This is a genomic window from Deinococcus multiflagellatus (assembly GCF_020166415.1).
In the GTDB taxonomy this organism is placed as follows: Bacteria; Deinococcota; Deinococci; order Deinococcales; family Deinococcaceae; genus Deinococcus; species Deinococcus multiflagellatus.
Genome location: NZ_JAIQXV010000019.1, coordinates 1 through 99,921, shown reverse-complemented (window position 1 = coordinate 99,921; position 99,921 = coordinate 1). Strand labels below are relative to the sequence as shown.

Here is a 99,921-nt window from a genome sequence, read left to right as displayed (position 1 = left end):
AAGGCCCCTTGAGGCAACCCTCTGGGGCCGATCAGACAGTCGCACCGCTTCTTGACGTGCTTCTCATGGGGCAGGTGGGGCCGCCGTCTACCCTTCATGACTGGCCCGCACACGCGGCGGGCCGGGCAGGAGCGGGCACCCGGTGCCCCCCGCCACCACACCGCACACCCCACACGGAGGAAGAGGCTCATGACGACCTTGGCCATGCCGCATACGGAGAAGGGACACCGGCGCCTGGGCGCCCACCTGCTTCCCGGAGAGAACAGCACCCGCTTCAGTGTCTGGAGCACCCGCGCCCACACGGTGCAGGTGCGCCTGAATGGACAGACCCTGCCCCTGCAGCCGCAGGGCGAGGGCTACTTTGAAACCACCCTGCCCGTGGGGGCCGGCGCCCGCTACCAGTTTGTGCTGGACGGTCAGGCGCTGCCCGACCCCTACGCCCGCTTTCTGCCGGACGGCGTACACGGCGAGGCCGAGGTCGTGGACCTGCAGGCCTACCCGTGGCAGCACCAGGACTGGGCGGGGCGGCCCCTGCACGACTGCGTGTTTTACGAGCTGCATGTGGGCACCTTCACGCCCGAAGGCACCCTGAAGGCCGCTGCCGAGCGCCTGCCCGAACTGGCGGCCCTGGGCGTGACGGCCGTGGAACTGATGCCCCTGGCCGCCTTTCCCGGCCAGCGCGGCTGGGGCTACGACGGCGTGGCGCTGTACGCCCCCTTTGCGCCGTACGGCCGCCCCGAAGACGTGATGGCCTTTGTGGACCGCGCGCACGGCCTGGGGCTGGCGGTGTTTCTGGACGTGGTGTACAACCACTTTGGCCCGGACGGCAACTATCTGTCGGCCTACAGCCCGTCGTACTTCACCGAGCGCTTTCACACCGCCTGGGGCCAGGGCCTGGACTACGCCGAGCCCCACATGCGCCGCCTGATCACCGACAACGCCCGCATGTGGCTGCAGGACTACCGCTTCGACGGCCTGCGGCTGGACGCCACCGCCTCTATGCAGGACGACAGCCCCGAGCACATCCTGGCGGAACTGGCGCGCGAGGTGCACGCCCTGGGCGGCCACCACCTGCTGCTGGCCGAGGACCACCGCAACCACCCCGAACTGGTCACCGAAGCCGGCCTGGACGGCATCTGGGTGGACGACTTTCACCATGAAGTGCGGGTGGCAATCACGGGCGAGCAGGAAGGCTACTACGCGGGCTACCGGGGCCACGCCGAGGGCTTGGCGCGGATTCTCAACCGGGGCTGGCTGTACGAGGGCCAGTTCTGGAACGTGAGCGGCGAGGAACACCACCGGGGCAAAAGCGCCGACGGCCTGGAAGCCCCCAGCTTCGTGTACTGCATCCAGAACCACGACCAGATTGGCAACCGGGCCCTGGGCGACCGCCTGCAGGCCCACGAGGGGGTTACGGCGGCCGAGTTCCGGGGCGCCAGCACCCTGCTGCTCTCGCTGCCCATGACGCCGCTGCTGTTTCAGGGCCAGGAATGGATGGCGGGCACGCCCTTTCCCTTTTTCAGCGACCACTACGGCGAACTGGGCCAGATGGTCACCGAAGGGCGACGGCGCGAATTTGCGTATTTCTCGGGCTTCAGCACCCTGGCGGTGCCTGATCCGCAGGCCCAGGCCACCTTCGAGAGCGCCAAGCTGAACTGGGCCGAGCGCGACCAGGGCGAGCACGCCCGCACCCTGGCCCTGTACCGCGCCCTGCTGCGGTTGCGCCGGGAAGATCCGGTGCTCTCGGTGCGCACGCGCCGCGCGCTGTCGGCCGGCACCTTCCGCGCCGCCACCGGGACCGAGGGCCTGTGGGTGCGCTGGCAGACCGAGCACGGCGAGCGGGTCCTCTTGTGGAACCTCACGGGCGAGGCACTGACCCCCCGCACGCTGGCGCTGCCCTTTGCCCTGCCGCCCGCCGTGGCGCTGTATTCGGAAGGCGATCCGGCCCAGCCGCCCGCCCTGGACACCCTGACCCTGGGCCCCGGCGAAGCGGCCCTGTTTGCCCCGGCCGAAGCCGAACAGGCGCGCGCATGACCAAAGGCGGCATGATGGCAGCCGTCATGACCGAACCCGCCTTCACGCCCCACCTGCCCGGCAGCACCTACCGCCTGCAGCTGCACGCTGGCTTCGATTTCGCGGCGGCCCGGCGCACGCTGCCCTACCTCGCGCGGCTGGGGGTCACCGATGTGTACCTCTCGCCCATCTGGGCCAGCACGCCGGGCTCGACCCACGGCTACGACGTGACCGACCACACTCAGGTGAACCCCGAACTGGGCGGGCTGGCGGGCCTGCGCCGCCTGTCGGCCCGCGCCCGCGAGCTGGGTCTGGGCCTGATTGCCGATTTCGTGCCCAACCACATGGGCATTCAGGGGGGCCATAACCCCTACTGGGAAGACGTGCTGAAACACGGGCAGGCCAGCCGCTACGCCCATTTCTTCGACATCTCCTGGCAGCCCCTGAAGCGCGCCCTGGAAGGCAAGGTGCTGCTGCCGGTGCTGGGCGACCAGTACGGGCGGGTGCTGGAACGCGGCGAACTGCATCTGAGTGAAGACAACGGCGAATTCTTCCTGCGCTACTGGGAGCGGCGTCTGCCCCTGTCGCCGCGCTCGGTGGCGCTGCTGCTGGCGGCCCTGCAGGACGCCCTGCGCGGCAGCGACCCCGAAACGCTGGGCGAACTCGCCAGCATCCGCCGCTCGGTGGACCATCTGCCGCGCAGCACGGAACCCAGCCTGTCGGATGAAGACCGCATTATTCGCGCCCAGGAAGCGCAGGTGATGACCCGGCGCCTGCGGGCCCTGCTGGAGCGCAGCGCGGCCGTACGCCGGGCCCTGATTGATACCGTGGCGGCCATCAACGCTGACCACGCGCGGCTGGACCGGCTGGTGGGCGAGCAGAATTACCGCCTCGCCTTCTGGAAGGTGGCGGCCGAGGAGATCAATTACCGGCGCTTTTTCGACATCAACGACCTCGCGGCGCTGCGCATGGAGGACCCGCGCGTGTTTGCCTGGGCCCACGCCACGCTGTTCGAGTTGCTGCGCGAAGGCGTGCTGCAGGGGGTGCGCCTGGACCACACCGACGGCCTGTACGACCCCGCCGGGTACTTCCGCGCGCTGCAGGCGGGCGCCGCGCACGCCCTGGGCCAGGACCCTCTGATCACCACCCGCGGCGAAAAGGCCCTGTACGTGGTGGCCGAGAAGATTCTGGAACCCGGCGAGGCATTGCCGCGCAACTGGGCCGTTCACGGCACCACCGGCTACGACTTTCTGGCGCAGCTGGGCGGCGTCTTTGTGGATCAGAGCAGCGAGGAGGACCTGAGCGCCATCTACCGCCGCTTTACCGGGGACCGCGCCAGTTACGGCGAGCACCTGTACCGGGGCAAGCAGCTGATTCAGCGCCTCAGCCTGCCCGGCGAGGTGAACGTGCTGGCCGAGCACCTGGAGCGCCTCTCGGAAGCGGACCTGCGGGCCCGGGACTTTACCCTCAGCACGCTGCGGCAGGCCATCCGCGAGGTGATTGCCACCTTTCCGGTGTACCGCACCTACGTGCGCGAAACTGGCGAGCGCGAGGCCGGCGACGACGCCAAGATTGACCACGCTATCCGCGACGCGGCCGGACACAACCGCCGCGAGGGGGGCGCGCTGGACCCCAGCGTGTTCGAGTACCTGCGCGCCGTACTCACCCTGGACGCCCCAGACGACACCACCCGCGCCGCCTACGCCGAGTTCACCCTGAAATTCCAGCAGCTCACCGGCCCCGTCACCGCCAAGGGGGCCGAGGACACCGCCTTTTACCGCTACGGCCGCCTGGTGTCGCTGAACGAGGTGGGCGGCGACCCCGCGCTGTTCGGCACGCCGCTCTCGACCTTTCACGCCGAGGCGGCGGCGCGCGCCCGCCACTGGCCCCACGCCATGCTGGGCGGCAGCACCCACGACACCAAACGCGGCGAGGACACCCGCGCCCGCATTCACGTGCTGTCCGAACTGGCCCAGACCTGGGCCGCGTACCTCAGCCGCTGGTCGCCGCTGATTCGCGGCCTGGAAACGGAACTGGACCTGGGCCCGGCCCCCACCCGGCTGGACACCTACGTGTTCCTGCAAAACGCCCTGGGCGCCTACCCGCTGAACGGCAACCTGGACGGCTTTGCGGAGCGCCTGAGTGCGTACATGCTCAAAGCCGCCCGCGAGGCCAAGCTGCGCACCAGCTGGGCCGCCCCCGACGCCGACTACGAGGCTGCCCTGGACCGGCTGGTGCGCGGCCTGCTGGACAGCGGCGACTTTCCGGCCTCGCTGCGCGAACTGCATGAGCGCGTCAGCCCCTACGGCGCGCAAAACAGCCTCTCGGCGACCCTGGTGCGCCTGACGGCCCCCGGCGTGCCGGACACCTACCAGGGCAGCGAGGGCTGGAACCAGAGCCTGGTGGACCCGGACAACCGCCGCCCCGTGGACTACGCCGCCCTGGCCCGCACCCTGGGCCGCCTGGAACGCGGCGGCGCAGGCACCGACCCCGCCCGGCTGCTGGCCCGCTACGAGACGGGGGACGTGAAGGTGATGGTCACCCACGCGGCCCTGCGCGCCCGCGCCGAGCGCCCGGAACTGTTCCGGTACGGCAGCTACGCCGCGCTGGGCGGCGGACGCCACGTCCTGGGCTTCGTGCGCGAACATGAGGGCCAGCGCGCCCTGACCGTGGCCCCGCGCCTGACCCTGAGCCTCACCCGCGAGCGTGCGCCGTGGGCCCTGGGCGGGGTGTGGGGCAACCGCCAGCTGACCCTGCCCGCCGGCACCTACCGCAACGCCCTGACCGGCGAGCGCCTGCGCGTGCGCGGCGACAAGACCCCGCTGGCCAAGATTCTGGAGGACTTCCCACTGGCCCTCCTGCTGAGCGAGTAGGAACAGGCTGGGCAGCGGCGCCTCCTGGGAAAAGCCTGGGAGGCGCTTGTCGTTTCTCCACTGGTTTGGGCAGTTACAGCACCTCCAGCGAAGAGCAGCGACCAACACGGCATTTTTTCCCCTCCCCCTTGCGGGAGGCGGGGACAGCTCGCCCCGCGAGAGGCTGAGACCTGAGAAGCGGCGCAGCAGAGGGGGAACCCGGGCTCAGCGGCCCAAACGACGTTTTCGGAACTGCTCCTCGACTGTTCTCCCGTCTTCTCAAGTGCTAAGGCACACCCCCTGCCCCCCCACCGCCGACCTTCAGAATCTTGAACGAATCTGGGGAACTTTTGCGCCCTGCAGCCCGTATCCTGAGGCGTATGCAGACCTATCCCACCACTTCGGCCCGAACCACGGACCTTGTCCGCACGTTCATGGCCCGCACCTATTCCTGGATGGCGGCGGGGCTGGCCCTGACCGCTGGCGTGGCCTACCTGACCGCCCAGAATGAGGTGCTGGCCTACCAGGTCATGAACCTGCGCCTGCCGCTGCTGCTGGCGCAGCTGGCCCTGGTCTTTGTGCTCAGCATGTTCGCCCAGCGCCTGAACAGTGCCGTGGCGGGCGCCCTGTTCATCGCCTACGCGGCCCTCACTGGCCTGACCTTCTCGGCCCTGCTGATGTTCTACGACGCCAGCGCCGTCACGGCCGCCTTTGCCACCACCGCTGGCACCTTCGGCTTGATGAGCGTGGCGGGCTTCATGATCAAGAAGGACCTCAGCGCGTTTGCCCGCTTCTTTATGTTCGCCCTGATTGGCCTGTTTGTGGCGATGATCGTGAACCTGTTTGTGGCCAGCGGGCCGCTGACCCTGATGATCTCCATCGTGGGCGTGCTGCTGTTCGCGGGCCTCACCGCCTACGACACCCAGATGCTGCGCAACCTCGCCCTGAGCGGCGTGCAGGGCGAAATGGCCGAGCGCGCGGCGATCAACGGCGCCCTGGCGCTGTACCTGGACTTCATCAACATGTTCCTGTTCATCCTGCGCCTGTTTGGTGCCAGCCGCGACTGAGCGCTGAAAAGCAGAAAACACCCCCCGAGTGTGACGCTCGGGGGGTGTTTTCTGGCTCTGGGCTCTGGGCCATGAGCCATGAGGAGGCCGCTGTTGGGGCGCTAAACCCTCCTCCAAAGCGGAACTTGCTCGCGTCTCCAAGCGCCGCTGCCCCGAACCTCATGGCCCAGAGCCCACGGCTCATGGCCTCTTTCCCTACCGCCCGTACACACTGCTGAAATACTTCGACGCTGAATTCGCCTCGGCGCGCAGGGTGGCAAACGGAATGACGCCGGTTTCAGCGCAGGCTGCCACCACATGCGGCAGGCCCGACGGGGTGAGATTCAGGCCCGCTGGGCTCAGGTGGGCGGTGAAGTCGGGCGCGGCCTCGCGCAGCACGTCCAGGCAGTCGCGGTCCATGCCGCTCTGCACGGCCTTCAGGTACAGCTCTTTTTGCCGCGCCGGGGTGAGGCGGGGCCAGAGGGTCTGCAGCGCCACCGGCTGGCCCGTCGTGCGGTCCAGCATCGCGCCCTCGGTGAAGCCGTCGGGGTGGGCGCCGCCGCAGTCGTAATACACCTCGTCGCGCAGGCTCAGCAGCTGCCCCTTCTGAAAGGTGAGCTGCGTGCGCACGTCATAGCCCGCCTCGGGGTCGTTCTGCAGGTCCTGCGGCAACATGGCGCGGCAGTCCAGGGCCATCACGGCGTACTTCAGCTGGCGGTCCTGCAGCGCCGCGTTCAGGGCCGCGCTGCCCCCGGGGACCCGGGGATACACCACACCCGAGGCCGGCTCACGCACGCTGCGGCCGTCTGCCGCCTTGACCCACGGGCGGTTCACTTTCAGGAACGCCATGGGGTCGCCCGTGCGCAGTGACAGCAGCCCCGGTGAGACCCCCAGCGCCAGCGGCAGCCCTTCCGGGTCCACCCGGTTCAGGGTCACAACGAGGGAGGCCTTGCCCGGCGCGATCCAGTCCCCCTTCAGGCCGGTGGCCGTGGGGCTCAGGCGGAAGCAGCCGGTCACCACAGGTTCCGAGGCACGCGTCTTGCGCACCGTCTCTTCCAGAATCAGGGTCTGACCGCTGCGGCGCGCTGTCAGGTCCAGGTCAATGCCCCGGCGCTCGTAGAAATAGCGGGTGTCGTCCTGTGGGGCCAGCCGCAGAGCAATGGGCAGGCCGCCAATGTCGCCGCGAAACAGCGCCGCGCCCTGGGTGGCCCTGGGCAACCACTCGGGCCACCCGGTCGTGCCGCCGCAGCCCCCAGAGCCCTGCGCCCCGGCCCAGCCCATTGTCAGAAGTGCCGCCGCCGTCAGATGCCGCTTTCGCATGGCCGCAGCGTACCGCGCCGCCAGATACCGGTCGGACGAACGCCGAAGGGGGTTTGGCAGCGTGGGCAGGAGCAACACGTCCCTGCGGGCGTGAAGACGGCCAATCGGCTCTCTCCTGTGATAGACACCGGATCAGCCGTCGTCGCCGCGCCCGTCCATCGTGCCGGTGCGCAGCAGCCTCGCTTCGCCTTCGCCAAAGGGCGTGTGGGCGCAGGACCACGCCACCGCCGCCTCGATGTCGTAGGGCACCGCGTGGAAGATGACGCTCCACTGCCCTCCCACCCGGTCCAGCTGCGCCCAGCGGGCGCGGGGGTCGCCGTCCACCTGATCGCTGACGGACCCGGCGTTCACCACCAGCGTGTCGCCCACCCGGGTGGCCCCGGCGCGGTGGGTGTGACCGCACAGCACCACGCCGGCCCCCAGCGGCTCGACCAGCGCGCGCAACTCGCGCGGGTCGCGGGCGCGGTAAAACCCCGCGTGGTCCCACACCCACAGCAGGCTCTCCCAGGCGCTGGCCGGCGTGCCGTGGCAGGCGTACAGGTCGCCCATGCGGGCGCTGAGGGGCAGGGCCGCCACCCGGGCCAGCGCTCCCGGCGGGGTGTGGGCCTCCAGCCACTCGCCATACGCGCGGGTCAGCGGGCCGCGCCGACCACCGGGCCACAGCTTCTCCTCGTTGTTGCCTCGCACCTCCAGGGCGCCGTTGGCAGCCAGTTCGGCCTGCCGGGCCAGGGCGCGGGCGGGGTCAGCGCTGCCCTCGGCCTGATCGCCCAGATTCACGATCAGGTCTGGCGCGCTTCTCTCCACCTCGCGCAGCACCGCTTCCAGGGCAAAGGCATTGCCGTGCACGTCGCTGATCACTGCCACCCTCATCTGGGGCCCAGGGTAGCGCGTGGGGGCCGGTGCCCCAGCCTCTCTACACTGCACCCCATGAGCCCCTCCCCCATGCTGACCATCCGCCCGCGCACCCCGGCGGACCTGCCGGCCCTGGCGGCGGCGCTGCGCGCTGTGCACGAGGCGCAGGGCTACCCGTCACTGTGGCCCGAAGACCCCCAGGCGTTCGTGGCTGGGCATGGGACGGCCTGGGTGGCGCTGCATGCCGGACAGGTGGCCGGGCAGGTCATCCTCTCCCCCATTCCCGACCCGCCGCCGACCTGGACGGGCGCGCTCACGGTGCCCGGGCCCTGGCTGGAGGTCAAACGGCTGTTCGTGACCCCGCGCGCCCAGGGACAGGGGGCCGCGCGCGCCCTGCTGGCCCACGCGGCTGATCAGGCGCGGCAGGCGGGCGCGCGGGCCGTGCTGCAGGTCAACGAACGCAGCGCGCCCGCGATTGCGCTGTACGACCGCGAGGGTTGGCAACGCCTGGGCACGGCGCGCGGCAGCTGGCAGGAGGCCGACGGCACCGTGCCCACCGTGCTGGTGTACGCGGCCCCGGCTTGAGGCTCGCTTCATCTCTGAACGGCCATTTACGTGGCCTCAGGGTCTTCATGGGCTTTTCCCTGGCACCCTGAAGCCATGCCAGACAAAGACGACAAGAACAAGGGCCACACCAGCCTGCCGCCGCAGTACGAGCGCAACGAGCAGGAGGTCCACGAGATCGAGGACGGCCACAAGCCCTCACTGAAAAGCGTGAACGACCGCGAGGCCACCGCGCCGCGCAACAACGACAACGGCCTGAGCGCCAAGGAGCTGCGCGACCGCGAGGAAGCCCGCAACGTGCCGGCCACCAAGCAAGGCTAAAAGCGTGCAGGCGAAGAGGGCCAGGAGCGTTTAAACCCCTGGCCCTCTTCCCTGGTGTGGCACCCTGAAGGCCATGACGCGCCCCACCCCCGGCATCCTCGCCCTGGCTGGCCTGTTCGTGGTGGCCGGGGCGCTGCATTTTGTCGCGCCAAAGCCCTTTGACCGCATCGTGCCGCCGTGGGTGCCCCTGAGCCCGCGCGCAGCCACCCTGTTGAGCGGCGCTGCCGAGGTGCTGGGCGGCCTGGGTCTGCTGCACCCGGCCACGCGCCCGGCTGCCCGCTGGGGCTTGCTGGCGCTGCTGGTTGCAGTGTTTCCGGCCAACATTTACATGGCCCAGCACCCAGAACGGTTCGGCGTGGGCCCCGGGGTGGCCTGGGGCCGCCTGCCGCTGCAACCGCTGCTGATGTGGGCGGTGTGGCGGGCTGGGCGGCGCTAATCCGTGTCGGGCGGGCCGTCCTCCCAGGCCAGTAGGTCGCCGGGCTGGCAGGCCAGGGCGCGGCACAGGGCGTCCAGGGTCGAAAAGCGCACTGCCCGCGCCTTGCCTGTTTTCAGAATGCTGAGGTTGGCCAGCGTGATTCCCACGCGGCTAGAGAGCTCGGAAAGGGTCATGCCGCGCGCCTCAAGCACGCGGTCCAGGTGAACGCGAACCGGCATCAGACTGTCAGGGCCTGTTCGGTGCGCAGCCGCCGCTCGGCCTCGCGCAGGTCGTGGGCGCGGCGGAACACCACCGAGAGCACGGCCAGAGCCGCCGAGACCAGCAGCAGCGTGGAGGGCAGTGAGGGCCAGATCCCCCCACCGATCACGACGCGGGCGCCGGTGCCGACCAACTCCGCCCCCGGAATGCCCGACAGGGCCTCGTCCAGCCCCCTGAGCTGTCCCGTGGCCACCACCTGTCCCCACCCCAGCAGCGCCCACGCCCAGAGGGCCAGTTGCCACAGCAGCGCCAGGCGGCTGGCCAGGGCCAGATCCTGACTGTTGCTCAGGGCAAAGGGATCAACCCACAGGCGGCGCAGCAGCGCAAAGCCCCGGCGGGAGATCAGCCAGGCCGAGGCCAGGGCCAGGACTGCCAGGCCCGCCACCACCAGCACCTCCTGCCAGGCCGACAGGGGCACCGTGGCGCTGGTGGTTCGGTAAACCACGTCTCCGATCCTGAGTTTCAGGCTCAGCGGGGCCTCGAACCGGGCGCCGGCCCCTGGGGTCACCAGCAGCCAGACCGTGCCCAATAAACAGAACGCGCCTGTGAGGGCCAGCCCCAGGCCCAGCAGCCCCAGGGCCAGATCAAGCACCGTGCGGGCGGTGTTCATGGAGAGCGCAGGCAGGCGGATCAGGCGGCTCATATGGTCAGCTCCTCGTCCCGGCGCAGGGCGGCTATATGCCTCACCGCCACGGACAGGGACAGCAGCCCCAGGCCAGGAAGACTGGCCAGCAACGTCATGAGGGTGCTGACGCCCAAAGCGCCCATCCACCGCAGGGGGCTGAACGGCTGTTCTAGCAGACTCGTCAGGCCCTGCACTGCCAGCCCCAACGCGCAGCCAGCCAGCTGCACCCCCCCAGCCCGCCAGAGACAGAGGGCCAGGTCATCCAGCCTGCCCTCCCCACTGGCCCGGCCAGCGCGCCAGATCAACGCTAACACCACGGCGGACAGCGTGGCCCAGCCCAGGTGCTCGGTTCGCATGAGCGCCGTCATGTCAGGGGTCAGCCACCACCACACCGCTGTGCCCACCCCCACCAGGGGCAAAGCGGCCACACACAGCAGCCGCAGGCGGCGGGTCGCCCGCCACGCGGCCAGCGGCGCCAGATCGGCGGCCAGCGTCATCACACCACCCCCTGCGACTGGTCCACGAGGGCGCGGCCTTCGTCCAGCCAGCCAGCCAGCACCAGCAGCAGCAATGGCAGGGCCAGTGACGTCAGGCCCATGAGCAGCTGATCGGGCGCCAGCAGGGCGGCCCAGAGGACGCGCGCCGGTGGCGTGCTCCCCACGGCCGACGCAGACGGCAGAAGGGCCAGGGCCAGCCCCCAGAGCGGAGCGGCATACAGGAACCGTTGCCCGGCGGCCCGCAGACGCTCGCTGACCTCTCCGTGCAGGTGGCCGCTACCGCGCGCGGTGGCCAGCGCCACGCGCAGGTGCCCAAAAGCCGACAGATTCACCACCATGCCCAGCAGGATCAGCCCCAGCACGAGCCAAGGCGGCCGGCCACCGGACGCCACCAGCATCAGGGTCAGAGCGACGGCCCCCAGGCCCAGCAGCCACAACGAGAGACTGCTTCCCAGATGCAACACCCACAGCAGCCGATCAAACGAACGTGGCACAGCGGTCATAGCCCTCCCCCCCCGGCGCAGGGTCAGCCTACGCCGTTTATCGAGAAACAATATTATCGTTTTTCAATATGGCCCTTCTTCCTGGCCTCGTCAAGCGGACCTGCCACTGCCCCGTTCCCCGCCCGGTACACCCCGCCCTTGCCTAACGCCCGTTAGACTCCAGACATGAGCAAACCGGTGATTGTGGCGGCGCGGCGCACGCCGATTGGCAGCTTTCTGGGCAGCCTGAAAGACGTGTCGGCGGCCGATCTGGGGGTGGCGGCGGCCAGGGCGGTGCTGGACGGCGTGAACGGCCACGACATTGCCGACGTGATCGTGGGCAACGTGCTGCAGGCGGGCTGCGGCATGAATGTGGCGCGGCAGATCGGGATTGGGGCCGGACTGCCCCACGACGTGCCGGGGCTCACCGTCAACCGGGTGTGCGGCAGTGGCCTGCAGGCGGTGATCAGCGCGGCGCAGGGCATTCGGGCTGGCGACGGCGACCTGTATCTGGCAGGCGGGACCGAGAGCATGAGCCGCGCGCCCTACCTGCTGCCCCGCGCCCGCGAAGGCTACCGGCTGGGCCACGCCCAGGCCCTGGACTCCATCCTGTCGGACGGCCTGACCGATGTGTTCGGCGGCTACCACATGGGCGTCACGGCCGAGGCGATAGCCACCCAGTGGAACCTCAGCCGCGAGGAACAGGACGCCTTCGCCCTGGAGAGCCAGACCCGCGCCGCCGCCGCGCTAGACGGCAACCACTTTGCCGACGAACTGGTGAGCGTGGAGGTGCCGGGCAAGAAGGGCCCCACCCTGTTTGAGCGCGACGAATACCCCCGCGCCACCACCGCCGAGGCCCTGGCAAAGCTGAAGCCCGCCTTCAAGAAAGACGGCACCGTGACGGCCGGCAACGCCAGCGGCATCAACGACGGTGCCGCCATGCTGCTGATTGCCAGCGAGGATTACGCCCAGGCGAACGGCCTGCCGGTGCTGGCCGAAATCGCCAGCTACGCGGCCATTGGCGTGGACCCGGCGATCATGGGCATTGGCCCGGCCAAGGCGGTGCCGGTGGCCCTGAAGCGCGCCGGCCTGAGCGTGAATGACGTGGACCTGTTCGAGCTGAACGAGGCCTTTGCGGCCCAGTCCCTGGCCGTTGTGCGCGACCTGGACGCCGACCCTGCAAAGGTGAATGTGACGGGCGGCGCGGTGGCCCTGGGCCACCCGATTGGCGCCAGCGGCGCCCGCGTGCTGGTGACGCTGGTGCACCAGTTGCGCCGCCTGGGCAAGGAAACCGGCGTGGCCAGCCTGTGCATTGGCGGCGGTATGGGCATCGCCGTGGTGGTCCGCGCCTGCTAAAACCACCGCGCAGACCTCGCCGCTCCCACTTTGCCTTCGGGCGCGGGGGCGGCTAGCCTTTGCCCATGACCGAGCGCGCCCCCACCGACCAGGAAGCGGCCCTGTTCCTCGCCATCAAGACCCAGGACGCCGAGCTGCTGCGCCGCCTGGTGCGCGCCGACCCTGCCCTGCTGACGGTGCCCAGCCCCATGGGCGTCTCGCCCGTGCTGTTCGCCACCTACTACGGCCGGCACGAGATGGCGCGCGTGCTGATCGAGGAAGGCGCGCCCCTGAACCTGTTCGAGGCGGCGGCGGTGGGGGACGGGGCAGCGGTGCGCTCGGCGCTGGACGCCCACCCTGCGCAGGTGCATGCCTTCAGCCCCGACGGCTTTTCACCGCTGGGGCTGGCGGCGTTCTTTGGCCGCGCCGAGGTGGCCGAAGCCCTGCTCTCGCGCGGCGCAGATGTGAATGCGCCCAGCCAGAACGCCATGCGGGTGCGCCCGCTGCACTCGGCGGTGGCGGGCGGGCACGCCGCGCTGGCCCGCGCCCTGGTGATGGCCGGGGCCGACGTGAACGCCGCGCAACAGGACGACTTCACGCCCCTGATGGCCGCCGCGCAGAATGGCGACGCCGAACTGGTGGCCTTTCTGCGCGGCTGCGGCGCCGACGCCGGGGCCACCACCGCCGCTGGGCAGCGCGCCGCCGACTTTGCCCGCGAGGAGGGCCACCACGAACTGGCCGAGGCCCTGGCCAGTTCCTGAACGTTCCTGGCAGCCTGCCTGAAGAAAGCCGGAATGCGCCCCCAGGGGCCCTGGGCGCACACTGACCCCATGAGCAACGACAGGCGCGATCCCCCCAGCGAGCTGGCTGTGACGAACGTGCAGACCGGCTTCGAGACCCCCGATCCCAAGGACCACGCCCAGGTGACCTACAGCACCACCCCGGGCGAGGACCGCGTGAGCACCGCCAACGAGGGCAAATACGAACCCGTGGAGGTGCCCAGCGCCCGGGAGGTCACCGGGCAGTTCGACCACCTGGCCACCCGCGACCCGGCGGCCATGGAGCACAGCCCCCAGGCCCCCGAATTTGCAGGTGCCGAGACGGTGGCCGGGCTGGGCGGCGAGAACCTGGACGCGGTGGTCCCCGCCGCCGGTCTTGGCATCAACGCCGGCGCGGCGATGGCCTACCAGACCCGTCTGGGCAGCGCCGACCCCAACCCCGGCTACACCCCCCCCAGCGAACTGAGCCCCCCCCACCAGGCCGAGCGCCCCGGCGACCTGCCCCAGGGCGAAACGAGCGAGCTGGAACACCAGATCAAGGGCGACCGCTAAGTGTAAAGGGGCATGGGCTATGGGCCATGAGCCATGGGGCGACCCCCCAAAGCTCATGGCCCATGGCTCATCGCTCTAGACCCTCTTGAACAGCAGCGCGGCGTTCTGGCCGCCGAAGGCAAACGAGTTGCTCAGGGCGTAGTCCACCTGGGCTTCGCGGGCATGCAGGGGCACGTAATCCAGGTCCAGTTCGGGATCGGGGTCGGTGAGGTTGATCGTGGGGGGCAGAATGCCGTCTTTCAGCGCCTGGGCCACCGCGATGGCCTCGGCGGCGCCGGCGGCGCCCAGCAGGTGCCCGGTCATGCTCTTGGTGGAGCTGACCGCCAGCCGGTAGGCGTGGTCCCCAAACACCGACTTGATGCCCTGGGTTTCGTGCAGGTCGTTGAAATAGGTGCTGGTGCCGTGGGCGTTGATGTAGCCCACCTGCTCGGGGTTGACCCCGGCGGTTTTCAGGGCCATGCGCATGGCGACCTGGGCGCCCCGGCCCTCGGGGGCGGGCATGGTGATGTGGTGGGCGTCGGCGCTGGTGCCGTAGCCCACCACCTCGGCATAGATGGTGGCGCCGCGCTTCACGGCCTTGTCGTACTCTTCCAGAATCACCACGGCCGCGCCCTCGCCCAGCACAAAGCCGTCGCGGGTGGCGGAGAAGGGGCGGCTGGCGAGTTCGGGCTCGTCGTTGCGGGTGGACAGCGCCTTCATGTTGGAAAAGCCGCCGATGGCAATGGGCGTAATGGCCGCCTCGCTGCCCCCGGCGATCATGGTGTCGGCCAGCCCCAGCTGGATGTAGCGCGCGGCGTCGCCAATCGCCCCGGTGCCGGTGGCGCAGGCGGTGACCACCGTGCTGCTGGGCCCGGTGGCGCCGTACTGCATCGCCACATGCCCCGAGGCCATGTTCGCAATCTGCATCGGGATGAACATGGGGCTGATCCGCCCTGCCCCCCGCGTGTGCAGCACCTGCGCCTGATCCTCGAAGGTTTTCACCCCGCCAATCCCGCTGCCAATCAGGGTGCCCGTGCCTTCACCGCGCAGTTCCTCGGGGCTCAGGCCGCTGTCCTGCACAGCCAGCGCGGCGGCGGCCAGGGCCAGCTGCACGTAGCGGTCCAGCTTGCGGGCCTCGCGCGGGTCCACATACGCCGAAAGGTCGTCGTTCACCTCGCCCGCAATCTTGCTGGCCACGTCGGCCGGGTCAAAGCGGGTGATGCGCCCAATGCCGCTTTTGCCGGCGCGCTGCGCCTGCGCGAAGGCCTGCGCCCCCACGCCGATGGGCGTGACCGGCCCCACCCCTGTGATCACCACCCGTTTGAGTCCTGAAACGCCCATGCTCTGTGCCTCCTCTGCTGGGGGCCGCCGCTGCGGCCGCGCCCGGCCGTGAAGAAAGGGCGGGAAGCGGCCCTGTCCAGCAGCCGCGTCCCGCCCCAAGGTCCTCATCCGCTTCCGGTGGGGAAGCAGGCGGGTTTACTGCTTGCTCTCGATGTAGTCGACGGCCGCCTGCACGGTGCGGATGCTCTCGGCGTCCTCATCGCTGATGGTGATGCCAAAGCGGTCTTCCAGGCCCATGATGAGTTCCACGGTTTCCAGGCTGTCGGCACCGAGGTCTTCCACAAAGCGGGCTTCCGGGGTCACCTTGTCGGCGTCCACACCCAGCTTGTCCACGATCACGTCTTTCACATCTTCAAAAGTCGCCATAAATTCGTACCTCCTGCGGTTGAAGTCTGCGCCAGTCTACACGCGGCGCGCGGGAAGGGCCGGGGCTTTGAACAGAGTTCAGAGATGTTGATGGTGGATGGTTGAAGGTTGATGGACCCAGCCAGCGGCACCTTTGCGCCTGCCGGGCCTTTCCGTGCCTCCCAGCGCTTCCCAGCCATTCAGGCCCCCTCCATCACCCATCCCCTTTCGACCCTCAACGCCCTTCAATGCGGGTTCAGCCCCCCGTCCACGCCAATGGTCTGACCGGTGATGTACCCCGCCGCGTCACTGGCCAGGAAGGCGACGAGGGCGGCCACCTCGTCCGGCTGGCCCAGGCGGCCCAGGGGGATGCTGCTCAGGTAGCTCTGGCGCACCTGTTCAGGCAGTTCGGCCGTCATATCGCTCTCGATAAAGCCCGGGGCAATGGCGTTGACCGTGATGCCCCGGCCGCCGTATTCCTTGGCCAGCGCCTTGGTCAGGCCGATCAGGCCGGCCTTGCTGGCCACGTAGTTGGCCTGCCCCGGGTTGCCGGTGAGCCCCACCACCGACGCGATGTTGATGATTCGCCCCGTCCGCGCACGCATCATGTGCTTGATGGCGGCGCGGCAGGCGATAAAGGCGCTCGACAGGTTGGTCTGCAGCACGGCGTCCCAGTCCTCGTCTTTCATGCGGATCGCCAGGGTGTCGCGGGTGATGCCGGCGTTGTTGACCAGCACGTCCAGGCGGCCCATGTCCCCAATGACCCCCTCCACCAACGTGCCGGCGTTGGCGGGCGTGGTCAGGTCGGCGCCGTACACGCGGGCCTGCACGCCCAGGCTGCGGGCTTCCTCGGCCACCTTCTCGGCCTCGGCGGCGCCCCGGCCGTAATGCACCGCCACATCAAAACCCGCACGGGCCAGGTGCAGGGCCATGGCGCGGCCCAGGCCCCGGCTGCTGCCGGTCACCAGGGCGACGTTGCGGGAAGCGGATTCAGGGGTCTGGGTCATGGGGTCTCCAGTGCGGCGTGCGCGCCGCGCAGATGGTGGTGGTCGTGGTAAACGGTGAAGAACAGCAGTTCGCGGGCACTGACCCGCCCCAGCAGATCATGGGGCAGGGCGCAGCGGTCCAGGGCGGCGTCTGACCAGCCGGCCAGCGCGGCGCGCACCCGGGTGGCCGCCGCCACGTAGGCCGCCAGCTGGGCGTCACGGGTGGCGGCGTCCTGGGCCGCGGCGGGGCGCGGCACGTAGCGCGCGGGTGAGCGCCCCCCGGCGGCCAGCTGGGCCTGGTACGCCGTGCGGACGCCTTCGTAGGTGCGGGCCGTGACGGGCGCCCCAAACAGCAGGCGCAGGGCCGGACGCGGCAGCCGCAGCCCCAGGGCCACCTGCCTGTGCGTTAGGGCCAGATGCGCAAGGTGCTCGGCGGGCGACCAGCGCCCTGGGGCCGGGGCCCGGAAGAAGTCGGCCACTGGCAGGCTGCTGGCCGCCCCCACCCAGGTGTCCTGCGCGGCCAGGAGCGCGCTCAGAATCTCGTCCCGGGTGTGGGGGTTCACAGGGTAAAGTCCTGGACCTGCTGCGCCGTACCCACGTTCAGCGTGCGGGCCTCGGGCAGGATGCGCTTCACGAGGCCGGTCAGCACGGTGCCGGGGCCAAACTCAATAAAGACCTCAGCGCCGGCCTCGTGAAGCGCCTGAATGGTTTCCACCCAGCGCACCGCGCCCGTGATCTGGGCAGTCAGCAGCCCCGGCAGGGCCGCTGCATCGGTGTTCGGCTGGGCGGTCACGTTGGCGTACACCGGAAAGGCAGGCGGGGCAAAGCGGGTGGTCTGCAGCTGCGGCGCGAGGCCCTGGGCGGCGCTGTCCATCAGGGCGCAGTGAAAGGGCGCGCTCACCTTCAGGGGAATGGCCTTCAGGCCGCGCGCCTTCAGCTCGGCCCCCGCTGCCTCCACCGCTGCCCTGGTGCCAGAGATGACCGTCTGGGTGGGCGCGTTGAAGTTGGCGGGCTGCACGCCGTCGAGTGCGGCGCACACGGCCTGCACGGTGGCCGGGTCGCCCATCACGGCGCTCATGGCGCCTTCGCCCACCGGCACGGCGTCCTGCATCAGTTCGCCGCGGCGGCGCGTCAGGCGCAGAGCGTCGCCCAGGGACAGCGTGTCGGCGGCGACCAGCGCGGCATATTCGCCCAGCGAGTGCCCAGCGGCAAAGGCCGGGGTCAGGCCGGTGTGGGCCCGCCACGCGCGGTAGGCGGCGGTGGACGCGGCGACCAGTGCGGGCTGCTGGTTGGCGGTCAGCGTCAGCTCGTCCAGGGGCCCGGTTTCGATCAGGGCGCGCAGACCGGGCAGCACGGTGTCAATCTGGCTGTAGACCTCGCCCGCTTCGGGAAAGGCAGCGGCGAGGTCCGCCCCCATGCCCACCGCGTGCGAGCCCTGGCCGGGAAAAAGGGCCGCGATCTTCATGCCCAGGCCCCCACTTCGGCCGCCGGGCGCGGGTGCAGGCTGGGCGCGCCGCCCCACCACTTCATGGTGCCCGCCACCCAGCTCAGGCCGCCGCCAAAGGCGATCAGCAGCAGCTGCTGGCCGTCCTGAATGCGGCCGTCGTCAATGGCCTCGCGCAGCACCAGCGGCACGGTGGCCGAACTGGTGTTGCCGTAGCGGTCCAGGTTCACGGTGGCCTTGCTCATGGGCAGGCCAAAGCGTTCCATCGCCGCCTCGATAATCCGCACGTTGGCCTGGTGCGGCACCACCCAATCCACATCGGCGCCGGTCAGGCCGCTCTTGGCCAGCACCTGGGTACCGCTGTCGCCCAGCACCCGCACCGCAAACTTGAAGACCTCGCGGCCGTTCATGCCCACGGCCTGGGTCATTTCCACGCCGCCCGGCAGGCGGGGGGCCACGCAGCGCAGGTACAGGCTGCCGCCCCCGTTGCCATCGGCGCCCAGCACGAACTCCTGAAAGCCGTAACCGGCGGGCACCGGGCCCACCACGGCCGCGCCCGCACCGTCCCCGAACAGAATGGCGGTGTTGCGGTCCTCGTGGTCAATCACCTTGCTCAGCGCCTCGGCCCCCACCACCAGCACGCGCCGGGCGCTGCCCGACAAGATCAGGCCCTGGGCCACGCTCAGGCCATAGACAAAGCCGCTGCAGGCGGTGCTCAGGTCAAAGGCGGCGGCCCCCACCAGCCCCACCTGCATGGCAATCAGGGCCGCCGTGGAGGGCATCAGGGCGTCGGGGCTGACCGTGGCGCAGATCACGGCGTCCACACCGTTCAGGGCGTCCGGGTCGCGCGAGAGCAGGTCGCGCACCGCCCGCACGCCCACGTCGCTGGTGTACTCGTCGGGGGCGGCGTAGCGGCGCTCGCGGATGCCGGTGCGCGACTCGATCCAGTCGGCGGTGGTGTCCATCCGGGCTTCAAACTCGCTGTTGGGGACCACGCGCTCGGGCACGTAGGTGCCCAGCGCCACAATGCCCAGCGGGGGCCGGGCGGGGGCAGAAGGGTCGCTCATGGCCCCACGCTAACATTCTTTGAACGCCCGTTCAATGAATTCGGTACAGAGTTCAGGCTGGTGGACGTGGGGGGGTGGGTGGGCCGCCCAGCACACCGCGTCTACACCCGCAGGCACCCGTGTTTGCCCGCTGGGCAAGCCTGTGCGGTGTGAACGACGCCGACCCCGGCGTGGGGGCGAAGTTGATCAACCAGTCCCGCTGCGCCGCCAGCACGCCAAAGATCGCCCAGCTGGCCTGCAGGACAGTCGCTCAACAGGGCCAATCCCCTGGGCCCCTTCGTGGACCCACTTCCACCCCTTGCCCCCTGGCCTGTGCATAGGGCTGGGGGCCGCGTAGAAACGCCCAGCTCTACCCGGGCAGGCCACGGCGCCGCAGGTCAAGCGTTGTGACAACTGACATCGTTGCCCACGACACTTTATGTTTGGTGCCGCGCAGGCGGCGGCTGGCCTGTCCGGTTTTTCCAGTGCTAGGACGCCATAAATGCACCGAAGGCGCCGTTCTCCACACCGGCACCCCTGCGCGAAGCTGATGGACCACGCCCTTTTGCCCCCAGCCCCCCACGAAGGAATTCCGAAAGAGCGGCCATGACACAGTCATGGCGTGGAATCCGACGTTGTCTTGACCCAGCATCAGATCCGGGAGGAGGTGGCCCGCGCCAGCGCCCTGCTGCGGCGACACGCGCGCGGACGCGCCGCCAGTGCCCTGGAAGAGTGGTACCTCGGCGCCTTTCAGTCGCCGGAGGAGCTGAAGTACATCGGCGTGTGGGCGCGTTTTTTGAACCAGCAGGTGTCTGGCAAAGAGATTGCCGCTTAAACACCGCCGCGCCGCAGGCAAGAGGGGGGAAGGCCACAGGGCCTTTCCCCTTTTTGGCTGTGGGGGCCTGCCGTGGGGGCCTGCGTGCGCCTACTCGGCCGCCTGCAGGGTGAAGTGAAAGACCGAGCCCTGCCCCGGCGCCGATTCCAGCCACAGCCGCCCGCCGTGCTGCGCCACGATCTTCTCGCAGATGGCCAGCCCCAGGCCCGTGCCCTCGTAGTGCTCGCGGCTGTGCAGGCGCTGAAACATTTCAAAGACCCGGCTCTGGTATTCCAGCTCAATACCAATGCCGTTGTCGCGCACGGTGAAGTGCCACTGGGCGCCCTCACGCTGCGCCGCGATCTGCACCACAGGCGCCTGCGGCCCACGGAACTTGACCGCGTTGCCAATCAGGTTCTGGAACAGCTGCGCCAGCCGGGGCACCGAGCCCAGCACCTCTGGCAGTGGCCCCACCTCCAGGCGCGCGCCCGCTTCGCGCAGCGCCGCGTCCAGGCGGTCCAGGGCCTCGCGCAGCGCGTGTTCGGCCGGCACAGGCTCCAGGGGCAGGCGCTCAGCATTCAGTCGGGAAAACACCAGCAGGTCGCCCACCAGCTGCTTCATGCGCTCGGCACCCTTTTCCACCGTCTGCAGGTACAGCCGCGCGCGCTCGTCGAGCTGATCGCCGTAGCGGTGGGCCAGCAGGCCCGCGTAGGACCCCACGGTGCGGATCGGCTCCTGCAGGTCATGGGACGCCACGTAGGCAAAGCGTTCCAGTTCCGCGTTGCTGCGCGACAACTCCGCGTTGGCGCGGGCCATGGCGCGCTGCAGCGCCATCTGCTCGGTGATGTCTGAACCCACCGCCACGGCGCCCACGACGGCCTCGCCCTGCCGGATGGGCGCGGCGGCCAGACGCATCACGCGGTCTTCGCCGCTGGTGCGGTGGCGCAGCAGCACGTCGCGCCGCACCTCGTGGCCCTGCATAGCCTGCACAAACGGGTCCTCGTTCAGCGGCAGGCGCTCGCCCGTTTCGGGGTCACGGCTGCGCAGCTCCTCGCTCAGTTCCGCCACCGCGCGGTTCAGCTGGTCCGGATCGGTAAAGCCCAGCAGGGTCAGCGCCGGGCCGTTGGCCCGCTTGATGCCGCTCAGGTCGCCCACGTACACGGCGTCGGGCAGGCTGGAGAGGATGGTGTTCAGTTCCGCCGCCTGCCGCTCACTGCGGGCCAGGGCGGTCTGCAGCTCGGCGGTGCGCGCGGCCACCCGCGCTTCAAGCTCGGCCGAATGCGCCTGCTCGCGGGCCAGGGCCTCGCGGCGCAGCGCCGCCATAGCCAGCTGGGCATTGACCTTGGCCAGCAGTTCACGGGCACTGAAGGGCTTGACGAGGTAATCGTCGGCGCCCGCCTCCAGGCCCTGCACCCGCGCTTCTTCGCCCGCACGCGCCGAGAGCAAAATCACCGGCAGGTCGTGCAGGCCGGGGTCTGCGCGCACCGCCGCCAGCAGGTCCAGCCCGCTCAGCCGGGGCATCATCACGTCGCTCAGCAGCAGGTCGGGGGCCTGGGCACGCGCCGCGTCCAGGGCCGCTTGGCCGTCGGCCACCACTTCCAGGTCGTGGTGGGGCGAGAGCAGGCGGGCCAGGTACTCGCGCAGGTCGGCGTTGTCGTCGGCCACCAGCACGCGGCGCCGGGGGCCGGTCGGGGCGGCGCCGGGGCCGGGGCCCGGCGTGCGGCCGGGCGCCACCTCGTGCGGCAGCCAGCGCAGCGCTTCTTCCACAAAGGGCAGGGCGCCGCGCGCACCCGGGGCGTCCGGCGGGGTGCCCGTCAGGCGCGCCGGGGGCAGGTGGGCCGAGCCCAGGGGCAGGCGCACCGTGAAGGTGGTGCCCTGCCCTTCTGCGCTGCGGGCCTCAATCTGTCCGCCGTGCAGCTGCACAATTTCGCGCACCAGCGCCAGCCCGATGCCGCTGCCTTCAAAAGACCGCCCGCGCTGGCCTTCGACCCGGTGAAAGCGCTCAAAGAGGCGGCCAACCTCGGCTTCTGACACCCCCACCCCGGTGTCCTGCACGCTCAGCACCGCGTGGCGGCCCTCGGCGCGCAGGGTCAGGGCCACTCCGCCCTGCAGGGTGAACTTGAAGGCGTTGGACAGCAGGTTGAGCACCACTTTTTCCCACAGGTCGCGGTCCACGTACACCGGCTCCGGCAGCGCGGGCAGGTCCACCCGGAACTCCAGGCCGGCGCGCTCCATGGCCGCGCGGAAACTGCTGGCCAGATCGGCGTTCAGGGCCGCGAAATCCACCGGGGCAAAGCGCGCCTGCGCCCGGCCCGATTCCAGGCGCGAGAAATCCAGCAGGCTGTTGACCAGCCGCAGCAGTCTCAGGCTGTTGCGGTGCGCCAGCCCCAGCGTCTCCAGCTGCGCGGGCGGCAGTTCGCCCAGTTCGCCGGTCAGCAGGTCTTCCAGCGGGCCCAGCATCAGGGTCAGGGGCGTGCGCAGTTCGTGGCTGGCGTTGGCAAAAAAGGCGGTCTTGGCGCGGTCCAGTTCGGCCAGGGCCTCGGCGCGCTGGCGTTCGTGCTCGTAAGCCCGAGCACTCGCCAGCCCCGAAACAATCTGCGCCACACACAACTCCAGAAAGCTGCGGTAGGCGTCGTCCAGCGGCCGGTAGGGGTTAAGGCCCGCGATCAGCAGCCCCGCCGGGTGCTCGGCCCCGGGCTGGGTCAGCGGCAGGCTCAGGGCGCGCGCCGGGGGGCGGTCCCAGGGGCCGCCGGGCAGATCCGGTCCGCTGCTCAGGTCATGCTGTTCGCTGCTCACTTCGCCGGCCAGCACGGCAGCAACCGCCCAGGGGCCGTTCTCGTCCCCGGGCGTCAGCTGGGCCGGGGCCAGCGGATGGTGGTCGGGCAGCCCAAAGCGCAGGGCGCAGCGCAGGGTGCCGTCCTCGGCAGGCAGGTAGATCAGGGCAAAGGGCAGGTCGTGGGCCTCGGCCGCCAGGCCCACGCGCACCGCGTCCATCACCTCGGCGGTGCGGCGCGCCTCGTTCAGCTGCGCCGAGAGCCGCCCCAGCACCCGCAGCCGCCGCTCGCCCACCACCCGCTCGGTTTCCTCGGTCACCACGCACAGCATCCCGGTCACGGCGCCCGCGTCGTCGGCCAGGGGGCTGTAGGAAAAGGTGTGGTAGGTCTCTTCGGGGTAGCCGCTGCGTTCCAGAAACAGCTGCAGGCCCTCGTCCCAGGTGGCCTCGCCGGTCTGCAGCACATGGTCAATGCGCGGGCCCGCCGCCGACCAGACCTCGGCCCACACCACGTCCGAGCGCGTGCCCAGCGCCCAGTCGCCCTTAACCCCCAGGGTGGGCAGGTAGGCGTCGTTGCAGAAAAAAATCAGCTCCGGGCCCCAGGCCATCCACATCGCAAAGCGCGAGGTCAGCATGATGCGCACGGCCGTTTTCAGGCTCTGCGGCCAGCTGGCGGGCACGCCCAGCGAGGTCCGGGCCCAGTCGAAGGCCAGCATGCGCCGCGCCATCTCGCCGCCACCTGCGAACAGGCCCAGCGACAGGTCGAAATCGGGAGGGGTGGTCATGGACAGTCAGGAGCATACGGCACCGCTGCGCCCCGCCCCATGAGGGCGCCCCGCCCTGGTTCAGCGCCCAAACGGCCAGCGGGAACCGTGGCGTTCACGGTTCCCGCTGTGGCCCCTGCTGACCGTTATTCGGCGCTGGTGGCTTCGGTGCTTTCTTCAGTACCCTCGGCGCTGCTGGCTTGCTCGGTGCTGGCTTCCTCGGTGCTGGCCGGCTCGCCGCCCTGCTTCTGGGCGCCGCTCAGCTGGCTCATGGCCTGCTGCAGGCCCTTTTCACGCACGAGGCTGGTGTAGTAGGCGTTGATGCCGTTCGGGCCCAGCTGCTTGCTCAGCTCGGCGGGGCTCAGGCCGTTGGCCTGGGCCAGCGCGTTCATGGTCTGGTTGAACTCGGCGTCGCTGACCTGCACGTTCAGGTCCTCGGCCAGCTTCTCCAGCACCAGATCACGCTTCACGCGGGATTCAGCGTTCTTGCCCAGGTCGGCCATGAAGTCCTCAAGCTTGCCCTGCTCTTTCATGAAGCTCTCGTACTCGCTCCACTTCACGCCCTGGCGGCCCAGGTCGTCCTTGATTTCTTCGAGCATGCTCTCGCGGCGGCGGGTCAGCAGGGCCTGGGGAATGTCGGCTTCCATGCCGTCCATCAGGGCGGTGATGAATTCCTCGCGGCGCCCGGCCTCGCCTTCCTGCTGCGCGCGGCGCTCCAGTTCGGCCTTCAGATCGGTGCGCAGACGCTCTAGGGACTCGAAGTTCAGGCTGCTGGCGAACTCGTCGTTCAGCTCCTGCAGCTGCTTGGTCTTCACGTCCACGATCTTCACGGTGACCGTGTGCTCGGGGTGTTCGTGGTCACCGTGGGTGTGGGCGGGCACGGTGATCTGCACGGTGTCGCCCGCCTGCTTGCCCAGCAGCGCCTCGCGCACGTGGGGCTCGGCCACGTCGAGGTAGACGGGGTAGGTGCCGCCCTCTTCGCCCTCTTCCTCGATGGTCACCTGATCGCTGGCCTCAATGGGGCGCTCGGCGCTCTCGAAGGTGGCGTTGCGCTCGCGCAGGTCGCTGAGCGTGCGCTCCAGCACCTCGTCGGTGATTTCGGGGGCCTCGGCGCTGAGTTGCAGGCCGCTCCAGTCTGCCAGTTTGACTTCGGGGTAGGTTTCGCCCTTCACGGTGAATTCGAAGGACTGACCGCTCTGCAGGGCCTTGGGGTCAATGGTGGCGTCCACCAGGCTCAGCTTCAGCTCGCGGGCGGCCTGGGGGTAGTGGGTCTGCAGCAGGCGGTCACGCACTTCCTGCTCCACGTAGCCCTTGCCCACGCGGCCTTCAATCACCTTGCGCGGGGCCTTGCCGGGGCGGAAACCGGGCACGCGCACGTCGCGGGCCAGGCCAGCCCACACCTGGTCGTAGGCGCGGTTCACTTCGGCGGCGGGCACCGACACCTTGAATTCCACCTTGTTGCCTTCTCTGCTGATCAGCTCTGCCATTGGGTCTCCCGTCTGCACCTGGGTCCGGCGGCTTCGCGGCGCGCCCCGCCTGAGGGGGCTGTGCTGGGCGAACCGCCAGACGCGCAGGCGCCCGATCTTGATTCTGCCGTGTCGCGGCGCGCCTCCGCTGAGGGTGGGCACGCGACATGCCGCCGAGCATCATAGTGCATTTGCCCAGGGTCTGGGCGCGCGCCCTCACAGCGGCACCCGGGACCGCCGAGGCGACGCCCCGCAACGGTCCTGGGGCGAGCGAAGTGAGTGTCTGCGACAGAGGGCGGTTGGCGTGGGGTTGAGGGACTGGTCTTTGATCCTGGGGTGCCACTGGCTGCCGCTGTCAGACATCCGGCGCCGGGCAAGCCGCGAGGGCGAGGGGCGCGTGCATATCCCCCTGGCACACCGACCAGGGGGTTTACCGCTGAGGGTCATACGGGACTCCTCTGGCCGCTTGGAAAGAGCGCAGGGGTGCTGCTCCATCGCCGGAGCCCCGTCTGTTCCCCTGTTCGCTCTTCTGCGGAGCGCTCCGAGTCTACGAGGCAACGCTGAGCTCACCCCTCGCCTTCGGCTCACCTGAGGGCCGTACCAGCCCTGTGCTCAGCGCTCCTGCACGGCGCTGCAGGCGCCCGCCTCCTCAATGTCTGCGTCCGCATTCTTCCCGTACAGGGCGTCGCCGCTCATCTTGTCCGGGGCAATGGTGCCCAGCTGGTCAATGCGGCATCCGAAAATCCGGCCGTCATCGGCAAAGATGGCCAGCACGGCGCTCGTGGGGGTGATCTTGAGCAGCATCTCGCCGGGAATGGCTCCGGAGACTCGCCCTTGCCACAGGTCGCCCTCGGCCTTCAGGCTGCCCTTCCAGCTGCCCAGCGGGGTGGTGACCGTCCAGGTGTCGCCGTCCCGGGGCGCCAGGGGCCACGAGGGCCGGACAGCCACCACGCGGCTGGCCAGCGCAGAGGCCGGCCCCTGCGCCGCGCTGCACTGGCCCAGCGAACGCTCGCTTTTCATGTCGTAGGCGGTGCCGGTGAGCACGGCCCCGCTGGCCCCTGCGCGCTCAATGACGCACAGCTGCTCGGCCGTTTGCGACACCACCATGAAGGTCAAATTCGTAGTGTCGGCCACCGCACCCAGCACGGCAGGCGGCGTGCGCGAGATGATGCCCGAGAGGTTTTCTGGCTGGCCCTCCAGGGTCGCCGTCACTGTGCCACTGGGCATCTTGACACTCCAGGTCTGCCCCGCTGCCAGCCGGTAGGGCCAGCTTGGCGCGCTGGTGTTGGCGGGGGCCGCGCGGCCCTGCAGCTGCCCGGTGCAGGTGCCGCGCGCCTCGCCAGGGCCATCGGTCTTGGCGAAGAACGACAGTTTGCCGCTGTACACGGGCCCCGCACCCCTTTCCAGACGACACGCCCAGTAGCCACCGCCGGGCTGAGGCGTCAGCAAGGACCAGAGCGTCTTGTCGTTTGACAGCACCAGCCAGCCCTTCTGGGTGCCGCGCGGGGTGCCCACCTGCAGTTCGCGGTCACCGTCGCTGTCGAGCTTGCCGGCGGTTGCGGTCCAGGTCTCCCCGGCCGCCGAGAAGATCCAGGTCTGGCCCTCGGCGGTGGCCGGCGGCCAACTGGCCCCGCTCTGGGCCGAGGCCGCCGTGCTCAGGGCAGCCACGGCGCGCAGCAAGGCGCCCGCCAGCAGACGGGCCACGGCGGCGCGGCGCGGTGAGCGGCGTGTGGGCTGGGCGCGTACGGTGGTGGTCATGGGTCCACCGTACGGACACGCCAGGACACTTGGCGGGACACTTGAGGCAAGCGGCCCGCCGGAGGACGGGCAGCACGCCCCCAGCGCACCCAAACAGCGAACAAGCACCAGGCCACCCGGTGCTTGTTCGCGCTGTGGTGCGAGGAAAGGGACTTGAACCCTCACTCCCTACGGGAACCAGATCCTAAGTCTGGTGCGTCTCCTCTGGGACACATTCCCAGCTCAGCGCCACATTTCACCCCCTGCGACCTACCACGCCTCACGTAGTCTGCTGCGCTTACCAGGAGCACAGCCATGAACGTTCAGGAAGCAATCTCAGAGTTTCAGCGTGAGCACAAGGCCAGAGGAAGCACCCCACGCACGGTGAAGTGGTACGGCGAAACACTCTCCCGGCTTTTGCGTGAAGACCTCGCAACGCCTATTGGAGCCCTGACACCCTTCGCTCTCTCAAGGGCCGTGAACGTGGCAGCAGAGCGTGGGGTGAAGGCAGCTACCCTTGCCAACTACGACAGGGCTTTACGGGGCTTCACAGCGTGGCTACATGGGGTGGAACTTCTACCACGCGACCTGATGAAAGGCAGGAAACGTCCCCAGGTCCGATGGCAGCTACGCCAAGTGGCGACCTCTGAGGAACTACGCAAGCTCTTTGAAGTTGCCCGGAGGGACAAACGCTACGCAGAACGAAACTGCGCCATCCTCGCTTTGCTGGCTGGCTCAGGCTTGCGCGCTGGTGAGGTTGCCACGCTGCGTCTTGTGGACGTGGACTGGCAAGACAGCGCCGTGAAGGTGTCAGGAAAGACAGGCACACGCCTTGTCCCGTTAGACCGAACCACGCTGCGCTTGCTGAGGCGTTACGTCACTCACTCCCGGCGTGGGAATCACCCCAACGTTTTCCTCTTCAACTCACGGCCCATCACAGGCCGAACACTCACACTGCTCCTCACCCGAATGAGCAAGCGTGCCGGGTTTGATCGGCACATTACGCCCCACTTGCTCAGGCATACGGCAGCCACGGTCTACCTTCGGAATGGTGGAGACGTGGCAAGCCTGAGGCGCATCCTCGGACATTCCACGCTGGCGACCACGGCTCTCTATCTCCACTTGGTGCCAGAAGACTTACAAAACAAACTGGAACGCTTCTCCCCTCTTGCATCTGCTGGCGTGAAATAAATCGTCGTAATGTGGACGTATGCAAAAGAACATTCGTTGCGAGTTCAAGCTAGACAAAGACACACACTCCATTCTGCACATGCTGGCGCTCTAGAACGGTCAATCCATCTCTGAAGCCATTCGACAGGCCATTCGCGCTGCCTATAAAGCCACTCGATAACCTCTCTGCACAGGGAGGTTTTATTTTTGGATCAAGGTACGGAGAAAAGTCGTTCTAAACTGGTTGACAGGAATCGGACATCTACCGATTACCGGAGGTAAACGCATGTCTAGATCGCAGAAAAAGATAGCCGTAGACAGTCAACGATTACTGCTGAACGTCGCCTCAAATCTTCAGCACTGATAGCTTGAATAGGCAGAGATAAAGTTGCGAAGCGCAGCGAAATTCCTCTCCGTTCAGGCACAAAAGGATTAGCGTCCCACGAATGAAGATCTATTCGGATTCTGGAAAGCTGCGCTTAGAGAGTGCGCACAGTTGATCTGGGAAGGGAAATACCAACAAAGCGCAGAACGTATAGAGACTGTGGCCGATTAGATCAGCGCATACCGGAGCAAGGCATGAACTTAGAGAATGCCTACAGTGCAGCACACACCCTCTCCTTACCTGGGTTCACAAGATCACCAGATTGGTTCAAGCGCTCCACTGAGTAGAAGTTGTGGCAACTAAGGGAACATTTACTCACGCACCGTGACGATATTTCCACGCGCCGTGAAATTGAAAGGCTTGCATGTCTCTCATAGCGTACCGAGACGCAACGGAGGGAAACCGAGGATTTAGCCAGAGCTACAGCGAAGTTCCTTCAATAGTTCGAGATGGGATTTACTACAGGCGACGTGGAAACACTACAGACCATCCCAGCAATGCAGAAAGAGTTACGCAAGCGTCATAGATAGGCAGGAAGTGCAGAACGCTTCAACTTTGACCAACCCACGGGGGAAGTCATAGAGCGCTGCGCTCGATAGATTCTGACAATGGCCGGAGACATGGGCCTTATTCCAGACGTGACGGCGTGGGCAAGTCGCCTGGATGAGCGCTCCACGCGAGACTTCACAGTCACCCTGGCAGGTGTGGGAGACATTGACGGCGATGTCAAAACTACGTTCGGTGAAAATGTGGTTCTGGAAATGAAGACACCCACGCACCCTGAGGGATGGTTTCTCCGTATGCCTGAAGGTGAACACATCCTCTCAGCACGCTTCGGAATGGATGGCGTGGAGATTCTGTGGATACCTGTAGATGCCTTGAGGCGTCTTTAGCCTACTGGTTAGCCCTGGTACGTCATGAACCGGAACACTGATCGACACGGGAACGCAGATATTTCAGATGGGAAAGGAGGAACTATCAACCTTCTTTCTCCTTCCAGGCTCAAGAGTCTGAATGAGGTAGTTGATTTAACCCCGGCGTGGAAAGAAGCTGCCTCCCGTGAACTGCTGACCTAACTGGACACCCGTTCTTGTGACATCGGCGCTGCGCTAAGTTTAGCAATCAAAAGAACCACGCGAGCGCATTGGAACACATTGGACTGGACAGTTTTGTCTAGTATGCATCTATTCATTTGCTATATTCATCTGCATACTCGAATTAGAATAAGGCAACGCATAGACAGAGTTGTCCAGCAGCAAAACATAGCAAGTCTGAAGCAGTGGCGTTTTTTTAATAGAGAGACACGACGAACTCGGGGGGTGGGGGTATCGAATTCCCAGTAATTTAAGTGGGGGTGGGGAGGACAGAGGAGGGTATCTTTTTATTATCCCCAGAAAATATTCAATCAAATCAAAGTTGCTTTTCCCCAGGAGACACATATCCCAGCGCAGGCATAGGCATAAGCAAGGCTCGCATTTTTCAGAACACACAGGCTACTCCTACCACGCGCACCGAAACCGAAACCACCCATGAACCAATTTACACCAATCTCCAGCGAAGGATTCCCAGCCATGAGCAATAAGTAGATCAACGATTATTCCTTAAGTGGCACACCCGGTATAATCAAATGCTGCGCCTATCCCCAAGAGCGATACTTGTCGAGCGAAATGTTTAAGGCTTACGAGACTGCCATGCTCTCGTGGCTTGGGAAGAAACTGATTCGCAAAGGCTACAACGATCAGCCCATTCCCACACTCGACCTCTTGCTGCACCACACATGCTTTAAGTGTGGCGCATATGCAAGAGAACAATCCAAACTCCCCGGCGTGGGACATCGAGCGTTTTGCATTCGCTGTGACATTCAATTGAACGAGATAGCGTTGACGCACATGGGCCTGTCTAATGCCGGAGATCTGTTGACGGCCTACATCATGCGTATGGCCCCTGAGCACATCAGGGATTACAAGCACTACCTACCCCGTACCACTGAGGCTCAGGCAGCAGACTTTGCGTCCAGCATTCCTAGACACTTGGACTAAGCTCGCTCCTGGCTCTTATCTAACAGGTATTAGGTAAGAGAAAAAGGAAGCTCAGCAACTGAGCTCAAGGCATGAAGAAACCCGGCTCTAAGGCCGGGTTCTCTCGTTCGTCTCTCAGGCTTTCAAGGCCTGCACAGCAACGGAGGCTTCCGGTTGCCTGAGCCTTTCCACGTCTGCCAGTAGGCATCTCACCGTCTCAGCGTGGAACTCAAGTGAGTACCTTCCCTCTGCGAAGTTAGCAAGAGTGTCATAAAAGACTTCCAGCAACTCCATAAGCTTTTGCTCTTTTGTCATAGGGTCATGATATTTGATGGCTCATTACGTGCAAATCCGTAAAGCAACTGGTAAACTACGTAACACATCTACTATTTGCTGGCCTTGAGGCATTGTGTCACGTACTGGGAAATGATTTGACTTTGACTATTACCCATTGACACAACGACATAATCTTTCCACACGCTCCCAGAGAAGAGAGCAAGGATGGAACCAACTTTAGGGAGAGAGGTGAAAGTAATCAGCTCATTAGAGCCAAAAGGCGTGCCAGTCATGATCTTAAGCAGAGCGTACCTAACATCACCCCCAGGCAGGTGCAGGACGCTATACGGCTGGCAGCGCTCATCGTCAGCGATGAAATAGCCTCCGTTGAACGGCTGGGCATGTGAAAGACCGAGACTCAGCAATAAGACTGGCACTGCCCTGGTCAGTTGTCGCATACCCCCAGGGTACAAGGCGTCCAAAAGGAGCCACGCGCCTGTCTGGTGCCGTTATGATGGCTTCAGCGTAGCGCGTGCTCCGTGGATATGACCGTCTAGGACGGTATTTGTGGTGCGAGGAAAGGGACTTGAACCCTCACTCCCTACGGGAACCAGATCCTAAGTCTGGTGCGTCTACCAATTCCGCCATCCCCGCACGTTGTGTTGACTGCCTACTGAAAAGACTCGGCCCCGGGCATGCGCCTGGGGCCGGGTGTCTGGGGTGGATTATGGGATTTGAACCCACGACCTCCGCTTCCACAGAGCGGCGCTCTAACCGGCTGAGCTAAACCCACCACGCGCCCACGTCTTGCAGGCCCACACAGCTTAGAGGGGGCGGGCCAGGGTGTCAATCCCGGCCCGCTGGCCCCTGGCCATTTGGCGGAGTGAGCCGCGTGCCCGCACGCCAGCGGCGCCGCCTGCCCACAGCTGGGCAGGGCGGCGCCGCGAGTGCCGCCGCACTACTTCAAGGTCTTCACGTAGGCCTGAATGGCGGCGATCTGGGCGTCGGTGGCAGGGGCGCCGTCCAGGCCGGTCTGGGCAAAGCGGGGCATCACGGTGCCCAGGGTGCGGCCACTGGGGTGTTGGCCGTTCAGCACCGCCTCACGGAAGTCGGCCGCCGTCCAGGCCTTTGTGTCGGCCAGCCCGGGGCCCACGCCCCCTTCAGCCTGGGCGCCGTGGCAACCCGCGCAGTTGCCCGCGTACAGGGCCTGCCCGTCGGGGGTGGTGGTCGCCGCCGCCGCCGCGACCGTCACCTCGCCCCCGGCCCCCGAGAGCCGCCCCCCGGCCTGGTAGGCGCCCAGCCCCAGCACCGTGCCCAGCACCAGAAACGTCACGAAGCCTGCCACCTGCTTGCCGCTGTAAAACTCGCCGCTCACGCTTACCACAACCTCTGGCCGGGCACGAACTGGTAGCTCGCCAGCATGGGCCCAATCACCGGGGCGTACACCAGAATCACCAGCAGCAGCGAGGCCACGGTGAGGGCCAGCAGGGGCTCGGTGCGGCGCACCAGGGTGCTGGCGCTGGCCAGCTGCTCGCCGGCCGCGCTGATCGCGTCGCTGTAAGGAATGGGGGTGCTTTCGGGGTCGTCCACCCGGGGCGAGAGGAGGGTCCTGAACAGCACCCCGAAGAAGAAGATCGCCGCCACGAACAGCACCATGCCGCTCACGGCCGTCATCAGCTTGGGCAGGGCAATGTTCATGCCGTCGTACACCGCCTGCTGGGCGGCGGCGCTCACCTGCGCGCGCCGGGGCACGCCCGCCAGCCCCTGCCAGTGCATGCCCACCGCAAAGAGCATCATGCCGCCGAACCACAGCCACACCGAGGCCAGCGCCGCGCGGGGCCACGCCAGCCGCTTGCCGGTCAGGTGCGGAAGGAGCCAGAACACCAGGCCCATGAAGGTGAGGGTGGTGGCGGTGCCCACCGTGATGTGAAAGTGCCCGGGAATCCAGGCGGTGTTGTGCACCACGGGCGAGAAGGCCATTGAGGCGTTCACGATGCCGCCCGCGCCGCCAAAGATGAACGAGATCATGGCCAGGACCTGCGCGGTCATGGAGGCGTTGCCCCAGGGCAGGCGCGTGACCCAGCCAAAGAGACCGCGCCCGCCGCGCGCCCGCGCCGAGTCTTCCAGCGCCGCGCCCACCGAAAAGGCCGTGAGCAGGCTGGGCACCGCCACCAGGAAGGTCAGGAACATGTGAATGACCTTCCAGCTGCTCTGCACGTTGGGGTCGGCGTACTGGTGGTGCAGGCCCACTGGCACGCTGAAAATCAGGAACAGGGTGAAGGCCAGCCGGGCCAGCCCCTCGCTGGCGATGCGGCCCCCCGCCTGCCGGGGCAAGAAGGCGTACCACGAGATATAGGCGGGCAGCAGCCAGAAGTACACGATGGGGTGCCCGGTCCACCAGAACAGCGTGCGGGCCAGCAGCGGGTCCACCCCGCGCGTGAGGCCCAGCGACCAGGGAATCAGCATGACCACGACTTCCACGACCAAGCCCAGCGAGGCCACGCCCCACATCAGCCACGTCGCCACGCTCATGTAGGCCACCAGCGGGGTCACGCGGCCGGGGTTGGCGCGTTTCCAGCCTACCCACAGCAGCACCACCTGCGCCGCCACCAGCAGGCTGGCCGCCACCATCACGGCCGCGCCGATGTAAAAGACGGGGCTGCCCTCCAACGGCGGGTAAAAGGTGTACAGCACGGTGGCGTTGTTGGTGAGCAGCGGCACGGCGGCCGTCAGCAGCCCGGCCGTCATCATCAGGTAGGTGAACCACGCAAAGCGCATGTTGGGGCGCACCCGCAGGTCACGCGCGGGCAGGTACAGCATCCAGCCGCTGATAAAGAACTGCGTGAACACCAGGGCGTTGAGCACGCCGTGCAGGGTCAGGCCCTGGTAGTAAGACTTGATCAGGTTTTTCAGCAGCGGGTAATCGTAGAGGTTGATGCCGCCGTAGTTCAGCGCCTGCAAGGGGCCCAGCATGACCCCAATGAACAGCGCCAGAAAGGCGGTGACGATGTAGTACTGGGTCAGCTTCTTCAGGCTGGCCAGGGTGGCCGCGTCCAGCGCCGAGGGGGCAGACCCCACCGCAGGCTGCGGGGCAGGAATGGTGGTCACAGGGCTTACTCCTTGGCCGCCGGGGCGGGCGGCTCGACCAGAAAACGGGTCATCATGTTGTGGTGGCCCAGGCCGCAGTACTCGTTGCAGATGACGTGCTGCTCGCCGGGATGACGAAAGGTGACGGTCAGACTGGCCACGTGGCCGGGCAGCAGTTCCACATTCACGTTCGTGCCGGTGATCTGAAAGCCGTGGGCGACATCGGTGGCGGTCACGTGCAGGGTGATGGGGCGCCCAGCGGGCAGGCGCAGCACCGCCGGCTGAAAGGTGAAGTTCCCGGCCACGATGTAGGCGTCCAGGGTGCCCTGGTCATTGACCACCGGCTGCCCCGCCTCATCCACCACCAGGCCGGGCTTGGCAAAGGGCGTGGCGGCGAGCTTGGCCGGGTCTATTCGGCCCTTGGTTGCGGCCATGCTGTGGCCGCCGCCCTGCGCGCTGAGGGTGGGGTACGTGCCGCTGAGCAAACTGCCCAGCACGCCCACGAACAGCAGCACGGTCATAACCACCGCAATGCCGAGCCAGATGCGCTCGTAGCGTTCCAGGGCGTGGTGGTCCAGGCGCGGGACAGGCGCGCGGGACATCTCAGGCCCGTCCCTGGAAAATGCCCAGCACCAGCAGCCACAACGTGGAAATGCTGAGCAGCAGCACGGCAATCACCATCAGGGTACCGCGCGGGGGCGCGGTGCGCTCTGGGGGGGCTTCGTGGGGGTGAGGCTCGTGGGGCGGGCGGCTCATGACCGTCCCTCCCGGCCCGGGTGCGTGGCCTGTGTCCGTTCAAGAATCCGCATGAACAACCTCCATGCGGCGAGCCTCGTGCCGGGACGTTACGGGGGCATTACGGGCGCAGGGCATGGGGAGGTGGGCGGCGTGGCTGGGGTGCCCAGCATTGGACAAGCATCTGGCTTCAGGCCAGACCCGGAGGCACCCAGCCGCTGCTGCCCTTCCTCTGAACTTCCCGTGACGTTCAAAGTGTTGATGGGGCAAGTGTGCCGGTCCGGCCTGCCGCTCTACAGCAGTCGGCCCTGATCGGCCGAGCGCGCCGCCGGGTCCGGCGTGGCCACCGGCACCCCGTGGGCGTTCAGGGCCTCGCGCAGCATGGGAATGTTTTTCAGGGCATGCCCCTTGGTGGTGTTCTCAAAGAAGATGTACAGCTCGGAAAGGTCCTCGGCCACCAGGGCAATTTTCTGGGCCCACTCTTCCATCTCGGCGCGGCTGTAGCGGTAGTCGTGGCGCTCGGCCGCGCTCTGGCCTTCCCACCAGCTGCCCGCATTGCGCCCATGCAGGCGCAGGTAACCCACATCGCCCGTGGCGTGCAGCTGCGGTTCGGGCAGGCCGCCCACTGGCGGATAATCGGGGCTCACCCAGATCAGGCCGCGCTCGGCCATGCCTTCGCGCACCTCGGGGCGGTCCCAGTCGGCACCGCGCAGTTCCACGGCCAGTTCGTGGCCGGTAAAGCGCTCGGCCAGGGCCTGCAGGTACTTGCGGTTCTCGGCGGTGCGGTGAAACGAATAGGGAAACTGCGCCAGATACGGGCCCATCACGCCCGCCTCGCGCAGCGGCTGGGGGCTTTGCAGCATGCGGTCAAAGTCGGCGTCGGTGGGGGCGCGGTCATGGGTAAAGACCTTGTTCAGCTTGACCGCAAACCGGGTCTGGGCACCGCTTTTGCGCACCATGCCCTCAAAGGCCTTCAGACCCGGAATGCCGTAAAAGGAACTGTTCAGCTCTACAGCGTCGAAGTGCGCGGCGTAGGTGGCGAGATAGTCGTCCTTGCGTACGCCCTCATACAGCAGGCCCGGCTCGGCCCAGTCCTCGTTGGTGTAGCCCCCACAGCCGATGTACACACGCATACGGCCAGGGTAAGCGCCCCTGGCCGCCTGGAGCGCGAAGTCTGAAGATTTCCGTCACGCATGGGCAGAGGTGGCGCGCTGGGGACGTACGGCCGCCAGTTGGCACACCCCGGGCAGCCTAATGGGTGCGCGGGCGGCGGTTTAAGGTGGTCCAGAAGGCCTGAATGGTGCGCAGGGCCTCGCGGAACTGGGTAAAGTCCAGCGGCTTGACCACGTAGCCGCTGGCCCCGTGGGCGTAGCACTCGTGGATGTCGCGGCCCTCGCCGCTGGTGGTGAGCATCACCACTGGCAGGCCCTGCAGGCCAGACTCGGCGCGGATGGCGTCCAGCACAGCCAGTCCGTCCATCTGGGGCATTTTCAGGTCCAGCAGCACCAGGTCTGGCAGGGTGCCGGCCGCGCGGGCCTCGCGCAGCAGCTGCAGCGCCTGTACCCCGCTGGACGCCACCAGCACCTCGGCGCGCTCCGGCGCGTCGTCCAGGGCCGTCAGGGCCAGCTCAATGTCGTGGTGGTTGTCGTCAACAAGCAGGATGCGGTGGGTGTTCACAGTGCCCCCAGGTGCAGGTGAGACCGAATCCAGAAACGGGCCACAGATGTGGCGGCTGGGCCCCACCGCACAGGAGAGAAAGAGAGAAGAAGACGCTGGGAGAACGATGAGCACGGAGCAAGCGAAGAACCTTCGACTTGACCTGGGGCAGACACACGAACCAGTGACACCGGGCCACCAGTGACCCACAGTTTAACAAAATTCCGTGAGAAGACCTTAAAGATCCCCTTATCCAAGCACCTCACGCCGCCCAGGGCAACGCTTCAAAGCAGCGCAGAAACGTTCCTATTTCTCGGGGCAAGGCACTTTGTTCGCTCTGCTCGCTTGTGCTCAAGATCAACAGCAGGGGACTGGGCGTGGGCGGGCCCGTGGCGATCACGCTGTTCTCGACAGGGTCCGCGCCGCTTCTGGGCGCGGCGCGTAGACTGGCGCGCATGTTGACCAAGCGCATCATTCCCTGCCTGGACGTGCAAAACGGGCGGGTGGTGAAGAACGTTCGCTTTTTTGAAAACCACCGCGACGCCGGCGACCCCCTGGCGCTGGCCCAGGCCTACGAGGCGCAGCAGGCCGATGAACTGGTGTTCTACGACATCACCGCCACCCATGAAGGCCGCAGCCTGATGCTGGACGTGGCCGCCCGGGTGGCCGAGCAGGTGATGATGCCCCTGACGGTGGGCGGCGGGGTCAATGGGCTGCCGGACTTCCGGCAACTGCTGCTGGCGGGCGCCGACAAGATCAGCGTGAACAGCGGCGCGCTCAGCCGCCCCGAGCTGATCCGCGAGGCCAGCGACCACCACGGCGCGCAGTGCGTGATGCTGAGTATTGACGCCAAGCGCCGCCCAGAGGGGGGCTGGAACGTGTTCCGCGCGGGCGGCCGGGTGGACACCGGCCTGGACCTGATTGAGTGGGCGGTGCGCGGACAGGCGCTGGGCGCGGGCGAAATCTGCCTGAACGTGATGGACGCCGACGGCACCCGCGCCGGCTTTGATCTGGAGGCCACGCGGGCGGTGGCCCGCGCGGTGGACCTGCCGGTGATCGCCTCCGGGGGGGCCGGGAAACTGGAAGACTTCCGCGACGTGCTGCGCGGCGGGGACCAGGGCGGCCACGCCGACGCCGCCCTGGCCGCCAGCGTGTTTCACTTTGGCGAACTGACCGTGCCGCAGGTGAAGGCGTACCTGAAAGGCGAGGGCCTGGCCGTGCGGCCGGAATGGGGAACGGGGCGTGGACAGTGGTAAGTGGGCCGGCGCGTTGTGCCACTGCCCACGCCCCCCTCATCACCCCCTGCCCGGAGGGCCCCCATGACCACTGACCTGCCCAGCACCCTGACCTTTGACCCCCAGACCGGCCTGATTCCGGTCGTGACCCAGGACGCCCGCACCGGCGCGGTGCTGATGCAGGCGTGGGCCGACCGCGCGGCGGTGCAGCGCACCCTGGACACCCGCGAAGCCACCTACTACTCGCGCAGCCGCCGCGAGCAGTGGATCAAGGGCCAGACCAGCGGCCACACCCAGCGCGTCGTGAGCGTGCAAGCCGACTGCGACGGCGACAGCCTGCTGTACCGCGTGGAGCAGACCGGCCCGGCCTGCCACACCGGGGCCTACAGCTGTTACCACCAGCCGCTGCTGGCAGGCGACGACCCCGGCAGCGGCCTGGACGGCACCCTGGAGCGGGTGTACGCCACCATTGCCGAGCGGCTGGCCACCCTGCCCGAAAACAGTTACGTGGCCCGGCTGCACGCGGGCGGCCTGGACCGGGTGCTGAAAAAGATCAGCGAGGAAGCGGGCGAGGTGCTGCTGGCCGCCAAAAATGGGGACCGCGCCGAACTGGCCACCGAAGCCGCCGACCTGCTGTTTCACCTGCTGTTCGCCCTGGCCGAAGTGGGCGTGGGCCCAGCAGAGGTGGCCGCCGTGCTGCAGGCCCGCGAGGGCAAAACCGGCCTGAAAGGCCCTAAAGAGGTGGGCTGAGCAGAACTGCCCCCCAGTGCCGAGGGTGGAGAACGCAGAGGGGTTAAGGGTGTGGACTCTCAAGCCCTCCCGGGCGACCAAAGCGGGCGGCCAGAGCAGACAGCGGCGCCGGGGCCGCCTGAGTGGTTGCCGGGTGGATCTGCCCTATTCAGAACAGACTGCTGTTCGTCTGCAGTGCCGTCCAAGTCCAAATCACAAACATCCAGACTTGACGGCCGCCGGCTGAGGGCCTCCCCGGGCAGCACAAGCATAAAGAAGGCATGAACGGCGGGGCTGATCCACCGTTCCCTGTGCCGCTTACCCCTGATCAGGAGTGCCCCGGCCACCTGAGGAAGGGTCTGGGCCCTCCCCCACCTCAGGAGGGACCCCTATGAAATACGCTGCGCCCCTTGCCGTGCTGTCTTCGCTCGTTCTGGCTGCCTGCAATCCGCCGGTGACCCCGGCCGCCCCCAGCGGTCAGGTGGTCTACGGCCTGGGTGCCGGGGGCCAGCTGGTCAGCTTTGGCCTGGACAATGCCAACGCCAGTCTGCGCACCATGCCCATTACCGGGCTGGGCAACGGCGAAACGCTGGTGGACCTGGACCTGCGCAACACCGACAACATGCTCTACGCCATGTCCAGCGCCGGGAATGTCTACCGCCTGAGCATGACGGGCGCCGCCACCCGCGACAGCGCGGCCCTGGGCGACGCCGCCGTGGCGATGGACTTCAACCCGGTCGCCAACCGCCTGCGGGTGCTGGGCACCGCTGACCGCAATTACCGCCTGACCCTGGCGAGCGCGCCGGTCCCGGGCACCTCGCCCGCCGGGACGGTCACCAACGACGGCACCTTCGCCTACGTAACGGCCACCCCCAACCCCAATCTGGTGGCGGCGGCCTACACGAATTCGTTCAACAACAGCGCCAGCGGCACGGTGAACGCAGGCACCACCACCGAACTGTTTTCCATTGACGCCGACACCGATGCCCTGGTGCTTCACAGCAACAACCCGACAGGCCCGGCCGGCAACTTCAGCCTGCTGACCACGCGCGGCGCGCTGGGCGTGGACGCCATGCCCGGCATGACCGGCTTTGATATCGCTGGGGCCAGCAGCGCTTACCTCAGCACCAGCGCTGCGGGCAGTGGCAGCACGGCGTTCTATACCGTGGACCTGGGCACGGGCCGGGCCACGCTGAAGACCACGGTGGGCGTGGGCCTCAAGAGCTTTGCGCTGGGCCTGAACCCGCAGTAAAGCCGCTTGCCCCAAGCCCCGCGTTCCCGCGCCAGGAACGCGGGGCTTGGTCTGGAGGGGCGCAGCTGTGCTCGCGTGCCCGGGGACTTCCTGCCACAATGAAGGCCTTCATCCCCCGGCAAGCGCTCCTTCTTCCCTTCTGCGCGCCTGCTCCGTCTTCTCCCCCCACGAGGTCCCCCTCCCATGTTCATCGCCCAGCTTAGTGACACGCATGTGGACACCGCCCAGCCGCACAAGGCCGAGGCGCTGCGCCGCGCCGTGGCTTTTCTGACCACCCTGCCCCGCACCCCCGACGCCGTACTGATCACCGGCGACTGCACCGAGCACGGCCTTCCTGAAGAGTACGAGACGTTCCAGGCCGCGCTCTCGCCGCTGACCATGCCGGTATACGTGGTGCCCGGCAACCACGACGACCGCGCCCAGATGCTGGCGCGCTTTCCGCTGCCGGGCGAAGGGCTGAGCGGCTTCCTGCAGTACGCCGTGGAGGACCGGCCGCTGCGCCTGATCGGGCTGGACACCCACTGGCCGGGGCAGGGGGCGGGGCAGCTGTGCGCCGCGCGCCTGGCGTGGCTGGATGAGGTGCTGGCCCAGGCGCCAGAGCGCCCCACGCTGCTGTTCATGCACCACCCGCCCATCCAGAGCGGCCTGCAGGTGATGGACGCTATTGGCCTGCGGGGGCGCGCGGAACTGTGCGAGGTGGTGCAGCGCCACCCCCAGGTGGTGCGGGTGCTGGCCGGGCACGTTCATATGCCGCTCACCGCTGGCTTTGCCCACACCACGGTCATGACCTGCCCCGGCACCGACGCCACCTTTCAGCCGGACTGGGCGCAACCCCACAAGCTGGTGATCCAGTACCAGCCGCCCCTGGCCCTGCTGCACCACTGGCAGGAGGGCGCGGGGCTGGTCTCCTTTACGGCCGCCCCCGAACGCGCCCCCTGGGTGACCCTGCACGACGGCCAGCGGTGGGCGGGCTGAGGCCCCTTCTGCAGGCCCCCAAACCCGAATGGCGGCGCTGGGCGCGCGAGGTTCGGGCCGGGCTTCCCGACCGGTCCGGGGCGATCACCGCGCACTTGCGCGCCTTTTTACGATCCCACGGCGCCCGGCGCGTGCTGGCCTACCGCGCGCTGGCAGGCGAGCCCGACCTTGCTGCGCTGGCGGACGAGTTTGAGCTGCTGACCCCCCGCGCCCGCTTTCGCCCGCAGCCCCACCTGACCCTGCACCCCTGGCACACGGCCACCGAGCCCAGCCGCTTTGGCGCCCTGCAACCCCCAGCCGATGCGCCGCAGGTGCCGCTGGACACAGTGGACGCCGCGCTGCTGCCCGCCCTGGCCTACGACCGCGCCGGCGTGCGCCTGGGCTACGGCGGCGGCTTTTATGACCGCCTGCTGCCCGGTTTCGCGGGCCTGACGGTGGGCGTGATCCCGGCGGCGCTGCTGGTGCCCGCGCTGCCCCGGGACCCCCACGACTGCCCGGTGGCGTGGCTGGCCACCGAGGACGGCGTGCAGCCCGCCGGGCGGGGCAGGGCATGAGCCGCTGGCCCTTTCGCCTGGGTGCCGCCGCCACGGTGGCGGCGGGCATGGCCGACCACCCCCGCGCCCACCAGGCCGCCGAAACCAGCCTGATCCTGGCCCTGATGACCGAGGTCCTGGCCCAGGCCCCGGCACGGTCACGCACCGATACCGCCCTGCTGCTGGCGGCCCTGGGGGCGTCGGGCCTGGGTGGGCTGCACATTGCCACGGCCACGCACCTGCCGGACCCCCAGGGGTATCCCACTGGTTTCCGGCGCGGCGCAGCGTGGTACGCGCTGGCCCAGACGGCGTATCTCGGTCTGCTGTGGCGTCACGGGGCCCGGCCGCACGCGGGCGCGTGGCCCCTGCGCCTGGGGGCCGCTGGGCTGGGCCTGGGCCTGCTGCTGCGGCACGACCGCGCCAGCCTGCCCACGCTCAGCGGTTACGGCACGCTCCTCTCCGGCATGGCGCTCCTGGCCGCCGACCCCCGGCTGGCCCCGGCGGCGGGCCGCGCCCTGCGGGTGGGCGGCTGGCTGTTCGTGGCCTCGGACCTGCTGATTCTGGTGCGGCGCTACCTGCTGCGAGGCCGCCTGAGCCGCGCCCTGGCCGAAGGGCTGATGCTGGCCCTGTATGCCGGGGCCCAGCGCCGACTGGTGGACGGGCTGCTGGAACTCACGCGCCGGGAACGGGAAAGCTAGTCGCTCAGCCCTCCACGCGCAGTTCGGCCTGCGCTGGCCCGGCCCGGTCCGCCACGATGGCCTGCGCGACCGCTTCGGGGGCCAGCGCCCCCTTGGGTGCCCGCCCCACCTGGGCCCACAGCCCCGTGTCCACCGCTGGCGGCAGCACCACCGTCAGGCCCAGGCCCCGGTGTTCCAGCCGGGCGATATCGGCGGCGCGGGCCAGGGCGGCCTTGCTGGCGGCGTACTGGGCAAACCCGCGCGCCGTGACCAGTTCGGGGCGGGCACCCAGCAGGTACACGCGCCCGCCCGGGTTCAGGTGCCCCAGGCCGTGCTTGAGGACCCACAGCGCCCCAAAATAATTGGCGTTCCACACCGCGCGCACCTGGGCGGGATCGGCCCCGGCCAGCGGTTCGGGGTGGGCGGCTCCAGCGGCGTAGACCAGGGTGTCCACCGGCGCCGCCAGCCCTTCAAACAGCGCCCGCACATGGCTCTCGTAGCCCAGGTCGGCGCCTTTGGCATGCGCGCCCAGCTCGCCCGCCAGCGCCGACAGGCGCGCTTCGTCCCGCCCGGACAGCGTCAGCGAAGCCCCCGCCTGGGCAAACGCCCGCGCGGTGGCCGCGCCGATCCCACCCGTCGCCCCGACAATCAGCACGTTCATTCCGTCAGTGAAGCCCTTTCCGGCGCGGCAGACGGTAGGCGGGCGTTCAGTCCACGTCCACCCCCAGCGCGGGGTGCCGGGCCAGTTCGGCGGCGCGCTGGACCTGCTGGGGCAGGTTGCGGCTCAGGCTCAGGGGCGGCAGGGCATCCAGGGGGAAAAAGCCGCTGTCGGTGGTTTCGAGGTTGGCGGCGTGCCCGCCGTCTTCTGGCCCGGTCAGCTCGCAATGCAAAAAGAGCTTGTACACCGCCCACAGGTCCGGCGGGTGGGGATGCTGGGCCTTGTCCAGCACAGCCAGCAGGCGCAGGGCACGCACCTGTCGCCCCGTTTCCTCCCAGACCTCGCGCACCGCGATCTGGCGCGGGCTCTCGCCGGGGTCGGCCCAGCCGCCGGGCAGGCTCCAGCGGCCATCGGCGGCCTCGCGGGTCAGCAGCACCTCGCCCCGGGCGTTCAGAACCACGGCGCGCACGTCCACCTTGGGGGTCAGGTAGCCTTCCTCCACCCGCAGCAGGGCCGCCACCTCGGCGGGGGCCTGCCCGGTCTGCTCGGCCAGCAACTCGGCGGTCAGGTCGCGCAGGCGCTCGAAGCGCTGGCGGTCGTAGGGGTCGCGGGTGTAGGTCAGCCCGGCCTGGGCAATGGACTGCAACTCGCGGAGCTGGGCCAGGGTGGGCATGGGGTGACTCTACCTGCCCCCCAGCGGCCACGCCTCCACCGGAAGGTAAACGGCGCCGGGCCCGGCCTTGCGCAGCCAGACCAGTTCGGTGGCCGTGAAGGTGAGCGGCTGGGCCTCCAGATCGGCAAAGGTGGCCTGCGCGGCGGCCAGCAGCGCCCTCAGGTCCACCCCCCGCCGCCCCAGCGCCACCGACAGGTGCGGCATCATCCCCGGGCCTTCATAGCCGAAGCGTTCGGCAGGGTTCAGGGCGGCCAGCAGCGCCAGGTGCAAGCCCACCGCCTCTGGACTGTTCACCTGTAGGTACAGCGCCGTCCCGTTGCGAAAGAGGCGCGGCCCGGCGATAGAGAGGGCCACCGACGAGACCTGTGCGGCCACCGCCCGCGCCTGGGGCACCCATGCCAGGGCCTCGCCCAGCCCGCTGCGCGCCTTGACCGTGACATGCGGGGTAGCGGCGGCGTCCCGAATGCCGTGCGCGGCCCGGAAGGCCACGACCTGCTCCGCCAGTGCGGGTGGGGGCAACAGGGCCAGGAGGTGAGACGAACTCATGCCCACCCGGCCCAGACCCGCAGGTCAGACCAAAAAGGAGCAGAATCGCCCTGCCAAACGGCCTTTTTTGGCTGTCCCATACACCCCTCTCTCCCCTCTTTCGTCCAAACCCCCCGGACGGCTGACCACCTGTTCCGCTACGATTTTCCCATGACCGACACCCCCACCGAGCCGCTGAAGCGGACGCCGCTGCACGCCGCGCACCTGCGCGCCGGGGCCCGCATGGTGCCTTTTGGCGGCTGGGACATGCCGGTGCAGTACAGCGGCCTGAAGGCCGAGCACGAGGCCGTGCGCAAAGGCGCCGGGGTCTTTGACGTGTCGCACATGGGCGAATTCCGCGTGACGGGCCCCGGCGCCCTGGCCTTCTTGCAAAGCGTGACGACCAACGACGTGAGCAAGCTGAAGCCCGGCCGCGCCCAGTACAACTGGCTGCCCGGCGTGCAGGGCGGGCTGGTGGACGACATTTACATCTACATGGTCCGTGACGGCGAATACCTGATGGTGGTGAACGCCAGCAACATCGCCAAGGACTGGGCCCACCTCAGCGCCCACACGGCGGGCTTTGAGGTGCAGCTGACCGATGAATCCGACCGCTGGGGCCTGTTGGCCGTCCAGGGCCCGAAAGCCGCGGAACTGCTGCAACCCCATGTGGACGTGGACCTGAGCGCCAAGAAGAAAAACGCCTACTTTGCGGCCAAGCTCTTTGGCTTTGACGTCATGCTGGCCCGCACCGGCTACACCGGCGAGGACGGCTTTGAGGTGTTCGTGGACGCCAGCGAGGCCGAAACCGTCTGGGACAAGCTGCTGGGCATTGGCCTGACCCCCGCTGGCCTGGGCGCCCGCGACACGCTGCGGCTGGAAGCCGGTTTCCCACTCTACGGCCACGAATTCAGCGACACCATCCATCCCCTGTCCAGCACCTACAGCTGGGTGGTCAAGGACAAGGCCCATGTGGGCCGCGAGCACATCAGCCTCGCGCCGGCGCACAAGCTGATTGGCCTGAAGCTGGAGCGCGTGCCCGTGCGCGAAGGCTACCCGGTGAAGGTGGCCGGGCAGGTCGTGGGCCACGTGACCAGCGGCACCAGCAGCCCCACCCTGGGCCACCCCATTGCGATGGCGCTGGTGGAGGCCGCCTACGCCACCGCCGAGACCTTTGAAGTCGAAGTGCGCGGTAAGGATCACCCGGCGACGCGCATGGACCTGCCATTTTACAAAGGGTAAGTGGGAAGTGGTCAGTGGTGAGTGGAGACCACACCGCAGGACCACCCACTGACCACTGTCCACTCACCACTTACAGTGAACCGAATTCCCCACAGGAGAACCTGATATGACCAACACCCCCTCTGACCTGAAATACGCCGCCTCGCACGAATGGCTCTCCGCAGACGGCACCGTGGGCATCACCGACTTCGCGCAGGAGCAGCTGGGCGACGTGGTGTACGTCGAGTTGCCCGAAGTGGGCCGCGTGGTGGAGGCTGGCGAGACGATTGCGGTGGTCGAGAGCGTGAAGACGGCCAGCGACATCTACGCCCCGGCCAGCGGCACCGTGGTCGCCGTGAACGACGCCCTGACCGGCAGCCCCGAACTGGTAAACAGCGCCCCCTACGAGGGCGGCTGGCTGTTCAAGCTGGACGTGACGGGCGAGGGCGACCTGATGGACGCCGAAGCCTACGCCAGCGCGAACGGCTGACAGAGGCTGTGAGCCATGAACTTTGAGCCTTGGGGCCGTGCGCCCACAGGCTCCTTTGTTCTGCCGCCTTTTCCTCATGGCTCATGGCCCACAGCCCAGAGCCCCTCCCAGGAGTCCCCATGACCCCCAATCACCCGAGAACCCCCCTGACCGACCTGCTGCAAACCGCTGACTTCACCGACCGCCATATTGGCCCCACCGACGCTGAACAGGCCCAGATGCTGTCTGTGCTGGGCGTGGGCAGTCTGGATGAACTGAGCGACTCCACGCTGCCGGAAAGCATCCGTTTTGACGGCGCGCTGAACGTGGGCGGCCCCGTGACCGAAGCGCAGGCGCTGGCCGACCTGAAGGCCGTAGCGCAGAAGAACAAGGTCTTCCGCTCGTACATTGGCATGGGCTACCACGGCACGCACACGCCCGGCGTGATCCTGCGCAACCTGCTGGAAAACCCCGGCTGGTACACCGCCTACACCCCCTACCAGGCCGAGATTTCGCAGGGCCGCCTGGAAATGCTGCTGAACTTCCAGCAGACGATCATGGACCTGACCGCCATGCCGGTGTGCAATGCCAGCCTGCTGGACGAGGCCACCGCCGCCGCCGAGGCCATGACCCTCGCCAAGCGCGCGGGCAAGAGCAAGGGCAACACCCTGTATGTAGCCCAGGACGTGCACCCCCAGACGCTGGACGTGATCCGCACCCGCGCCGAATACTTTGGCTACGACGTGGTGACGGGCCCCGCCGACGCGGAGCTGCCCGAGGGCACCTTTGCCGCCCTGGTGCAGACCCCCGGCACCTTCGGTGAGCTGCACGACCTCTCCCCCATTGCCGAGCGGGTGCACGCGGCGGGGGGCCTGCTGATTGCGGCCACCGACCTGCTGGCGAGCGCCGTGGTGAAACCCGTGGGCGAGATGGGCGCCGACATCGTGATTGGCAGCGCCCAGCGCTTTGGCGTGCCCATGGGCTTTGGTGGGCCGCACGCGGCGTTCCTGGCCTGCCAGAAGGCGTTCGAGCGCTCCATGCCCGGCCGCGTGATCGGCGTGAGCAAGGACGCGCGCGGGCACACGGCTTACCGCATGGCGATGCAGACCCGCGAGCAGCACATCCGCCGCGAAAAGGCCACCAGCAACATCTGCACCGCGCAGGCGCTGCTGGCGAACATGGCGGCTGCGTATGCCGTGTACCACGGGCCCAAGGGCATTCGGACGATTGCGGAGCGTGTGAATGTGCTGACAGGCATTCTCGCCCGCTTTATGACAGAGGCTGGGGTTGAGGTCGTCAATCAGAACTTCTTCGACACCCTGTCTTTCAAGGGCGACAGCGCCGCCATCCGCAGCCGTGCAGAAGCCAAAGGCATCAACCTCCGCTACGAGGGCGAGCTGGTATCGGTGAGCCTGGATGAAACCACCACACCTGCCGATGTGGAAGACCTGATTGAAGTTATTGCTGGAACTCGCCAGAACGACAACGGCCAGGAATTCAAGGTGCTCTCGGAGTACCAGCACAAGTTTGTGGACGGCATTCCCGCCCCCCTGAAGCGCACCACGGAGTACCTGACACACCCCGTGTTCAACACGCACCACAGCGAGCACGGCATGCTGCGCTACCTCAAGTCCCTGGAAAACAAGGACTACAGCCTGACGCACGGCATGATTCCCCTGGGCTCGTGCACCATGAAGCTGAACGCCACCACGGAAATGATTCCGGTGACGTGGCCCGAGTTCGGACAGCTGCACCCCTTTGCCCCCGCCGACCAGACCGAAGGCTACGCCGAGATGCTGGCGGAACTGGAAGCGTGGCTGGCCGACATTACCGGCTACGACGCCGTGTCCCTGCAACCCAACAGCGGCGCCCAGGGCGAATACGCGGGCCTGCTGGTGATCCGCAAGTACCACGAGGCGCGCGGCGAAGCGCACCGCACCGTCTGCCTGATTCCCGCCAGCGCCCACGGCACCAACCCCGCCAGCGCCGCCATGATGGGCATGCAGGTGGTCGTGGTGAAAACGGACGCCGACGGCAACATCGACATGGACGACCTGAAGGCGCAGGCGGAAAAGCACAGCGCCAACCTGGGCGCCCTGATGATCACGTACCCCTCCACCCACGGCGTGTACGAGGAGCGCGTGACCGAGGCCTGCGAGCTGATTCACCAGCACGGCGGGCAGGTGTACCTGGACGGCGCGAACATGAATGCCCAGGTGGGGCTGACCAAGCCCGGCCTGATCGGCAGTGACGTGAGCCACCTGAACCTGCACAAGACCTTCGCCATTCCCCACGGGGGCGGCGGCCCCGGCATGGGCCCCATTGGCGTGAAGGCGCACCTCGCGCCCTACCTGCCCAACCACGTCGTGCGTGCGGTCAACGAGAGCGAGACCGGCGCTGTGAGTGCGGCGCCCTACGGCAGCGCCAGCATCCTGCCCATCTCGTACCTGTACATTCGCCTGCTGGGCGCGCAGGGCCTGAAAAAGGCCACGCAGGTGGCGCTGCTGAACGCCAACTACATTGCCCAGGGCCTGAAAGGCGCCTACCCCGTGCTGTACACCGGGCGCAATGACCGCGTGGCGCACGAGTGCATCATTGACCTGCGCCCGCTCAAAGCGTCCACGGGCATCACCGAGGAAGATGTGGCCAAGCGCCTGATGGACTACGGCTTCCACGCCCCCACCATGAGCTTCCCGGTGCCCGGCACCCTGATGATCGAGCCCACCGAGAGCGAGCCCAAGGCCGAGCTGGACCGCTTTATTCAGGCCATGCTGGGCATTCGCCGCGAGATTCAGGACGTGCAGGACGAACTGATCGCCGCTGGGGACAGCCCGCTGAAGCACGCGCCGCACACCCAGGCCGACCTGATGGACGAGGCGTGGAACCGAGCGTACAGCCGCGAAACGGCGGCCTACCCCACGGGCACGCAGAAGGCGTGGAAGTACTGGCCCGCCGTGAACCGCGTGGACAACGTGTACGGCGATAGGAATTTCGTGTGCTCCTGCCCGCCGGTGGAGGACTACGTCGAGGCGTAAACCACCCCAAGACCTTAACCCTGCAACGGTTCCTCAGTTTGGGAGCCGTTGTTTTTCGTTGTGGCCTGCCGCACGCCAAGGGGCAGCCTTTAACAGGCCCTGAGCGTTCTCTCGTGGGGCGGCCAGTTTTTTGAGGACGCCGTCAATCTGCTCCCCCTCCGCTTTTCACCCGCCACACCGATCATGCCCCCATGACGACCCCCTCCCCAACCACTGCCCTGAACCGCGTCACCAATTTTCTCGGGTACTTCAGCCTGGGCCTGGGCGGGCTGGAAGCTGCCGCGCCGGGGGCCCTGGCCCGCACGCTGGGCATGGAGGGTCGAGAAGGGCTGCTGCGCCTGTATGGGGCGCGGGAGATTGGCGTCGGCACCGCGCTGCTGACCCAGACCGGCACCGGCAAATGGCTGTGGGCACGGGTGGCCGGGGACGTGTTGGACATCGCCACGCTGCTGCCGGCGCTGGGCGCCACCAACCCCAAGCGCGCGAATGCGGGGGTGGCACTGGCCTCGGTGGTGGCGGTGACTGGGGTGGACCTCTGGGCGGCGCTGCAATGGGCCAAGCACGAGGCGAAGGCCAGGAAGCCGCTGCCTGCTGGGACCTGAGGCGAAGCATCGAGCCCACAGCTTTAGCCGAATGGCGTGACCGTACGCACGAGGAACGGATCATGGAAGTGTTTCGCCTACGGGCCATGTGGGCGCCGACGAGCAACCCATGCAGCGCGTTGTCACGATTCGCCGTTTAAAAAAGTAGATCAGCCGCCCGAAGCGTTCCCAACATTCGAACTGCTGCCAACTGCCGCCAGCCCTTGGACGCGCAGCGTCCGGGCCTTCCAGCGGGTTCGGAGGATGGCGTCGAGGCCGGACACGTTACTGGATGGAGCGAGCCAGCCGACTTCAGTAGAAACTCTTGCCTAGCGCAGCGCCGCTCCCCCTGTAACCAGGTTCCAGGCGCGTGAGTCGAACCAGCGGCAACGCGCAGGCCGCCCTGCGCGGCGAAGTCGTCTCCCCTTTGGGGTAGGGGGCTGGGGGGTGGGGCAAGCCGCAGCCCAAAACAAAAAACCCGCCTTCTTAGGCGGTGATAAAACCAAGATACCCCGGTATGCACCCGGCGTCAAGCCCCACACACCCACCCGATTCACGCCGTCCAGCACAGCACTTTCAACCCATCACAAACTCAGGTATGCAGCCAAAAGGCGGGCCGCCCTCCCCCGGCGCCCGCCTCTCCCCTGTCACCGCTTGCTGCTGTGGTCCCCTTCCCGAAACTCCTCGATCATCTTCTCAATGAACGCGGGCAGGTCGTCCGGCTTGCGGCTGGTCACAATGCCCCGGTCCACCACGACTTCCTGGTCCACCCACTCGGCGCCCGCCAGCCCCAGTTCGTGCTTCAGGCTGGGCCAACCCGTCATCTTCAGCCCCTTGGCAATGCCGGTTTCGCTGAGGCTCCAGGGCCCGTGGCAGATGGCGGCAATGGGCTGCCCGTGGTCGTAAAAGGCGCGCACAAACTGCATGGCGTAAGCGTCCAGGCGCAGCTTGTCGGGGTTCACGGTGCCGCCGGGCAGCAGCAGGCCGTCGTAGTCGCTGGGGCTGGCCTGCGTGACCGTGTGGTCCACGTCGTACTTCTCCCTGGGCACCAGATCGCCTTCCATGCTCTGAATCTGGCCCGGCTTCAGGCTGATCAGGTGGGTGGTGGCCCCGGCCGCTTCAAGGGCCTGCCGGGGTTTCACCAGCTCCACCTGTTCCACCCCATCGGCGGCGAGAATGGCGATCACTTTGCCCGCCAGGGGCTGTCCCGTCTGGTCGCTCATGCGCCCCAGCGTGCCGCCTCAAGCTGAGGCGTGGGGTGACGCCGCGCTGAAGGGGGGTTCATGAGGGCCCGCACAAGGCAAAGGGCCGCGCCAGAGGGACCCTCCGCGCGGCCCGGGGCCCTGGCCCCTTACTTGCCCGTGGGCGGCGTGTTCACTTCCACGGCCGTCAGCGTTTCCAGAATGCGGTAGTGGTGCGGCGCGTTCATGGGCACGTAGTAGGAATCGCCCGGCTCCAGCGTGACCGTCTCGCCGTCCACCGTCAGCTCGGCGCGGCCCGAGATCACGTAGCCCAGGGTCTCGTACTCGGCGCGGGTGTCGGGCTTGTCGCCCTGGGGTTCCTCTCGGTGCCACAGGCGCATGCTGGCGTGCTGGCCGCGAATCAGGTGGTGTTCGCCGTCGGGGCCGTGGGTGGTGTCGCGCTGGCTCAGCTTGTACTGGGTCATGGGTTCCAGCCTGTCCTGCCCGGCCCCGGGGGGGATGAGGGGGGCCTTCAGAGAAGGTCATGTCGGGGGAACGCCGCCCTGCACAGTCTTGACAGACGGCCGCCATTTTTTGCTGTCCCAGCGGTCACTTTTGGCCTCTAGCCGGAACTGCAGCGCCGGGGGTACACTGGTCGTCTATCGGGCGGCGCCCAGGGGGGTGAGGACACATCGGCACCAAGGAGGAGGTTCGTTCGCGGCTGAACATCGCGGACGTAGTGGGCGAGTATGTGCGCCTCACCCCGGCGGGCAAGGGCCGCCTCAAGGGCCTGTGTCCCTTTCACAAGGAAAAGAGCCCCAGCTTTCAGGTGGACACCGAGCAGGGCTACTTCTACTGCTTTGGCTGCAAGGCAGGCGGCGACGTCTTTTCGTTTGTGCAGCGCACCGAAAACCTGAGTTTTGGGGACGCCCTGCGAAAGCTGGCCGAAAAGGCCGGCGTGCAGGTGGAAGCCAAGTACGGCGAACGCAGCAGCCGCGACCTGTATGACGTGAACGCCTTTGCCCTGGCGTACTTCCGCGAGGGGCTGGCCGGCCCGCAGGGCGCCGCCGCCCGCGACTATCTGGCCCGGCGCGGCTTGACCCCCGCCACCATTGACGCCTTCGAGCTGGGCTTTGCCCCGGACGGCTGGGACGGCCTGCTGAAACATGCCCGCGTGAAGGGCGTGGGCGAAAAGCAACTGCTGGAGGCTGGCCTGCTCACGGAAAACCCGGAGTCGGGGCGCATATACGACCGCTTCCGCGCCCGGGTGATGTTTCCCATCCGCGACCACCTGGGCCGGCTGGTGGGCTTTGGGGGCCGCGTGCTGGACGACAGCAAGCCCAAGTACCTGAACACCCCGGAAACCGAGGCCTTCCGCAAGGGCGAACTGCTGTACGGGCTGGACAAGGCCCGGGGTGGCCTGGGGGGCGGCGCCGAACTGGTGGTGGTGGAAGGCTACATGGACGTGATCACCATGCACCAGCACGGCTTCACCGGGGCGGTGGCGTCCTTGGGCACCGCCCTGACCGCTGAGCACGCCGCGCTGCTCGAACGCCTGGGTGCCCAGAGCCTCGTGCTGCTGTTTGACCGCGACGAGGCGGGCCTGAAAGCCACCCTCTCGGGGCTGGATCAGGTGGTGGGGGCCAAATTCCGGGTGCGCGCCACCAGCGTGCCCAGCGGCAAGGACCCCGCCGATACCCTGCTGGCCGGCGACGACGAGAGCCTGCGCCGCGCCCTGGCGAGCGGTCTGGATGAGGTGCGCTACCGCGTGCAGGCGGCCATTGAAAAGCACGGCACCACCACCAGCGAGGGCAAACGCCGCATTCTGATGGAACTGCTGCCGCGCATGCAGAACCTGGACCCCCTGGACGAGATTGCCGAGGGCGTGCGCGCCGCCGCCTGCGAAACCCTGGGCATCCGCCCCGAAGCGCTGCTGGAATGGATTGCCAGCAAGGCCAAGCGCCGCACCCTGACCGACACGCACCTGGCGGGCATGAGCACCGCGCGCCACGAGGAAGACCGCGAACTGGCGCTGCTCAAGCAGTTGCTGGTGGACCCCACGCTGCTGGCCAAGCTGGACGGCTCCATGCCCTGGCGCAACGAGGCCGTGCGCAAGGTGATGCTGGCCGCGCGCGGCGCCCAGAGCCCCGACGACATTCTGGAGGTCTTCCGGGGCCAGCCCGAAGAACAGCTGCTTATTCGCCTGATGTTCGAGGGCCGCGACGCCGGCACCATTGGCCGCGAGAACAGCCAGCACTACGAGCAGAAGGTCACCGCCTACGCGGCGGCGGCGGTGGACGACATTCAGGTGGGCCTGAGCATTGACGCGCTGCGGGCCGAGGTGGACCTGCTGAAAAAGCAGGTGGCCGGTGCGCCGCCAGCCGAACAGCTGGGCATGCTCCGCCAGATTCAGGAGTTGCAGCGGGCGATTGAGGCCGAAAAGCGGGCGCGTCGGGGCTCAGCGTAGGTTCGCCACCACGCTGAAGCTATCCCGGGACCTTTCCAGCGGGCAGGACCCAACAAAACAGACGAACGCGCCACCCATGCTCTGGGTTGCCCATAGGCGGTGCCGCCTCAGCCGCCACGCCGAACCTCCCGCCCCTCGTCAGGTTCCTGACGCCCAGCTGATCTCTTCTTGAGAAACATAAAGCCCGTTTTAGACTTGACACGGCCGAAATCTGAGCGGTTGGTGTAGACGTTACACTGACTTATCCCATGACCAGCACATCTTCCCGCCTGCACGTGTTGCTGATCGACGATGATCCGGCCGACCGTCTGCTGGCCCAGGAAGCCTTTGAGGAACACGCGGGCACGGTGCAGATCAGCTTGTGTGAAGACGGCGTGCAGGCGCTGGCCTGGCTGCGTACCCCCGGCCGCCCCCTGCCGGACGTGGTGATGCTGGACCTGAACATGCCGCGCATGAGCGGCTTTGAGGTGATTGCCGCCATTCGCTCTGATCCTGGACTGCGCCATCTGCCGGTGGTGATTCTCTCCACGTCCGACAACCCCGATGACGTGGCGCAGGCCTACAATCTGTTTGCCAGTTCTTATATGGTCAAGAGCAAGGATTTCCCCGGCTTTCTGACCCAGGTGGACCACTTCGTGAAGTTCTGGCAGGACTGCCGCTTCAAACGGCTGGCGCTGCCGCTGTCGTCCTGATCTGAACCGCCCACCTGCAAGCACTCTGGCTGAAGCGGCGCCTCCCCTTCCTGAACGGGTGGGGCTTGGTGCGGGTCTGGCTTCTGGACAACTGGGCGGCGGCGGCGGGCCAGGTCTGCCCGGGCCCCCGCCGTGTCAACCCCAGCGCATGCGCCTTTTGCCGGATGCAACCGCTCGCCGCCGCGCGGCGTAATGGAAGGCATGAGTGACCCCCGCGGCCCGCTGACGCCCCCCGATTCGATGCTTCGCGCGCCGGAGGCCGTGCCCCCCGTGCAGGCCCAGGAGGCCCCCGAGATGGTGCCGCTGTCGCCTGAAGACCGCGCCCGGCTGGAACAGATGGCCCAGGCCTTCGCGCAGGACGTGCTGTCGGCGGGCACCCACACCCCGGAATTCAAGCGCAAGCTCGACGCGGTCCACGAACTGGGCCTGCCCGAACAGCGCGCCGCCGCCCAGAGCAGCAACCGCATGCTGGACCGGCCGCTGCGCGCCACCCGCGCGGGCGCCCTGGCCGAAGGCAGCGACATCCTGCGCGGTCTGACGGACCTGCGCCGCACGGTCGAAGACCTGGACCCCAGCCGCGCGCCCACGCCCCGGCGCCTGTTCGGCAAGCTGCCCGGCGGGCGCAAGGTACAGAGTCACCTCGACAAGTACCAGAGTGCCCAGAGCCACCTGAACGGCATTCTGGAGGCCCTGTACCGCGGCCAGGACGAGTTGCGGCGCGACAACGCCACCATTGAAACCGAGAAGGTGCACCTGTGGGACACCATGCAGAAGCTGCGGCAGTACGCCCATGTGGGCAAGGCCGTGGACGAGGCCCTGACCCAGCGCCTGCATGAACTGCAGGCCACCGACCCGGAAAAGGCCCGGATGGTGAGCGAGGAACTGCTCTTTGCCGTGCGCCAGCGCGTGACCGACCTGCTGACCCAGCTGGCGGTGAGCATTCAGGGCTACCTCGCGCTGGACCTTGTGCGCCGCAACAACCTGGAACTGATCAAGGGCGTGGACCGCGCCACCACCACCACGGTGAGCGCCCTGAAGACGGCCCTGATGGTCTCGCAGGCGCTGGGCACCCAGCAGGCGGTGCTGGGGCAGGTGACGGCCCTGAACGACACCACCGGCAAGATGATTGGCTCGACCGCGCAGCTGCTCAAGCAGCAGAGCACCGAAATTCAGCGGCAGGCGGGCAGCGCCACCGTGGACCCGCAGATTATCCAGGCGGCCTTCCGCGACGTGTACGGCGCGCTGGACGCCATCAGCGCCTACCGGCAGCAGGCCCTGGACCGCTTCCGCGAAACCATGGGCGTGCTGGACCGGGAAGTCGCGCAGGCCCAGACCTACCTGGACCGCGAACGCCAGCAGGCCTCGCGCGAGGTGGCGCAGGGCCTGAACGTGACCGAGAAGGGCGACCTGAAAATCTGATGCGCGCTCCCCCTCCAAACCTGCGGGCCCACGCGACCCGGCAGGCGCTGTTGTCGTGGCTGGTGACCCGCTTGGCCGCTCAGCCCGCACGCCCGGTGCTGCGCGTGGCGATCGACGGCGTAGACGGTGCGGGCAAGACCACGCTGGCCGATGAGCTGGCCCGCGAGTTGCGGGCCGGGGGCCGCGCGGTCATCCGCGCCAGCACCGACGATTTTCATCACCCCCGCGCCGTGCGCTATCGCCAGGGCCGGGCCTCACCCCAGGGTTTCTACGAGGATTCCTACGATCTGGAGGCCCTGCACCGGGAACTCCTGCTGCCCCTTTCACCGGGCGGGAGCTTGCAGTACCGCCCGGCTGTGTTTGATGTGGAGCACGACGAACCGGTGGCGCAGCCGGCCCAGACTGCCGCAGCCGGCAGCCTGCTGATCGTGGACGGCCTGTTTCTGCACCGGCCGGAGCTGCGGGCCTTCTGGGACGACTCGGTGTTTCTGCGGGTGCCGTTCGAGGTCTCGGTGCCCCGGGGCGCGGCGCGGGGCCCAGGGTATGGTTCGCCGGACCCATGCGCGCCCAGCAACCGCCGCTACGTGCAGGGGCACCGCCTGTATTTCGCCGCCGCGACCCCAGAGGCGCACGCGGGCCTGGTGTTGGACTACACAGATCTCCAGCGGCCGGCGGTGATCCATGCTCGCTGAGGCGCAGGCGCTCGCCGATGCCCGCCTGTTGCTGGGGCCCGGCGCGCAGCCCCTGGGACGCGGCGCGACCTGTCTGGCCTTTAGTGACGGGCGGCGGGTGGCCCGCATGGCCCTGGGCCCTGAGGCCCGGCTGACCGTGCAAGCCCAGGTGCAGCGGCGCCTCGCCGCCCAGGGGGTGCCGGTGCCCCCGGTGCTGGCGGCGGGGGTGCTGCGCGGCGAGCAGACCTACTGCGTGGATATCCTGCTGGGCGGCGACCACCAGCCCCCCAGTGTGCAGGGCTGGGCCGACCTGGGGCGTGCGCTGCGGGTGCTACACGCCCTGCCGCACAGCGGGCATGGTCTGCTGGCCGATGACGCCCGGGTGCTGCAGGGGCAAGCCCAGGACCCGGGTGCGGGGGTGCGCTCACGTCTGCCCAGCGCCTGGCCCTTTGGGCCGCTGCCGCTGGACCAGCAACCGCTGGTGCAGGCCGACCGCAGCCTGCAGCCGCACCTGGACGCCCTGACCCCCGAGTTCCAGCGGGCCGCTGGCGCCCCCACCCGGGTGTGCCACACCGACCTGCACGCCGGGCAGCTGATCTGGCGCGGCGGGCGACTGGCGGCCCTGCTGGATTTTGGGGACGCCGCCTGCGTGCCCGCCGCGTGGGACGTGGCCAGCGCCGCGTACTTTCATGGCTGGGCCGCGGCGGCCCAGGTGGCGGCCGCCGCTGGGCTGCCCTGTGACGAGGACGCAGCGCTGTTTGGCCTGCTGCTCGCCCAGCACCGCGCCGCGCGGGCCCGGCGCCGGGAACAGATGGCGCAGGCGGTGGGGTTTGCCCACGGGTGCCTGGGGCGCCTGCATGGCTGGGCACCGGCTGCGCCCACCTCGCTGCCCCGACTGGCGGCCCCTTGAGTTCACCCCGAACAGGGCGTGGATGCAGAGGCTGGCACCGGCCTCTTTTGCCCCACACAGGGCCACGGGCAGCCCACGCCTGAAGGACCCCATGCCTCATCCATCCAGAACCTGGTGGCCCACAAGAGAATGGGCCGGGCATTCGTGCCCGGCCCCCAAAAGACGCTGGTCAGTTGTTCTCGGCGGTCATGCCGTAGCTGTCACTCATGCCCCCTTCGGGCGTAAAGGTGAGGCACTGGGCGGTCTGACCACTCAGGCTGACCTCAATCTGGCCAGCGGTGCAGTTCATGTCGTCGTTGAAGCGGCAGGTGGTGGCGTCGCAGCGGCTGACCATGCTCTGGGGTTCGCGGTCATTCATGGTGAAACCTCCGTGTGCCCAGGCTGCCCCCTGCGCCGCCGGGGCAACGTGAGGCAGCCTGCAAGGTAAAGGGAGGCTCCAAAATCCGAGCGCACAGATGGGCTTACGCTGCGTTGCCCGGTGCGCGGCGGCCCCAAGCGGCATTTTCCAGTGTGGACCAGGCCCGTGTGGGCGCACACCGCCACCACCGGCTCATGGCCGGCTCATCTTCAGCTGGGGCTGCGCCGGGCCGGCGGGCTGCCCTCAGTTCAGCAGGCTGGCGCGGATGCCCTGGGCGCAGGCCACGCGGTGGGCCACCTGGGCGGCGTCCAGTTCGCCGTGCTCACGCAGGCCTGCGGCCAGCACCTCTACTTCGCTCCAGGCCCGGCGCAGCCGCGAGCGGGCGCGGCCCCGCAGCACACCCAGGTAGGCGTCCAGCGTGTCGAGTTCGTCGGGGTCCGTCAGGGCGCACGACAGCAGCATGCGGGCGTCGCGGCCTGCGGTCATGGCCCCGGCGCCGCTGAGGGCCGCCGCTTCGCCCGCCGCCAGCGCCACCATCACGACTTCTTCGGCCAGCGGGCGATTCAGGCGCAGGGCGGCTGGGTCCGGCGCACTGCGGTAAACCACGCCGTGCAGGTTCACCCGGTCCAGCCGCAGCGGCGCCCGCGGATGGCTGTGGGCCAGGTACGCCTCGGCCGCCAGTTGCAGTGAGCGGGCGTGCGCGTCCTGAACAGTGGGCGTCTGGGTCGGGTGGGTCTGGGGGCTCTGCATAATCCTGACTCTGCTGCTCAGGATAAGCCTGGACCGTGGGGGCGTGTGCCCCGCTGTCCAGAAGTGCGGAGCGCTCAGTCACTCGCTGTTGATCTTGAGATCAACCGAGCGGGCTGGAACAGCTGCGTCGCAGAGCGAGAGGCGAAACAAGGACCTCGCCCCGAGCATGGAAACGTTTCGGCGCTCTTCTGATACGGACTGCCGTCCATTTCCGTCACATCCAGAAAAGAACTGGATGTTCCCCGCCTTCGGCGCTGTGCCAGCCCAATTCCCGGAAATCCGTATTTTTTCCCTCTCCCTCTGCTGCGCAGCTGAATCAGTCCGGTCGGAAAAATTCCGTAACGTATTACGGAATTTTTCGGAAGGCGTATGAAACGTTGAAATGGGAGGGGCGAGGTCCTTAGCCCCCGCGCGCTTCCACTTCCGCCTGCTTGGCCGCCCAGGCACCCATCTGGGCTTCCAGTTGCGCCTCCAGGTCATGCGCGGCCTGCCCCAGCGCGGCAAAATCGGCGTCTGGGCCAGCCGCGCCCAGGGCGGCCTGGGCCTGTTCCAGTGCGGTCTCCAGGCGGGCAATGTCGGCCTCAATGGCTTCCACTTCGCGCTTGAGGTGCCACAGCCCCTTGGCTTTGGGGGCGCTGGGGGGGGCCGGGCGTTTGGGGGCCTCTTCCACAGGGGCCGGGCGGTGCTTGGCCTTGTAGTCCTCCCAGCCGGGATACTCGTAAAACTGTCCGTCCTCCAGCAGCCAGATGCGGTCGGCCAGCCCCTCAATAAAGGCGCGGTCGTGGCTGACCATCATCAGGGTGCCGCCAAAGTCGTCCAGGGCGGCTTCCAGGGCCTCGACCATCTCCATATCGAGGTGGTTGGTGGGCTCGTCCATCACCAGCAGGTTGTGGTCTTCCTGGGCCAGTTTCAGCAGCGCCAGCCGGGCGCGCTCGCCGCCCGACAGAATGCGGGCCGGCTTGTCGTGCTGGTCGTAGGGAAACAGAAAGGTGCCCAGCAGGTCGTGGGCTTCGGGGTCTTTCTGGGTGTAGGCGCGCGCCACGTCGTACAGGGTCTGCGAGGGGTCCACGCCGCGCAGGGCCTGATCGTAGTAGCCCACGGTTACGCGGGCGCCGGTCAGCACCCGGCCCCGGGGGTCGTCGCTGGGGTCCAGGCCCAGCAGCGCGCGCAGCAGCGTGGTTTTGCCGGCCCCATTGCGCCCGATGATGGCAATGCGCTCGCCCCGCCGGACCTGCAGGTTCACGTCGCGGAACAGGGTGCGTCCGCCCGGCAGCGTGCGGGTGATGTGCCGGGCGTCGAGCACCACGTCGCCACTTTCGGGGGCATGGAAGGTGATTCTTGTGGTGCGCTGCTCGGGGGGCGGGGCGCCCACGGCGCGGGCCTGCATGCGGTCCACGCGCGCCTGCATGGCCTTGGCGCGGCGGGCCAGCTTGCTCATGCCCAGGCCCCAGATCTTCATGCGGTCGGCACTGGCCTGCAAGGAGGCAATCTGGCGGCTTTCCACCGCGTGCCGCGCGGCCTGCTGTTCCAGTTCGGCCGCCAGAACCTCGCGGAAGGTGGAGTAGTTGCCCGGGTACACCTTCAGGGTGCCGCCGCGCAGGTAGGCGGTTTCGCGGGTCACGTTGTCCAGAAAGGCGCGGTCGTGGCTGATCACCAGCACGGCGCCGGGGTAGCGGCTGAGGAAGGCTTCGAGCCACTCCACCATCACGATATCGAGGTGGTTGGTGGGCTCGTCGAGCAGCAGCACATCCGGGTTTTCCACCAGCAGGGCCGCCAGCCCCAGCCGGGTGCGCTCGCCGCCGCTGAGCCCGGCCACCGGGTCGTGCTCGCGGCCCCGGAAGCCGAACGCCAGGGTCACAGCATCCTTGCGGCTGCGGCGCTCGAAGCCGCCGCGGCGCGCGTAGTGTTCCAGCACGGCCTCGTGGTGCAGGATGCTCTCGGGGGTGCCGAGGCTCATGGCTTCGGCTGCTTCCTGCAGTTCAGCCTCCAGGGCGTCGAGGTCGTGGAAGGCCGCCGTGAGCACGCTGTCCACCGTGGCGCCGTCAGGAAACACCGGGTCCTGGCGCAGCGCCCGCACGCGCACGCCGGGGCCTCGCTTGATCACGCCGCCGTCGGGGGACAGTTCGCCGGTCAGCAGTTTGAGCAGGGTGCTTTTGCCGGCGCCGTTGCGGCCCACCAGCCCCACGCGGTCGCCGGGCTGCACGGCAAAGGACACGTCCTGCAACACGGTGAGCGGGCCGTAGTCTTTACTGGCGTCCTGGGCGGCAACAAGCACGCCCCGCAGTATAGAGGGACTGGGGAAAAGCCGGGTGGGGCTGATGGGCCTCACCGCGGGGGCCTCAGATGCAGCCACCGAAGCTCGCCGCGCCCTCTAAAGTCTGACCCATGTCTCCTTCTGACCTGCGGCTGCGTGGGCGCCAGCCCGATGATCTGGCCGTGCTGTGGCGCTGGATGCACGCCGAGCAGGCCCCGGCGTGGCAGCAGTGGGACGCGCCGTATTTTCATGCGGCCCGTCCTCCCTCCGACCTGAGCCTCACGGCGTTCGTGGCGCGGGCCGAGGACCAGCCACCCTCGCCCCACCTGCGCATCCTGGACCTGCACGGGCAGTGTGTGGGACAGGTGTCGCGCAGCGAGGAAGCGCCCGCAGGCGGCGGCTGGTGGGACTTGGGCGTGCTGATCTTCGACCCGGCGCACTGGGGCGGGGGGCTGGGCACCCAGGCGCTGCGGCTGTGGACCGCCGCCACCTTTGCCGAGACGGACGCCCATGTCCTGACCTTGACCACCTGGGGCGGCAACGGGCGGCTGATGCGCGCCGCTGAGCGCGCGGGTTACACCGAGTGCGCCCGCATTCCCCAGGGCCGCCTCTTGAGCAGGGCCAGCGCTGGGACAGCGTGAAACTGGCCTGCTTGCGCCCCGGACAGGCCCCGGACCCCGCCGACACCCACTGATTTGCCCCTGCTCAAAAGGCGGTGCCTGATTTTGTTCTGACCGTACCCGCTATGCTGACCGCATGACCATTCCCCCAGAGGTGCTGCGCGCGACCCAGGCCCGTTTCGAGCTTCGGCAAGGGCAGCGGCGGGCCCGGCTGGAACGGCTGGACGTGCAGGGAACCGGCGCTGCCGACACCCCCGAGCGCCTGGCGGCCCGCCTGACCCGGCTGGGCGTGCCCCTGCCCGACGCCCAGGCGCTGGCCAGCGGCGAGCGCCAGCCGGCCCAGGTGGCCGAGCACCTGCCCACCGTGACCCGGCACAACCTGGAGCGCCTGCTGGGCACCAACGACCTGCTGGGGGTGGCCTACCTGGACCTGGCCCGCGCGGCGGCCGACGCCGTGGCCCGGGTGGTGCTGGGCGGCGCCCGGGGACGCCCGGCCGGGTACGGCACCGGCTGGCTGTGCAGCCCCCGCGTGCTGGTCACCAACCACCACGTGCTGAGCAGCCCGGAGGACGCGCGGGGCGCGCAGGCAGAGTTTGGCTACGAGCTGCGCCCCGACGGCACCCTGCGGGAGCGCGTGACCCTGACCCTGGACCCGGACACCCTGTTCGTGACGAGCGAGGCGCTGGACTACACCCTGGTGGCGGTGCGCGGCGAGACGCAGCCGTTCGGCTACCTGCCGCTGCTGGACGCCCCGGACAAGCACGTGGTGGGCGAGGCGCTGAGCATCATTCAGCACCCTGGCGGCGAGCCCAAACAGGTGGCCCTGCGCGAGAACCGGCTGGTGGACCGCCTGCCCGACTTTCTGCACTACGAAACCGACACCGCCCCCGGCAGCAGCGGCAGCCCGGTGTTTAACGACGCCTGGGAGGTGGTGGCCCTGCACCACAGCGGCGTGCCGCGCACCGACGCCCAGGGCCGCGTGCTGCGCCGCGACGGCCGCGTGGCCAGCCCCAACGATCCCGACACCGAGCTGGACTGGATCGCCAACGAGGGCGTGCGCATCAGCCGCCTGGTGGCCGATCTGCGCGCCCGCCCCGAGGCCGCCTCGCCCCTGCTGAGCGAAGTGCTCAATGCCCCGCGCCCGGCGCCGCGCCAGGAGCGGGGCGAACCCGGCCCGGGGGCCATTCATCTGGGCACCGTGACCCCAGCGCCTGACGGCCGCGTGACCTTTCCAGTGACCCTGAGCCTGCAGGTGGCCCCGCCTGCCCCAGCCCCCGTGCCCGAAACCCGCCCCTACCTGGACCCGGACGATGCGGCGCAGGCCGCCGATTATTTCGCCGGGGTGGGGCCCGACCTGACCCCGCCCCAGCGCTTCCAGGCCCTGAGTGAGGTGCTGGCCCGCACCCACACCCGCCCTCTGGGCTACGATCCGGCGCGGCACCTGTATCCCTGGGTGGACCTGTGGCCCGACGGCCTGCTGCGCAGCCTGTATTCCGGCCGGGTGCATAGCCCCGCCGAACTGATCGCCGCCGACCGCTCGGCCGCCGAGCGCCGCGCCCGTCTGGCCACCCAGGAAGGCCTGGATGTGGCCGCCCTGGAAGACGCCCTGCCCTACAACTGCGAGCATGTGGTGCCGCAGTCGTGGTTTGCCCGGCGCGAGCCCATGCGCGGCGACCTACACCACCTGTTTGCCTGCGAGCCCGCCTGCAATGCCTTCCGGGGCAACACGCCCTACTTCGACTTTCCCGACCACGACGAGGTGGTGCGGGGCGACTGCGGCCGGCGCGAGCCCGGCGAATTTGAGCCGGCGGCCGGCAAGGGCGCGGCGGCGCGCGCCACGCTGTACTTTCTGCTGCGCTACCCCGGCGTGGTGCGCCAGTACGCGCCGCGCCACCTGCAGACCCTGCTGGCGTGGCACGCGGCGCAGCCCCCCGGCGACTGGGAGCGCCACCGCAACGCCGCCATTTTTGTCCTGCAGGGCAACCGCAACCCCCTGATTGACCGTCCAGACTGGGCGGCCATCACGGACTTCAGCCGGGGGCTGGGGACGTAGGCCCCCCGGCGTACACTGGCGCCCATGACCACCCCCCACCTGGACCGCGCCGCGCTGGCCCCCATGGGCGAGACCCCGGCGGCCGTGCACACGCGCCTGCGGAGCGAACTGGACGCCTTTGAGGCCCATCTGCGGGGCCGTGAGACCGACTGGACGCGCGTGCAGCCGGGCCGCGACTGGACCCCCGCCCAGGAAGCCGAGCATGTGGCCCTGATCAACGAGTCCATTACCCGGGTGCTGGCCCTGCTGCTCTCGGACCGCGAGGTGCGCCCGGCCCCCCAGACGCCCGGCGAGCTGAGCCCCGAAGGCCGCCGCGTGGCACCCCCCCACACCCGCCCCAGCGAGACAGGCCTGGCCTGGGCCGAGTGGCCGGCCCGCTGGGCGCAGGGCCGCGCGGCCCTGGAAGCGGCCACCGCCGACCTGCGCCCCACGCCGGGACGCACCCTGTGGCATCCCTTTTTTGGCGAGCTGGACGCCCTGGACTGGGCGCGGATGGTGGCGGCCCATCTGGCCGGGCACCGCCGCGCGCTGGAACGGAGCGCGGGCGCATGACGGGCCCCACCTCCACCCGCACGGACAAGGGCGTGCGCGGCTTTGAACTGGATATCCACGTGGCCTTTGCCCAGCCGCTGCCCGAAGCGCAGGCGCGCGCCGCCCTGCTGGCCCTGGAGGGGCTGACGGTGGACCTCTACCGGCCCCACCCCTCGCCGCTGCACGCCGACCCGGCCGCCACGCCTGACCCGGCGGCCGGGGTGCCGTCTGCGCGCCTGACTGGCCCGCTGCGCGACCCGGGAGCGGTGCGCGCCGCCCTGGCCGCGCTGCTGGGTGGCCCCGCCCGGTATGTGGAGGTGGGCGTGCGCGGCTTTCTGCGCAGCGCCGGGGGCCAGACCGAGTGGATGCCGTGGCGGCGCAATCAGGTGCTGCCCCGCGCCCAGGTGACGGCCGTGACCTTTGAAGAAGGCGTGCGCTTCGTGCTGGAGTAGGGGCGGGCGCCGGGGGCCCCTATGCGCTCAGCGGGAGCACCACAGCGCGGGCCTTCTGGCCCAGCGCGCAGGGCCGCAGGGTCAGCACCAGCACGCGGGTGTCGGGGCGCAGCAGGTAGGGCAGGGCGCTGTGGTCCAGGGCGCTCAGGGCGCTCTGCGCCTCGGCGGGCGGAATCCCGCGCAGCACCACCACGGCGCGGGTGGCCCCGGCATCGGCCCAGATGTCGGCCAGCCCCAGTTCGTCCCGGCCCTGGCCAGAGCGGTATTCAAATTCGTGGGCGCGGCGCAGCAGGTGCATGGGTCTCCTTGGCAAGGTGGGAAAGGGGGCGAGCAGACCAGGGCGGAGGGGCGCCCAGACCGGGGGCGGCCTGCGGCAGGGGACCAGAGACGAACGTGTGCCCTCAGCTTAGAAGGCGGGCCCGTGGCCTTTGTCCCCGCTGCTTTGACCCGTGTGGGTGCAGCGAGCATGACCCGCCTGTGTTGGACGGGCGTGAAAGGGGCGTGTGGGGGCCCCAGGCCCCCCTCATGGACCGCGGCGCATTGGCGTAAGTCCGTGCCCTTCATCCCAGGCCACGCGCCGCCCCACGGCCGCCCCCGGCCAGATGCGGCGCGCATGAGGAGAACCCCAGCGGCGGGCCGCCGGCGCCCGCCCTAGAATGGGCGCGTGATGGGCAGGCTCCCAGTGCGCTTTCTCCCCCCGTCGTTTCCGGTGGCCCCGTGAGCGCGCCCGTTTCCGAAATGCTGCGCGAGTACCAGGAATACGTGCTGGCCTACCGCCTGCGCCGCGCGGTGGGGGGCCGCGTGACACCGCAGGGCGAGCAGCTGTCGCTCGCCGGGTACGCGGCCCTGCGCCTGGAACGGCAGGACCTGGCGCGGCGGCTGGTGCGCGAGGGCCTGGACCCGGGGCGGATGCGGCGGCTGGACGCCCTGTCGGATCAGCTGATGTTCGGCTTCTGGCTGAACCCGTCCGAGGTGGCGGCCTTCCTGCGCGCTGCGATCCGCGAAGGCGGCCACCCGGCACTGGGGCACCCGGCCGCCTTCGCCGCGCTGCTGACCCCGGCCGAGCGCGCCCGGCTGGGCGAGGTGGGGGTGGCGCAGGTGTGTGCCCACCACCTCGCCTGCTTTGCCCTGGCCGCCCCCATGATGGACCCCGACGGCCTGCAGGCGGCGTGGCAGCGCATCGAGGCCACCCGCCCGCCCCTCTTTCTGGACGAGCTGAGCGCGTGACGGGGCCCCTGTGGACGGGGCTCTCGGGGTTGGCGCGCTCGCTGCTCCCGCGCCCCTGCCCCGGATGCGGCGCGCAACTGGGGGCGCAGGCGGGGCTGTGCCGGCCCTGCCGCGCCCAGTTGCAGGCGCAGGTATCGGCGCACAGCCCGCTGCGCCCGCACCCGGGGCCCCACCTGCTGACCCTGGGCCCCTACGCCGGGGTGCGCCGCCGCGCCGTGCGCGCCCTGAAGTTTGCCGGCGCGCGCGAACTGGCCCCGGTGCTGGGCGCCGCGCTGGCGGCCGGGGTGCCGCCGGGCTGGGGCGTGGCGGCGGTGGTGCCGGTGCCCCTGCACCCGGCGCGGCAGCGGGGGCGCGGCTTTAACCAGGCCGAGCTGCTGGGCCGCGCCCTGGCTGACCAGCTGGGCGTGCCGTGCGTGCCCGCCCTGCGCCGCACCCGCGCCGGCCCCCAGCAGGCCCGCCGCCGCGCCGCCGAGCGCGAAGACCTGCAGGGGGCGTTTGAACGCAGTGAGGTGCCGCTACCCCCCGGCCCGGTCCTGCTGGTGGACGACGTGCTCACCACCGGCAAAACGGCGCGGGCCTGCCAGGACGCCCTGCAGGCCGCTGGGGTCCCGGCGGTCTATGTGGCCGTGGTGGCGAGGTAGGGGCGCGGGGTGCAGGAAGCGGGCTGCGGGTTTCATCCTTTTCTGCTTCCCGCCTCCCGCAACCCGCCTCCCCTCCTACCCCAGCTTCTCCCCCACCGGCACCGCCTCGGGCACCCTGTTCTCGCGCGGGGGCAGGGGGCATACCCAGGCCGGGCTGTAGGCGCAGTAGGGGTGGTAGGCAAGGTTAAAGTCCAGCCGCACCAGCGGGCCGTCGCCGCCCAGTTGCCAGTCCACCGGGGCGTCCAGGTAGCGGCCCGCGCCGTAGGTTTCGGCGCCGCTGGTGGCGTCGCGGAACGGCACAAAGACGCGCGCCGGGCGGTCCTCACCCAGCCCGGCAAACACCAGTAGGGTGTACTGCCCGCCCGGCAGCGGCACGGTCACCTCACCGAAACGCGACATGGTCCGCGTTTCGCCGGTGTTGGTGTCCAGGGTGAATTCAGCGCCCGCGTCCTGGGGGAGCAGGGTCAGGGGGAGGGTAAAGGCCCAGGCTTCATCCGGGGGGTAGTAGCTCAGGCCCTGGAAGGTCGCGGCGTCCACCGGGCCACCCCCGGCTGCGAAATGCTCATCCTTCCGGCGGCGGTAATCCAACACCGCGTCTTCGTAAGCGCCCACGCGGCTTACCAGTCCACCTTGACGCGGTGCCCGGCGTATTCCACCACGTCGCCCCGGCGCAGCTTCTTGCGCCGCCGCGTCTCGATTTCCCCGTTCAGGCGCACCTCGCCGCCCTGCACGCGGAATTTGGCCTCGCCGCCGGTTTCCACCAGCCCACGCAGTTTCAGGAAGTCCTGCAAGTCAATGGTGTCGTCACCTGTCATGCCCGGCAGCGTAGCAGGGGCGGGGGGGCGGCAAAGGTGCGCGCCCCCGGCCCCACCCCGCCCGCCAGCGTTCAGGGTTTGTACTGCGCGGCGAACAGGCGCACGTCGGCGTCGTCCACCTTGCCGTCGCTGTTCAGGTCGCCCACCGGGGTGGTCTTGCCGTGGTTGGCCATCAGCAGGGCCAGGTCGCTCAGGTCAATCTTGCCGTCGCCGTTCAGGTCGGCGCCGCTCAGGCGGGCGCGGGCGGCGGCGGGGGTCCACTCGCTCAGGCGCAGTTCGCGGGCCAGTTCGGCGCGGAGGGCGTCCTGCAGCGGCAGCGGCCCGCGCGGGTTGAATTCGATGCGCCGCTCGCCATTCACGGTGACCACGCGCGCCGCCACATCCGGGTTGAAGGGGGCCGCGCCGCCCAGCGCCAGGATGACGCCGCCCCCGGTGTCCAGGGTCACGGGCAGTTCAGGGGTGCTCAGGGCCGTCAGGGCCTCACGGACGGCGCGGGTCAACTCGTCGCCCTGGGGGCGCAGTTTCACGCTGGCGGCCTGGGCCCCCCCCAGCAGCAGCGCGGCCAGCAGCAGGGCCCGCTTCACTTCTGCCCCCGCGCGCTCAGGATGGCCTCGCGCAGCTTGACCGGATCAGTGATGGTGCCGGCCTTGACCGCGCCATCCGTCACGGCATACAGGCCCTGGTTGAAACCCACGAAGGGGCTGTCCAGCCGCGCGGTGTACAACAGCGCCACCACGTCCTGCCCGGCTGCGAGCGGGGGCAGGTCAGCGAGGTCTTTCAGGATGAACAGCGCGGGCGCGCCCTCGTGCTGGGGCAGCCGGGCGGGGTCGCCGGCGATGGTTTCGGTGACAGTGAGGGGATAGACCACGTAGACCAGCTCGCCCACCTTGACCTCGGCCGCCGGGCCCAGCTTGGCGCGCACGATCACCTCGGCTTTCTTCGCCTGCTGCTCCAGGCTCAGCGTGGGGGCGGTGGTGGCCGCTGCCACGGAGGCGGTGCCCAGCGCGGTGCCCAGCAGCGCGGCCAGCAGCCACGCCCTCACTTGCCGCCTCCCGGGGCCGGGGTCACGGGGGAGACAGGCGTGCCCGTGCCTGTCCCGGTGCCCGTTCCAGTTCCTGTGCCAGCCGGGGCGCTGCCGGGCGCGGTCGCGGCGGCTTTCTGCTCCGCTGCCTTTTGCTCGGCGGCTTTTTGTTCGGCGGCCTTCTGTTCCGCCGCTTTCTGTTCAGCGGCCTTCTGGTCGTCCAGCTTCTTCTGCTCGTCGGAGAAGAGTTTCTGCGAGAGCAGCTTGCCGTCGCCGTCGCGGGCCTCGTAGGCCAGGATGGGGGTGGCCAGGGCCACAGGGCCCGAGGGCTTCACGGTCAGCAGGGCCACGCGGGCCCCGGTGCGCGGCACGGTTTTAAAGCCCAGGTCCACCACCACGCGGCTGCCCTGCTGGCGCCAGAACACCACGTCGCCCCCCTCGGGCTGCACGCGGGTGACGGTCACGCCGGCGGGCAGGTCCCAGGCAAAGCGCGCCGCCCGCACGCTGCGCGGCGCGGTGATGGTCAGCGGAATGCGGGTCTCGCCGCGAATCTGCCCGGCGGGCAGCGTGGGGGCCAGGCTCAGGGGCGGCAGGTCCTGCACGTTCATGGTGATGGTCCGGCTTTTCGTGCTGAGGGTGGAATCGGTCACTTCCACCGTGAAGGTGTAGCTGCCCGTCTTGGTGGGCTTGCCGCTCAGCTGCTGGCCCTGCAGGGTGAGGCCGGGGGGCAGGGTGCCGCTCACCTGCCGCACCGTGTACGGCCCCGCGCCGCCCGAGACGGTCAGGGGCGCCGCGTAGGGCTCGTTGACATAGGCGGGCGCCAGGCCAGCCGGCGACTCCACGAACTGCAGCGGGTCGCGCCCGCTGGTGGCGGAGGTGCCGGTAAGGCTCTGCCCGCACCCGGCCAGTGCGCCAGCCACCAGCAGGGCCAGCAGCGCGCGGCCCAGGGGACGGTGATGTGTCATGTGCCGCAGTGTAGCGGCCCGGCCCGGCGCGCACCGTGAGCCAGGGGTGTGAAGTGCGGCTGTCCGCCTGCCCCACGCGCGCCAATCGCAAGGCATCTGGCGTTTCCGGGCAAACCCCTGGTCTAGACTGCCCCGCATGACCGCCACTCTTCCGGCTGCCCCGCGTGTGGGCGAGCGCCTGGGCCGTTACACCGTGCAGCGTGTGGAAGCGCTGCCCGAGATGCAGGGCACGCTGGTGCTGCTGACCCACGAGCTGGGCGCCCGCCACGCCCACGTCATCCGCGCCGACGACAACGCCACCTTTGGCGTGACCTTTCCCACCGTGCCGCAGGACAGCACCGGCGTGGCGCACATTCTGGAACATGTGGCCCTGATGGGCAGCCAGCGCTACCCGGTCTCGGACCCCTTCTTTTCCATGCTGCCGCGCTCGCTGAACACCTTCATGAACGCGATGACGGCCAGCGACTGGACCACCTACCCCTTTTCCACCCGCAATGAAAAGGACTTTTTCAACCTGCTCTCGGTGTATCTGGACGCGGCCTTCTTTCCGCTGATGCGCTACGAAAGCTTCCGGCAGGACGGCCACCGCCTGGAGTTTGAAACGCCGGATGACCCGAGCACGCCGCTGAAGTTGCAGGGCGTGGTCTACAACGAGATGAAGGGCGCGATGGCCAGCCCCGGCTCGGTGCTGTGGCGGGCCTTTGGCAAGGCGCTGTACCCGGACCTGACCTACGCCAACAACTCGGGCGGAGCGCCGGGCGATATTCCCAACCTCACCTACGACGCCCTGCGCGCCTTTCACGCCGCGCACTACCACCCCAGCAACGCGTTCTTTTACACCTACGGCCAGTTGCCGCTGGAGCGCATCCTGCAGGAAATCGAAACGCAGGTGATGGCGCGCTTCTCGCCGCAGATGCTGGACGTGCGCATTCCCGACCAGCCCGCCTTTGACGCCCCCCGGCGCGAAACGGTGACCTACCCGGGCACCGACACCGAGCGCGGCGCGCAGGTGGTGGTGGCCTGGAAGCTGGGCCTCAGCAGCGACCCCCACCAGAACCTGCGCTGGAGCGTGCTGAGCGACGTGCTGCTGGGCAACGCGGGCGCGCCCCTGACCCGCCCCCTGATCGAATCTGGGCTGGGCGGCGCCCTGAGTGACCTGAGCGGCTACCGCGACAACTTCCGCGAGGGGGCGTTTGGCGCGGGTCTGAAGGGCCTGCCGGCCGGACAGGCGCAGGCTGTGGAAACCCTGGTGCTGGACACCCTGGGCGCTATTGCCAGGGATGGCCTGGACCCCGAACTGATCCAGAGCAGCCTGCACCAATTCGAGATCATGCAAAAAGAGGTGAGCAACGCGGGCCAGCCCTACGGCCTTCAGGTGATGTTCCGGCTGCTGGGGCCGTGGCTGCACGGCGGCGACCCGGTGACCGGCCTGCGGCTGGACGACGCCCTGAACGCCCTGCGCGCCGATCTGGCCCGGGGGGCGGTGTTCGAGCCCATGCTCAAGGGCCTGCTGGCCAACCCCCACCGCGTCACCCTGGAACTGGCCCCCGACCCGGGCCTGGCCGCGCAGGTGGAGGCCGATGAACAGGCCCTGATTGCCCGCCTGAGCGCCAACTTTACCGATGAAGACCGCGCCCGCATTGTGGCCGAGAGTGCCCGGCTGAAAGAGGTGCAGGCCCAGCCGTCCGATCCGGGTGTGCTGCCCACCCTGACCCTGGCCGACGTGCCCGCTGCTGTGCCCGCCGCGCCCTACACGACCGAGCAGAATGGCGGGGTCACCGTGGCCCGCGCGCCGCAGCCCACGGGCGGCCTGAGCTACCTGGACCTGCGCCTGCGCCTGCCCGAGCTGCCCGACGACCTGCTGAGCGTGCTGCCGCTGTACACCTTTGCGGTCACCCGCAGCGGCGCCGCCGGGCAGGACTACGCGGCGCTGGCCCGGCGCCTGGAAGCCGTGACGGGGGGCGTGAGTGCCAGCGTGGGCGTGGGCAACGCCCCGGACGACCTGGGCCGCGTGCGGCTGGCGGTCACCTTCAGCGGCAAGGCCCTGGCGCGCAACGCCCCGGCACTGGTGACGGTGCTGCGCGATCTGCTGGCCGCCCCCGAATTCACCCGTGAGCGCCTGGACCAGCTGCTCAAGCAGCGGCTGGCGGGACTGAAATCCAGTGTGGTGAGCAGCGGCAATTTTTACGCCGAGCGGCTGGCCGAGGCCCAGCTGAGCCCGGCCGGCGCCCTGCAGGAACGCCTGAGTGGCCTCTCGGCGCTGGCGACCCTGAAAGGAATTGTGGAAGGGGACAGAGTGGACGAGCTGCTCTCGCAGTTTGCCCGCCTGCAGGCCCTGATCCGCCAGGGCGAGCCGCTGCTGCTGCTGACCGCCACCGAGGCCGACCTGGCCCTGGACCTGAGCGAACTGACAGCCGCCCTGCCCGGCGGCGCGGCCGGCCAGCCCACCCCGGCCCTGGCCCCCCGCACCCCGCAGGCCCGCACCACCGACACGCCCGTGTCGTACAACGCGGCGGCGTGGCCCACTGTGCCCTACACGCACGCCGACAGCCCGGCGCTGCTGGTGCTCTCGCGCCTGCTGCGCGCCGAGTACCTGCTGCCCGAACTGCGCGAGAAGGGCGGGGCCTACAGCGGCGCCGCCAGCTTTGAACCCCGGACCGGCCTGTTTGCCATGAGCAGCTACCGCGATCCCCACCTGGCCCGGACCTTTGGCGTCTTCCGCGAAGCCCGCGCGTTCCTGGCCGGGGTGCACGAGGAGCGCACGCTGACCGAGGCGATTCTCTCGGCCAGCAAGCTGCTGGACCCGCTGACCAGCCCCGACACCGCCGGGCAGCTGCGCGTGTTCAGCGACCACGCCGGCTACACGCCAGAAGTGCAGGCCGCCTACAAGGCCCGGCTGCTGGCCGTCACCCTGGACGACCTGCGCCGCGTGGCCGAGACGTGGCTCACGCCCGAAAGGGCCGCTTACGGTGTGGTCACCGGCCGCGACCCCAACGGCCAGGACGGCGTGGCCGAGCTGGGCCTGCGCTTTGAGGTGGCCGAGGTGTAGACAGGGGCTATGGGCTCTGGGCCATGAGCCATGAGGGGTGGGCAAGCGCGTGCAGGACGGCGGCCCCACCCCCTGGCAAAGCAAAGGGGAGGCGTCTTCGGCGCCTCCCCTTCTGGCGGCCCAGCCGCCCCTAGCAACCCTGAGCCACGGGCCCTTTCCTCATAGCCCATGGCCCATGGCTCAGAGCCCTCTGCCTGTTTAGCTCCAGTTCCACACCGCCGGCTCGTACTCGTACGACCGGGCGTTCAGGCGGCGCAGGTGGCCGATGGCGTGGAAGGGGAAGTGGTAGCCCGTCACCCACAGCTTCTCGCGGGCAATGCGGTCAAAGATGACCTGCCGGGTGCGGGCGGCCTGCGCGCCGTCGGTGTCAAAGCCGATGTAGGCGCCCTGGTGTTTCAGGGACAGCAGGAAATGCCCGGCGGCGTCCCCCAGCACCATCACGCCGGCGGCGCCGCTGCCCGCCAGCACACTCAGGTGCCCGGCGGTGTGACCCGGGGTCGCCACGCTGGTCACGCCCGGCACGATCTCCTGCCCGGCCTGAATCAGCCGGAACCTGTCTTTCAGGGCGATCAGGTTGGCCTGCACCGCCGCATTGGGGCTGGCCTGGGTGGTCCAGAAACGGTATTCCGCCTCACCCATCACATGCTGCGCCCCCGCAAAGGTGGGCGCGCCGCCCGTGGTCAGCCCGCCGATGTGGTCGCCGTGCCCGTGGGTGATGAACACGGTGGTGATGCTGGCCGGGTCAATCCCGGCGCGGCGCAGGTTGGCCACCAGTTGCCCGTTCGCCCCGCCGCGCCCGGTGTCCACCAGCACGCGCTGGGTGCCCATCTCCAGCACCACCGGGTTGAAGTGGTTGACCGTGTTGGTGGCCGCCACGCTGTAGTCCGCCAGGGTGGCGGCGAATTCGCCCTGCCGGTCCGGGTTGGCGCCCCAGGTGGGCAGCACGGCGGCCAGCGGCGCGGTGCCGTCGCTGACCACGGTCACCGTCATGTCGCCGATTTTCTGACGGTAAAAGCCATTGCCGTTCATGGGCATGGCAGGGGCGGCGGGCGCGGCTGGTGCCGTGGCCGGCGCGGTCTGGGCACGGGCCAGCGGCGCGGCGGCCAGAACGGCACTGGCGGCCCCCAGCAAACGCAGGGCGTCGCGGCGGGGCAGGGCGCTGGGGGCGGGGGCATCGTCGTGGGGCATGGCAGGAAACCTCCTCAAGAGAGACGAACATGGGATCGGCTGAAACGCCTTCACGTTAAACGGACAGGGCCAGCCCAACCTGTTGCCGGGCACGCGGTTTGGGAGTGGAGGCCTTAAGCGTTTCTTCAGACAGGAGAAGGAAATATGGTCTGGGACAGGCACTTAGCCTGCTTCACCATGCTGGAAGCCGCAGATCCAATCCTCGGCCTCGCTCAGTGTGGGCTAAGGGCGCGCTCACCGCTTCCCGCGTCGGCTCCAGAGCACAGCGCCACCAGCAGGGCACCTCCCCGCAGTCCCTCACAACAGAAGCGACCCCGTCATGCCACGGGGCCACTTCGACTGCTTTGATTCTCAGTGCTCCCGCAGCCACTCCACCAGTTCGGAGGCGGGCAGGGGCGGGGTGATGGCGTAGCCCTGCGCGGCGTCGCAGCCCAGGTCGCGCAGCATGTCCAGCTGGGCCTGGTGCTCCACGCCCACCGCCACCACCTGCAGGCCCAGGCGGTGCGCCAGGTCAATGGTGGCCTGCACCAGCGTCACCGACTTCTCGTCGCCGGGCAGGCGGGCCGTCAGCGAGGGGTGCAGCTTGACCGCACTCAGGGGGAAACGGGTCAGGGCCGACAGGCTGGTTTCGCCCTCCCCGAAGTCGTCCACGCTGAGGCGCGCGCCCAGCGAGCGCAGCTGCTCGAGCAGGGCCAGGGTTTCCTGGCTGTGGTCCAGCAGACTGCCCGCCGCCACCTCGATGTCCGGGGCGCCCTCGGCCGACAGGAGCGGCAGCAGGCGGCGCAATCCCGCCGCGCGGCGCAGTTCTTCCAGGCTCAGGTTCACGCTGACCGCCCATTCCTCAAAGCGCTTGCCCAGGGCGCCGCGCACCGACTGCCGGCCCAGCACCGCCTCCTGCACCACCCATTCGCTGATGTGGGCAATCAGCTCGCTGCGGCTGGCGAGGTCTAAAAAGGCGTTGGGGCTCAGCATGCCCAGCGTGGGGTGGTTCCAGCGCAGCAGGGCCTCGGCGCTCAGGGCGCGGCCGGTGCGCAGCGACACCGCCGGCTGGTACAGCAGCGTGAACTGGTCCTTGTCCAGGGCGCCGCGCAGGGCTTCTTCCAACTCAAAGGCGCGGGCCACCTGGGCGCGCAGGGCCGGATCAAAGACGCTGCGCTGCGAGCGGCCCTGGCGCTTGGCGTGCTGCAGGGCCACCTCGGCGTCGGTGAGGGCGGCGTCGCCGGGCTGGCCGGGCTGGGTGGTCGCCACGCCCAGCGCCGCCGTGATCGCCACGTCGCGCGACCCCGCGCGCAGCGGCACCTCCAGGGCGGCTTCCACCCGCGCCAGGGCGCCCGGGGCGCCCAGCCCGGGCAGGCTCAGGGCAAAAGAGTCGTCGGCCAGGCGGGCGGCCTGGCCCTGCGTCTCGGCAGCAAGGTCGTTCAGGCGGGCGGCCACCTGAATCAGCAGGCGGTCGCAGGCGGTGCGGCCCAGCGCGGCGTTCAGCTCGGTAAAGCCGTCCAGGTCCAGGCACACCACCGTCTGGCCCTGGGTCGCCGGGGCCGCGCCGCCCAGGGCCTCGCGCAGGCCGGTGCGGTTCAGGAGCCCCGTCAGCGAGTCGTGGCGGGCGTCGTGGCGAATCTTGGCCTGGGCGCGGCGCAGGGCCGTCAGGTCACGCAGGGTCAGCAGCACGCTGCCGCGCGAGCCGCCCGCTTCGCCGCCCACGCCGGTCACGCGCAGTTCCATCTGGCGCACGGTGCCGTCGGGCAGGGCCAGCAGGATTTCCTGGCGCAGCGGCAGGGGCACCTCCTTCCAGTCGGGCAGGGCCATAGGTTCGCCCGCCGGGGTAAAGAGGCGCACGCCCAGTTCGCTCATCACGCGCGAGACGGCCAGGCCCACCAGCCGCGCAGCCTCCACGCCCAGCAGGGTCGCGGCCCGCTCGCTGACCAGCTGCGCGCGCCCGGCGTGGTCCACCAGAATGGTGGCGTCTTCCGAGAGCGAGAGCACCTGATTCATCACGCCCAGCGGCGCGCGCCCCCCCTGGGCCCCGGCCTCGCCCTGCGCCACCAGCAGCCCCGGTTCCGAGGTCCGGCGCACGCTGAGGGCGAGGCTGCCCCCCGAAGCCAGTTCAACCTCGGCCCGCGCCGCGCCCCCGGTGGCCGCCAGCCGCACGAGGTCGCGCACGGGTTCAGACGGCACGTCGGCAAAGCAGGGCCACACCCACAGCGGGGCGCCTGTGGCCGGAGCGGCGGCAGCGGGCAGCAGTTCTTTCAGGCCGTGGCTGGCCTGCAGCACCGCCCCCGAATCCGAGAGCAGCGCGGCCGGGGTGTCGGTGTCCAGCAGGGCGGCCACCCGCGCGGCGCGCTCGTACTCGCCGCTCACGTCCTGCAGGGTCAGCATCACGCCCGCCGAGGCCGCCCCGTAGTAGGGCCGCGCCTCGCCGCGCATCCAGAAGGTTTCGCCCGTGCGGGTGACCTGCTCGTCGGGCAGCCGCACCGAGCGCCCGGCGCCCGCCTGCGCCAGCGCGCCAAGCCACGCCGGGCGGTCAGCAAAAATGTCCTGCACGCTGCGGCCCGTGACCTCGGCCTCGCTCAGCTCAAAGAGTTCCAGAAAGGGGCGGCTGACCTTGCGCACCAGCAGTTCGCCCGTCAGCCACGCGGTGGCCACTGGCAACTGGGTGACCATCACTTCCGTTTCGCGGCCCTGGCCGTCCAGGCGCGCGGCGGCCAGCAGCATGGTCAGCACCTGCACCGCCGCGTCGGGCACCAGCTGGCCCGCGTCGGTCCACAGCAGGCCCAGCAGGGCGCCGTCGCGGGTCAGCCACGTCATCTCGCCGCGGTCGAACCATTCGTCGGGCGGCACCAGATCCGGGCCCGAGGGCTCGGCCGGGCCGTGGGCCTGCACGCGCAGGACCTCCTCGCCCAGCTGGGCCAGCAACACCGCCTGCGGGGCATGCACCCGCAGCAGATCACTCAGGGCCGTTTGAACCGCAGAAAAGGTGGCCGCAGGACTCATAACAGACCTCGCTTCAGGCAGAAGCACTGGAAGGGGAAGCGAACGGGGCACACGCCTGGCAGCATGGCACGGCAAGTCTTACCGCCTTCATGCAAAGCTCAGCAGGCCGCGTGCCCCACGGGCCGCCCGGCCCTAGCGGCGGCCGCGCCCGGGCAGAAACACCCCGGGGTCCAGCGGCGCGCTGGCCGCCACCGCGCGGGCCGCCAGCGCGGCGTCGGGTTCGCTCAGCAGCTGCGCGGCGTCGGGCGGGGGCAGCACCGCCTCGCGCAGCGCCAGCCCGGCGTCCACCGCCCAGGCCACCAGCTCGGCCAGGGCCTGAATCCCGGCCGGGCCAAAGTGCGGCCCAAAGGCGCGGGCCAGCACCACCCGGTCGGCGCCGCGTTCCAGCAGGGCGCCGTAGGCCGCATGCTGGCGCTCGCCCTGGCGGTCGGTGACCAGAATCAGCTGGCCGCCGTGGGCAGAGGGGGCCTGGACGTGGCGCTGCACGGCCGTCCACGTCTCGCGCGGCGCGCCGGGCACCCCCAGGGGATCGGGCAGGTTCACGCCTCCCAGCATAGCCCCCGCGCGCGATCACCATGCGGCGCACTATCCTGACCCCCATGAACACTGCCCTCCCCACCCTGATTGCCCAGGCCCGGGGCGGCCGGGTCGTGCGCACCCCCTTCTTGAACGGGGACGACATAGACCGCCGCCTGCTGGGCGGTGACGACCTGCAGCACAAGATTGCCGGCGGCTTCCCCGATGCCCGGCGCGTGGTGCTCACCCTGTACCCCGCCCACATTCCGGAGGTGGACAGCGGCGTGGCCGTTTACCGCGTGACCCCGGAACCCGGCGGCCCCGGCTGGGACCTGCAGGATTTCGGCGTGCATCTCAAGCGGCTGGGCCTGAAAGACGAGCAACTGGGCGACGTGCGGGAAGAACGCGGCGCCTTTCTGGTGGCCGCCACCGGCAAGGCCGCGCAGACCCTGGCCGAGCTGACCGAACTGGGCGGGCGCCCGGTGGACGTGGAACCGGTGGGCGAGAGCGCCGGCCGGGGCAGCAAGGTGCGCGAGGTGGTGGTGCCCTCCATGCGGGTGGACGTGGTGGGCGCCAAGGGCTTTGGGGTCAGCCGCGCGTATTTTCAGCAGGGCATTGACGGCGGCAAGGTGCGCCTGAACGGCAGCCCCGCACGGGCCAGCAGCGAGATCCGCGAGGGCGACAGCCTGAGCGCCGAGGGCCTGGGCCGCATTGATTTCAAGCGCGTGGTGAACGAAACGCGCCGGGGCAACTTCAAGGTTGAACTGGACGTGCACAAGTGAGCGGCTGGGCGTGATTGACCTTACGGCCCGCAACCCGGTGCCCAACCCGGGCGACCTGACGGCCGAACTGGCCCCCAGTCCGCGCTACGCGCAGGTGCGCTTCGAGACCTACCATCCCAACCCCGACTACCCCAGCCAGGCCGAGGCACGCACGGCGGTGCAGGCGTTCCTGAAAGGTGCCCAGGTGCGGCCCGGGGGCTTCCGGCTGTTTCGCCGCGCAAAACCCGAGGGCCGGGGGCTGTACCTGGACGGCGGCTTTGGCGTGGGCAAAACGCACCTGCTGGCCAGCGCGTGGCACGCCGCGCAGGGCACCGCCGCCCTGATGAGCTTTCAGGACCTGATGTACATCATTGGCGCCCTGGGCATGACGCGGGCGGTGGACGCCTTTCGGCAACACGACCTGCTGCTGATCGACGAATTCGAGCTGGACGACCCCGGCAACACCCACATGGCCAACACCTTTCTGGGCCAGCTGATGCCGGGGGGCACCAGCGTGATTGCCACCAGCAACACCGAGCCCGGCGCGCTGGGTCAGGGCCGCTTTAACGCTGCAGACTTTCAGCGGCAGATTCAGGGCATTGCCAGCCGCTTTGACACCTGGCGCATTGACGGCCCGGACTACCGCCAGCGCGGCGTGCGCCCCGAAGACACCCTCAGCGCGGCCGAATATGCCGCCTGGGAAGCGCGGCAAAACCCCGTGGCCCTGGCCCGGATCAGCCACCGCGAGCTGAGCCGCCACCTGCTGAACGTGCACCCCAGCCGTTTTGCCCGGCTGCTGCAGGGTGTGGGCGCCGTGGGCGTGACCGACCTGATTGCCATGCCCGACCAGAACGTGGCCCTGCGCTTCGTGCACTTTATTGACAAGCTCTATGACCTGGGGCTGCCAGCGGCGTTCACGGGGCAGGGGCTGGGGGGGCTGTTTATCGATACCTACCGGCACGGGGCGTATGCCAAGAAGTACAGCCGGTGTTTGTCCCGGTTGTCCGAGCTGCTTCAGGAGGCGCGGGCGCACAGCCCCGCCCTTCGCTAAAGCGCCCCTGGCCGCCGCCATGCCCTCTCGTTCGCGGGCGCAGGGTCCCGCACACCGCCACCACGGCGCCGCGCGCCCGGTGCGCTGGATGATTGCCCCACCGCTGACCAGCCCTCTGCAGATCACGTGGCCCAACCGGCCTCTCCCCGAGGGCTCCCGGTGACGGCCGCTCGCCGCGTCAGGCCGGCGCCATGGAAAAGCGCAGGGCGTTGCCGGAAGGGTCGCGCACGTCAAGGTGCGCGGCGTCGCGCGTAAACGCCTGCTGCACGGCGTGCAGGCGGCCAGCCAGGGCGTCCAGGTCCTTGGGGTCCGGCAGACCCAGGTTCACGCGCACCAGCTGGCTGCGGTCCTGTGGGGCCGGGCGGCCCCCGGCACTCTGCCACGTGTTCAGGCCGAAATGGTGGTGGTAGCCGCCCACCGAGACAAACAGCGCCCCGGGCCAGCGCGACACCACGTCAAAGCCCAGCACGCCCCGGTAAAAGGCCTCGGTGTCCCCCAGGTCCGTCACCCGCAGGTGCACGTGGCCCACCGAGGTGCCCTCGGGCAGACCGGCGAAGGGGCGCTGGGCATCCGGCTCGGCCAGCAGGCCCGGCAGGTCAATGGGATCGCCGGCCATCTGCACCTGTCCGCCGGTCCAGCGCCACTCGCTGCGGGGCCGGTCACGGTAGACCTCAATGCCGTGGCCATCGGGGTCGTGCAGGTAAAAGGCCTCGCTCACCAGGTGATCACTCTGGCCCAGGCGCACCCCCAGAGACGCGGCGTGCTGCACCCAGCGGGCCAGATCGGCGCGGGTGGGCAGCAGCAGCGCGAGGTGGTACAGACCCGGGGAGGTGGGCTGGGCGGGCCGTGCGCCGGGCTGGGCGCTGACCCGCACCAGGGGCAGGCCGGGCCGCCCCAGGGTGGCGGTGGCCGCGCCGTCCTCCAGCACGGTCAGGCCCAGCACCTGCCGGTAAAACGCGGCGGCGCGCGGCAGGTCGGCAACGGTCAGCTCGACCGGCCCCAGCGTCAGGGGGCCAGTGGTCAGGGGGACAGCGGCTTGGTTCATGGGCAGACTCCTTTGTGGGGTGCGGCGGACCTTTCTGGGCAGACTGACGGGTGTGGCGAACGCGCATCAGGGACGGCGGGGGCGCGGTCCAGTGCGGCCACAGCAGCCGTCAGCCGCACTGGCGGAACGCCACGCCATTGAGATTGAAAAATGCCCCCTTTGGAGACACTCGCTGTGCGAAAAAACCGTGGCAACGGGCGGTCATGACCGCCTCCTTTGTCTGGTCCCGAGAGGTGTGAGCACGGCTGTTTGGGCCGATTGTGCCCAGTCGGGACTCAGAGAACCTCCGAAGAAGCCGTTACCTGCCGCAGCAGGCTGAGCAGCTGTTCCATCTGCTGGGGCGACAGGGCCTGAAATTGCTGACGGTGCAGGGCGAGAAGCGGTTCGTCCAGACGGTCCACCAGCGCGCGCCCGTGGGCCGAAAGGCGGGTCAGGAGCACGCGGCGGTCCTGGTCGCTGCGGGCCCGCTCAATCAGGCCCTGCTTTTCCATGCGGTCCAGCAGGCGCGTCACGTCAGGGTCGCGGTTCAGCAATTGGTCGGCAATGGCCCCGCAGGTCAGGGCTTGTCCGCCCGCGCCGCGCAGGATGCGCAGCACATTGAACTGGGTCGTGCTCAGGCCTTCGTGCTTGAACAGCTGTTCGATGTCGTCTTTCAGGCGCAGGCCCAGCACCTGCAGGGCCAGATACAGCTGGTGCTCCAGCACGGCTGGGGGTGTAGGGGGGTGGGTGGGCATGTGGGCTCCTTCCTCCTTCGGTTGTGCAAAGGATAATCGTTGTAACGAATAAATTCAAGGGGAGGCTATTTTGGGCAGGGCGTGCAGGGTTGGACCGCATTCATGGCCCCTCTCTGGACAGCGGAGGTGCGTGCCCTCCAAGCCTGACAGGGCAACTGCCCTGGTTGAATCCCCCTTCTGCCCCGAGATGGCCCGGGGCCTTGCCGTGTCCCGGGCCGCCCCCGAGTGGTGCCCTTTATGCGCCCGTGCCACCCCCGCACAGCCACCAGCCGGCAACAAGCAAAAACCCCACCTTGCGGCGGGGTTTTCTTTGGCGTGCCCGAAGAGATTCGAACTCCTGGCCTTCTGATCCGTAGTCAGACGCTCTATCCAGCTGAGCTACGGGCACACACTTGGCACTGCTTGGCGGAGAGGGCGGGATTCGAACCCGCGGTACACTTTTAAGGCGTACGAGCGTTTAGCAAACGCTTGGTTTAAGCCGCTCACCCACCTCTCCATGAGGCCATGCATTGTCATGTTTGGCGAGGGGTGAGGGATTCGAACCCCCGGTAGGTTGCCCTACTACGGTTTTCAAGACCGTTGCCTTCAACCACTCGGCCAACCCCCCCTGTGTGGTGGGGCGCGCTGTCAGGTGTCCTTAAGCGCGAGGGGAAGTATATGAGCACGCGCCCACCTTGTCAACGCCTGCGCCGCCAGAGCAGCAGCGCCCCAAGACCCAGCAAGAGGGGCAGCCACGCCGGCCACGGGCGGGGCAGCTGCGCCTCGCCGCGCAGCAGGGCGCGCAGGGCCTCCTCGTGGGGGGTGGCTGGCGGTTCAGGCCGCGTCAGGGGGGGCAAGGTCAGGTCGGCGCTCAGCACGCCGGTGTGATAGGCGTTTTCGTCGGGGTGGCCGCTGCCCGCCGCGCGCTGGGTGCCCAGGATGCGCAGCTGGTCGTGCGGGCCTTCCCCCACCCAGGGGGCCAGGGCCAGAAAGCCGGGGCGCGGCTCGGTCATCACGTAGCTGCGGGGCGCGGGGGCCTCCTCGGCCGGGCCAGTGATCGCGCTCTGGCCGTCGAAGGTCAGGTCCAGCAGGTTGCCCACCACCATCGGATTGACCGCGTAGCGAATCTGCGGGCTGGTGGCGGTGACCTGCCAGCTGCTTTCCAGCCACGCCACGGGCTGGTCGCGCACGTCGTCCGGGTCCGGCGGTAGCCCCTCGCGGGCGGTCCAGGGCGAGCCGTTGGCGTCGGGTTGCAGCAGCACCGTGCAGCCCTGCGCTTCCAGGCGGCCAATCACATCGGCCCGGAAGGCGTCAAGGCTGATCGCCACGCCCAGGTCGCCCGCCGGGGTGGGAAACACCCGCAACTCGTCCAGCCGCCCCGGGCTCAGGTCCACGCCGCCCGCCTCCTCGTCCGGGGTGAGGTGCACCTTGTCGGCGGTGCCGATCAGTTCGCCCTGCGGGTCCAGCAGCACCGTCTGGTTGGTCAGCACCCCCGGCACCCGGCGCAGGCCAGTCCCTGAGCGCTCGTAGCGGGGCATGGGCGCCGAGCCGCAGCACAGGTACACCCCATACTCGCGCGCCAGGGCCCGGCAGGTGTCCAGGTATAGCGCCGTGTTCTCGTCGATGCCCGCCAGTTGCAGCGCCCGCACCGGCGAGACCCGCTCGCGCAGCATCAGGGGCAGCGTGCGCGGCAGCCGCGCCAGGAACAGCGCCAGCGCCACCCGCTGAAAGGTGCCCAGCCGCAGCGCCCAGCCCCCGCCGCGCAGCACCAGCGGCAGCCCGTTCAGTTCGGTGAGCACCACCAGATTCGGGCGGTCCGGGGCGAGGTGGGGCCGGGCCGCGTCCAGCTGCGCGCGCAGCCACTGGCGAAAGCGCGGGGCCGAAACGAAGTCGCTGGCATGCCACTGGGGCTGCACCGCCACGGCGCGAACAATGCGGGAACGCATGGGCACAGCCTAGCGGCCCGCCCCCGGCTATGCTGCGGCCATGTCCGCGCCCACCTTCGAGCCCCTGGGCGACGCGGCGCTGGTGGTGCGCACCCCAGCGGCGCGCGCCCTGCTGGCCCGGCTCTGGCGGCAGCCACCCCCCGGCCTGCTGGACGCCGCCCCCGCGCTGGGGCAGGTCACGCTGCTGTTTGACCCCCTGCACACCGACGCTGCGAGGCTGGAACAGGTGGTGCGTAGCGCGTACAGCACCCTGACCGCCGAGGCCGCGCCCCCGGCCCGGGAACTGACCCTGCCCGTGACCTTCAGTGGCCCTGATCTGCCCTGGTGTGCGGCCCACGCCGGGCTCAGCGAGGCGGCGCTGGTGGAGGCGCTGTGTGCGCTGACCTTCGAGGTGGCCTTCCTGGGCTTCACCCCCGGCTTTGCCTTTCTGACTGGCCTGCCGCCTGCCCTGCAGATGCCCCGGCTGGCCGCCCCCCGCGAGCAGGTGCCGGCCGGCAGCGTGGCCCTGGGGGGGCCCTGGGCCGGGGTCTACCCGCGCGCCACGCCGGGCGGCTGGCGCCTGGTGGGGCACACGGCGTTCCAGGCCTTTGACCTGTCGCGCCCCGAACCCGTGCCGTGGCGGGCCGGCGACCGGGTGCGCCTGGAGGCCCAGCGTGGCTGAGCCGGCCCAGCCATCGCGGGCCCTGGTGGTGCTGCGCCCCGGGCTGCAGACCACCGTGCAGGACGCCGGCCGCCGGGCTCGGGCGCTGGGCGTGCCGGGCGGCGGCGCGGCCGATTCCACCGCGCGGCGTCTGGGCAACGCCCTGGTGGGCAACCCCGCCACCGTTGCGGGCCTGGAACTGACCCTGCTGGGCCCGGCGCTGCGCTTTGAAGCGCCGGCCCTGGTCAGCCTGTGCGGGGCGCCGTTCGGGGCCACGCTGGACGGCATCCCGTTGCCCCTGTGGCGCGCCGTGGCCGTGCAGGCCGGGCAGACGCTGGACGTGCGCGGCACGCCCGCTGGGCTGCGCGCCTTCCTGGCGGTTCGGGGTGGGCTGGACGGCCAGGAGGTATTCGGCAGCCGCGCCACCGACCCCCGCAGCGGGTTCGGGGGCCTGGAGGGCCGCGCCCTGCGCGCCGGGGACCGGCTGACCTGGGGCGCGGCGGCCCTGGCCCCGGCCCCACGGGCCCTCCCCTCGCCCGAGGTGCGCACCCCCTTCGGTCCCCACCACCGCCTGCGGGTGCTGCCCACCCCGGACCTGACCCCCGCCCTGGAAGGCCACCTCTGTGGGCCGGTGTTCACCGTGGCCCCGCAGGCCGACCGCATGGGCGTGCGCCTGACCGAAGCGGTGCCGGCCCCGCACGACCCCACACGCCCCAGCGTGCCCAACGTGCCAGGGCTGGTGCAGCTCCCCCCGGATGGCCGCCCCATCCTGCTGCTGCCCGACGCCGGCACCCACGGCGGCTATCCCAGCCCCCTGGTGGTGATTCAGGCCGACCAGCCCCGGCTGGGGCAACTGCGCCCCGGGGACACGCTGCAGTTTGAGGCGGTGCCCCTCGCCGTGGCGCGGCAGGCGCTGATGGCCCAGGAACAGGCGCTGCGGCAAGCCGAAACGGCGCTGCGCCTGCATTTCGCCTCGGTCTGAGGTCGGTAACTCGTTTCACTCTGGGCCCCACCGGCGCCCCCTGAATGCTCTCCACACTTCATCCGCCCCACAGTCCTTCACGGGAAACCCGGGGCGGCTCTGGGCTTCGCTCTGAGCACAGGGGCCCGCACCAACCGGCATCCCCATCAATGAGAACGCCGCGTTGCCTCTTTTCACCCCGCCCCCGAACCGCCTCTCTTCTGCCGACCCACCGCCTGGGGGCTATGCTGACCGCATGCCAATGGACCTGAACGCCGATCTGGGCGAGGGCAGCGCGCACGAGGAAGCGGTGATGGCGGCGGTGACCTCGGCCAACATCGCCTGTGGCGGCCACGCGGGCGACCTGGAGACCATGCGTGACAGCCTGCGCCTGGCCGCGCGCTTTGGGGTGGCGGCCGGAGCCCATCCCGGCTTCCCCGACCGCGAGGGCTTTGGCCGCCGCGCCATGACTTTTGCGCCGGCGGACGTGACGGCCTTTGTGCGCGACCAGATCGAGGCCCTCAAGGCGGTGGCGGCGCGCGAGGGGGTGGCGCTGGCCCACGTCAAACCCCACGGCATGCTGTACAACATGGCGGCCACAGACCCGGCCCTGGCCCGCGCCATTGCCCAGGCGGCGGCCGACGCTGGCCTGCCGCTGTATTTCGGCCTGGCCGGGGCCCAGAGCGTGATGCTGCGCGAGGCCCAGGCCCTGGGCCTGACCGCCCTGGGCGAGGGCTTTGCCGACCGGGGGTACGCGCCAGACGGGCAGCTGTGGCCGCGCAGTCAACCCGGCGCCCTGCTGCCCCATGCCCAGGCGGTGGCGCAGGGGGTGCGCCTTGCCACCCAGGGGCACGCGCTGGCGGTCAGCGGCGAGGTGGTGGCGGTGCCCGCCCAGACCCTGTGCCTGCATGGCGACGGCGCTGAGGCCGCCGAACTGGCCCGCGACCTGCGCGCGGCCCTGGAGGCGGCGGGCGTGCAGGTCACCCCCCCCCTCCCCAGAGCATGAAGGCCCGCTCAGGGTGCCGGGGGCACTTCAAAACCGCACTTGTCAGGCGGCGGTGAGAGGCGGCGTGGTGAACTGCCCTTACCATGCGCCCCTCTCCCCGCCGCTTCCTGCCTGACCTCGCCGCCCGGCGAGCAGCCTGTCCTGTCCTGGGCGGGGGCACCCTTGACCGTCGCCTGCTGAGCACCCATGTGCTGGTGGTGGTGCTGGGCGCCATGCTGCTCAAGCTGGCGTCCATGCCGATGGACGCCTTTGAGCACGCCACCCTGGCCGTTACCTGCGCCCTGGTGGTGGGCCTGCTGGCGGTCACCGCCCTGACCCGCGCGCCGCTGCAGGTGCTGCACGGCCTGCTGCTGGCGGTGGCCTGGAGCTACGTGCTGAGCCAGCTGTGGCATGTGCTGTTCCGGGTGCCCGAACAGGGGCAGCTGCAGGCCCTGGGCACCCTGGGGCCCTGGGCGGCGGTCACCCTGGCCTCGCACCTGTGGATGCTGGGGCGGCGTGACAGCCTGCCCCTGAGCGTGCTGGCGCTGGGCAGTACAGCGGCGCTGCTGGCGGCCTATGTGCTGCAGGTGCCCGGCGCGGCGCAGCAGCCGGTGGTGGGGGCCACGCTGCAACTGCTGCTGGCCGGCGCGGTGATGCTGGTGGGGCAGCACACCACCGCCCGCCGGGTCACGGCCGATCTGCGCCGCGACCTGCTGGGCGACGGGCAGGCCGAGCGCGACGCCCTGACGGGGCTGCCCGGCAACGCCGCCATGAAACGCTGGCTGGACGGCGCCGTGGCCCGCCGCCCCGAGGGCCTGGGCGTGGTGGTGATCGCGCTGGACGCGCCGGTGCCGGGTGCTGGCGGCCCAGGCGACGCCCGCCGGCTGGCCCATGTGGCCCGGGTGCTGCAGGGCGCCCTGCGCGACGAGGACATGCTGGGCTACCTCAGCGATGACCAGCTGGTGCTGGCCCTGCGCGCGGCGGATGCCCGCTCGGCCCGCGCCCTGTGTGAGCGGCTGCGCCTGCGCGTGGCCTCCCGCCCGGTGGACGGCCATAACGTGACCGTGACGATGGGCCTGGCCTTTTACGACGACCACCGCAGCGGCCTGAGCCTGCTGCGCGAAGCCGAGGACACCTGCCTGAGCCTGCAGCGCGAGGGCAGCAACCGCGTGGCCCTGGGCCCCCTGCCCGCGCACGACGAGCAGCCCACTTCCGACCTGCGCGTTCAACCCAGTCCGGCGTAAAGAGGGGGGCAGACCCAGGCCCTCACCACCAGCAGACGACCAGCGCGAAGCCGTGCTGGTCGTTTCTGTGTGAGGCTGTGACAGCGGTCTTCCGTTCCATTGAGGGGCGGAAAGCATTCCCCTCAACGCCAAGCCAACCGGTGTCTGTCGCGTTCGCTCGCTCTGCCCCGCAGCTTTGCAAGTCCGCTTGCCCCATATGACCTGAAGGGTTCACCTTCAAGTCATGTGGTGACCGCTAGAAAACCGGCGCTTGCCCTGAAGCGTTGGCGAGCCCCCGGCGCCTGCCCTCAGCACTGTAGAGGCCTCCGATGAACCGGCAGGTCCCCTTCACCAAACCACGAAAAGCCCCCAGGCAGCAATCGCCTGGGGGCCCTGAAGAAGGTCTTAGCCTTCGTTCTGCTCGGTGTCTTCGCTCTGGCCTTCGGTGGTCTCGCCGGCGGCTTCGGCCTTGACTTCTTCCACCGTGGCTTCGCCTTCCAGAATGGCGGCGGCGGCTTCCTCGCTGATCTCGCCCGCAGCCACCAGACCGGCCACCTGGGCCGCCTGGGCCTCGGCCGCAGCCTCGCCTTCGGACAGGCGGGGCGGCAGCACGCTGATCACCACGAGTTCTTCTTCCACGGCGAGCTTCACGCCTTCGGGCAGCTTGATCTGACCGGCGCTCACATGGTCACCAATGTTCAGCTTGGTCACGTCCACCACGATTTCCTGGGGAATGCGGCGGGGGCCGGGGGCCACGACGGACAGGTTGTGCACCACGACGTCCACGAGGCCGCCCATGACTTCGCCCTGGCTCTTGCCCTTGGTGTGCACAGGCACGGCCACGGTCACGGGCTCGCCGTAGGTGACCATGTAGAAGTCCACATGGATGGGCGCGCGCTTGCGCTTGTCCATCTGCACGGTCTTGACCAGGGCCGGGAAGGTTTCGCCGCCTTCCAGGGTGATGTCGAAGAGCCCCGTGGTGCTCTGCTGGCGGAAGGCGCGGTCAAAGGCCTTGCGGTCAATGGCAAAGGACACGTTCTTGTCCTTGTTGTAGGCCACGGCGGGGATCATGCCTTCGGCCAGTTTGTCCTGGCTGCTGCGGGGTTTGGCGTTCAGTTCCATGTGCGGTGTCTCCTTACGGGCGTTCTTCGCCGCCGCTCCCGGCGCGCGCCGTAAGCCTGTGGGGGCTGTGGGGGCGGGGGCGGGCGTGCAACCGCAACAGCATAGCAAACGCCCGCTGCCTGCGGGAAGGGTCCGCCCGCCCCGCACGCCCTGCGCCGCTGTGGCCGGCGGGGCAGGACACGCAACTGAAGCCCAAATGCTTTAGACTCTGGGGCGTTGCCGCGCGGCCCCCCACCCGTGCCCCCCAAAGGGCAAGCCGGGCAGAGGCGGGCCCCGCTGGCCAGAACCCAGCAGCAGCAAAAGGAGAGCACACCATGATCAGCGTGACAGAACTGCGCAACGGCACGAAAGTGGAAATGGACGGCGGCCTGTGGGAATGCCTGGAGTACTCGCACCTGAAGATGGGCCGGGGCGGGGCCAAGGTGGTCACCAAGTTCCGCAACATGGAAACCGGCTCCATCGTGGACCGCACCTTCAACAGCGGCGAAAAGCTGCAGGACATCTACGTCGAAGGCAAGAAGATGCAGTACCTCTACCCCGACGGTGAGGACTTCGTGTTCATGGACCTGGAAACCTTCGACCAGATCACCCTGGCCCGCGCGCTCGTGGGCGACGCCGCCAAGTTCATGAAAGAGAACACCGAGGTGGAAGTGGCGATGTACGGCGACAAGGCGCTGAACATCACCCTGCCCAACCAGGTGGTCCTGAAGATCGTGGAAACCGACCCCGGCGTGCGCGGCGACACCGTCTCTGGCGGCACCAAGCCCGCCAAGCTGGAAACCGGCGCCACCGTGCAGGTGCCTCTGTTCGTGGAGCAGGACACCAACGTGAAGGTGGACACCCGCACGGGTCAGTACCTCAGCCGGGCCTAACCTCCCCATGCCTGCGCGCGCCGCCGACCGGAAATCCCCGGGGGCGGCGCTTCGCTTTGCCGTTAGACTCGGTGCAGCCAAACGAGCGTTAGGCTGCGGGTGACACCCCGCCGCTGTTCCCAACCTGCATGATGGGAGGCAGCCACCGCACGACCGCATTGCACCACCAAGGAGGGGCCATGAACCCGGATGACCTGAAGCAGATTCTTTCCGCCCTGACCAGCGCCGACGTGCGCGAATTCGCCCTGCGCACCGGCAGCTTCGATCTGAGCCTGAAACGTGGCCCGCAGGCCGCCCCGGCTGGCCCCGCCCCCGTGGCCCCGGCCCCCCAGCCCCAGCCCATGAGCGCCCCCGCCCCGGCCGCCTTTGCGCCGGGCGCCCCGGCCCCCGCGCCCCTGGCCGAGACGCCAGCGCCGGCGCCCGCTGCCCCCGCCAGTGCCCCGGCCCCTGCCGCCGAAGCTCCGGTGACGCCCGCGCCGGCCGCCAGCAAGGGCACGCCGGTCAAGGCGCCTATCGTGGGCACCTTCTACTCGGCCAGCAGCCCCGACGCGCCCGCGTACGTGAAGGTGGGCGACACCGTGCAGGCCGGCCAGGTGCTGTGCATCATCGAGGCCATGAAGCTGATGAACGAGATCGAGGCCGAACTGGGCGGCACCGTGCGCGAGATTCTGGTGAAGAACGCCGAGCCGGTCGAGTACGGTCAGACGCTGTTCATCATTGAATAAGGTCGAGGGTCAAAGGGTCTAAGTGTCTAAGGTTTGAACCTGCTTAGACCCTTTGACCCTTAGACCCTTCGACTTCCTGCCGGAGGCAAGCACATGTTCAAGAAAATCCTGATCGCCAACCGTGGCGAAATCGCCCTGCGCGTGATTCGCACCGCGCGGGAAATGGGCGTGAAGACGGTCGTGGTGTATTCCACCGCCGATGAAAAGAGCCTGCCGGTGCTGCTGGCCGATGAATCGGTGTGTGTGGGCCCGCCCGCCAGTAACCAGTCGTACCTGAATATTCCCAACATCCTCTCGGCCGCGCTGATGACCGGCGCCGAGGCCATTCACCCGGGCTACGGCTTCATGGCCGAGAACCCCGACTTCGCCGAGATGTGCCGCGAGCACGGCATCGTGTTTATTGGGCCCACGCCCGAGAGCATGCGCGCCCTGGGTTCCAAGGCCGGCGGGCGTGAAATCGCCGCCATGAGCAAGGTGCCCGTGGTGCCCGGCACCGGGGTACTGGCGGACACCGACGCTGCGCTGCTGGCTGCCAAGCAGATTGGCTACCCCGTGCTGCTCAAGGCCAGTGCGGGCGGCGGCGGGCGCGGGCAGAAGGTGATCCGCACCCAGGACGAACTCGCCAAAGGCTTTGCGCAGGCGCAGGAAGAGGCGCGGCTGTACTTTGGCGACCCCGCGATCATCATGGAGAAGTTCCTGGAGGAATTCCGCCATGTGGAAGTGCAGGTCATGGGCGACGGCCAGGGCCACGTCATTCACATTGGCGAGCGCGACTGCTCCATTCAACGCCGCAACCAGAAGCTGATTGAAGAGGCGCCCTCCACGCTGCCCGAATCGCTGCGCCAGGAGATCCTGGCCGCCGGGGTGCGCCTGGCCCAGCATGTGAACTACGCCGGGGCCGGCACGCTGGAATTCATTGTGGACCGCGACGGCAACTACTACTTCATGGAGATGAACACCCGTATCCAGGTGGAACACTGCGTTTCCGAGGAAATCAGCGGCCTGGACTTCGTGAAGTTGCAGCTGGAAATCGCGGCCGGCTACGGCCTGAAGCTGCAGCAGGAGGACATCGTGCTGCAGGGCCACGCCATTGAGTGCCGCCTGAACGCCGAAGACCCCGACAAGGATTTCCGCCCGGCGGCCGGCAAGATGGACGACGTGCACTTTGCGGGCGGCCCCGGCGTGCGCGTGGACAGCCACGCCTACAGCGGTTACGTGATTCCGCCGCACTACGACAGCCTGATCGGCAAGCTGATCGTGCACCACGACACGCGCGAGCAGGCCATTGCCCGCATGAAGCGCGCCCTGGAAGAAACGGTGATTCAGGGGCCCAAAACCACCATTCCCCTGTACATCAAGATCATGGACAACCCGTTCTACAAGCGCGGGGCCGTGATGACCAACTTCCTGAAAACACGGATGGAGATGTAAGGGAAGGGCGGCGTGCAAGTCACGCCGCCCTTTTGAAACCTACCTCGTCAGGCGAAAGGCTGCATGTCCAACGATATAGATTGGTCCACAGGGTGTCTTTCCTTCGAAAGTTGGCGAAGAGCACTGATCCTTGAGGGCGCACCCCAGACACAATTCATCACCCTCATCGAACTAGATCGCCTTGGCGCCTTCATGGATGTTCGTGGGCTCCCTATGGGCGATGCGGCTGTTCGCCTGGTGGGTTCCCTCGCCCTATTGCATGCGTCTTCTGTAACAGCGTCTTCTGCCGTGTTCCGAGTCAGTCACTCCACATTCGCCGTGCATTGGGCCGCCCCGAATCTCCTCGATGTGGTCCGGCGGGTAGAAGCATTGCGCATGGCGGTGCAGGCAACAGCTACTGGAATTTCCGTCACTCTCACCACGACGGTGCTTCTTCCAGGTGAACCCCACGACGTGCTTCTGAGGCGACTCTACGCGCTCCAGCAGGCTGAACACAGCAGCCTTACGGAAGGCATTTTTCTTGATCCCTCAACTCAGTGATGAGTTTGCCAGCCCGTGACACGCTGCTTTCCCGTCTGTGTGGGCTGCCCTGGCCTCATGGGCCGCTGCTGGACGCCGTGCGGCTCTCCCCCACCCTGGACGTGCTGGATGTAGGGGCCGGCGATGGGCGGCTGCTGCGCGCCTTGAAGGCCCGGGGGCACACAGGCCGATTGATTGGGGTCGACCCAGCGCCTGGCGAGGGTGTCCTCAGGGGCACAGCCGACGCCCTCCCGTTTCCAGAAGCCAGTTTTGATGCGGTGCTGTTCGTGCGGGTGCTGGCGCATCTGCCGGACGCACAGGCGGCCCTGCAGGAAGCTCGGCGGGTGCTGAGGCCCGGTGGAACACTCATCGTTGCAGCCCAGGGGCCAGCACACCTGCAGGCCACCTGGGCCGCCCTGGGGCAGCCGCTGGGGAAGGCGGCCCCCACGGCCCAGCCGCCCACCTTCGAGCGGCGTCTGCCCGTCACGGTCACCGCTGCCGATGCCCGCGCGCTGGCCCAGAGCTACGGCGCGTGGGCACAGGGCGAGGTGGCCGCCTTGCACGACCACCTGTTTCCTGTGCAGGATCACCTGCAGCTGCACATCTGGCAAAGCTGACGCCCTACACCGCTGCTGTGGCGGCCAGCCGGTCCAATACGCCGGGGTCTTCCAGGGTGCTGGTGTCGCCCTCAATGGTCTTGCCCGCCGCGATCTGGCGCAGGAACCGGCGCATAATTTTGCCGCTTCTGGTCTTGGGCAGGGCGTCGGCAATGTAAATGGCGTCCGGGCGGGCCAGGGCGCCGATTTCCTTGCTCACATGGGCGCGCAGCACTTTGGGGTCCACGGTAAAGCCGCTCTGGGGCAGAACAAAGGCCACCACGCACTCGCCCTTCACGTCGTCGGCCTTGCCCACCACGGCGGCTTCGGCCACGCTGGGGTGCGACACCAGCGCCGACTCAATCTCCATGGTGCCCAGGCGGTGCCCGCTGACATTCAGCACGTCGTCCACGCGGCCCACCACGGTGTAGTAGCCGTCCTGGTCACGCCGGGCGCCGTCGCCGGCAAAGTACACGCCCTCAATCTCGCCCCAGTAGGTCTTGCGGTAGCGCTCGTCGTCGCCGTACACGGTGCGCAGCATGGAAGGCCAGGGCCGCTTGATCACCAGCAGGCCGCCGTCGTTGGCGCCCAGTTCCTCGCCCCGGTGGGTCATGATGGCGGGCTCCACCCCGAACAGGGGCAACCCCGCGCTGCCGGGCTTGCTGGGAAAGGCGCCGGGCAGCGTGGTCAGCATGATCGCGCCGGTTTCGGTCTGCCACCACGTGTCCACCACCGGGCAGCGTTCACCGCCGATCACGCGCCAGTACCACATCCAGGCTTCGGGGTTGATCGGCTCGCCCACCGAGCCCAGCAGGCGCAGGCTGCTCAGGTCGTGGCGGGCGGGCAGGTCGTCGCCCTGGCGCATGAACGAGCGGATGGCGGTAGGCGCGGTGTACAGGATGGTCACGCGGTGCTTTTCGACCAGCTGCCAGAAGCGGCCCCAGTCGGGGTGGTTGGGGGCACCCTCATACATCAGGACGGTGGCGCCGTTCAGCAGCGGCCCATACACGCTGTAGGAATGGCCGGTGATCCAGCCCACGTCGGCGGTGCACCAGTAGATGTCGTCGTCTTGCAGGTCAAAGACGGTCTGGGTGGTGAGGTACGTGCCCACCATGTACCCGCCCGTGGTGTGCTGCACGCCCTTGGGCTTGCCGGTGCTGCCCGAGGTGTACAGCACGAACAGCGGATGCTCACTGTCCAGCGGCTCGGCCTCGTGCTCGTCGCTGGCGGCGGCCAGGGCCTCGTGCCACCATACGTCGCGGCCCGCCTGCATGGGGGCGTCGCAGTCGGCGCGGCACACCACCAGGATCGTCTCCAGGCTGGGGGCCAGCCGCGCGGCCTCGTCGGCGTTCGCCTTCAGGTTCACCAGCGCGCCCCGGCGCTGCCCGGCGTCGGCGGTAATGAGCACCTTGCTCTGGGCGTCGTTGAGGCGGTCAGCCAGTGCCGACACCGAGAAGCCGCCGAACACTACGCTGTGCACCGCGCCAATACGGGCGCAGGCCAGCATGGCAATGGCCGCTTCGGGCGTCAGGGGCAGGTACAGGGTCACGCGGTCGCCCTTTTGCACCCCCAAGTTCTGCAGGGCGCTGGCGGCCCGCTTCACCTCGCGCAGCAGTTCGGCGTAGCTGAAACGGCGCACCTCGCCGTCCTCGCCTTCCCAGATGATCGCGGTCTTGTCGCCCCGCCCCCGCGCCACATGGCGGTCCAGCGCGTTGTAGGCGATGTTCGTCTGCCCGTCCACGAACCACCGGGCATGGGGGGGCTGCCAGTCCAGCACCTGCGTCCAGGGGGCAAACCAGTGCAGCTCGCCCGCCACCTCGCTCCAGAAGGTGTCCGGGTCGTCCAGGCTCTGGCGGTAGCGGCGCTCGTACTCGGCGCGGCTGACGCGGGCGCGGGCCTGGAACTCGGCGCTGGGCGCAATCACACGGTCCTCGTGCAGCATGGCGTCAATGTGGTCGGTGGCCGTGGGGGTCTGGGTCATGGGTGCCTCCGGGGTGAGGACAGAGCGTGCAGGGGATGTGCGCTCACTGTAGCCGCCGCGCACCCCGTTCCAGGGCCGGCGGCGCGGCAGTGGTCCAGACCAGTACCGGCGGGGTACTGCACCGGGTTCAAAACGGTGGGGCGGGCCCAAAAGCAGACTGGCCCGCCAACGCCGCCCCCACCCGCGCGTATGCTGCGGCTCGATGCTGCACGACGTGTTGGGCCGCCCCCTGCGTGACCTGCGCCTCAGCGTGACCGACCGCTGCAACCTGCGCTGCACGTACTGCATGCCCGCCGACGTGTTTGGTCCGGGGTACGCCTTCCTGCCCCGCGCCGAACTGCTGACCTTCGAGGAACTGGAGCGCTTAAGCCGCCTCTTCGTGGGCCTTGGGGTGCAGAAGCTGCGCCTGACCGGCGGCGAACCCACCCTGCGCCGCGACCTCCCCGAGCTGGTCGGGCGCCTGAGCCGCATTGAGGGCGTGCAGGACCTCGCCATGACCACCAACGGCCTGCTGCTGCCCGCCCTGGCGCCGGCCCTGAAGGCGGCGGGCCTGCGCCGGGTCACCGTCAGCCTGGACAGCCTGGACCCCGAGGTCTTCGGGCGCATGAACGGCCTGGGCACCCACCCCGAGCGGGTGCTGGCCGGCATTCACGCCGCGCTGCAGGCGGGCCTGGGCGTGAAGATCAACACCGTGGTGCAGCGCGGCGTGAACGACGCGGGCCTGCGCGAGTTGTGGGCGGCCCTGCGCGAGCTGGCCCCGGTGCGCTTTATCGAGTTCATGGATGTGGGCAACCACAACGGCTGGAATCTGGACGGCGTGGTGCCCTCAAGCGAGGTCCTGGCCCGCCTGGGCGCGGGCGACGAGCCGCTGCAACCCGCCCGCGCCGCCTACCGGGGCGAGGTCGCGGCCCGCTACCGCGATGCGCAGGGCCGGGAAGTGGGCCTGATCAGCTCGGTGACAGCGCCGTTTTGCGGGGACTGCACGCGGGCGCGCCTCTCGGCGGCGGGGGTGCTGTACACCTGCCTGTTTGCGGGCAGCGGCACGGACCTGCGCGCGCCCCTGCGGGCGGGGGCCAGCGACGACCAGTTGCGCGAACAGATTGCCGGGGTCTGGGCGGCCCGGCGCGACCGCTACAGCGAGGACCGCGGCGAAGCTGGGCGCGCGGCCAGCCCGGTGAAAGTCGAGATGTCGCACATCGGGGGGTAGGGCGGCCCCCGGTGTTCCGACCCCGGTCACAACGCCGGCCAGCTTGTGTACTTAGAACACTAAACATAAGATGAAAGCGGCGCCGCCCGCCAGCGGTCCGCCCGGAGGGATGCATGGCGAAGTACCCGCTCATCAAGACCACCCTGAAAGACCGGCTGCTCGGCGGCCACTACGCCGAGGGCCTGCCGCTGCCCAGCGAACCGCAGCTGGCCCGCGAATTCGATGTCTCGCGCATGACCGCCCGGCGCGCCATTGACGAACTGGAACGCGAAGGCTACGTGTACCGCGTGCAGGGCGCCGGCACCTTTCCCACCGGCAAGCGTTTCCGGCAGGGCATGTTCCGCGTGCGCCCCTTCAAGGAGTGGGCCCGCCACCCGGACCACCGCACCACCGTGCTGCGCGCCATGCAGATTGAAGCCACACCGGAAATCGCCATTGTGCTGCAGATTCAGCCCGGCGACCCGGTGATTTTCGTGCACCGCCTGCGCACGGCGGGCGACGAGGCGCTGGTCATAGAGAAGCGCTACATCAACGGCACGCTGGTGCCGGGCCTGCTGGACCACAACCTGTCCACCGAGAGCATCCACGAAACCATGATCAGCCTGGGGGTGCCGCTGCAGCGCGTGGAGCAGAATCTGGAAGCGGTGAACCTGCGCCAGGAGGAGGCCGATCTGCTGCGCGTGCCGCTGGGCACCGCCGCCTTCCTGCTGCGCCGCACCACCTACAGCGGTCAGAAGCGGGCCAGCTACGTGAACTACTGGGTGCGTGGCGACCGCTACGCGTTTCAGGATACCTTCGAGCCGTAGGGGCCATGGGCTGTGGGCCATGAGCCATGGGGTCAACCCACAAAGCTCATGGCCCATGGCTCAAAGCAGCGGGGCGCCTCCTGTTCAGGAGCGCCCCGCTGCTTTGTCCCGCTTTACTTGCTGTTCTTCGCGGCGTCGACGAGGGCCTTGAAGGCCTCGGGCTCGCGGGCGGCGATGTCGGCCAGCACCTTGCGGTTCAGGTCCACACCGGCGCGCTTCAGACCACCGATGAAGGTGGAGTAGTTCATGCCGTGCAGGCGGGCGCCCGCGTTGATGCGCTGAATCCACAGGCGGCGGAAGTCACGCTTCTTGTTGCGGCGGTCGCGGTACTCGTAGGTGGCGGCGTTCAGCAGCGTCTGGAAGGCGTTGCGGTACTGCTTGGAGCGGCTGCCCCAGAAGCCCTTGGCGCGCTTGAGCACCTTCTTGTGGCGGCGGCGGCGGATAATCCCGGTCTTGGCGCGAGGCATCTACTTCACTTCCCCTTCGGCAGCATCAGCTTCATGCGTGCCCATTCGCTCTTGGCCAGAACAAAGCCCTTGCCCTTGCCCCGGATCTCGTTGCCGCTCTTGCCGGTGTTCTGGTGGCGCTTGCCACTCTTGAACGCCATGACCTTGCCGGTCCCGGTGATCTTCACCCGGCGGCTGGCCGCTTTCAGTGTCTTCATCTTGGGCATGTGCATGCCTCCTTTGCAGTCCGGTCGCTCTCCCCGGTGCGGGGCGCTTCCGTCTGGGGTTCGGGCCGCTTTGCGTACAAAGCCGTTGGTCGCCCTGCCCCACTTGACCAAGAGAGGATTGTATCCGTGCCCCGGGTCACAGGTCAAGGCGAGGTGAAGATCAGCTGCTGCTGGGCCAACACCGCGCCGTGCCCCTCGAAAATGCGGCGCATGGGGTGATTGTTCGCGTCCGTGGCGCCCGCATGATCGCTAAAGTCCCGGGCCGCCAGCGCCAGCAGGTGGGCGTGCAGGCGCCGGCCCAGGCCCTGCCCGCGTGCCCCAGGATGAACGCCGATCAGGTCAATGCTGGCGGTGCCGGGCCGCCCACCGGGACCAGTCGCCCCCAGCGCCGCAAGGGCCCCAGAGGCGTCGGGCAGGCCAACCAGGGTCCAGCCGTCTGGCAGGGCGAAGGCCGCGCGGTTCAGCGCCCCCAGCAGGGCCTGCACCTCGGGCAAGGCCACGGCAGCGTGGTCCAGCAGCTGCGCCTGGGGGTCAAGGGACCAGCGCCCAGCCGTCAGGTCCGTGGTGTACACCACCGCTTCCTCTTCAAAGTGCCATCCAGCCGCCTGCGCTGCCCCCAGGCACAGGGGGCCCTGGGTGCTGTCCAGAATCAGGCGGCGGTCCGTCACCTGGGCCCGCAGGTGGGCCAGAAACGCCTGGGCAGCCGGTTCAGGCACGTCGGCCCGTAGGCGTGGCAGCAAGGGAATATGCGGAGCGGTAGGGATGATGCACACGCCTTCCAGCCCGCGTGGGGAACGCAGCAGCTGAACCTGCTCGGGGCGCAGGCGCCCGGCGGCCACGTTGCCCCGAATGATCTCCAGGCGCCGCTCGGCGTCGGCACGGTCGGGCAGCAGGGCCACTGTCTCGTGCAGGGCGTCGGGGCGGGCAGTCTCAATGGTCCAGTCGTTCAAAAGGCTCCTTGGGGATGGGGCAGGTGGTCCTCTAGAATGCCCGGCATGCGAAGCGCGTACCTGACGGCCGCCCGCGCCCTGCAACTGGGCCGGGAAGGCGCCGTGGAAGGCGACCAGGCCCGCGCCCTGCGGCTGTACAGCGAGGCGCTGGACATCCTGACCGTGTTGCCGCCCGAACGCACGCGCGACGTGCTGCTGGCCCACACCCACCTCGCGTTCTACCAGACGCTGGAGCTGCTGGGGGGCAAAGATGGGCAGCGGCACCTGCAACTGGGCGTCAGCTACGCCCGCACCACCCGCGACCCCCTGGCCCGCGCCATTGCCGAGGAGTGCCTCAGCGGTCTGGAGCTGGCGCTGTAAACCCTGCCACAGAAAGGGGCGGAGGCCGAATCAACGCGGCCTCCGCCCCTCTGCAGACGCTTAGCCGGGCAGGCCCAGTTGCGCGGTGGTCTTGCCGGTCCTCTTGTCGTGGCGGCACTGCATGGGCAGCTGGCCCAGGGTGGTCACGCGCTCGCCACTGTGAACGGCGATGTTCACGGGCAGGGTCATGGTCCAGCCGCCTTCCTCGGCCAGCTGCGCGGCGCGCACGATTTCAGGAGACTCAGCGTTCAGATCCGCATGCAACTTGTCGCCCGGCTTCAGGGGACTCCCCTGCTGCACCAGGGTCTTTAACGGGATGGTCTGGCCCTGGGCACTGACCGTCAAGGCCTCGGTGTCTTCGAGCACTTCCTTGCAGGCCTCAATGAACTTGAACTTGCTGATGCCGCCGGCCTCGCGGTCGCTGTAAATGGGGTTGCGCTGTGAAACGAAGATGGTCACGAAACCCAGCAGCGCCACGGTGAGCGCAATAGCGACCCACAGCAGCGCGCGGCCAGCGCCGCCGTGACGGTTGGTGGAGGTAAGCTCGCTCATGTCACCCCCCAGCATAGCGTTCCCGCTCCAGCGCTGCCCGGGGGTGTCCAGCGCCGCGGCCCTCCAGCAGCGGCCCTATAACAGTGGCCCGGCCACCTGAACTCCACTGGCCCCCAACCGACGCAGCGCCTGGGCCACCGTTTCGCCGGTTCCCGGGTGCGGCAGGGCGGGGTTCAGGTCGCTGAGGGGGGCCAACACAAAGGGCCGCTCCCACGCGCGGGGGTGGGGCAACACCAGGCCCGGCCCCTCGCACTGCTGCTGCCCGTACAGAATCAGGTCCAGGTCCAGCAGCCGGGCTTCCCAGCGCTGGCGCCGCTCGCGCCCCGCCTGGGCCTCCAGGGCATGCAGGGCCGCCAGCAGCGCCGGGGCGTCCAGCCGCGTGCGCAACTGCACCGCGGCGTTCAGGTAGTCGGGCTGCCCGGGGGGGCCCCCCACCGGGGCCGTGCGGTACAGCCGCGACACCCCGGTCACCTCGCCCAGCGCGCGCAGGTGCCCAGCGGCCCAGGCCAGCGTGGCGGCCGGGTTCCCCAGGTTGGCCCCCAGGGCAATAAAGGCGTCGGTCAGGGGCGCAGCTGGCCCACCCTGCACTGGCGCCCCGGCCTGGCTCATAGCTCGGCCCGGCGGAGGGTCAACTCGGCGAACACGTCGCGGAACACGCCGGGCAGCGGGGCAAACGGTTTGTGCACCCGCACGGTCACGTGGGTCAGGCGCGGCTGCTCGCGCAGCACCCGGCGCGCGATCTGGTCGGCCAGCACCTCAATCAGCAGGCGGCGCGTGCCGGTGATCTCGGCGGCAATGGCGGCATAAACCTCGGCGTAGTTCACGGCCGCGTCCAGGTCATCGGCCAGCCCGGCAAAGGGGTAATACAGCTCGGCGTCCACCACGAACCGGGCCCCCAGGGCCGCCTCGGTGTCGTAGACCCCGTGGCGCGCGTGAAATTCCAGGCCCTGCAGCACCACGCGGCTGGAGGAAGGGGAAGACGGGGCAGCGTTCATCAGCGCCGAGTGTAAAGCAGCAGGCACCGGGTTCAGGGCTTATACGGTTTCCGAAACATTCCGTCAGGCGTAACGGCATGTTTTCGACCGGAGGGACGTGCAGAGCTGCGCAGCAGAGAAGGAAAAAAGACGGATTTCCGGGAGCTGGACCTGGAAGGCGCCGCAGGAGAGGAACAGCCAGTCCTTTCCTAGATGTCCCAGAAATGAACGCCAGTCCGTATTAAGCGCCTCGCCCCGCCCATGCCAACGTTTCAAAAAAGCGCAGAGACGTTTCCATTCTCGGGACCAGGCACTTTTTTCGCTTCTCGCTCTGCGACACGCAGCTGTTGCAGCCCGCTCCCTTGACCGACAGATCAACAGCGGGCGACTGAGGGCTCCTCTCCCCCATCCAGCAGCGCCGCCTGCACCCGCAGGGCCTGCACATGCGCCGCTGCCGCGTGGGCCCGCACCACCGCCGCGCCCGCCTGCGCCGCGTGCAGGTGCAGGGCCAGCGACCCGGGGTCGCGCCCAGCAGCCTCGGGCACCCCGGCCAGCCAGTCGATCAGCCGCTTGCGACTGGCGCCCACCAGCACGGGATGACCCAAGGCCACCAGCTCTGGCAGGCCCCGCAGCAGCGCGAGGTTGTGCGCCAGGGTCTTACCGAACCCCAGTCCGGGGTCCAGCAGCACGTCCGGCACGCCCGCCGCCTGCGCCGCCGCCGCCTGCCCGGCCAGAAAGGCGTGCACCTCGGCCACCACGTGTCCGTACTGCGGTGAACGCTGCATGGTGCGCGGCTCACCCTGCATGTGCATGATGCAGGCCGGCGCGCCCGCCTGGGCACACACCGCTCGCATGTCGGGGTCACGCAGGCCACCCACGTCGTTGACCAGATGGGCGCCCGCCTCCAGCGCCGCCTGGGCCACCTCCGGCTTCATGGTGTCCACGCTCAGCAGCACACCCGCATCGCGCAACGCGCGCAGCACCGGCCGCACCCGGTCAATCTCCTCGGCGGCAGGGACAGGGGCGGCGCCAGGGCGGGTGCTCTCGCCACCCACGTCTATCATCAGTACCCCGGCGCGGCGCATGGCCTGCGCCGCGTCCAGGGCCGCCTGCAGCGCCATGTGCCGCCCTCCATCGCTGAAACTGTCCGGCGTGACATTCAGGATGCCCATCACGGCGGTGCCGGCCCAGCGCACCTGCCACCCGCGCGAGGTGCGCGCCGCTCCTGGCACCGCTCGTCCAAAGGTCAGGGCAAAGGGCGCAGGGCTCAGGAACTGCTCCCCTCGCCCCGGGTGGGCAGTAAGAAACTCACCATTACCCGGTGGCGCTCCGGAAAGGCGTCCACCTGGGCGGGCATCCGGCGCCCAGAGCGGAAAGGCACGTAACTGTCCTGGGCGATGGGCAGCCGGGTGTCGTGCGCCACGGCCACTGGATGCTGGTCCGGAATGGGGGTGCCAGGGCGCAGGCTGTATTTCACGCCAGGGGCTCCGCTGCTCACCCGCACGGTCAGCGCCTTGCCGGGGGCGTCAGGGTCATCGGCTTCATCGGCACTCAGGCGGGCCACCGCGCACACCGCGTACAGCACCGGCGCCGAGGTGTGCTCGGCCAGGGTGTACAGGGCGGTGCTGGCACTGATATCGGCGCGGCGCGACAGTTCGGCCAGTGCGCGCCCGGTGGGGCCAAAGCGGGTCAGAACTTCGTCGAGCAGGGCCTGCGGAATCAGCAGGGCGGCGGCCCCCACATTGCACAGGGTCTCGATCACCTGTTCCAGCCGCTCACCTTCAAAGGCGTCGTGCAGGTCACTCAGCAGGTCGTCGTCACCCAGCAGCAGGGCGTGGCTGATCTCGTGGGCCAGGGTGAAGCGCTGGCGCTCGGGGCGTACACGGCTGTTGATCAGAATGACCCGGTGCTCGGGATCGTAGGCGCCGTCGCGCTCGCCCATCGGCAGGAAGGTCAGCTGCACGTCGCCCAGGCCGTGCATCAGGCTGTGGGTATCCAGGCCCGGCAGCCCCGCCGCGTAGTCGGCCGCCAGCGTTTTCATGCGCGTCCGGGCGGCGGCCATCAGGTCAGGCGCCATCAGGGGCTGCGGGTGCGCGTCGCTCACAGTGCGCAGCTTACCGTGTTCACTGCTGGGCCGCGCCCCCCAATGGCGGCTGCACAGACCGAGCGCCAAAGAAAAAGGCTAGCCCCACCCCGGATGGGTGAGGCCAGCTGCCCGGCGGGTGATGCCCTCAGCTGTGGGCTTTCAGGGTTTCCACCAGCGCCACGTACTCACGCTGGGCGTCGTCCTGACTCATGCCTTTCAGGCCGGCCCAGGCGTCGTACTTGGCGCCCCCCACGAAGTCGAACCCGCCAGGACGCGCGCCTGTCACGTCCCCCTGGCTGCCCTGCTTGTACAGCGCGTACAACTTCAGAAGCACGTCGTTGCCGGGCTTGCGGCTGAGGGTCTGCACGTCCTGCTGGGCCTGTTCAAATGCCGTCATGTTCAAGAGTGTACCCGGTTCAAGCTTTCGACCTGGGTAGACAGAAGGGCCAGGAAT

General features: G+C 69.0%; 102 protein-coding genes, 5 tRNA genes and 1 pseudogene. 49 read left to right on the top strand and 59 right to left on the bottom strand.

From position 1 onward, the window contains the following. The first annotated feature begins 189 nt into the window (after positions 1 to 189). From treZ to K7W41_RS18495, 3 genes are all read left to right on the top strand, one after another. On the top strand, positions 190 to 2,034 hold the full coding sequence (treZ, locus tag K7W41_RS18505; protein WP_224611731.1) for a malto-oligosyltrehalose trehalohydrolase: 1,845 nt from the start codon (positions 190 to 192) through the stop codon (positions 2,032 to 2,034). Continuing rightward, on the top strand, positions 2,031 to 4,886 hold the full coding sequence (treY, locus tag K7W41_RS18500; protein ID WP_224611730.1) for a malto-oligosyltrehalose synthase: 2,856 nt from the start codon (positions 2,031 to 2,033) through the stop codon (positions 4,884 to 4,886). Before treZ ends, treY begins: the two co-directional genes overlap by 4 nt. Before the next feature lie 359 nt (positions 4,887 to 5,245). Further along, positions 5,246 to 5,932, top strand: coding sequence for a Bax inhibitor-1/YccA family protein (locus tag K7W41_RS18495; protein ID WP_224611729.1), 687 nt, complete (start codon positions 5,246 to 5,248; stop codon positions 5,930 to 5,932). Between the two features lie 195 nt (positions 5,933 to 6,127). On the opposite strand, the gene K7W41_RS18490 is transcribed toward K7W41_RS18495, so the two are convergent. Both K7W41_RS18490 and K7W41_RS18485 read right to left on the bottom strand, forming a co-directional pair. Next, positions 6,128 to 7,231 (bottom strand): hypothetical protein, encoded by a 1,104-nt coding sequence (locus tag K7W41_RS18490; protein ID WP_224611728.1) that lies wholly within the window; start codon positions 7,229 to 7,231, stop codon positions 6,128 to 6,130. 132 nt (positions 7,232 to 7,363) lie between these two features. Then, complete coding sequence (locus K7W41_RS18485) at positions 7,364 to 8,101, bottom strand: metallophosphoesterase family protein (protein WP_224611726.1); 738 nt, start codon at positions 8,099 to 8,101, stop codon at positions 7,364 to 7,366. 57 nt (positions 8,102 to 8,158) lie between these two features. Between K7W41_RS18485 and K7W41_RS18480 the strand changes: the two genes are divergently transcribed. The 3 genes from K7W41_RS18480 (at position 8,159) to K7W41_RS18470 (ending at position 9,404) form a co-directional block, all read left to right on the top strand. Then, positions 8,159 to 8,668, top strand: coding sequence for a GNAT family N-acetyltransferase (locus K7W41_RS18480; protein ID WP_224611724.1), 510 nt, complete (start codon positions 8,159 to 8,161; stop codon positions 8,666 to 8,668). 75 nt (positions 8,669 to 8,743) lie between these two features. Beyond that, positions 8,744 to 8,968 carry a hypothetical protein gene (locus tag K7W41_RS18475; protein ID WP_221089454.1) on the top strand — a complete coding sequence of 75 codons (225 nt, stop codon included), beginning with the start codon at positions 8,744 to 8,746 and terminating at the stop codon, positions 8,966 to 8,968. Positions 8,969 to 9,041: 73 nt separating this feature from the next. Further along, positions 9,042 to 9,404 (top strand): DoxX family protein, encoded by a 363-nt coding sequence (locus K7W41_RS18470; protein ID WP_224611722.1) that lies wholly within the window; start codon positions 9,042 to 9,044, stop codon positions 9,402 to 9,404. On the opposite strand, the gene K7W41_RS18465 is transcribed toward K7W41_RS18470, so the two are convergent. The 4 genes from K7W41_RS18465 to K7W41_RS18450 are packed head-to-tail and all read right to left on the bottom strand — an operon-like array spanning position 9,401 to position 11,287. Then, positions 9,401 to 9,622 (bottom strand): helix-turn-helix domain-containing protein, encoded by a 222-nt coding sequence (locus tag K7W41_RS18465; RefSeq protein ID WP_224611720.1) that lies wholly within the window; start codon positions 9,620 to 9,622, stop codon positions 9,401 to 9,403. The genes K7W41_RS18470 and K7W41_RS18465 overlap by 4 nt on opposite strands. Then, positions 9,622 to 10,305, bottom strand: coding sequence for a hypothetical protein (locus K7W41_RS18460; RefSeq protein WP_224611718.1), 684 nt, complete (start codon positions 10,303 to 10,305; stop codon positions 9,622 to 9,624). The genes K7W41_RS18465 and K7W41_RS18460 overlap by 1 nt, the downstream gene beginning before the upstream one ends. Continuing rightward, complete coding sequence (locus tag K7W41_RS18455; RefSeq protein WP_224611715.1) at positions 10,302 to 10,784, bottom strand: hypothetical protein; 483 nt, start codon at positions 10,782 to 10,784, stop codon at positions 10,302 to 10,304. Before K7W41_RS18455 ends, K7W41_RS18460 begins: the two co-directional genes overlap by 4 nt. After that, complete coding sequence (locus tag K7W41_RS18450; RefSeq protein ID WP_224611713.1) at positions 10,784 to 11,287, bottom strand: hypothetical protein; 504 nt, start codon at positions 11,285 to 11,287, stop codon at positions 10,784 to 10,786. Before K7W41_RS18450 ends, K7W41_RS18455 begins: the two co-directional genes overlap by 1 nt. Positions 11,288 to 11,452: 165 nt before the next feature. Between K7W41_RS18450 and K7W41_RS18445 the strand changes: the two genes are divergently transcribed. From K7W41_RS18445 to K7W41_RS18435, 3 genes are all read left to right on the top strand, one after another. Continuing rightward, the gene (locus K7W41_RS18445) at positions 11,453 to 12,622 is read left to right on the top strand and encodes an acetyl-CoA C-acetyltransferase (protein ID WP_224611711.1); all 1,170 of its coding nucleotides are present in this window, start codon (positions 11,453 to 11,455) and stop codon (positions 12,620 to 12,622) included. A 65-nt stretch (positions 12,623 to 12,687) separates the two neighbouring features. Beyond that, positions 12,688 to 13,362: an ankyrin repeat domain-containing protein gene (locus K7W41_RS18440; RefSeq protein WP_224611709.1), complete on the top strand. Its 675-nt coding sequence runs from the start codon at positions 12,688 to 12,690 to the stop codon at positions 13,360 to 13,362. A gap of 69 nt (positions 13,363 to 13,431) precedes the next feature. After that, complete coding sequence (locus K7W41_RS18435) at positions 13,432 to 13,932, top strand: hypothetical protein (protein ID WP_224611707.1); 501 nt, start codon at positions 13,432 to 13,434, stop codon at positions 13,930 to 13,932. A gap of 75 nt (positions 13,933 to 14,007) precedes the next feature. Here K7W41_RS18435 and fabF read toward each other — a convergent pair whose 3' ends face one another. The 6 genes from fabF to K7W41_RS18405 all read right to left on the bottom strand — a co-directional run bounded on the left by fabF (position 14,008) and on the right by K7W41_RS18405 (position 19,094). After that, positions 14,008 to 15,252 carry a beta-ketoacyl-ACP synthase II gene (fabF, locus tag K7W41_RS18430; protein WP_221089445.1) on the bottom strand — a complete coding sequence of 415 codons (1,245 nt, stop codon included), beginning with the start codon at positions 15,250 to 15,252 and terminating at the stop codon, positions 14,008 to 14,010. 135 nt (positions 15,253 to 15,387) lie between these two features. Continuing rightward, complete coding sequence (gene acpP / locus K7W41_RS18425; protein WP_224611706.1) at positions 15,388 to 15,618, bottom strand: acyl carrier protein; 231 nt, start codon at positions 15,616 to 15,618, stop codon at positions 15,388 to 15,390. Between the two features lie 224 nt (positions 15,619 to 15,842). Next, positions 15,843 to 16,604 carry a 3-oxoacyl-[acyl-carrier-protein] reductase gene (gene fabG / locus K7W41_RS18420; protein ID WP_224611704.1) on the bottom strand — a complete coding sequence of 254 codons (762 nt, stop codon included), beginning with the start codon at positions 16,602 to 16,604 and terminating at the stop codon, positions 15,843 to 15,845. Continuing rightward, positions 16,601 to 17,146, bottom strand: coding sequence for a DinB family protein (locus tag K7W41_RS18415; protein WP_224611702.1), 546 nt, complete (start codon positions 17,144 to 17,146; stop codon positions 16,601 to 16,603). Before K7W41_RS18415 ends, fabG begins: the two co-directional genes overlap by 4 nt. Beyond that, positions 17,143 to 18,048 carry an ACP S-malonyltransferase gene (fabD, locus tag K7W41_RS18410; RefSeq protein WP_224611700.1) on the bottom strand — a complete coding sequence of 302 codons (906 nt, stop codon included), beginning with the start codon at positions 18,046 to 18,048 and terminating at the stop codon, positions 17,143 to 17,145. Before fabD ends, K7W41_RS18415 begins: the two co-directional genes overlap by 4 nt. Continuing rightward, entirely contained in the window at positions 18,045 to 19,094 is a 1,050-nt protein-coding gene (locus K7W41_RS18405) for a beta-ketoacyl-ACP synthase III (RefSeq protein ID WP_224611698.1), read from the bottom strand. Before K7W41_RS18405 ends, fabD begins: the two co-directional genes overlap by 4 nt. A 601-nt stretch (positions 19,095 to 19,695) precedes the next feature. On the opposite strand from K7W41_RS18405, the gene K7W41_RS18400 reads away from it, so the two are divergent. Beyond that, positions 19,696 to 19,908, top strand: coding sequence for a hypothetical protein (locus tag K7W41_RS18400; protein WP_224611696.1), 213 nt, complete (start codon positions 19,696 to 19,698; stop codon positions 19,906 to 19,908). A gap of 90 nt (positions 19,909 to 19,998) precedes the next feature. On the opposite strand, the gene K7W41_RS18395 is transcribed toward K7W41_RS18400, so the two are convergent. The 3 genes from K7W41_RS18395 to K7W41_RS18385 form a co-directional block, all read right to left on the bottom strand. Continuing rightward, on the bottom strand, positions 19,999 to 23,445 hold the full coding sequence (locus K7W41_RS18395; RefSeq protein WP_224611694.1) for an ATP-binding protein: 3,447 nt from the start codon (positions 23,443 to 23,445) through the stop codon (positions 19,999 to 20,001). 125 nt (positions 23,446 to 23,570) lie between these two features. Next, entirely contained in the window at positions 23,571 to 24,911 is a 1,341-nt protein-coding gene (gene tig, locus K7W41_RS18390; RefSeq protein ID WP_224611692.1) for a trigger factor, read from the bottom strand. 591 nt (positions 24,912 to 25,502) lie between these two features. Then, on the bottom strand, positions 25,503 to 26,648 hold the full coding sequence (locus K7W41_RS18385; protein WP_224611687.1) for a hypothetical protein: 1,146 nt from the start codon (positions 26,646 to 26,648) through the stop codon (positions 25,503 to 25,505). Between the two features lie 294 nt (positions 26,649 to 26,942). Between K7W41_RS18385 and K7W41_RS18380 the strand changes: the two genes are divergently transcribed. The 3 genes and pseudogenes from K7W41_RS18380 (at position 26,943) to K7W41_RS18370 (ending at position 29,075) form a co-directional block, all read left to right on the top strand. Then, positions 26,943 to 27,818 carry a tyrosine-type recombinase/integrase gene (locus K7W41_RS18380; protein ID WP_224611685.1) on the top strand — a complete coding sequence of 292 codons (876 nt, stop codon included), beginning with the start codon at positions 26,943 to 26,945 and terminating at the stop codon, positions 27,816 to 27,818. 97 nt (positions 27,819 to 27,915) lie between these two features. Next, positions 27,916 to 27,978: pseudogene (locus tag K7W41_RS23815) on the top strand (ribbon-helix-helix protein, CopG family); the annotation flags it as partial. A gap of 812 nt (positions 27,979 to 28,790) precedes the next feature. Continuing rightward, positions 28,791 to 29,075: a hypothetical protein gene (locus K7W41_RS18370; protein WP_224611683.1), complete on the top strand. Its 285-nt coding sequence runs from the start codon at positions 28,791 to 28,793 to the stop codon at positions 29,073 to 29,075. A 1,260-nt stretch (positions 29,076 to 30,335) separates the two neighbouring features. Here K7W41_RS18370 and K7W41_RS18365 read toward each other — a convergent pair. The 10 genes from K7W41_RS18365 to K7W41_RS18320 all read right to left on the bottom strand — a co-directional run bounded on the left by K7W41_RS18365 (position 30,336) and on the right by K7W41_RS18320 (position 35,975). Further along, on the bottom strand, positions 30,336 to 30,515 hold the full coding sequence (locus tag K7W41_RS18365) for a hypothetical protein (protein WP_224611681.1): 180 nt from the start codon (positions 30,513 to 30,515) through the stop codon (positions 30,336 to 30,338). A 71-nt stretch (positions 30,516 to 30,586) separates the two neighbouring features. Next, positions 30,587 to 30,934, bottom strand: coding sequence for a hypothetical protein (locus tag K7W41_RS18360; protein WP_224611680.1), 348 nt, complete (start codon positions 30,932 to 30,934; stop codon positions 30,587 to 30,589). Between the two features lie 110 nt (positions 30,935 to 31,044). Next, positions 31,045 to 31,130 (bottom strand) — tRNA-Leu (locus K7W41_RS18355). A 62-nt stretch (positions 31,131 to 31,192) separates the two neighbouring features. After that, positions 31,193 to 31,269: transfer RNA gene (locus K7W41_RS18350), tRNA-His, on the bottom strand. 165 nt (positions 31,270 to 31,434) lie between these two features. Beyond that, a complete protein-coding gene (locus K7W41_RS18345; protein ID WP_224611674.1) occupies positions 31,435 to 31,851 on the bottom strand; it encodes a c-type cytochrome in 417 nt (138 codons plus the stop codon). 2 nt (positions 31,852 to 31,853) lie between these two features. Continuing rightward, the gene (locus tag K7W41_RS18340) at positions 31,854 to 33,584 is read right to left on the bottom strand and encodes a b(o/a)3-type cytochrome-c oxidase subunit 1 (protein ID WP_224611672.1); all 1,731 of its coding nucleotides are present in this window, start codon (positions 33,582 to 33,584) and stop codon (positions 31,854 to 31,856) included. 5 nt (positions 33,585 to 33,589) lie between these two features. Next, the gene (locus tag K7W41_RS18335) at positions 33,590 to 34,165 is read right to left on the bottom strand and encodes a cupredoxin domain-containing protein (RefSeq protein WP_224611670.1); all 576 of its coding nucleotides are present in this window, start codon (positions 34,163 to 34,165) and stop codon (positions 33,590 to 33,592) included. A 1-nt stretch (position 34,166) separates the two neighbouring features. Continuing rightward, entirely contained in the window at positions 34,167 to 34,319 is a 153-nt protein-coding gene (locus K7W41_RS18330) for a cytochrome c oxidase subunit 2A (protein WP_224611668.1), read from the bottom strand. Positions 34,320 to 34,591: 272 nt separating this feature from the next. Then, a complete protein-coding gene (locus K7W41_RS18325; protein ID WP_224611667.1) occupies positions 34,592 to 35,431 on the bottom strand; it encodes a DUF72 domain-containing protein in 840 nt (279 codons plus the stop codon). 118 nt (positions 35,432 to 35,549) lie between these two features. Beyond that, positions 35,550 to 35,975 (bottom strand): response regulator, encoded by a 426-nt coding sequence (locus K7W41_RS18320; protein ID WP_224611665.1) that lies wholly within the window; start codon positions 35,973 to 35,975, stop codon positions 35,550 to 35,552. Positions 35,976 to 36,409: 434 nt separating this feature from the next. Here K7W41_RS18320 and hisF point away from each other — a divergent pair, with 434 nt between their 5' ends. The 6 genes from hisF (at position 36,410) to K7W41_RS18290 (ending at position 41,376) form a co-directional block, all read left to right on the top strand. Then, positions 36,410 to 37,210, top strand: a complete 801-nt coding sequence (gene hisF / locus K7W41_RS18315) for an imidazole glycerol phosphate synthase subunit HisF (protein WP_224611663.1) — start codon at positions 36,410 to 36,412, stop codon at positions 37,208 to 37,210. 63 nt (positions 37,211 to 37,273) lie between these two features. Next, complete coding sequence (gene hisIE / locus K7W41_RS18310) at positions 37,274 to 37,939, top strand: bifunctional phosphoribosyl-AMP cyclohydrolase/phosphoribosyl-ATP diphosphatase HisIE (RefSeq protein ID WP_224611661.1); 666 nt, start codon at positions 37,274 to 37,276, stop codon at positions 37,937 to 37,939. Between the two features lie 370 nt (positions 37,940 to 38,309). Then, the gene (locus K7W41_RS18305) at positions 38,310 to 39,170 is read left to right on the top strand and encodes a DUF4394 domain-containing protein (protein ID WP_224611659.1); all 861 of its coding nucleotides are present in this window, start codon (positions 38,310 to 38,312) and stop codon (positions 39,168 to 39,170) included. A gap of 183 nt (positions 39,171 to 39,353) precedes the next feature. After that, on the top strand, positions 39,354 to 40,145 hold the full coding sequence (locus tag K7W41_RS18300) for a phosphodiesterase (protein WP_224611658.1): 792 nt from the start codon (positions 39,354 to 39,356) through the stop codon (positions 40,143 to 40,145). Then, positions 40,142 to 40,699: a 5-formyltetrahydrofolate cyclo-ligase gene (locus K7W41_RS18295; protein ID WP_224611735.1), complete on the top strand. Its 558-nt coding sequence runs from the start codon at positions 40,142 to 40,144 to the stop codon at positions 40,697 to 40,699. The genes K7W41_RS18300 and K7W41_RS18295 overlap by 4 nt, the downstream gene beginning before the upstream one ends. Beyond that, positions 40,696 to 41,376 (top strand): lysoplasmalogenase family protein, encoded by a 681-nt coding sequence (locus tag K7W41_RS18290; RefSeq protein ID WP_224611657.1) that lies wholly within the window; start codon positions 40,696 to 40,698, stop codon positions 41,374 to 41,376. The genes K7W41_RS18295 and K7W41_RS18290 overlap by 4 nt, the downstream gene beginning before the upstream one ends. A gap of 4 nt (positions 41,377 to 41,380) precedes the next feature. Here K7W41_RS18290 and K7W41_RS18285 read toward each other — a convergent pair whose 3' ends face one another. Genes K7W41_RS18285 through K7W41_RS18275 form a run of 3 tightly spaced genes read right to left on the bottom strand, consistent with a single transcriptional unit; the run spans position 41,381 to position 43,232 of the window. Further along, positions 41,381 to 42,016: an SDR family NAD(P)-dependent oxidoreductase gene (locus tag K7W41_RS18285; RefSeq protein ID WP_224611656.1), complete on the bottom strand. Its 636-nt coding sequence runs from the start codon at positions 42,014 to 42,016 to the stop codon at positions 41,381 to 41,383. Between the two features lie 46 nt (positions 42,017 to 42,062). Further along, positions 42,063 to 42,686, bottom strand: coding sequence for an NUDIX hydrolase (locus K7W41_RS18280; RefSeq protein WP_224611655.1), 624 nt, complete (start codon positions 42,684 to 42,686; stop codon positions 42,063 to 42,065). Between the two features lie 9 nt (positions 42,687 to 42,695). Beyond that, positions 42,696 to 43,232 (bottom strand): 2'-5' RNA ligase family protein, encoded by a 537-nt coding sequence (locus tag K7W41_RS18275; protein WP_224611652.1) that lies wholly within the window; start codon positions 43,230 to 43,232, stop codon positions 42,696 to 42,698. A 150-nt stretch (positions 43,233 to 43,382) separates the two neighbouring features. Here K7W41_RS18275 and gcvT point away from each other — a divergent pair, with 150 nt between their 5' ends. From gcvT to K7W41_RS18255, 4 genes are all read left to right on the top strand, one after another. Further along, positions 43,383 to 44,453, top strand: a complete 1,071-nt coding sequence (gcvT, locus tag K7W41_RS18270) for a glycine cleavage system aminomethyltransferase GcvT (protein WP_224611648.1) — start codon at positions 43,383 to 43,385, stop codon at positions 44,451 to 44,453. 106 nt (positions 44,454 to 44,559) lie between these two features. Next, a complete protein-coding gene (gene gcvH / locus K7W41_RS18265; RefSeq protein ID WP_224611646.1) occupies positions 44,560 to 44,922 on the top strand; it encodes a glycine cleavage system protein GcvH in 363 nt (120 codons plus the stop codon). A 119-nt stretch (positions 44,923 to 45,041) separates the two neighbouring features. Beyond that, the gene (gene gcvP, locus K7W41_RS18260) at positions 45,042 to 47,936 is read left to right on the top strand and encodes an aminomethyl-transferring glycine dehydrogenase (protein WP_224611644.1); all 2,895 of its coding nucleotides are present in this window, start codon (positions 45,042 to 45,044) and stop codon (positions 47,934 to 47,936) included. A 191-nt stretch (positions 47,937 to 48,127) separates the two neighbouring features. Further along, positions 48,128 to 48,538, top strand: a complete 411-nt coding sequence (locus tag K7W41_RS18255) for a hypothetical protein (RefSeq protein WP_224611642.1) — start codon at positions 48,128 to 48,130, stop codon at positions 48,536 to 48,538. A gap of 626 nt (positions 48,539 to 49,164) precedes the next feature. Here K7W41_RS18255 and K7W41_RS18250 read toward each other — a convergent pair. Then, positions 49,165 to 49,740 carry a type 1 glutamine amidotransferase domain-containing protein gene (locus tag K7W41_RS18250; protein ID WP_224611640.1) on the bottom strand — a complete coding sequence of 192 codons (576 nt, stop codon included), beginning with the start codon at positions 49,738 to 49,740 and terminating at the stop codon, positions 49,165 to 49,167. Between the two features lie 128 nt (positions 49,741 to 49,868). Further along, positions 49,869 to 50,183: a cupin domain-containing protein gene (locus K7W41_RS18245; RefSeq protein WP_224611638.1), complete on the bottom strand. Its 315-nt coding sequence runs from the start codon at positions 50,181 to 50,183 to the stop codon at positions 49,869 to 49,871. Between the two features lie 206 nt (positions 50,184 to 50,389). On the opposite strand from K7W41_RS18245, the gene dnaG reads away from it, so the two are divergent. From dnaG to K7W41_RS18220, 5 genes are all read left to right on the top strand, one after another. Next, positions 50,390 to 52,165, top strand: a complete 1,776-nt coding sequence (gene dnaG, locus K7W41_RS18240) for a DNA primase (RefSeq protein ID WP_224611734.1) — start codon at positions 50,390 to 50,392, stop codon at positions 52,163 to 52,165. 248 nt (positions 52,166 to 52,413) lie between these two features. After that, a complete protein-coding gene (locus tag K7W41_RS18235; RefSeq protein ID WP_224611636.1) occupies positions 52,414 to 52,857 on the top strand; it encodes a response regulator in 444 nt (147 codons plus the stop codon). A gap of 201 nt (positions 52,858 to 53,058) precedes the next feature. Further along, positions 53,059 to 54,276: a toxic anion resistance protein gene (locus K7W41_RS18230; RefSeq protein ID WP_224611634.1), complete on the top strand. Its 1,218-nt coding sequence runs from the start codon at positions 53,059 to 53,061 to the stop codon at positions 54,274 to 54,276. Beyond that, positions 54,276 to 54,968, top strand: coding sequence for a nucleoside/nucleotide kinase family protein (locus tag K7W41_RS18225; RefSeq protein ID WP_224611632.1), 693 nt, complete (start codon positions 54,276 to 54,278; stop codon positions 54,966 to 54,968). The genes K7W41_RS18230 and K7W41_RS18225 overlap by 1 nt, the downstream gene beginning before the upstream one ends. Further along, the gene (locus K7W41_RS18220; protein WP_224611626.1) at positions 54,958 to 55,857 is read left to right on the top strand and encodes an aminoglycoside phosphotransferase family protein; all 900 of its coding nucleotides are present in this window, start codon (positions 54,958 to 54,960) and stop codon (positions 55,855 to 55,857) included. The genes K7W41_RS18225 and K7W41_RS18220 overlap by 11 nt, the downstream gene beginning before the upstream one ends. A 169-nt stretch (positions 55,858 to 56,026) precedes the next feature. On the opposite strand, the gene K7W41_RS18215 is transcribed toward K7W41_RS18220, so the two are convergent. The 3 genes from K7W41_RS18215 to abc-f form a co-directional block, all read right to left on the bottom strand. Then, a complete protein-coding gene (locus tag K7W41_RS18215) occupies positions 56,027 to 56,215 on the bottom strand; it encodes a DUF1540 domain-containing protein (protein ID WP_224611624.1) in 189 nt (62 codons plus the stop codon). A 243-nt stretch (positions 56,216 to 56,458) separates the two neighbouring features. Next, positions 56,459 to 56,965 (bottom strand): hypothetical protein, encoded by a 507-nt coding sequence (locus tag K7W41_RS18210; protein ID WP_224611621.1) that lies wholly within the window; start codon positions 56,963 to 56,965, stop codon positions 56,459 to 56,461. Positions 56,966 to 57,365: 400 nt separating this feature from the next. Further along, positions 57,366 to 59,240, bottom strand: a complete 1,875-nt coding sequence (abc-f, locus tag K7W41_RS18205; RefSeq protein WP_224611619.1) for a ribosomal protection-like ABC-F family protein — start codon at positions 59,238 to 59,240, stop codon at positions 57,366 to 57,368. A gap of 110 nt (positions 59,241 to 59,350) precedes the next feature. Between abc-f and K7W41_RS18200 the strand changes: the two genes are divergently transcribed. The 4 genes from K7W41_RS18200 (at position 59,351) to K7W41_RS18185 (ending at position 62,875) form a co-directional block, all read left to right on the top strand. Further along, the gene (locus K7W41_RS18200; protein WP_318010923.1) at positions 59,351 to 59,860 is read left to right on the top strand and encodes a GNAT family N-acetyltransferase; all 510 of its coding nucleotides are present in this window, start codon (positions 59,351 to 59,353) and stop codon (positions 59,858 to 59,860) included. Positions 59,861 to 59,975: 115 nt separating this feature from the next. Next, on the top strand, positions 59,976 to 61,892 hold the full coding sequence (locus K7W41_RS18195) for an endonuclease (protein WP_224611618.1): 1,917 nt from the start codon (positions 59,976 to 59,978) through the stop codon (positions 61,890 to 61,892). A gap of 24 nt (positions 61,893 to 61,916) precedes the next feature. Then, a complete protein-coding gene (locus K7W41_RS18190; protein WP_224611616.1) occupies positions 61,917 to 62,444 on the top strand; it encodes a DinB family protein in 528 nt (175 codons plus the stop codon). Continuing rightward, positions 62,441 to 62,875 (top strand): hypothetical protein, encoded by a 435-nt coding sequence (locus tag K7W41_RS18185; protein ID WP_224611614.1) that lies wholly within the window; start codon positions 62,441 to 62,443, stop codon positions 62,873 to 62,875. Before K7W41_RS18190 ends, K7W41_RS18185 begins: the two co-directional genes overlap by 4 nt. A 19-nt stretch (positions 62,876 to 62,894) precedes the next feature. Here K7W41_RS18185 and K7W41_RS18180 read toward each other — a convergent pair whose 3' ends face one another. Further along, positions 62,895 to 63,173: a hypothetical protein gene (locus tag K7W41_RS18180; protein WP_224611612.1), complete on the bottom strand. Its 279-nt coding sequence runs from the start codon at positions 63,171 to 63,173 to the stop codon at positions 62,895 to 62,897. 419 nt (positions 63,174 to 63,592) lie between these two features. Between K7W41_RS18180 and K7W41_RS18175 the strand changes: the two genes are divergently transcribed. Together K7W41_RS18175 and K7W41_RS18170 are read left to right on the top strand one after the other, a co-directional pair. Next, positions 63,593 to 64,102, top strand: coding sequence for a hypothetical protein (locus tag K7W41_RS18175; protein WP_318010922.1), 510 nt, complete (start codon positions 63,593 to 63,595; stop codon positions 64,100 to 64,102). Further along, the gene (locus K7W41_RS18170; protein WP_224611610.1) at positions 64,099 to 64,743 is read left to right on the top strand and encodes a ComF family protein; all 645 of its coding nucleotides are present in this window, start codon (positions 64,099 to 64,101) and stop codon (positions 64,741 to 64,743) included. The genes K7W41_RS18175 and K7W41_RS18170 overlap by 4 nt, the downstream gene beginning before the upstream one ends. Before the next feature lie 75 nt (positions 64,744 to 64,818). Here the strand turns inward: K7W41_RS18170 and K7W41_RS18165 are convergent, their stop codons facing one another. The 5 genes from K7W41_RS18165 to K7W41_RS18145 all read right to left on the bottom strand — a co-directional run bounded on the left by K7W41_RS18165 (position 64,819) and on the right by K7W41_RS18145 (position 67,544). Then, positions 64,819 to 65,355, bottom strand: coding sequence for a DUF1684 domain-containing protein (locus K7W41_RS18165; protein WP_224611609.1), 537 nt, complete (start codon positions 65,353 to 65,355; stop codon positions 64,819 to 64,821). Positions 65,356 to 65,360: 5 nt separating this feature from the next. After that, positions 65,361 to 65,558 (bottom strand): RNA-binding S4 domain-containing protein, encoded by a 198-nt coding sequence (locus K7W41_RS18160; protein ID WP_221089407.1) that lies wholly within the window; start codon positions 65,556 to 65,558, stop codon positions 65,361 to 65,363. Positions 65,559 to 65,629: 71 nt separating this feature from the next. Next, positions 65,630 to 66,142 (bottom strand): hypothetical protein, encoded by a 513-nt coding sequence (locus K7W41_RS18155; protein WP_224611608.1) that lies wholly within the window; start codon positions 66,140 to 66,142, stop codon positions 65,630 to 65,632. Beyond that, positions 66,139 to 66,600 (bottom strand): hypothetical protein, encoded by a 462-nt coding sequence (locus K7W41_RS18150; protein WP_224611607.1) that lies wholly within the window; start codon positions 66,598 to 66,600, stop codon positions 66,139 to 66,141. The genes K7W41_RS18155 and K7W41_RS18150 overlap by 4 nt, the downstream gene beginning before the upstream one ends. Beyond that, on the bottom strand, positions 66,597 to 67,544 hold the full coding sequence (locus K7W41_RS18145) for an Ig domain-containing protein (protein ID WP_224611606.1): 948 nt from the start codon (positions 67,542 to 67,544) through the stop codon (positions 66,597 to 66,599). Before K7W41_RS18145 ends, K7W41_RS18150 begins: the two co-directional genes overlap by 4 nt. A gap of 136 nt (positions 67,545 to 67,680) precedes the next feature. Here K7W41_RS18145 and K7W41_RS18140 point away from each other — a divergent pair, with 136 nt between their 5' ends. Continuing rightward, complete coding sequence (locus K7W41_RS18140; RefSeq protein WP_224611605.1) at positions 67,681 to 70,593, top strand: insulinase family protein; 2,913 nt, start codon at positions 67,681 to 67,683, stop codon at positions 70,591 to 70,593. 198 nt (positions 70,594 to 70,791) lie between these two features. Here the strand turns inward: K7W41_RS18140 and K7W41_RS18135 are convergent, their stop codons facing one another. The 3 genes from K7W41_RS18135 to K7W41_RS18125 form a co-directional block, all read right to left on the bottom strand. Continuing rightward, positions 70,792 to 71,781 (bottom strand): MBL fold metallo-hydrolase, encoded by a 990-nt coding sequence (locus tag K7W41_RS18135; protein WP_224611604.1) that lies wholly within the window; start codon positions 71,779 to 71,781, stop codon positions 70,792 to 70,794. A 351-nt stretch (positions 71,782 to 72,132) separates the two neighbouring features. After that, positions 72,133 to 74,772, bottom strand: a complete 2,640-nt coding sequence (locus K7W41_RS18130) for a sensor domain-containing protein (protein ID WP_224611602.1) — start codon at positions 74,770 to 74,772, stop codon at positions 72,133 to 72,135. 132 nt (positions 74,773 to 74,904) lie between these two features. Beyond that, positions 74,905 to 75,315, bottom strand: coding sequence for a DUF3197 domain-containing protein (locus K7W41_RS18125; protein WP_224611601.1), 411 nt, complete (start codon positions 75,313 to 75,315; stop codon positions 74,905 to 74,907). 56 nt (positions 75,316 to 75,371) lie between these two features. Between K7W41_RS18125 and K7W41_RS18120 the strand changes: the two genes are divergently transcribed. After that, complete coding sequence (locus K7W41_RS18120) at positions 75,372 to 76,070, top strand: S4 domain-containing protein (RefSeq protein WP_224611599.1); 699 nt, start codon at positions 75,372 to 75,374, stop codon at positions 76,068 to 76,070. A 10-nt stretch (positions 76,071 to 76,080) separates the two neighbouring features. Beyond that, positions 76,081 to 77,100: a cell division protein ZapE gene (gene zapE, locus K7W41_RS18115; RefSeq protein ID WP_224611597.1), complete on the top strand. Its 1,020-nt coding sequence runs from the start codon at positions 76,081 to 76,083 to the stop codon at positions 77,098 to 77,100. 178 nt (positions 77,101 to 77,278) lie between these two features. On the opposite strand, the gene K7W41_RS18110 is transcribed toward zapE, so the two are convergent. The 6 genes from K7W41_RS18110 to K7W41_RS18085 all read right to left on the bottom strand — a co-directional run bounded on the left by K7W41_RS18110 (position 77,279) and on the right by K7W41_RS18085 (position 80,804). Next, on the bottom strand, positions 77,279 to 78,145 hold the full coding sequence (locus K7W41_RS18110; protein WP_224611595.1) for a VOC family protein: 867 nt from the start codon (positions 78,143 to 78,145) through the stop codon (positions 77,279 to 77,281). A 275-nt stretch (positions 78,146 to 78,420) separates the two neighbouring features. Then, positions 78,421 to 78,879 (bottom strand): MarR family winged helix-turn-helix transcriptional regulator, encoded by a 459-nt coding sequence (locus tag K7W41_RS18105; protein WP_224611592.1) that lies wholly within the window; start codon positions 78,877 to 78,879, stop codon positions 78,421 to 78,423. Between the two features lie 311 nt (positions 78,880 to 79,190). Then, positions 79,191 to 79,267, bottom strand: a tRNA-Arg gene (locus K7W41_RS18100). A 15-nt stretch (positions 79,268 to 79,282) separates the two neighbouring features. After that, positions 79,283 to 79,375, bottom strand: a tRNA-Ser gene (locus K7W41_RS18095). A gap of 23 nt (positions 79,376 to 79,398) precedes the next feature. Further along, positions 79,399 to 79,486, bottom strand: a tRNA-Ser gene (locus K7W41_RS18090). Between the two features lie 70 nt (positions 79,487 to 79,556). Next, on the bottom strand, positions 79,557 to 80,804 hold the full coding sequence (locus K7W41_RS18085; RefSeq protein WP_224611590.1) for a nitrilase-related carbon-nitrogen hydrolase: 1,248 nt from the start codon (positions 80,802 to 80,804) through the stop codon (positions 79,557 to 79,559). A gap of 40 nt (positions 80,805 to 80,844) precedes the next feature. Between K7W41_RS18085 and K7W41_RS18080 the strand changes: the two genes are divergently transcribed. From K7W41_RS18080 to K7W41_RS18065, 4 genes are all read left to right on the top strand, one after another. Further along, entirely contained in the window at positions 80,845 to 81,465 is a 621-nt protein-coding gene (locus K7W41_RS18080; protein ID WP_224611588.1) for a 5-oxoprolinase subunit B family protein, read from the top strand. Then, positions 81,458 to 82,426 (top strand): 5-oxoprolinase subunit C family protein, encoded by a 969-nt coding sequence (locus tag K7W41_RS18075; protein WP_224611586.1) that lies wholly within the window; start codon positions 81,458 to 81,460, stop codon positions 82,424 to 82,426. Before K7W41_RS18080 ends, K7W41_RS18075 begins: the two co-directional genes overlap by 8 nt. A 235-nt stretch (positions 82,427 to 82,661) precedes the next feature. Beyond that, a complete protein-coding gene (pxpA, locus tag K7W41_RS18070) occupies positions 82,662 to 83,411 on the top strand; it encodes a 5-oxoprolinase subunit PxpA (protein ID WP_224611584.1) in 750 nt (249 codons plus the stop codon). An 83-nt stretch (positions 83,412 to 83,494) separates the two neighbouring features. After that, a complete protein-coding gene (locus K7W41_RS18065; RefSeq protein ID WP_224611582.1) occupies positions 83,495 to 84,634 on the top strand; it encodes a GGDEF domain-containing protein in 1,140 nt (379 codons plus the stop codon). 384 nt (positions 84,635 to 85,018) lie between these two features. Here the strand turns inward: K7W41_RS18065 and K7W41_RS18060 are convergent, their stop codons facing one another. Continuing rightward, entirely contained in the window at positions 85,019 to 85,735 is a 717-nt protein-coding gene (locus K7W41_RS18060) for a 50S ribosomal protein L25/general stress protein Ctc (RefSeq protein WP_224611577.1), read from the bottom strand. Between the two features lie 314 nt (positions 85,736 to 86,049). Between K7W41_RS18060 and efp the strand changes: the two genes are divergently transcribed. The 5 genes from efp (at position 86,050) to K7W41_RS23580 (ending at position 89,899) form a co-directional block, all read left to right on the top strand. Next, the gene (efp, locus tag K7W41_RS18055) at positions 86,050 to 86,607 is read left to right on the top strand and encodes an elongation factor P (protein WP_224611576.1); all 558 of its coding nucleotides are present in this window, start codon (positions 86,050 to 86,052) and stop codon (positions 86,605 to 86,607) included. Positions 86,608 to 86,786: 179 nt separating this feature from the next. Continuing rightward, positions 86,787 to 87,332, top strand: coding sequence for an acetyl-CoA carboxylase biotin carboxyl carrier protein (gene accB, locus K7W41_RS18050; protein ID WP_224611575.1), 546 nt, complete (start codon positions 86,787 to 86,789; stop codon positions 87,330 to 87,332). A gap of 93 nt (positions 87,333 to 87,425) precedes the next feature. Then, complete coding sequence (gene accC / locus K7W41_RS18045; RefSeq protein WP_224611569.1) at positions 87,426 to 88,763, top strand: acetyl-CoA carboxylase biotin carboxylase subunit; 1,338 nt, start codon at positions 87,426 to 87,428, stop codon at positions 88,761 to 88,763. A 63-nt stretch (positions 88,764 to 88,826) separates the two neighbouring features. Then, the gene (locus K7W41_RS18040; RefSeq protein ID WP_224611567.1) at positions 88,827 to 89,303 is read left to right on the top strand and encodes a hypothetical protein; all 477 of its coding nucleotides are present in this window, start codon (positions 88,827 to 88,829) and stop codon (positions 89,301 to 89,303) included. Next, positions 89,303 to 89,899: a class I SAM-dependent methyltransferase gene (locus K7W41_RS23580; RefSeq protein ID WP_263489957.1), complete on the top strand. Its 597-nt coding sequence runs from the start codon at positions 89,303 to 89,305 to the stop codon at positions 89,897 to 89,899. The genes K7W41_RS18040 and K7W41_RS23580 overlap by 1 nt, the downstream gene beginning before the upstream one ends. A 4-nt stretch (positions 89,900 to 89,903) precedes the next feature. Here K7W41_RS23580 and acs read toward each other — a convergent pair whose 3' ends face one another. Next, positions 89,904 to 91,859, bottom strand: coding sequence for an acetate--CoA ligase (acs, locus tag K7W41_RS18030; RefSeq protein WP_224611565.1), 1,956 nt, complete (start codon positions 91,857 to 91,859; stop codon positions 89,904 to 89,906). 202 nt (positions 91,860 to 92,061) lie between these two features. Between acs and moaA the strand changes: the two genes are divergently transcribed. Both moaA and K7W41_RS18020 read left to right on the top strand, forming a co-directional pair. Continuing rightward, the gene (gene moaA / locus K7W41_RS18025; protein ID WP_224611563.1) at positions 92,062 to 93,066 is read left to right on the top strand and encodes a GTP 3',8-cyclase MoaA; all 1,005 of its coding nucleotides are present in this window, start codon (positions 92,062 to 92,064) and stop codon (positions 93,064 to 93,066) included. 113 nt (positions 93,067 to 93,179) lie between these two features. After that, positions 93,180 to 93,872, top strand: coding sequence for a GntR family transcriptional regulator (locus tag K7W41_RS18020; protein ID WP_221089723.1), 693 nt, complete (start codon positions 93,180 to 93,182; stop codon positions 93,870 to 93,872). A 113-nt stretch (positions 93,873 to 93,985) separates the two neighbouring features. On the opposite strand, the gene rplT is transcribed toward K7W41_RS18020, so the two are convergent. The 3 genes from rplT to K7W41_RS18005 all read right to left on the bottom strand — a co-directional run bounded on the left by rplT (position 93,986) and on the right by K7W41_RS18005 (position 95,495). Next, the gene (gene rplT / locus K7W41_RS18015; RefSeq protein ID WP_221089724.1) at positions 93,986 to 94,339 is read right to left on the bottom strand and encodes a 50S ribosomal protein L20; all 354 of its coding nucleotides are present in this window, start codon (positions 94,337 to 94,339) and stop codon (positions 93,986 to 93,988) included. Between the two features lie 5 nt (positions 94,340 to 94,344). After that, a complete protein-coding gene (gene rpmI / locus K7W41_RS18010; protein ID WP_046843284.1) occupies positions 94,345 to 94,545 on the bottom strand; it encodes a 50S ribosomal protein L35 in 201 nt (66 codons plus the stop codon). Positions 94,546 to 94,688: 143 nt separating this feature from the next. Further along, the gene (locus K7W41_RS18005; protein WP_224611561.1) at positions 94,689 to 95,495 is read right to left on the bottom strand and encodes a GNAT family N-acetyltransferase; all 807 of its coding nucleotides are present in this window, start codon (positions 95,493 to 95,495) and stop codon (positions 94,689 to 94,691) included. 45 nt (positions 95,496 to 95,540) lie between these two features. On the opposite strand from K7W41_RS18005, the gene K7W41_RS18000 reads away from it, so the two are divergent. Next, the gene (locus tag K7W41_RS18000; RefSeq protein WP_221089726.1) at positions 95,541 to 95,855 is read left to right on the top strand and encodes a hypothetical protein; all 315 of its coding nucleotides are present in this window, start codon (positions 95,541 to 95,543) and stop codon (positions 95,853 to 95,855) included. Positions 95,856 to 95,915: 60 nt separating this feature from the next. On the opposite strand, the gene K7W41_RS17995 is transcribed toward K7W41_RS18000, so the two are convergent. From K7W41_RS17995 to K7W41_RS17970, 6 genes are all read right to left on the bottom strand, one after another. Further along, complete coding sequence (locus K7W41_RS17995) at positions 95,916 to 96,407, bottom strand: hypothetical protein (RefSeq protein ID WP_224611559.1); 492 nt, start codon at positions 96,405 to 96,407, stop codon at positions 95,916 to 95,918. A gap of 75 nt (positions 96,408 to 96,482) precedes the next feature. Further along, positions 96,483 to 97,016 carry a 2-amino-4-hydroxy-6-hydroxymethyldihydropteridine diphosphokinase gene (gene folK, locus K7W41_RS17990; protein ID WP_224611558.1) on the bottom strand — a complete coding sequence of 178 codons (534 nt, stop codon included), beginning with the start codon at positions 97,014 to 97,016 and terminating at the stop codon, positions 96,483 to 96,485. After that, positions 97,013 to 97,402, bottom strand: a complete 390-nt coding sequence (folB, locus tag K7W41_RS17985) for a dihydroneopterin aldolase (RefSeq protein ID WP_224611557.1) — start codon at positions 97,400 to 97,402, stop codon at positions 97,013 to 97,015. The genes folK and folB overlap by 4 nt, the downstream gene beginning before the upstream one ends. 353 nt (positions 97,403 to 97,755) lie before the next feature. After that, complete coding sequence (gene folP / locus K7W41_RS17980; RefSeq protein WP_224611556.1) at positions 97,756 to 98,613, bottom strand: dihydropteroate synthase; 858 nt, start codon at positions 98,611 to 98,613, stop codon at positions 97,756 to 97,758. A gap of 35 nt (positions 98,614 to 98,648) precedes the next feature. Beyond that, positions 98,649 to 99,422: an ImmA/IrrE family metallo-endopeptidase gene (locus K7W41_RS17975; protein WP_380058289.1), complete on the bottom strand. Its 774-nt coding sequence runs from the start codon at positions 99,420 to 99,422 to the stop codon at positions 98,649 to 98,651. A 190-nt stretch (positions 99,423 to 99,612) separates the two neighbouring features. Beyond that, the gene (locus tag K7W41_RS17970; protein WP_224611555.1) at positions 99,613 to 99,864 is read right to left on the bottom strand and encodes an acyl-CoA-binding protein; all 252 of its coding nucleotides are present in this window, start codon (positions 99,862 to 99,864) and stop codon (positions 99,613 to 99,615) included. Positions 99,865 to 99,921 lie beyond the last annotated feature (57 nt).

Coding starts and splice junctions, on each gene's coding strand:
- treZ (WP_224611731.1), top strand. CDS start 190: ATGACGACCTTGGCCATGCCGCATACGGAGAAGGGACACCGGCGCCTG.
- treY (WP_224611730.1), top strand. CDS start 2,031: ATGACCAAAGGCGGCATGATGGCAGCCGTCATGACCGAACCCGCCTTC.
- K7W41_RS18495 (WP_224611729.1), top strand. CDS start 5,246: ATGCAGACCTATCCCACCACTTCGGCCCGAACCACGGACCTTGTCCGC.
- K7W41_RS18490 (WP_224611728.1), bottom strand. CDS start 7,231: ATGCGAAAGCGGCATCTGACGGCGGCGGCACTTCTGACAATGGGCTGG.
- K7W41_RS18485 (WP_224611726.1), bottom strand. CDS start 8,101: ATGAGGGTGGCAGTGATCAGCGACGTGCACGGCAATGCCTTTGCCCTG.
- K7W41_RS18480 (WP_224611724.1), top strand. CDS start 8,159: ATGAGCCCCTCCCCCATGCTGACCATCCGCCCGCGCACCCCGGCGGAC.
- K7W41_RS18475 (WP_221089454.1), top strand. CDS start 8,744: ATGCCAGACAAAGACGACAAGAACAAGGGCCACACCAGCCTGCCGCCG.
- K7W41_RS18470 (WP_224611722.1), top strand. CDS start 9,042: ATGACGCGCCCCACCCCCGGCATCCTCGCCCTGGCTGGCCTGTTCGTG.
- K7W41_RS18465 (WP_224611720.1), bottom strand. CDS start 9,622: ATGCCGGTTCGCGTTCACCTGGACCGCGTGCTTGAGGCGCGCGGCATG.
- K7W41_RS18460 (WP_224611718.1), bottom strand. CDS start 10,305: ATGAGCCGCCTGATCCGCCTGCCTGCGCTCTCCATGAACACCGCCCGC.
- K7W41_RS18455 (WP_224611715.1), bottom strand. CDS start 10,784: ATGACGCTGGCCGCCGATCTGGCGCCGCTGGCCGCGTGGCGGGCGACC.
- K7W41_RS18450 (WP_224611713.1), bottom strand. CDS start 11,287: ATGACCGCTGTGCCACGTTCGTTTGATCGGCTGCTGTGGGTGTTGCAT.
- K7W41_RS18445 (WP_224611711.1), top strand. CDS start 11,453: ATGAGCAAACCGGTGATTGTGGCGGCGCGGCGCACGCCGATTGGCAGC.
- K7W41_RS18440 (WP_224611709.1), top strand. CDS start 12,688: ATGACCGAGCGCGCCCCCACCGACCAGGAAGCGGCCCTGTTCCTCGCC.
- K7W41_RS18435 (WP_224611707.1), top strand. CDS start 13,432: ATGAGCAACGACAGGCGCGATCCCCCCAGCGAGCTGGCTGTGACGAAC.
- fabF (WP_221089445.1), bottom strand. CDS start 15,252: ATGGGCGTTTCAGGACTCAAACGGGTGGTGATCACAGGGGTGGGGCCG.
- acpP (WP_224611706.1), bottom strand. CDS start 15,618: ATGGCGACTTTTGAAGATGTGAAAGACGTGATCGTGGACAAGCTGGGT.
- fabG (WP_224611704.1), bottom strand. CDS start 16,604: ATGACCCAGACCCCTGAATCCGCTTCCCGCAACGTCGCCCTGGTGACC.
- fabD (WP_224611700.1), bottom strand. CDS start 18,048: ATGAAGATCGCGGCCCTTTTTCCCGGCCAGGGCTCGCACGCGGTGGGC.
- K7W41_RS18405 (WP_224611698.1), bottom strand. CDS start 19,094: ATGAGCGACCCTTCTGCCCCCGCCCGGCCCCCGCTGGGCATTGTGGCG.
- K7W41_RS18395 (WP_224611694.1), bottom strand. CDS start 23,445: ATGACCACCCCTCCCGATTTCGACCTGTCGCTGGGCCTGTTCGCAGGT.
- tig (WP_224611692.1), bottom strand. CDS start 24,911: ATGGCAGAGCTGATCAGCAGAGAAGGCAACAAGGTGGAATTCAAGGTG.
- K7W41_RS18385 (WP_224611687.1), bottom strand. CDS start 26,648: ATGACCACCACCGTACGCGCCCAGCCCACACGCCGCTCACCGCGCCGC.
- K7W41_RS18380 (WP_224611685.1), top strand. CDS start 26,943: ATGAACGTTCAGGAAGCAATCTCAGAGTTTCAGCGTGAGCACAAGGCC.
- K7W41_RS18370 (WP_224611683.1), top strand. CDS start 28,791: ATGGCCGGAGACATGGGCCTTATTCCAGACGTGACGGCGTGGGCAAGT.
- K7W41_RS18365 (WP_224611681.1), bottom strand. CDS start 30,515: ATGACAAAAGAGCAAAAGCTTATGGAGTTGCTGGAAGTCTTTTATGAC.
- K7W41_RS18360 (WP_224611680.1), bottom strand. CDS start 30,934: ATGCGACAACTGACCAGGGCAGTGCCAGTCTTATTGCTGAGTCTCGGT.
- K7W41_RS18335 (WP_224611670.1), bottom strand. CDS start 34,165: ATGTCCCGCGCGCCTGTCCCGCGCCTGGACCACCACGCCCTGGAACGC.
- K7W41_RS18330 (WP_224611668.1), bottom strand. CDS start 34,319: ATGAGCCGCCCGCCCCACGAGCCTCACCCCCACGAAGCCCCCCCAGAG.
- K7W41_RS18325 (WP_224611667.1), bottom strand. CDS start 35,431: ATGCGTGTGTACATCGGCTGTGGGGGCTACACCAACGAGGACTGGGCC.
- hisF (WP_224611663.1), top strand. CDS start 36,410: ATGTTGACCAAGCGCATCATTCCCTGCCTGGACGTGCAAAACGGGCGG.
- hisIE (WP_224611661.1), top strand. CDS start 37,274: ATGACCACTGACCTGCCCAGCACCCTGACCTTTGACCCCCAGACCGGC.
- K7W41_RS18305 (WP_224611659.1), top strand. CDS start 38,310: ATGAAATACGCTGCGCCCCTTGCCGTGCTGTCTTCGCTCGTTCTGGCT.
- K7W41_RS18300 (WP_224611658.1), top strand. CDS start 39,354: ATGTTCATCGCCCAGCTTAGTGACACGCATGTGGACACCGCCCAGCCG.
- K7W41_RS18290 (WP_224611657.1), top strand. CDS start 40,696: ATGAGCCGCTGGCCCTTTCGCCTGGGTGCCGCCGCCACGGTGGCGGCG.
- K7W41_RS18285 (WP_224611656.1), bottom strand. CDS start 42,016: ATGAACGTGCTGATTGTCGGGGCGACGGGTGGGATCGGCGCGGCCACC.
- K7W41_RS18280 (WP_224611655.1), bottom strand. CDS start 42,686: ATGCCCACCCTGGCCCAGCTCCGCGAGTTGCAGTCCATTGCCCAGGCC.
- K7W41_RS18275 (WP_224611652.1), bottom strand. CDS start 43,232: ATGAGTTCGTCTCACCTCCTGGCCCTGTTGCCCCCACCCGCACTGGCG.
- gcvT (WP_224611648.1), top strand. CDS start 43,383: ATGACCGACACCCCCACCGAGCCGCTGAAGCGGACGCCGCTGCACGCC.
- gcvH (WP_224611646.1), top strand. CDS start 44,560: ATGACCAACACCCCCTCTGACCTGAAATACGCCGCCTCGCACGAATGG.
- gcvP (WP_224611644.1), top strand. CDS start 45,042: ATGACCCCCAATCACCCGAGAACCCCCCTGACCGACCTGCTGCAAACC.
- K7W41_RS18255 (WP_224611642.1), top strand. CDS start 48,128: ATGACGACCCCCTCCCCAACCACTGCCCTGAACCGCGTCACCAATTTT.
- K7W41_RS18250 (WP_224611640.1), bottom strand. CDS start 49,740: ATGAGCGACCAGACGGGACAGCCCCTGGCGGGCAAAGTGATCGCCATT.
- K7W41_RS18245 (WP_224611638.1), bottom strand. CDS start 50,183: ATGACCCAGTACAAGCTGAGCCAGCGCGACACCACCCACGGCCCCGAC.
- K7W41_RS18235 (WP_224611636.1), top strand. CDS start 52,414: ATGACCAGCACATCTTCCCGCCTGCACGTGTTGCTGATCGACGATGAT.
- K7W41_RS18230 (WP_224611634.1), top strand. CDS start 53,059: ATGAGTGACCCCCGCGGCCCGCTGACGCCCCCCGATTCGATGCTTCGC.
- K7W41_RS18225 (WP_224611632.1), top strand. CDS start 54,276: ATGCGCGCTCCCCCTCCAAACCTGCGGGCCCACGCGACCCGGCAGGCG.
- K7W41_RS18220 (WP_224611626.1), top strand. CDS start 54,958: ATGCTCGCTGAGGCGCAGGCGCTCGCCGATGCCCGCCTGTTGCTGGGG.
- K7W41_RS18215 (WP_224611624.1), bottom strand. CDS start 56,215: ATGAATGACCGCGAACCCCAGAGCATGGTCAGCCGCTGCGACGCCACC.
- K7W41_RS18210 (WP_224611621.1), bottom strand. CDS start 56,965: ATGCAGAGCCCCCAGACCCACCCGACCCAGACGCCCACTGTTCAGGAC.
- K7W41_RS18200 (WP_318010923.1), top strand. CDS start 59,351: ATGTCTCCTTCTGACCTGCGGCTGCGTGGGCGCCAGCCCGATGATCTG.
- K7W41_RS18195 (WP_224611618.1), top strand. CDS start 59,976: ATGACCATTCCCCCAGAGGTGCTGCGCGCGACCCAGGCCCGTTTCGAG.
- K7W41_RS18190 (WP_224611616.1), top strand. CDS start 61,917: ATGACCACCCCCCACCTGGACCGCGCCGCGCTGGCCCCCATGGGCGAG.
- K7W41_RS18185 (WP_224611614.1), top strand. CDS start 62,441: ATGACGGGCCCCACCTCCACCCGCACGGACAAGGGCGTGCGCGGCTTT.
- K7W41_RS18180 (WP_224611612.1), bottom strand. CDS start 63,173: ATGCACCTGCTGCGCCGCGCCCACGAATTTGAATACCGCTCTGGCCAG.
- K7W41_RS18160 (WP_221089407.1), bottom strand. CDS start 65,558: ATGACAGGTGACGACACCATTGACTTGCAGGACTTCCTGAAACTGCGT.
- K7W41_RS18145 (WP_224611606.1), bottom strand. CDS start 67,544: ATGACACATCACCGTCCCCTGGGCCGCGCGCTGCTGGCCCTGCTGGTG.
- K7W41_RS18140 (WP_224611605.1), top strand. CDS start 67,681: ATGACCGCCACTCTTCCGGCTGCCCCGCGTGTGGGCGAGCGCCTGGGC.
- K7W41_RS18135 (WP_224611604.1), bottom strand. CDS start 71,781: ATGCCCCACGACGATGCCCCCGCCCCCAGCGCCCTGCCCCGCCGCGAC.
- K7W41_RS18130 (WP_224611602.1), bottom strand. CDS start 74,772: ATGAGTCCTGCGGCCACCTTTTCTGCGGTTCAAACGGCCCTGAGTGAT.
- K7W41_RS18120 (WP_224611599.1), top strand. CDS start 75,372: ATGAACACTGCCCTCCCCACCCTGATTGCCCAGGCCCGGGGCGGCCGG.
- K7W41_RS18110 (WP_224611595.1), bottom strand. CDS start 78,145: ATGAACCAAGCCGCTGTCCCCCTGACCACTGGCCCCCTGACGCTGGGG.
- K7W41_RS18105 (WP_224611592.1), bottom strand. CDS start 78,879: ATGCCCACCCACCCCCCTACACCCCCAGCCGTGCTGGAGCACCAGCTG.
- K7W41_RS18085 (WP_224611590.1), bottom strand. CDS start 80,804: ATGCGTTCCCGCATTGTTCGCGCCGTGGCGGTGCAGCCCCAGTGGCAT.
- K7W41_RS18080 (WP_224611588.1), top strand. CDS start 80,845: ATGTCCGCGCCCACCTTCGAGCCCCTGGGCGACGCGGCGCTGGTGGTG.
- pxpA (WP_224611584.1), top strand. CDS start 82,662: ATGCCAATGGACCTGAACGCCGATCTGGGCGAGGGCAGCGCGCACGAG.
- K7W41_RS18065 (WP_224611582.1), top strand. CDS start 83,495: ATGCGCCCCTCTCCCCGCCGCTTCCTGCCTGACCTCGCCGCCCGGCGA.
- K7W41_RS18060 (WP_224611577.1), bottom strand. CDS start 85,735: ATGGAACTGAACGCCAAACCCCGCAGCAGCCAGGACAAACTGGCCGAA.
- efp (WP_224611576.1), top strand. CDS start 86,050: ATGATCAGCGTGACAGAACTGCGCAACGGCACGAAAGTGGAAATGGAC.
- accB (WP_224611575.1), top strand. CDS start 86,787: ATGAACCCGGATGACCTGAAGCAGATTCTTTCCGCCCTGACCAGCGCC.
- accC (WP_224611569.1), top strand. CDS start 87,426: ATGTTCAAGAAAATCCTGATCGCCAACCGTGGCGAAATCGCCCTGCGC.
- K7W41_RS18040 (WP_224611567.1), top strand. CDS start 88,827: ATGTCCAACGATATAGATTGGTCCACAGGGTGTCTTTCCTTCGAAAGT.
- K7W41_RS23580 (WP_263489957.1), top strand. CDS start 89,303: ATGAGTTTGCCAGCCCGTGACACGCTGCTTTCCCGTCTGTGTGGGCTG.
- acs (WP_224611565.1), bottom strand. CDS start 91,859: ATGACCCAGACCCCCACGGCCACCGACCACATTGACGCCATGCTGCAC.
- moaA (WP_224611563.1), top strand. CDS start 92,062: ATGCTGCACGACGTGTTGGGCCGCCCCCTGCGTGACCTGCGCCTCAGC.
- K7W41_RS18020 (WP_221089723.1), top strand. CDS start 93,180: ATGGCGAAGTACCCGCTCATCAAGACCACCCTGAAAGACCGGCTGCTC.
- rplT (WP_221089724.1), bottom strand. CDS start 94,339: ATGCCTCGCGCCAAGACCGGGATTATCCGCCGCCGCCGCCACAAGAAG.
- rpmI (WP_046843284.1), bottom strand. CDS start 94,545: ATGCCCAAGATGAAGACACTGAAAGCGGCCAGCCGCCGGGTGAAGATC.
- K7W41_RS18000 (WP_221089726.1), top strand. CDS start 95,541: ATGCGAAGCGCGTACCTGACGGCCGCCCGCGCCCTGCAACTGGGCCGG.
- K7W41_RS17995 (WP_224611559.1), bottom strand. CDS start 96,407: ATGAGCGAGCTTACCTCCACCAACCGTCACGGCGGCGCTGGCCGCGCG.
- folK (WP_224611558.1), bottom strand. CDS start 97,016: ATGAGCCAGGCCGGGGCGCCAGTGCAGGGTGGGCCAGCTGCGCCCCTG.
- folB (WP_224611557.1), bottom strand. CDS start 97,402: ATGAACGCTGCCCCGTCTTCCCCTTCCTCCAGCCGCGTGGTGCTGCAG.
- K7W41_RS17975 (WP_380058289.1), bottom strand. CDS start 99,422: ATGAAAACGCTGGCGGCCGACTACGCGGCGGGGCTGCCGGGCCTGGAT.
- K7W41_RS17970 (WP_224611555.1), bottom strand. CDS start 99,864: ATGACGGCATTTGAACAGGCCCAGCAGGACGTGCAGACCCTCAGCCGC.